This is a genomic window from Ruminococcus sp. AF17-12 (assembly GCF_003479245.1).
GTDB lineage: Bacteria > Bacillota > Clostridia > Lachnospirales > Lachnospiraceae > Blautia_A > Blautia_A fusiformis.
On the sequence record NZ_QUGY01000005.1, the window covers coordinates 57,672 to 170,802 of the forward strand.

The window sequence follows — 113,131 nt, forward strand, 5'->3', positions numbered from 1 at the left end:
TGGTTTCTTGTATTTCCTTCGTTTCCTGCTGCCACAGATACGGATACCTGAGAAAAATTTGCCACATAGTCCACATACTGGCTTAACGCATTGGTCCCCAGATGCGCGCCCTGGCTGCTTCCGATCCCCAGGCAGATAGAAAGTGGCATCTTCAGCTTTTTGGCCTGGGAAATCGCAAAAGCAATGGCCATCATCACATCATTTTCCTGAAAAGCTTCTGCCTCCGGAGGATAAAGATAAAAATTCCGGAGATATTGCTTTGCCGGCTTTACCTTGATGATGATCAGGGTTGCCTCCGGCGCTGCTCCGGTAAAATTTTCTCCGGGTACCATATTTCCGGCAGCAATACCCGCCAGTGCCGTGCCATGGCCGTTGGTATCTCTGGATGGCACGATGGCAAACGGCTCCTCGGAAGCCAGTGCCCGGTCGATATCCTTTTTCCGGAATAATTTGCCATATGGAACTTCTGTATCTGCTATATCATCCCCCGGCAAATTATCTGCATCTCCATTTTCAGCTTCCAACTCCCGTCCAGACTGATTTTGTTCTTCCTCTTCTATGGACTGATCCCATAAATAAGCGATTCTGGAGCCGCCTGCATTTCGAAACACTTCATTCTGATAATCAATCCCCGAATCGATCACCGCCACCGCAGTACCTTTTCCACGCAGCTTCAGATAAGGGTGATCGTGCAGCCTGTTGATCCCTGATTCCCCTGCTGCCTCCATATCCATGTAGGTATAACATTTCGGGATCGAATTATAGGAGGTTCCCGTGACCTCAATTTCTCCCATACTTTCCAGCGGAACATAAAGAACCCCGAAAATTTCATTGATCGCCCTAAAAGATGCCCCCGGAAAAAGTTCCATAGTATCCTGGACATTCTGCATATATTTCACGATAAAATCCCCGAAGCGCTGACTCTGTGCCGGATTTTCCGTCTGCGCTCCGGGGATCTTATCCTCTGTTTTCATATTTGGTTCAAAATCTTCTTTTCTGAGCATGACAGGCCTGCTTTCGCCTTTTTCATAGATGTATGCAGCGAAAACCTGTCCTTATACCACTATTGTCCAACTTTTTCCTGATACATGGGACTTCCCTGATCCGTTTAAACACTGCTCTTGCTATCTCTTTTTTTCCTGATCCGTATCAGCAGCACGATCCCCGCAATCCCTGTAAAAATACTGATAAACTGGGAAGTCGACAAAATTCCCACACTTCCACGGATAATATCCCCACGGAAAAACTCGATCACAAACCGTCCAATGCTATAAAAGATCAGATAACAGGCAGTAACCTGACCATCTTCTTTTTTGTTCCGTGCGATCAGCAACAACAAAAGAAAATGCAGAAAATCCAGTCCGCTAGAATACAACTGCGTCGGGATCAGCGCCACGTGATTGGGCGCATATTCGGAATTCTGAAATATCACAGAAAAAACACTCTCTGTCTCTTTTCCATAACAGCAGCCCGCCAGGAAACATCCGATCCGTCCAAATCCCTGGGCCAGTGCCACAGATGGCAGGATCACATCCGCATATTTAAAAAATACAAGCTTTCTGATCCTGCAATACAGAAGTCCCGTCAGTATCCCGCCGATGATACCGCCAAACACCACAAATCCGGAGCTTAAAGTTTCCATTATAAATCCCGGATCCTGAACAATTGATTTCCACTCTGTGATCCAGAAGAGAAGCTTTGCACAGAAAAATCCACCCACCAGGCACCACAGGATCATTGGAAAGATCTGTTCACTGTCAAGCTTCTGTTTTCCGGCTCTATATTCTGCAGTCAGGCAGCCTGCCAAAATTCCAATGGCGATCATCAGACCATAACCGTATACCGTAAATGGCCCGATGGTAAGAAGTTCATTTTTCATCGGTTTCCTCCTGTTATCTCATTCTTATTTCCGTCATGATCTTCGCTCCCGTATGCGGACAGAAAACATTCCAGCAATGCAGCATTGGCCCGGTCATTCAAGGCGCTGTTTCCAGATTCTACCACATCACATTCACCACAGATATCCATGCCCAGGATTCCCTCTGCACATATTTCTCTGACTCTCTTCAGACATTCCAGCATCGTATCCAGGCGCATATCCCCCTGGCTCCAGTTCATGTCCGCATCATCCTTGCAGAGAACATCTTTATCCACAGAAATGTACAGCGGCAGCTTTCCCACATGCTTGCTTACAAACGCACACACCTGCGCCTCTTCCATTTCCAGAAGCTTCTCTCTGCTCAAGAATTCCACCTTTTCCTGAATCTCCGATTCCACTCTGGAAAAAGCTTCCTCATCCGGGCCGATCAGGATCACCCTCTTAAGCAATGGAAGTTCCATAACAGAATCGTAGATCCATCCTCCGCAGGAAAGCAGACCTCCGAATGCCGGCGGCTGCATATCCGTGTGATTGTCAAATACAAGAAGCGAGAAAGGCTCCGATATCTTTTCCAGCCAGATCCTTGTCATATAGTGATAGTTTCCGGAATCAATAAAATGGATTCCTCCGGAAGAATAAGGGGCAATACGGCTGCGAATGGCATTCATCGCATCCTCATCACAGTAGCAGTTGGTTCCGGGAATGTCCCTGGCCTCCACCCGGGATACTTCTTTTCCCCTCCAGAACTGCTGATCCTCATATATTCCGGAAAAATCCATCATCAGTATCTTTATATTTTTATCTGTATTTTTCATGTGCACATCTTACCACGGAATGGCAGATGATGCAAGAGAAGGGTCAGTCCTTCCACTCTTCCAGTTCTTCATCGGAACCGTCCAGAAGATCCTTCAGGCTGCCGGTTTCCGCCTGGTCTTTGCCTACAGCCCAGAGCTTCATCTCCACATTCTCCGGTTCTTTTTCCCATCGGGAATTCTTCTGCTTTTGCTCTTCTTCCGGTTCTGTGGATTCTTCTGTCTCTTTTCTGTCCGCAGAATATCCGTCTGCATCCTGCGCCGGCATAGCCGCTGTAGTCTCTGCTGTAGTTTCTGTTGGATATTCTGTTTCCTTCCCACTCTGCTGCTCACTCGGCGCGTTTTCATCCTGGGTTCTTATATCATTTGGCACATCCATATCTGCCGTTTCATTTACAGCATCTGAACTGTCTGCAACAGAATCTTCCTTCTCTGTCTCCGCCTTTTTTGCGATCTTTCGAAGCCCCAGCTTCATAATAATATAGAATACGATATCCGCAGCTCCGTCACACACCAGCACCCAGCCGGAAAAGATCAGCAGAGTCATGATCTTCGGAAATCTTCCAAACAGCATCACGATTCCAAGTGCAATGAAAACAAGACTTCCGATCAGAAGCACGCTCCATGCGCCGTTTCCTCCTTTTTTCAGAAGGAAGGCTCCTTTAAACTTCCACAGACTGTCAACCAGTACAAATGCGCTGAGCATCCATGGAAGCAGTTTGATCACAATGGACGGTGTCATAAAAAGAAACACCCCCAGCACAAAAACAACCACACCACTTAGAAGATCCATGATCGTAGCTTTCGCTTTTCCACGTATGTAAATATAGATATGATAAATGCCAGCTCCGATGAGGATCAGCCCGAATACTACTTTGCAGATCACGTCCACCGTCTGCGTGGGGATCAGGATCAGGCAAAGTCCCAGCAGTATATAAAATACTGAGGAGATGATCTCACCCTTTAGAATGTTGTTGATTTTTTCACCCATGTTCCTTCATACCTCCTCTGTTATTCCAACAGTATAGCTCTTTTCCACTGGTCAGTCCACCCTGAACCGTCAAAAAAATTTCTTTTTTCCAGAAAAATATTCTTATAATTCAATACAGCCCGAAGGACTTTTCCGGCGTCATTTCGCCTTGTTCCTTCAGGCTGTATTTTACTTTTTATGTTTCTTCTTTTTTGTCATAAGACCACCGATCCGTCCGGTTTCTTTTGCAGAAAGGCTTTTCCACCCGTCTTTGATCACTTTATCCAGAACTCCCATCTCATCGGCAATCTCGTATTTCAGTTTTTCCGCCTGAGAAAGCTTTCCCTCAAGATATGCTTTTACTTCTTTCTCCCTGTTCATCTTCCACACTCCTCATCTTTTTTATGGAGTATGGACAATTTCCGGATAAATTATGCATTCTGAAAAATATGTCCGTCCTTTATGGGTACTGTCATTTTTAATCCGGGATAATGATCGCCGCAATGATATACGCCAGGATTCCGGCTCCGCCCATCAGCGTGATGATCACCCATACCAGCCGGACAAGAGTCGGATCGATATTAAAGTATTCCGCAATTCCGCCGCAGACACCACATAACATACGGTTTACTGATGATTTGTATAGTTTTTTGTTACTCATAATGCTTCCTCCTTTAATCTTCTTCAAATTCAACCTCAACGTTTCCCATTCCGCAATCCAGTTTTATATTTTTCGTGGCACCTTCATTTGTGATCTGTTTATTTCCGGAAGTAATGGATGTTTCCAGAGAATCATCCACCTCCAGATTTCCAAGACCACATTTCAGCTCATAATTATACTCAGTAGCTTTTCCTGTAAGTGTAAGCTCCATATCTCCCATACCACAGCTTCCTTTTAAATTCTCCACCTGAAGTTCACTGATGTCAGCAGTTCCCACTCCGACTGTAAAATCTGCTTCCTTTATATCCAGGCTGCTGGAATTTTCAATGGTTCCGGCCCCCACATTTACTTCCATCTGCTCCGCTTTAAAATCACCATCCAGTTCGATGGTTCCGGCTCCCATCTGAAGTTTTATCTTCTGAAAGCTTAAGTTTTCCGGGCAAAAAATTTCTATGGAACGGTTTCTCACTTTTTGATTGCTTGCAATTCTCAGACTACCGTTGTTATTGCTGATCTGAATGCGATTGTGATCCTTCCCTGAAACTTTCACCTGGACTTTATCCTCATTCCATGTTTTCAAAACCAGTTCTTCGTATCTCAGATCACAGAAAAGGTCTGACACAGCCGAGGCCTCATATACTTTCGTATATGCGGAACTGTCTGCACTGTCTGCCAGAACGCCCTTCTCAGTTACCGCGCTCTCTGCAGCTGCCTGAAAATCGTCCTCCTGCTCATCCATATCTTCCTCGGAATCTTCCACTTCCCAGCTGTCTTCATGATCCAGAACACGAAGCACCTGCGTGATTCCATGATCCAGAACACTCACATCTCCCATAGTCGCTCCCATGGCAGCTCCGCCGGCAGTAAGTCCCAGGCCTGCTACACCGAATACCGCTGCAAGGATCAGAATTACCTTCAGAAAACGTTTCATACTTTTTCCGCCTTTCTTCCATTCAGGAGACTGCTGCAGAATCCCGTAAATTTCCGCAGGATCGCCGGCAGTATCTTACCTGTAAACCACACCGTCAGTAACAGTAACAAAAGTCCAAGTGCCATCATCAGGCATCCGATACCGATAGTCAGGATTCCGGCCGGCGGAAGAGACACCGTCATGGCAATCCCAACAACAATGCACGCAACTGCACCGATCACAAGGATGATCGATCCCGCTCCTGCAAAAAATGTCAGCAGGAAAGGCAGCAATGCCAGTGTCACCAAAATCCCCAGTACTCCGCCAAATAATCCTTTTATCAGAGGAGCCGCAAAAACAAGAACGATCAGCGCAAGAATGATTCCTGCCTTATTCTGCTTTTTCTCTGCGTGATAGCCGCGCTGGGCACGTCTTTTCCTGCGGTCTTCGAAATTTTCTGTATTTCCCGTATCACGATGGGCCTCTCCCTGTTCATTTCCGTATACGGTTACTTCTGTATAATGGTCCGGCATTTCCCCGTTCTCTTTCACACGGGTATCCTGATATCCGTTCTCTGTGTATTCCCCGTAATCTTCACTGTTCTCCTGAAGATCTGCCTTAATGATCGCAGCAACCTTCCCCGGATTTCCCAGTTCCCGGATCACTTCTCCTTCATTCTCAGGACCTGCATCATCAAAATATCCTTCATAATATTCCAGTGCTTCCTGTCTCTCTGCCTCTGAAATATCGGAAAGCAGCCGTTCAAGCTGTTCCATAAACTGCTTTCTGTTCATAATCAAACTCCCTCCTCAAACATCCTGGTGATCTTGGATGAATAGATCTCCCATTCACTTCTGTAAAGATTCAGCTGCGCTGCGCCCTTATCTGTCAGCTTATAATATTTCCGGTTTCTGCCTGCATATTCCATATTGTAGGCTTCCAGACATTCATCCTTCTGAAGCCTGCGAAGGACCGGATACAGCGTAGATTCTGAAACCTCCAGAACACTTCGCACATCCTGGGTGATCTTGTACCCGTAGGTACCGTCCTTCTCTCTGGAAATAACAGCCAGGACGATCGCATCCAGGAGGGCTGCTCCTGTATTAAATACCATCTGCTCACCTCTCTATGACCTGTAAAACGGACCTTCACATTCCGTCTTACTACATGCTGATGAACGCGATCACTTCACGATCCAACGCTCACATGATAAGTCATGTAATATTGTTCTGTGAATAATACTATATATCGTATAATATAGTTTTGTCAATAGTATTTAGAAAAATCCCTCTATACTTTATAATATTTTTCGGAAACCACTCTTTTCACACAATATCCGAGAGAGTCAAGTTTATATTATGGAGGAAATTATGACAGATTCAGATAAAATACAGACATTACCGCTTCCTTTTCTGGAGCGTATGAAAGAAATGCTGGGAGATGATTATGATGCTTTCCTGAAAAGCTACAAAAATCCCCGCACCTACGGTCTACGTGTAAACACCGCCAAGCTCTCCTGCCAGGATTTTCAGGCGCTTTCCCCTTTCCCTATCCGGCCGATCCCGTGGATCAATACCGGATACTTCTACGAGGAGGAAAGCCGCCCTGCACGATGTCCTTACTACCAGGCGGGCCTTTATTATCTCCAGGAACCAAGTGCCATGACACCGGCTTCCAGGCTTCCTATCGAACCTGGAGATTTTGTCCTGGACCTCTGCGCAGCTCCCGGAGGAAAAGCCACTGCCCTGGGTGCAGCCTTAAATGACACCGGATTTCTCCTTGCCAACGATATCAGTACTTCCAGAGCCAGAGCCCTTCTTAGGAATCTGGAGCTTTTTGGCATGAAAAATATGCTCGTCACCGACGAAAAGCCCGCCAAACTTGCCCAGCGTTTTCCTGCTTTCTTCAATAAGATCCTTCTGGACGCTCCATGCTCCGGGGAAGGCATGTTCCGAAAAGAGGAAGCCCTTGCCCGCGACTGGACACCGGAAAAATCTGCTGAGCTTTCTGATATCCAGAAAGACCTGGTCTTAAAAGCTGCCGATATGCTCCGTCCGGGCGGAATGCTGCTTTATTCCACCTGCACTTTTTCCCCATGTGAAGACGAAGAAGTGGTAGCCTATCTTCTCAGACAACGTCCGGATATGGAACTTATGGAAATGCCAGGATATGAAGGCTTCTCCAGCGGCCGCCCGGAATATGCCGGCACAGCAGACACTTCCGATTCCGAAATCGCGTTAAGCTTAAATGCATTTAATCCGGAAGAACTTCAAAAATGCGTCCGAATCTTTCCACACAAAATGGATGGCGAAGGTCATTTTCTCGCCCTGTTCCGCAAAAAAGGTGACTCTCTTCCACCTGTTTTCCGCTTTTCCGCAAAAGGACCGGACAAAAATACCCGGAAATGGCTGGAGGAATTTTTCTCTGAGATCAGCCTGAAAACCATTGGCGGTCAGGAATTTGACTGGAACCGTGTGGAAGTCCGCAAAGATAAAGTATACTATCAGCTGCCCTTCCCGCTGGATCTCCGCGGAATCTCCTTTCTTCGAAACGGCCTCTACCTGGGTGATCTGAAGAAAAACCGTTTTGAGCCGTCTCAGCCTCTGGCGCTGGCGCTTCACAAAGGAGATGTGGAAGCAGTTATCTCCCTGCCGGTTTCCGACGAGCGGCTTACCCGTTATCTGAAAGGCGAAACTCTTATGATCGAGCCGGAAGAGGCCGCTCACAAAAAAGGCTGGCACCTTCTCTGTGTGGACGGTTATCCTCTCGGCTTCGGAAAGCTTATAAACGGGATCCTGAAAAACAAATATCCTGCTGGCTGGAGAGTGTAATCTCTCCGCCGCAGGATATCTGCCCACATAAACATATCATTTCATTTTCAGATCAGAGACTGAACGCTTCTCCAAGAGTAAACGAATAAATATACCGTTCCTTCACCTTCCGGCCTGTCATCCGTTCCAGCGCCTGGGCGTAATCCTCCAGCTGTACATGATAACGATCGATCAGCTTCTGTTCTTCTCCACGTCTCACAAAGTCCGTTTTATAATCCACCAGAACGATTTCTTCATCCTCTATAAAATACGCATCAATGATTCCCTGTACCAGAACATTTTCCTCACACTGCCACTGCGGATCAAGCTCCGAAGCTTTTCTTGCGATCACAAAAGGCTGCTCCCGGAACAGAAGTCTCTTCTCTGAAGCTGCTTTCATCCGCTGTCCGAGAGGTGCTTCCACAAAATTCCAGATATCCTTTACCCGGACCGACTCAGCCTCTTTTCTTTCCATCTTCCTGGCGTCAACCCATTCTCTCAGCTGTCTGCGGATCTCATCCCTGTTTGCTGTCTTCTGATAGTCCAGGCATTCCATTACACGATGATAAGCCGTTCCACGAAGTGCCCCTGTATACCCTTCCTCTTTCTTCTCCTCGATAAATCGGGGAACCAGCGGCTGGATTTCTTCTTCCGTCTCATAATCCACCGTTTCTTCCAGATCCTGCTCACTGTGGTAGCTTCGCTTTTTCAGTTCTGATACACTCACCTTCACAGGAAGATCTTCCAGATATTGATAGGGATATACAAAGGAAAAACGTCTCTGGATCTCCTCCCGGATCTCACTGTCAAAAACTCTGCCCGGATTCCAGTTCTCCAGTGTTTCCTTCTTCATTTCCCGCTCTGCCTGTTCCATAACCTCACTTTCTGTCAGTTCCCGTGCTGTGACCCGTGTAACTTTGAATTCTGCCGGATCTTTGTACAGAGGATTTGCGGTATTCATAAAGATGCCATATTCATGAAATAATGGTGCCATGCAGCGATGTCTTGCCAGTGCCGGAAGCACATAATCCCAGTAAGTCTTCCCGCCAAGCCTCCTGCCCAGAGAAAGCAATGGTTCCTCACTGTCCCTTAATGCGGACAATTCCCCCAATTCCGGATGCAGGGCTCCAATGGTTCCACTGAGGATCAGTTTTTCCTTTGCACGTGTAAGCGCTACATAAAGTGCCCTCAGCTCCTCTCCGAGGCTTTCCATCAGGAGCGCTCTCCGTATGATCTGCCTGCAAAGGGATGGAGCGATGATCCTCTTCTCCGGAAGGATCGCATCCGCACCGATCCCCAGCTCCGGATGGATCAGGATACTTGCGTTCATATCCCGGAAATTAAAGCGTTTTCCCATTCCTGCTGCAAACACTACCGGAAACTCCAGTCCCTTGCTCTTATGGATCGTCATGATCTGTACTGCACTTTCCCCGGTTCCGGAAAGATTTACCTCCCCGTAATCCACCTGATACTGCTGAAGCTTCTGGATATATCTTACAAAATTAAAAAGGCCTCGATAGCTTGTCTTCTCATATTCCATTGCCTTTTCCACAAGCATGTTCAGGTTTGCATTCCTCTGTTCACCATTTGGCATTGCCTTTGCATGGTCTCCATATCCGGTACGTGCAAGTACCTCCAGGATCAGCTGATGGACCGGCGTGTAAGCCGCCTTATCACGAAGTGTATTCATGGTGTCCATAAAACAGGACAGCTTCTCTCCGAGGATTTTTTTGTTTTCCTCAGAGCTCCCATGCTTTCTGTAGTCCTCCACAAACCTGCACACACATTCATAGATCATTCCTTCCGGATATGCGATCCGAAGCTCAGCCAGCTCTTCTGTGGTACATCCAACAATCGGTGAACGCAGTACGCCGGTCATGGGAATATCCTGCAGCGGATTATCCAGGATCCGGAGATAATTCAGTAGTGTCACAACCTCTGTTGCAGAAAAATATCCGGTTCTGGAGGCCGTATATACCGGTATCCCTCTTGCACTCAAAACCTCCCCGAAGGTTTCAGCCCAGCCTGAAGCAGATCGGAGCAGGATCACGATATCTCCATATTGAAGAGGTCGATACTCTCCCGTTTCCTTATCCAGCACCCGTTCATGCCCTACCATAGATCGGATCCTTCCTGCAATGGCAAGGGCCTCCAGCTCTCTCTCATTCTCCGTTACTTCTTCATCCTCCTCTTCCAGCAGCGGACTGTATTTATCCACAAGAAGGATCTCTGTTTTTACAAATTCCGGATCCTGGCCTTCCGGAAAAGAAGCTCCGGGATACAGAGCTGCCGCCTCGTCGTAAGCAATTCCTCCCAGATCTTCCCCCATGATCTGCCGGAAAATAAAGTTGACACTTTCAAGGACTTCCGGTCTGCTTCGGAAATTTTTGTGCAGGTCGATTCGCTGTTCCGGACTGTCTTCCAGTGAATAGCTCTTATATTTTTCCATGAACAGTTCCGGACGGGCCAGACGAAAACGGTAGATGCTCTGCTTTACATCTCCTACCATAAAGATATTTTTGCGTTCATTGACCCAGCCGGAAACTGTCTGCATCAGGATCTCCTGGACCAGATTACTGTCCTGATACTCATCCAGCAGGACCTCATCATATTTTTCAGAAAGTTCTCTTGCCGCCTGGCTGGGCACATAGGTTTCTCCTTCCTTTTTCAGAAGGATGTCCAGGGCAAAATGTTCCATATCTGAAAAATCCAGAACATTTTTTTCACGCTTCTTTGCCTGGAAACGTTCTGCAAAATCCTTTGTCAGCTTTACCAGCATCTCCAGCGGTGGTGCAGATGCTTCTGTCAGTTCCGTCAGCTCAGCCAGATTTCCGTAAAAATATCGGATTCCCAGTTCCTTCAGATTATCTTTTGCATCTTCGCGAAGAGCTTTTACCAGATTTTTCAGCTGCTCCGATACTCCCTCCATTTTTTTTGAGGAAAGTCTTGCAAACTTCAGATTCCGGAGATTCTGCGCTATCTCATCATAATCCCTTTTAACGGACAGTTGTTTTAACTGCCGGATCAGTATCATATCCTTTTCCAGAGCCTCCAGATAAAGCTCCGGTCCATCCTGGAGCTGACAGGTCTTCATTGCGGTTTCTGTAAGCTCTTCCGCTTCTTTCAGTGCGCAGTCTGCAGCCTCCCAAAGATATCGGAACCATCGCGTTCCCTCAAGACCTTTTTCCGAATCCAGATGATAATTCTCCACACAGCTGTCCAGCCATTTTTCGGGCCATGGATTACTCATCGCAGCATTATAAAGCTCCAGCACATGTTCCTTCAGTCCTTCATCCGTTTTTCCTGGCGCATAGCATTCCACAAATGCAGTAAAATCTGCCTTTCTTTCTGCATAATGATCTTCAAAAAGCTCCTTCAGCACATCTTCCTGCAAAAGCTTCAGTTCACCCTCATCTGCAGTCCGGTAACCCGGATCCAGTCCGATCAGATGAAAATAATTTCGGATCACATAGGCGCAAAAGCCGTCAATGGTAGTGATCTGTGCCGTATGGATCAACGTCATCTGTCTCTGCAGATGCTCATTATCCGGATCTTCAGCCAGTGCCTGATCCAGTCCACGTTCGATACGTTCCCGCATCTCTCCCGCTGCCGCCCTTGTAAATGTCATGATCAGAAGACGGTCAATGTCCACCGGTTTCAAAGGATCCATGATCTTACTTAAGATCCTCTGCACCAGCACTGCAGTTTTACCGGAACCGGCTGCTGCGCTGACCAGAATATTCCGGTCCCGGAGCGTGATGACCTTTTTCTGCTCTTCAGTCCATTTCACTGCCATTCTCTTCCTCTCCCTTCATGATCTTTTTCCACAGTGCATCTTCTTCTATGGACGACAGCCTGTGAAACTCATATCCCGGTATCTTCCTGTCGAAGCCGCACACAGTAAGATACGGACAATATGTGCAGGCATTCTTTTTTCCAAGTTCATAGGGTTCCACTGCCGCATTTCCATCCAGGATCGATTCCCTGATGTCACAGATCTTTCTCCGCACATACGCTCCCAGAGCATCAAACTGCTTCCTTGAGGCAACAGAAGATCTTTTGCTGAAGCTTCCGTCCCGGTTCAGGGATACCGGTATGGAGGCCATAGTGCTGTCGATTTTGGTACTCATATTATCATCTGCCTGTACAAGCCCGTTCATTTTCATTTTCTTCAGCATCTGCTCATTGATGCTTTCCATATCCGCATGGATCTTCTCCTGTATCATAGGATCCTTCACATTATAATAAAACACACCGGCCGGAACGATCTCGCGATCCGGATACTTCCGTTTTTCCACCTGTAATGCTCCATCCAGATAGACCATCAGCTGAAGCTGAAGGCCATGATACAACGCCAGCAGATCAAACGAAGTATTTCCGGTTTTATAATCGATCACCTTCACATAGACCCGGTTGTTCTCCGGTTCTTCCATGATATCCACACGGTCGATCCTTCCGCCCTGAAACCTCACCTCAAATCCTTCCGGCCGGAATGCTCCATGCTTCAGCTGTTCCTGCAAAGCCCACACGGTACGCCGCAAAATACGTCTGGTCCGTTCGATCATATATTCATTTCTCGCACTGCTTTTAAGGATCGTATTTCCGTAATCTGCGGAAACCTGATCCAGACAGCCGTCTATGATACGGTTTCGCTCTTCCTCCGTAAGCTCTGCCCAGTCCAGTCCCTCTTTTCGGACTTCCGCCGCAAATTTTTCCAGTGCCATATGCATGACATTTCCCATATCCATAGCCCGGAACTCATACTCTGCACGTTCTGTAACCTTCAGGCCATACTGCAGAAAATGTGCAAATGCACAGGCCGCAAAACGCTCCAGCCGGGTAGCACTGTACGGGGAAATTTCTCCATAGAGGATCTTTGCCACTGTTTTTCCGATCTTATCTGACGGTCGTTCTGAAAAAGATGCCTCTGTAAGATTTTTTACAAGGATCCGGTATTCCGGGCTCTGAAGATACCAGCTGTACAGTTCCTGGAAGACCGCATTATCCTGGTAAGCTTCTCCTGCAAGCCCTCTCAGGAAATAATCCAGGCTGATTCCCGGAAGCTCCAGTAATTCCATAGGTTCCTGCATATCTCCGCACTGCCGGATCTCCATTTCCGGAAACATCTCCCGGATATTACTGACAAGAAAGGCCGGACTCAGGGCTTTTCCCTGGCTGTCGGACTGACAGAAGGACAGACAGAGCAGTTCTCTTGGCTTGGTCATGTTCAGATACAGATAAAATCGCTGCATGTTCATCAGTTCCTTTGGCCCCGGTGCAAGCTGGATCCCCTGATCTTTAAAAAATTCTCTGTCAATCTCCGTAAGCATTCCTCCACCGGATGTATTCTTCGGAATATTCCCTTCATTTACTCCCACAAAAAACAGTGCACGGATATCCTTTAGCCTGGTTCTCTCCATATCTCCCACAAGTACCTGGTCCATACTTGGCGGAATCAGCGCCACCTTGGCCTGGTTCAGTCCTGTTTCCAGAAGCTGACGGAAATCCTGGCGGTTCACGGTTTCCTCGCCAAGGATCTCCACCATATTATCCAGAAGTTCCATAACAATTCCGTAGATCTGGGCATATTCCTTTTCCATGGCCTTGTCGCCCTGTTCCTTGAATTTCAGTTCCTGATGCTTCAGTTTCTGCTGCACCTGGCTCCGCACTGCAAACTCGTAGAGAAAAGTACAGTATTCCCGCACCGTCTTTTTCCCACCTTTAAAGCTTAGTGCAAGCTCTCTGGTCTCATCTGCGAACCGCTGCCGGATCTCATTAAGCCTCTGAATGCTTTCCGGCGGCATTCCCCGGTAAATACGCACCCACACTTCATCCCATTTCTTAAATCCACGGATACCAAGAGCCAGCACATAATTCTCCAGAAGGTCTGCTTCCTCCCTGGTCACACAGGACATTCCGCAGCGGAGATACCGGAATACACTCTCATAGGAAAAATCCTGTACTGCCATCTCAAGTGCTGCCCGGAAATATTCTACAAACGGATTCATCAGGACCGTATGCTTCTCATCAATGAAATATGGGATCCCTGCTGCTGTAAATACCTGCTTTGCAAGATTGCCATACTCCTCCAGGTTACCTGTGATCACGGCGATCTCACCGTAACGGCAGCCCTTTTCCCTTACAAGTCTGGCGATCCGGCGGGCAGCTTCTTCCATTTCCTTCTGCGGGTTCACTGCCGAAAACATGCAGATCTCATCCTGCGCTTTTTTATATATATTTTTTCGGTAACGGAAGATATTTTTTTCAAGGAAATGAAGGGCAGGTGCCTGGGAAAAGCGGGATTTTCCCACATCCTTCAAAAGAACCGGTGTCTCGATCTCCCTGGTCAGCTCCGAAAGCCCGTGGATCATCTGACGGCTCATATAAAAAAGCTGATAAGGTTTTCCTCTCATGCTCAGATTCTCATCCGCATCCATGGTCACCGTTACCATCACCTTCTCACAGACAGCAAGAAGTTCTCCCACAACACGCATCTGAATAGGCGTAAAACCGGTGTAACCATCCAGAAGGAGTACACTGTTTTTCATTTTTTTAGAAAACGGAAGAGCTTTTTCCAGCGCATCCATTACTTCTTCTCCTGTCATATAATGATTCTTCAGATATCCGGTAAATGCCTGGTAAAGAACAGCTACGTCTTTCAGCTTCATCTGAAGTAACGCTCTGTCACCGGAATCCTCGATCATCTCCTGGATCTCACTGTCCCGGATATCGTACTGCATAAACTCCGACAGGATAGACTTCACTTCATCCAGATATCCCGCTTTACGCATCTGACCTCCCAGATAGGAAAGCTCCTTTCCATGCTGCTGTACCATCTTCTGCAGCACCATACTCTTACCGGTTTCTTCCAGAAGGATGCGGCTGTCTCCTCCAACTTCCTCCAGAACACGGTATGCAAGACGCTCAAAGCTCAGGATATCAATATTCAGGATTCCCCTGCCCGGACTCATCTCCACCAGTGTCTTCTGGGTCTGCATGGTAAACTGCTCCGGCACGATCACATAAAAAAGCTTCTCAGGATGCAGCCCTGCCTGTTCTATGATATTCTGATAAGCATAACAGGATTTTCCGCTTCCGGAACTTCCTATGATAAACTGTAATGACATCTTCATCCTCCCGATCACTTGCAGATTTTCAGTCATTCCGGCGCCATCCTGCGCCTGAAGTATTCCTATCATACCACAAATTCTACTCCTATAGAACGGTCGTTCTTTATATTCTGAAATATCAGCCTGCTCTTTTCCTTATTTTTCCAGGCACAGTATCGAATGACCTGCGCACAGCTGTGGAATAAATCCTCCCTCCCGATAATAAACTATATAAAAAGCTTTGGGAGGCGTGCGCCATGAGTTCCAAAACCAGGATCATCGTCCTACATATGAAAGAGATCATTTACACAGCTGTCTTTCTGGCTCTCGCTGTTGTTCTGGCTGTCGTTCTTTTCTTCATGTTCGGTCCCGGAAAAAATGCCAGTCATACAGCCAGCGAAAAATCCCGCTACAAGCCGGGCGTCTATACCTCTTCCATCACCCTGAACGAGAATACCTTCGATGTGGAAGTTACTGTAAATGCTGACAGGATCAAGGCCATCCGTCTGGTGAATTTAAATGAAGCCACAAAAGCTTCCTATCCTCTTATGGAACCGGTTCTGGATTCTTTGGCAAGTCAGATCTATTCCAGTCAGTCCCTGGAAGACATTCAGTATGCAGGAGACCGAAAATATACCTCCCAGGTACTCCTTTCAGCTATCACGGATGCAGTAAAAAAAGCGGAGAACACTTAAGCTCTCCGCTTTGCGATCTACGTTCAGATTTCAATCTTCTCCAGCACATCCTGCCAGATCCTTGCACTTGCATCACTTGGCATTCTGAGATCTCCTCTTGGAGAAAGTGCCACACTACCTACCTTCGGGCCATCCGGCAGACAGGAACGCTTGAACTGCTGGGCAAAAAATCTCCGATAGAAGGTTTTCAGCCATTTCAGAATCGTCTCTTTATCATAAATCCCCTCAAAGGTCAGGCAGGCAAGCCTGTAGATCTTATCCGGTGTAAATCCTGCACGCAGCATGTAATACAGATAAAAATCATGAAGCTCATAAGGTCCTACCAGATCCTCCGTCTTCTGGGCGATCTTGCCATCCTTAGGAGGAAGAAGCTCCGGGCTTACCGGAGTATCCAGGATATCCAGAAGAACCTCCTTCAGTTCCTCATCTCCGCAGGTATCCGCATAATAACGTACCAGATGACGTACCAGTGTCTTCGGGACAGAAGCATTTACACCATACATGGACATGTGATCGCCATTATAGGTTGCCCAGCCAAGAGCCAGCTCGGAAAGGTCTCCGGTTCCCACAAGAACGCCGCCTTCCTTGTTTGCCGTATCCATCAGGATCTGAGTACGCTCACGTGCCTGACTATTCTCATACGTCACATCGTGGATCTCCGGATCATGTCCGATATCCCGGAAATGGATATTTACCGCCTCTTTAATATTTACCTCGGTAAGCCTTGCACCAAGGCAGCGGCTTAACTTGCAGGCATTCTGATAGGTTCTGTCTGTGGTTCCAAAGCATGGCATGGTCACACAGTGGATCTGTTCTCTCGGCATTCCCATCCGGTCAAAGGCACGTGCCATTACAAGAAGCGCCAGGGTAGAATCCAGTCCTCCGGAAAGTCCTACTACCGCACTCCTGCTGTGGATATGCTCCATACGTTTCTTAAGTCCCATAGCCTGGATGTTCAGGATCTCCTCGCAGCGCTCATCACGCTCTTCCTTCACAGACGGAACGAAGGGATACTGTGGATATTTTCTGGTAAGTCTTGTTTCCTCCTCTGCTACGGAAAAATCAACTCTTGTATGACTGCAGGTAGAAACTGCCGGATACGTGGACATTCTTCTTCTCTCATCAGCCAGTCTCTGCACATCGATCTCACTGTAAATGATGCCGTTCTCAAAGCGTCTGCTTTCCGCAAGCATGGAACCGTTCTCTGCGATCATATTCTGTCCGCCAAACACGAGATCCTGGGTAGACTCCCCTTCCCCTGCACTGGCATAAATATATCCGCAGATCAGTCGTGCTGACTGCCCGCTTATCAGAGTTCTCCGGTAGGAATCCTTACCTACCATCTCATCACTGGCAGAAAGATTAACGATGATATGCGCACCGTTGACGGCATGACGGATACTTGGCGGCGCAGGGACCCAGAGATCCTCACAAAGCTCTGCTGCAACGGTGAATTCCGGAAATTCCTTACATTCAAAGATCAGCTCTGTTCCAAAAGGAATTTCATCCCAGAACTCATCCTCCTCATTTTTCTCGCACTTCAGGAAGTCCACAAATTCCACATCTTCTTCCTCTGCACCTGCAAACTGTCTCTGCTCATAAAACTCATTATAATTCGGAATATGCGTCTTCGGCACAAATCCCACGATACGGCCATGATTCAAAGCTGCTGCCACATTATAGAGCTTGCCTCTGTGACGCAGCGGGAGTCCCACAAAGATCAAGGCGTCCGTCTCCCTTGTCTCCTCTGCAATATGCAGAAGCTCATCCCACGCACTGTCCAGAAGACATCTCTGGAGAAAAAGATCGTGACAGGTATATCCTGTGATACAAAATTCCGGAAATACCATCAGCTTGACATGTTCCTTTTCCATTTCATGAATGGCCTTCAGGATTTCCTCTCCGTTTGCCTTGCAGTCTGCAACGGTAACTCTCGGCGTTGCCGCTGCCACCTTGATAAAACCATGCTTCATTTTTTCTTCCTCCCGAGTTTTATCGCTTGCACTCTCTTATGATCCTCTTAAGATCTTCCACGGTAAAATTATAATTCTTATTGCAGAAATGGCAGTTCATCTCAATGTCCTTGCCTTCCTGGATCATCTCGTTAAGTTCTTTTCTTCCGATGCTGATCAGCGCTTTTTCCACACGCTCTCTGCAGCAGTTGCAATGAAACTGTGTGGGCAGTGTATCATTGATCTCTATGTCAAAGCCTTCCAGTACTTTTTCAAGAAGACTTTCCGGTGTGTGTCCCTGCTCCAGAAGATTGGTAACAGAATCGATCTTTGATACGTTTTCCTCAAGCTTTGCGATCACCTCTTCCTCTGCAAAAGGCATCAGCTGTACAATAAAGCCTCCCGCCTGACGGACTGTATTATCCTTATTCATCAGCACACCCAGTCCTACCGCAGACGGAACCTGCTCGCTGGTTGCAAAATAATAAGTGAGATCTTCTGCGATCTCGCTGGTCTGAAGAGCAACCTGTCCCACATATGGCTCTTTCAGTCCCATATCCTTGATCACATCCATAAAGCCTACGCCGACAGCTCCCGCAACATCCAGCTTGCCTTTGCTGTTTGCCGGGATACATACATCCGGATTCCCCACATAGCCCTTTACATTTCCGTGAGAATCTGCAGTTACTGTGATTCCCTGCAGTGGTCCTCCTGCATGGATCCGAAGTGTAAGGAGATCCTTTTCTCCTTTCATCATAGCTCCCATCATGGCACCGCCAGTAAGGAGACGTCCCAGTGCCGCTGTTGCCACCGGACTGGTGTTATGATTCTTTCTCGCTGTCTCCACCATATCGGTTGTAACAGCCGCAAATGCACGGATCTGGCTGTTTGCCGCTGTTGCTCTTACAATATAATCACTCATATAAAAAATTTCCTCCTTTATTTCTCGTCTGACGGAATTTCCTTTCCATGTTCTCTGGCCACAAAAGTCAGTCTTCCGCTGTCCGGCTTCGGTGCATCCTTGGTGTATGCGTCATAAACCGCCAGCGGGATCAGGCCTGCCTTTTCAAGAAGTTCCCTTACTTTCTCCGGATCATAGGCCTTCTGGTAATGAATTTCCTCGTCTCTCTCATAAAGACCATCTTCTCTCGGAAGAAACAGAGTCAGATCATACACATTGATCCCGGTCTCCTCATCAAATTCATTTTCCCAGATAAAGCTTCCCTCTTCCCGATTCTCTGCAATAGTCGTATTTCCAAGCATTTCCCGGTATTTATACGGGGTGTTCATATCAAATATGAAAATTCCATCCGGATCAAGATAATTGTTCACCAGTTTAAACACAGTAAGCAGATCATCCTCCTCTGTGATGTAATTCATACAGTCACAGACGCTGACGACAGCACGTACTGTTCCATAAAGTTCAAACTCCCGCATATCCTGTTCCAGATAAAGGATCTCATGACCGGATTCTGCACGTTTTTCCATGGCTTCGCCAAGCATTTCCTCAGAGTTATCCACACCGATCATATCATAACCGGACTCAGCCAGAAGCTCTGTCATCACTCCGGTCCCACAGCCAAGTTCCAGCACGATCCCGTCTTCAATTCCGTATTCTTTAAGACTTCCTATAAGATATTCCGCCCATTTTTCATATTCCACATTGTCCATGAAAATGTCGTAGACGTAAGCGAAGGACCCGTAAGCACTGGTATTATAAGCATTTTTCATTGTTTGGATTCTCCTTTTACTACGTTTTTACTACAGTTTGTTTCTTTCTGTTTCTGGAACGGCCAGCCATAAGAAGCATGGCTTAAGCCACCGTATGGCTGCTGTAAGAAGCTGGCGCCGGCCATACTCCCGGCGACAAACGGGTTACCCTTCTGTCGTTCCAGTTCGTGCATATGTTTAAGGCTTTCTTCATCTGTGTAAAAGTAGTCGCCTACATAGCTGCTGTCACTCATATATAAAACCTTCTTTCTATACGTCGTCTAAGTTTACGATCGCTATACGCTTCGCGTCCGACCAGGCGGCGTTATCCTTTTTCAGAATATCCAGGACACGGTTAAGCTGTTCGCTCCCTGGGTGGAACGCCTTTACAGCGTCGTCATAATAAAACCTGTTTATTTCTTTTTCGTCAAGTACCAGGTTTATAACCGAAACGTCCAGCGCGTCAGCTATTTTATATAGCATATCTACGCTGGGCTGTCTACTTCCTTTCTCTATATGGGACAAAGCGCCGACGGAACACCCTACCTTCGCGGCCAGGTCCTTCCCCTTCATTTCACGAAGATCGCGGTAAAATTGTATGTTCTTGCCTATCACTGTTTCCACCCCTTTCGTTTGTCTTATAGACAATTATAATAAGCGTCGGCGTTTTTGTCCACTATTTAATTTTACAAGCGGCAGACTTAAGCTTTCGCCCTTCCTGGAAAGGAATAACGGTATCTTCCTTCTTTACGCTGTTGGCGTCTTCTTCGTCTTCTACTTCTGGGTTCCTTACCTTTTCCAGACGTTCCCCAAGCTTTACAGCTGCACTATTTCTCATTTTAGCGGTAACGTGTCCATATCTGGAAGCTGTAAAGCCAGCGTCGTAGTGTCCCAGCTGTTCCTGTACTGTATTCATAGCTTCGCCGTCTTCCAGCATGACCGTAGCCACCGTATGGCGTAGATCATGAAAACGTTTGTGGTCGATACCCATAGATCGAAGGTTTTCACTCCACATTTTGGTAAAGTTCCGGGGATAAATATAGGTCCCTTTCCTGGTACAAAATACCAGATTGTCCGGGTTGTACTCTATCCCTCTTTCTGTGGCTTTCCTTTTTTCTGTATTCTGTATCAGCCGCCAGAAAATTAGAAGCAGAACCATTTCTTCGGTAATCATAAGGGAACGCCTGGACAGATCAGTTTTAAGTTCGTCCCTAAACGGGGTACCGTTGTCGTCTACCATCTGATACACAAGCCGTAAATATCCGTCCCCCAGTGTAATATTATGATCTTCCAGAAGTGTTTTTAAGGCTTTCGTGTCCCACTTAGGAAGCTTCTTTATATCGCCCCAGGGAAAGTACCGGTCTACTGTTGTCCAGGGTATCCCTATATCTACGTGCTGCCAGTCAAGGCCAAGTATTTCGCCCCGTCTGCAAGCTGTAGTAAGTGTCAGCATATACGCCGGATAATAACGGTACTTCGTTCCTTTAATACCCAGTGTTTCCATTTCTTCGTCTGTCAGTATATTATTTGTCTTCGGTTTACTTTTTGGCCGCCTTGTCTTTTTTCCGGGGTTTCTATTTATACGTCCCTTGTCTACAGCGTATTCTAAAGCAGATATAATAAGTCGTCGCTGTTGGATAAGAGAAGACGCCGCTACCGGTCCGTGGGACGGTGCCGCTTCTCCCGTGTCGTCGTTAATTTCAAGTTTAAGGTTTCCATGTTCCTGTTGGTCGTTCAGATATTTTTGTATTACGTCGTCTGTAATGTCCTTAAGCTTATATCGCCCGATACCTGGTATAATATGCTTTTCTATAGACGCCTTGTAATTTACGTAGGTTCGTTCTTTAATACCGGGTTTTATAACAATCTCTAACCAGTTCATTACCCACGTACTAAAAAGGACATTATCGCCCCCAGGGATAACACCAGCGTCAAGCTTGTTCTGCGCTTCTCTAAGCTTATCCGCTACTTCTTTCCTGGTCTTTCCGTATAAAAACTTTCGATCTGGCTTACCATCTTGTTTAACGCCGACAGTAAGAACCGCCGCCCAGGTTCCGTCTTTACGCTGATATACACTACCTTCCCCATTTCCGCGTCTGTGCTTCTTTGTGTTTCCTGGCATTAAAACCACCCTTCTTTCACTCTGTTCTTTGCCATATCGTAGGCGTCCTTTGAACGTTTAGCAGCTACGATATATGTAAGTGGGTTTCCATTTGCAAGGCGGATTCTGATATATACGCGGTACTTATCAGACTTCACATTAAACAGCGCCTTAGATATGCTGTAGGACGCGTCAAAGGCTACAGTACAGCCGTCTTCCTGTATAGTTCCCTGGGATTTTTCCGCGAAGTCTACAGCCTGTTCCCTTGTGGAACATCTTTTATAAAATGTCTTATTATTCTGCATAGGCTACCTTCCTTTCGTTGTCTTAAAGTATATTTTTGTCTACAAGACAAGTATATGATATGTTTTGCAATTTGTCAATAAGACAACTTTATACTTTCTGACAACAAAAAAAGAAGGCGGCTACCGAAGTAACCGCCTATCTATCTTACTGTTTCTTTAAATATGTCTTACTGCTAAAGCCTGTGTACTGTACACCATTAAGCGTAACCTGGATATACAGCCATTTTGTGCCATTATAGCTTGTGTAGTATCCGTAGTTCTGTACTTTTGTACCTTCTGGGATAAGAACCATAGCGCGCTTATTCTTACCGGCACCGTGACGCATATACAAGCCAGTCGTCGTAACGTAGGAACCAGCAAGGGCCTTGTTGAAGCTTGCAGCCCCAGAACCCGCTACTACTTTTGTTACACCCGTATTCTGTGGTTTAGAAGGTGTAGGAACATTCTTGTTAAGAAGTTCGTTTACCTTGTTCTGTACGTCAGTGAAATTGTAGCCGCTGGCTTCCAGCTTCGTTTTACGTTCCGGCATATTTCCCCATACGCCTAAGATCACTTCACGGGCTACCGTAGTAAGGTCTTTTCCAGCTGCCGGGGTAACCGGTGTAACTGTGTTGTCTGTATACTTCGGACTGATAAAGCCACGGATATAGCGACCGTTAATTAACATGGTACGCTTTTTAACGGCGTTGCCGTAGTTACCTTCTGTCACGACGAAGTAACCCGCTTTTTCATAAACCTCTGTTACAGTACCTACATGATCTGGAACACCTGTACAGTCAGTGGTAGCGAAGTTTGTACCATCTTTCCAGTAGTAAAGAACCCCTTCGCCTACTTTCGGTACGTGTGCGTCGTTTTCAATCCAGATACCTTTTTTCTTAGCTGCTTCGATCAGATAGTAGCAAGAAATTTCGATAGGCATAATCGGGGTGTAACCCAGCTTAATAGCCGCTGCGGACCATGTACAAGCACACCACGCCCAGCTATAGTCCATTTTGGTACCGCGTGGGAAAGCACCCTTATAACTGTTGTAAATATCAATGATTGTTTTATAGCTGCCGTCTGCTTCGTTCTTTCCTACCCAGGAATTAACAAGATCAGCTACAGCCTGTCTGGAATATCCCATAGTATTAACCCCTTCCTTGTTACAGTATTTCGTGATAAAGCCGTACACGACTTTCTGACGTGTTACGTAGTCGCCGACCTGGTTATTATTGGACTTGTCCGCAGGGTCGGTGCAAAGTGCCGCGTAGATCGTCTTCGCGGTATACGGCTTCTGTGTCTTTGCCAGGATACGGGTAAGCGCTCCACTTCCGCCCTGGTGGATAATGTTAATACATTCCATCATAGCGTCGTCGCTTAAGCTTCCGTACTTCTTTTCGATCGAAGCGGCATACGTTTTAATCTGTGTTTCCATTAAAGCGTCCTGGCACTTGATACCAACAGCAGAAGTGATGATAGCAATAATACATTTACCCTTCGCGGAAGTCTTCGTTACCCCGTAGGTTCCCCAGCTTTTATTTAAGTCAGCTGTAATACCGGCCGTATCCAGCTTCTTAAATTCTTTTGGGTACTTCTTATGGATATTAAGCAGAAGTGTACGGGCTTCTTCTGCGTACCACTGGCCCGCGCCGATCGTAATAGCCTTTTCGTTCGGTGTATTCGCACCGACACCGACAAAAGCGCCGTAGTTCTGTTTTCCGTAGACCTGGCCGCCAGATTCTACAGCGTAAAGAATTTTTCGTAATACTGTAATGTTTTCTTTTTTCATGTTAAAAGTTCCTTTCTTCCAAAAGAAAAAGACGCCCCGCGCGGCGTCAGATCAGTAATTATTTTTTCGGTTCTGTGTAAGTAAGTGCCTGTTTGCTATCCCCTACACCGTCGGTAGTTGGGTCTACCACGATACCAAGGATAGAAAGAACCATAAACAGGGCTTCCACGACGGAAAGCAATTTATTACCCAGGTCGCCCAGGTCAATGGCGTAACCGAAGACCGAAGCGATAACCTGGATAAGAAGAAGTACCGCCGGGATAAGTGCTAACCAGAACGCCTTGTTTTTTACTCTGACCTTCCAGTTAATTTTACTCTTGTCGTTCTGCTTATTCTCCACAGCTGTAAGCTGCTGTACTTTTTTATTCGCCATGATGTTCATTCCTTTCTATTTTCTCATGCTCAATATGTTCTATAAGGTCCGCCCTACCGATACCGGCGCTATCCATACGTTTATGCGCGGAACGTATCGAAGCGTCCAAAAGGGCTACTTTTTTATCAAGTTCCCGGACCTCTTTTTTGGTCGTGTTAATGTCTTCTTTAATTGATTTTACGTCGTACCCTATCTGGTCCAGCTTAAGACTGATCTTCGTATCAGCTGCCACCTTCTGGGTGGCTTCCTTAATCTGTTGGTCTACATCTTTCTGGCTCTGCGATTTTTTACCCGTAAGTGTGTTATATACCGTACAGGCAATCGTAACAAGGGCAATAAGTAAAGCAAAAGACATTGTTGTATCTCCGGTCATGCTGCTACCCCACTTTCATTTATTATAGTTTCTACGTCTTCTAACAGCTGCATTTTAAAGCGGTAACAGTCGTTATGTTTCATCATACCCATATAAGACTGTAACGTGCTGTTATATCTTTCGTAAGTAAGGTTCCCTGCTACGTACTGTTTTGCAGCTGCCTTAAGTCGGCGTTTAATACGTAAAGAAGTAGACTTTCTTACAGTCCTGTGTGTAGACCAGATATGTAAGCCTACGAACTGGATACCCATAGATACCGGACGTATGCAAGTCTTTTTATTCAAAGTAAGCTGTAGTTCTTCGTCCAGGAACTTACTTATACGTTCTTTGATTTCGTGTAATTCTTCCTTACTCTGCGAAAGTATAATTACGTCGTCCATATAACGTATATAAAATTTTGTTCCCAGCACCTTTTTACAGAACTGGTCTAACTCATTCAAATAGACATTTGCTAAAAGCTGGCTTGTCAGATTACCGATAGGCATACCACGATCAGTAAGGCGTTCGGCGTCTTCTACATTGTCACATATAGACAAACCGAAAGCATTTGTACCGTCACCTTTTACGATAACGTTTAACAGTTCCAGCATATCCGGGTCTTTAATTTTTCTTTCCAGAATTTCCATAAGCTTATCATGGTAAATTCTGTAGAAGTATTTCGCTATGTCCAGCTTAAGGTAATACCACTTACCGCCTAAAACTTCCGTCTGCTTTATCATATCTTGCAGACGATCAGCGGCGGCCTTTTGACCTTTACCGCGCCGACAAGCGTAACTGTCTTCTATGAAAGTTTTATCAAAGATAGGGTAAAGCAAAGAATACACCCACCACTGGGCGACGCGATCACGAAAGGGAAGCGCCATAATAAGCCTTTTCTTTGGCTCATAAACGTAAAATTCCCGGTACGCGCCTACAGTATAGGTGTGGTTCTTTAAGTCGTCTAACAGGGCTAACAGATTTCCTTCAAGGTTATCAGTAAATTGTAAAACGTCACCACGGTACCGCTTACCCTTTGCGGCTTTCCGATAGGCGTTATACAGACAGGTATAGTTACAGTTCGGAAGATATATGTTGCCTACGCGTTTTGCCATTGTAACTACCTTCCGTTTTTCTTTTTCAGCGTGTCGCACCGTTCGCCGAAGCTACTAGAGTACGTCCGTTCCTAACCTTTATTTTCTGCTTTACAGCAAGGATACATAACCCTTTACCTGGTCGCGTGTTACAGCCCTTAAGCTGTAGACTAGAGGATTTCCAGGTTAAGCGGGGCGAAAGCCAATGTTGTCATTGGAATTAGAACGCGGGTTGTTGCCATTCAGATAGAAAACGCCAGCGTTAGACGTGTTGTTCCAATTCCCACCGCGGAAGAAGCCACATTTAATGTCATGTACCCTAAGTATTTATTTGCTTACCGACTGTATCCAGCCGCCGACCATACGGCCGATTTCGTCTACCATGGCCGCCCAGTTTCCGTACTTATCTACAGATAAATACTTAAGTTCTGGGTTCACTGATAGACGAAGATAAGACCGTAGTTTGTCTACTTCTATGTCCAGTTCGGTAAGCGTGGTTTTCTTGTAGTGCTTATGATTAGTTTCTATGACGATTCCCAGAATACGGTACATACAAAGCCTTATTTCCGAAGCAAGGGCGTATCGTTCATGTTTCGGAAACTGTTTTAAGCAAATATTCCCGTAAACTATCATATCTTCTACTTTCGTTTTAATATAAAGTTCTCTGGTATCCGCCATAGTCTTTTCACTCCTTTAGTTGGCGGTGTCCGCTGTCGCGGCCACTACAGATTTACAAAAGAATGTAAGCGGGGCGAAAGCCAAGGCCGTCATTGGAAGCAGAACGCGGGTAGTGGCCACTCAGACAGAAAACGCCAGCGCCAGACGTGTCGTACCAATACCCACCGCGGAAGAAGCATTTTTCCCCGTCATTCCTTGCGTAAAATCTATCCCCGCCATGATCGCTGTTATCCGAAGGGAAGACGGCTAACGCCTTCAAAATATCCGGTATTGTGATACCGGATTCTACAGCTAAATCTTTGAACGGCGTAGACGGCCACTGGTCGCCGCTTGTCGTCGTTTTTACTGTAGTGCTGATCTTCGGAACACCGCTTACACTGTCGATCTTAAGCGTACCAGCTGTACCAGGTGCCACCAGGGTACCGTCTGGTAAAATAGCTTTCCACTCCGCGCTTCCAGCTGTAAGGTCTGCTGTGTTCTTTGCTGCATTGTTTCCGGTCAAAATCTGGATTTCTCCATTATTTGTACGAAGTCCGATAGCCCATTCCCAGCCGTCGCCGTTCAGACCGTAGATACCGTTCGGGGTTCCGTCATGTGTCCAGCTGTTCGGACCACTACCAGTAAGCCCCAGGTTAATACGTCCGTCGCTTCCTACAGTTCCAGGTCTGCACTTTTCATGCGGGTAACCGTGATCGCTGCCGTAGTTATTATTTCCGCGTGGGTAGTAACCATTTGCCTTGCACCAAAGGGCAATAGCGGCATATTCCGCGTTTGTCATACAATGCCAGCCCGGACCTTTTGCACGACAATAAGCGATAGCCTGGTCCATGTTGGTATAAACTTTCGGCACCTGCCCAGGAAGGCTACACGCCCTTCCGTCATGTACCATAGCCATAAAGGTACCTACGAAGATTTCCGGTTTTTCTGCGTCGTCTACCATGAACGCCGGAAGTGCTTTTGTGCTGTCAGATAAACCGACGTCCTTATAGGACAGCTTCGGGATAATATTCATAATAGACGGGTACCCTTTGTCGTCGTATAATACTGTCTGCTTTCCACCGCTGGCAGCTTCTACAGCCTGTCTGTATGTGTCCTTAATTGAAAATGTAAAAGCCATTTATTTTACCTCGCTTTCTTTCTGTGCCTGGGTCATATCTGGGATACCCCACAGGCATAAAGTAACGTCCCTCATGTTTACGTCTAAAGCTACTTCTTCCAGAATGTCGTAGCCTTCGTCGTCTGTTTCGCCTGTCGGCTGATAATCGTATTCCCTTGCCGGGATTTTTACGGACGCTACATACCAGTTACCTACGCCCTTTTCCAGTGCTGTAAAGCCGGAATTAAGGCTTACGTCTACGGTTACAGCTACGTCCTGTAATTCTTCGTTAAGGTCGATTTCGATAGGCTCTACGCCCGGTACGGTAAGCTGTAAAATGGTTCCTTTTGTTTTCCACTTCGCCTTAGTACCACTGTTTACGTGCTGTATTCTCATTGTTATTACCCCCTTACTGAATATTTGTGTTAATGATCGTCCAGGTAAAGCTTACAGACTTCGCACTACCTAAGTTTCTTACTTTAAAGCCGTTACTTGCTTTATCGTAAACTTCAAGGTTTACCTTTCCAATGTCGTCGGCAGCTGTCACACACAAAGTAACGTCATAGTGTGGCGTATTTGTTTGTATATGTTCTGTACCGGCCGGAATAGGTACCAGGACGAACGGATAAGTAGTAGAAAAATATCCCCCAGGCGTTCCGGTAATAGTGGCTTCACCCTGTAAGAAACGTTTTTCAAAATCTACTTGTCTGTTTTTGTGTGCAAGTCCAGCCTGTCTAAGCGCTTCGGCAGCAATAGCACCGATAACGTTATGTGAAAAGCTGATACCGTCAGTCATACGGTTAAGCCTGGACTGTGAAAGTGGTGTACCCTTCTGGATAACTTCTACGTTGTCTGGAACCAGCTTATAGTGTCCGCTGTTTCCGGGTACTTCTTGTAATGTATAAGTCTGTTCACCGTTAATAATACGGTCTAACCACTCTACCGGGTTCCAAGTCTGTACCTCTCTTTTTACTTCTTCACTCATAAGGCCACCTCTCTTAATTCAAGTTGGAATACTACCAGAAGATTTTTTTCTTCTGGTTTTGGTACGACGTCCTGGCGCTGGATAAGTAAGTTTCCGTCTTTGTCGTACAGCTTCGTGTTTGTTACGGTACCAGATAAAGTATCATCTAAATAAATGTTTACTTTAAACGTAGCGCCTTCCACTGTTACACTCTTGATCGGAAGCGTATAATCCTTGCCACTGATCGTACACACTGCCCTTGTAATCGTTTCTGCGACTGCTTTATTAAATACAGCAAGTCCTTTCTGTTCAATCATAGGCGTTTATCCCCCGTTTCCATTTCCCCAGCTTGTACATATCTGGTACTTGTTACGGTGTCGCTTTCTTCCACGGATAGCACAGCGCTGTAAATACGCCCTTCCGTAGTTACCGACGGTATCGTACCGGTTTCTGTAACTTCGCTGGATTGTTTATAAGTTTCTATGGTATAAGTGCCGTCTACTGCTTCCGCTATCACGGTACGATATACACGCCCTTCCGTAGACACGAAAGGTAGCGGGCCGCTGGCAATCGTCCCGGTTTGGTCATAGTCACGAAGAACGGTATCTACCTTTCCAGAAACACCAAGACTGGCACTATATAAGCGCCCTTCTGTGGCAGTAAAAGGAAGTGTACCGCATATAGCAGACGCGCCAGCTTCCGGCACGTTGTACCCGTAAACATGGTACTGTGTAAGCATTTCCAGACCGCCTGTTATGATGTACTCAAATTTGTACTCTGTTCCCAGGTGGGCGTGTATAATGTTATCCACAGCTTTTTTAAATTCTTCCAGGAATGTAGGTACGCCGCGCTGGAACACGATAGTAACCAGACATTCCGCCGAGTCTAGGTAGACCCTTATTTTTTCGCCGTATGCTTCCGCGATTCTGTGTATCATAGGCGCCCCAAAATTTTCATAATTCTGTAAACGCGCTAATACCTTTGGCCGGCGCGTATCATAATCGCCGTTTGGAAGCATAGGCAAGCCTACGGACTGTTCCCAAAAAATAAGCCCCCAGGTCGCCGTAAGTGGCGACAGCTGTAGGGCTAAGTCGTCTTGTTTTTCATTTACCAGGTCGTACCCCCTGGCTTTTGCGTTTATGATATAAAAAAATAATTGGCTTTCCTGGTAGTAACTGGCGGAAGATTCTACCATACCTTCGGTACGATCACTTATTACAATATCCTGTTTTTTAGGTATCATGTAAGGCTTACCTTCTTTACGGTAGGTATTTCGTATGGCTCTATCTTTATATCCGCGGTTCCGCCATTTACTGTAAGGTCGTCGTAGTTTTCGACGCCAGACAGCGTACCTAAGATAGCAGCTATCTTTTTATAAGCGATAGGGCTTAACTCTTTCGTGTCGTCGTTCCGGTTAAAAACCCGCGACTTCACGTATTCCGTAACAAGTTCCGTAAACTGCTGTAGGACTTCCGCCCGGTCTACGTTCTTTTCATATTCCACATGGGCGGAAATGTTAATGTCGTAAGGCGTTCCCGTTATCACGGTTACTACAGCACCACCAGGCGCCTTACCGTATCCGTACCCCTCATATGCTTTAGGGTCCAGGTATTCCTTAATGTCATTTACTATAGACGTATCCAGCGGTCCGTAAGTATCGTCTACGACGACTACGCGAACCGTACCGCGTCCGTCGTGTCCGTTGTCTTTGTTCCAGCACATATCTACAAGAACTTTTCCGATCTTAACACCATAGTCTTTATAGAAACCATCCACTACCCAGCGTTCGTAGTCGTGAACGTTTCCGCCTGTATCCGGGTTTTCGGCCTTATCTAATATTCTTGTCCAGGCAGCGTCTAGGCTTTCCCGTTCAGCAGCCATAACCACGGTACCTGTATCAGTGATCGAAGTTACACCAGCTATAGGCGGTTGTAAGATAAACTCACTTCCAGTAGCAAGGTTACCTTCGCTTCCAGTCAGTGTACAAGTGATACGAACGTCTACAGCTTTATCACTTAGAAAGATTGTTTCACGATCTGCGGTAAACTCTATCGGGTTCCCTTCTTCGTCTGTAACGACGGAAGTAAAGGTGTAACCCTGTGGGATTCTTACGCCGGGGTCTGCTACAATAGACAGCACCCTTTTATTTGCTGTGGCTTCAATTCTGGTAAGTCCCCTTATTTCCATGTGTTCGTCCATGCGTTCGTCTTCGCAATACTGCGGGAAAGCGTTCTGTAAAATTCTGTCCTGTGCTATCTCCAGCTGCATTACCTGGGCGACATCCGGCATAATCATATCATATGGAAAGTCGCCGACTTCCTTACGCCAGGTATCCGGTATCTGGGATAAGAGAAATTCTTTAATATCCGTTGCGGACTGTAAAAACACTGGTACAAATTCCGGTCTTTCCGTCATACTTCCACCCCCTCTACTAAAATTGAATTTCTGAAAATGTCCGTAAATTCAATGTCTACAATAAAACAAGGGGTTCCGTTTTTATCTTCCCCTTCTTCTACGGAAACACTGTCTACACTTGTTATCCACGGGTCGTAGGCTATAGCTTCTTCTGCGGCTCTCTTTACTTCCGAAAGCCTTACGTCTTTCGGATAATCGCCACAAATACCGTAAGCTTTTACGTCGCTTCCGTATATATGGTTTTCTTCTTCATTTTCAAAATCACCATATACAGGAAATACACCGCGTTCGGTTTCTTCTGCTTTTACGGCGATCATACCTACGGCTTCTGACCCGGTTACGGTTTTTACGGTACCGTCAAGACCCGTTACAAATTCCCCGGTATCAAAATCAAATACCGGTACCCTTAAGTCAATGTCCGCCATAATAACCACACTCCGTATATACTCTGTAATCAATAGGTACCATGGCGTATTTTACGTTATCCGGCGTACCGTAAGGAATGACCGCTACGCGATCACCACTTTTAGCGCTCTTAGGCGCCATAATCTTACCGCCGCCATAGGTCACGGCTACACCGTCCACCTTACAGCTGTTAGAACCCGTCATAGTGCCAGTTCGTCCGCTGCCTGTGATTTTCGCTACAATACCCCAACGCTGGTGTTCTGACCCTACCAGTGGGTACGCTAAGAACTGATCGCCTTTACAGATCGGATAAACAGAAACCGGTATATCAAACATACCGGCGTCTATGTTAAGTTCTGTTCCTATCAGTTTAAATTTTACCGGGTTCGGCTCTGCGGAAGTCGCTTGTAAAAGGTGTAACCCTTCCAGTACGCTATCTTTCTGACCGTTGCCCCTTAATGTACTTAATGCGTCTACAGACCCTAACATACTACCCCTTCTTTCTTTAGGCACCTTCTCAGACGTTACTTTTATAAAATCTTTATGCGAATAACCGCTTACTTCTTTTTACTGTTATCGTACTGTATTTCCGGTATATCTTCCGTAGCTGTAAGGTCAAAATCCAGTTGTATAGCGTCGTCAGCTAAAAATGTATGCGATACATTTCTTACCCAGTAACCGCCTACTATGCCTGTATTTTTTTCTTCTACGTAGATAGGGTCGCCCACAAAGAACTGACCCATAGCGCCGTCTGAATTTAAGCCCGACATATTCATAGTCGAAGTAATCTTAGATAAAGACTTAAGCTTTTGTTTTGCCAACTTAGATAAATTTTTATCCTTGTCACTGATTTCTTCATAATACTGTGTATTACCGTATAAGGCTTTATTTTTTGCATTAACCTTCGTGGCTGTTTTTCCAGTTTCTCGGTTAATCAGCTTTACCGTGTTATACATTTCTTCTATGCTACGTTCTTTACTGGCAGATATAAGGTTACCGCCTGTTTTAAACGCCCATATCATTTCTGGTACGGTACGGCGCTTTAACAAAATCCCATCATGTACCGGGTCGTACCTAAACCAGAATTTGTCGCCGCCACCGTTCCACGTTCTGGCTAAGACGTCTACCATAATTTTATCCGGGGCGCCTTTCTTATACAGAACGTAGGATATAACAACGTTCGTATTTTCCAGCTTATATACCTTTAACCCTATCTTTTTCGCCATGCTCTTTGTAATCTGGGTAGCTGTCTGATTCTTAAAGTAATAATCGTCTTCGTGCTTCCCAAACAAAAAAAGCGGGTCGTATACGGTTATACTGTTGGTGCCGTCGTGTTCCTCTTTCTGTTTTTTTATCTCACCGATAAACCAGCGTTTCCCTTTATAGAAAAGTTCTACTTTATGGGCTAAGAGGTCCAAGCGGTTCCCATATAAAGACAGCTTAAAAGTCAAGGTACGGCAGCAAGCGTTAAGCTGATCTTTAATAACTGGGTTATCAGCAAGGACACCCGTAAAGTCGTTTCCATCTATTTTAAGCTGTAGTTTTCCCATTGATGTAGCCTACCTTTATATTTTCTCACAATCAGAAGCATTAACCCAACCGTACACCATAGCACCGCTATAATGTATAAGGTGGTATGGGTGTTTATTGCTGTTTACGATCGTACAATTACATTTTGCTTTTCCGCGTGTTACAGCTGGTCTGGAAGCGTCCGAAGAAATGTAAACCGGCCCGCCTTTAAACTGTACTTTGTCGCCTTTCTTGATCGCGGTCTTTTTCTTGTTTTTGGAAGTCGAAGGTTTAGATACTGGTTTCGGGTCCCTTTTCTTTACAGTGATATACTTTTTCGCCTTTACTTTCACTTGTGGAAGTTTTACGTATTCTTTAAATTCCAGATCGTAGTAGTAATCTAACTCTTGTCCTTCATAGTCCCCCTGGAAGGTTTTAATCTTCATGGGCCTATTGATATTCATAGCCGGTATGATAACCTGTACCACAGTTCCGGCGTTCTTCCATTTGTTTATAGTATTGATATACCATTGTACTGTTTTCAAATTCTTGCTATTGCAGTACGAAGCGTCATAACGAGAAGGGAAGAAGGACGACCAGCTAAGGCCGTCCAAGCTTTTACCGTCGTTAAAATCGACTTCTCCCTTTCTCCATATGGTTACTGTTTTCGGCGTACTGCTACCATCTGATACGTTGACTTTTGGCGGTATAACTGGAATATTCAGTATTACGCCGCCACCTTTGATAGTTATATTAACTGTCTTATCGCCTTTCATTTATAACAATACCCCCAGGTCTGCGCTGCTTATTACTTCGTCAGCGCCTTTCAGTTCCTCTATAAGTTCTTCCAGTAACTCTTTTACAAGCTGCTTTTTGTCTTTGTCACCGGTATCGTTAAGAATGATCTTTTCAATTACCAGCTTAATTTCTTTTTTCAGCGTTTCCGCTTTACTGCTACCTGTCGGACTTACTGGGATATTTCCAGCTAAAGCCGGAACATCTGATAGCGTACTTTGTACTTCCTGTACCGGGCTATTTCCCGAATTGTACGTTACAGGTGCGGTTATACCGTTAGCCAGCTGTTCAGAAGCACTCTGTACCTGTCCTACCATCTTTTCAATACCGATAGCCATACCTTCGCCTGTATACTGTCCTATTTTCATCATTACCCTTGACGGTGAATGAATTTGTAACGCCGACTGTATAGTAGAACGTACAGTAGACGCGATCGCCTGGGCCTGTGCGTAGATCGCACCAGCACCAGAAGCAAGGCCAGAAGCAAAACCAGCGGCGGCGTTATAACCGGCACTGTGAAGGTTAATACTGTTAAAGGTTGCAGTTACAGCATTTACTACAGTCTGTGCGGCGGATACCGCTGTACTGGTTCCGGCAAGGATACCAAGGGCTAACCCCTGTACCGTCTTAAGACCTGTACTGTTTGCTGTAGATACGGCGGTAGGTGTCATACCAGTAATACCAGATACCAAAGACTGTATCATAGTCGTACCGGCCGTAAGTGCTGTCGCGGAAGCTGCTGTACCGGCCGCTGTTATACTTGTAGTAAGCGCTGTCTGTACAGAAGTACCGACAGTCGTAGCCGCCGTGGAAGCGCTCGCGCTGATCGAAGATAAACCTTGTGTAAGGCTTGTTCCTACCTGGGTACCGATATTGTTAGCGGCTTCACCGGCTCCCGTCGCTGCTGTCGTAAGACTTTCAGTTAAGGCAGTTCCCAGATTAGTACCTAGGGTAGATACTGCTGTGGTCGCTTGTGTTGAAGCCTGGTCTACAGCGCTTGTAAGTGCTGTTCCGATATTTGTACCCATTTCGTTAATAGCGGTCGTCGCCTGTGTGGAAGCGTCCGTTATTGACGTCGTAAGACCTGTCGAAAGTGTTTGTGATAGCTGCTGTGTAGAAGCCGCTACCTGTGCGTTTGCCGTATCCAGTCCGGTAGTAAGACTGGTTCCCACCTGGGTACCCACATTCGTAGCCGCCGACGTTGCCGTAGCAGTTCCGCTTGTAAGACCTGTGGTAAGGTTGCTGGTAGTGTTGGTACCAAGCTGTAACGCCGACAGATCAAGTGTAGAAGCACCGTTATTAAAACTTGTGCTTAAGCTGTTAATAGTGTCCGTACCTAACTGCGAAGCCGTAGCTTGCAGACCGGCACCGCCTGTAAGAAGGCTGTTGTTTAAGTTTGTCGCCGTTTCTGTTCCCAGGGTCGTAGCTGTTGTAGTAAGCTGGACGCCACCAGTATTAAGACCAGCTAAAATACTGTTCGTAGCCTGTGTTCCACCAGAAGCAAGGTCTACAGTCTGCATACCGGAAAGAATACTGTTACTTGTGTTCGTTCCGACTGCTGTAGCACTATAATTAAGTGTTCCAGAACCCGTGTTAAGCCCATTGGCTACGCTGTTCGTCGCTTGCTGTCCGTAACCTTCCAGTACACCGTAGTCAAACTGGAAATTCTGGGTAGCTGTCTGTGTGGTTTGAGAAGCGGCAGACGCCACATTACCACTGGACGAAATTACACCAGACGCCACACCGTCACCGGCTGCGCTTCCGGCTTCTTCACCGTCACCAAACAGCCAACCTGTAAAGTCACTCCACAAGCCCTTTACGCTGTCTACCAAACTGGTAAAACCAGACATAAAACCATCTTTAATTCCGTTTATAATTTCGCCACCTACAGCTATCCAGTCTGTATTAAAGATCGTGTCTATGATAGCAGAAATTAACTGCGGAATTGCTGCGATAATCATAGGGATAGCCTGTATCAAACCGGTAACCAGTGAAACGATAATTTGAACACCCGCTTGTGCGATAGTGCCAAGGTTTGAAATAATTCCCTGTATCAGAGAAATAACAAGCTGTATACCGCCCTGTATGATAGTTGGCAGCATTTGAGTTAAGCCCGTAACAAACTGCTGGATTAAAAGAACCGCCGACTGTAGGATAAGTGGGATATTAGAAATAATACCCTGTGCTAATCCTAAGATCAGCTGTACACCAGCCTGTAAAATTACAGGTAACATTTGTAAAATTCCAGATAAAAACGTCGTAATAGCCTGTACCGCGGAAGCGATCAGCATAGGGGCATTTTGTACGATACCTTGAACCAGTGACATTATAAGCTGGGTCGCTGTCTGTAAGATCATAGGCAGACCACTTATAAATCCCTGTACCAACGTATTTATAGCCTGTGTAGCAGCCGTTAAAAGTTGCGGTATCTGCGGTATCATACCCTGGACAAATTGTAAGATCAGCTGTCCGCCGATCATAATTACCTGTGGGATTAACACAAGTAACCCGTTAATAAACGCGGCGATCGTGGAAGCCGCACCGGAAGCAATCGCCCCGGAATTTGCCTGTATTCCAGATAAGAAGCCCTGTATAAGCTGTACGCCCATACTTACCACTTGTGGCGCGTAGCTTGCTACCATGGTTACAGCTTGTCCTAAAACGTTACCCAGCTGTGCTACGAAAGCAGAAAAGCCGCCGTTCGTGAGTGCGTCGGAAAGACTACCCACCATTTTGGTAGCTGTTTGTGTAACGCTTCGTAATGGACCTTTAATATTATCATAAATCGCAATACCTAAACCTTCCAGACCAGACTTAAGTATGGTTACATCACCCTGTAAGTTATCCAGTTTAACTGCCGCCATTTGTGCGGCTGCACCTAAACCGTCATAACAAGTAGATGATTCTGCTATAGCTGTCGTTAAATCTTGAAAGTCTTTATCGGAAGCGTTCGCGATAGCCAAAAGACCCGACATGGCTTCCTGTCCACCAAGCATAGCGGCATAACTGGCCTTCTGGTCTTCTGTCATACCTTGCATACCTGTGCGCATATCTGTCATTACTTCCGCGAAAGATTTCATGGAACCGTCGCTTCGTGTAACAGACATTCCTAAAGCGTCCATAGCTGTCTGGGACTCTTTAGTAGGTTTTGCCATACGGGTAATGGTACTTCTTAAGGCGGTACCAGCCTGGGAACCTTTAATACCAGCGTTCGCCATAAGTCCAGTGGCTACAGCCATATCCTCAATGGAATAGCCCATAGCACCAGCGGCAGCACCTACATACTTGAAGGTTTCGCCCATCATTTCTACGTTGGTATTTGCATTACTGGAAGCCGCTGCCATTACGTTAGCAAATCGGCTACTTTCCCCGGCAGACATACCAAACGCGGTAAGTCCATCAGTAACAATATCGGACGTCTGGGCCAGATCAGCACCGGACGCGGCGGCAAGGTTCATAATACCGTCGATACCGGATACCATATCCGTAGTTTTCCAACCGGCCATAGCCATGTATTCCATAGCGTTCGCGGCTTCGGTGGCAGAAAAGGCTGTGGTCGCGCCCATCTGTTTAGCTTTTGTTTCCAAGTCCGTAAAGTCTTGCCCTGTAGCACCAGAAATAGACGCTACCGACGACATAGCGGCTTCAAAATTTGAACCGACTTTTACGGCGGCCGCCGTAGCCCCTGCTACAGCTGTTCCGGCAGCTGTGACACCAGCCGCCACGCCTTTCGTGATCGCGGTTATACCTTTACCCAGTCCACTAAGTACAGCGGAACCGGCGGACTTTGCCAAACTTCCGACTTTTGATAAGCCGGAATGTAAAGCAGAAAGCGACGTACTGGCTACCTTTTGCAAAGCGGTTTTTAACCCCTCTACGCCAGATTTACCGTCCGTCGCTTTATTCTTTATATTACTTAAACTGTTTACGATACCAGATACTTTAGTAGCCGCAAACGTCTTCATGTTGGAAGCTAAACTTTTCACGCCATTAACGGCACCTGTAACGCTTATCTTCCCGATATTTTTAAGCGCGTTTACGAAGCCAACGACACCGGTACGCCCTTCCTGTATGGTAGACTTGAACTCTCTAAAACTGGCTACCAGACTGGTAACCTTCTGCTGTGCCATTGTCTTAAGGTTCGTCGCCAAGTCTTTCGCCGACGTAACCCCGTTCTTCATGGATTCCACAAGCCCGGTTAATTTCTGGGAAGCGATCTGTTTTAAAGTTCCAGGTAATTGTTTAAGGTGTTGGGTTCCAGCGTCGAACTGGTCCATAGCAGCTTTCCAGCGGTTTGTACTTTCTGTAGACTGCTGGATAGGCGCTTGACTTTCCTGTGCGGCGCTCCCTATCTCCTGTATGGTATCGGCCATACTTTCGGCACCACTTACGGCGTCGGTCATACTGCTACCCATACTGTCGGCGATAGAACCGACATTCTGTAGCCCGGAACCTAACCCGTTCGCGGCGCTTGCTGTTTCTGCCATAGAAGCTGTGGAAGAAGACATAGCGGAAGAAATACCCGTAATCTGGCTTTTGAAAGCTTCCGCATTATGTCCGGCGGCGGTCAAGGTACTACTAAAATTATCCGTTAATGTAAGGGTTGCCCCCATTGTAAAATCGGACATTTATATTACCTCTTTTTCTGTCTTGCTTTTGCTGCGCGCTGTTCTTCTTTTATCTTAAGCAAAGTGGCTTGATAAACAAATTCTTTTTCGGAATAGGGAAGGTTATATATCTGACCCGGCGTTATGCCCTGGGTGTTCCAGATATAGGCCAGAAGCTTCGCTTCCCTGTCCGACTTTAAGAGTTTTTTACAGAGTCTTTAACCTTTTTCTTTGCCTTATTTCCAAAGCCAGAAGCGTTCTGTACAGCTACGGCGAAGTTTACGATTTCGCCAGGTGGAAGAAGTGTAGATAAAGCGCCTTCCGCTGTATGAACACCTAATTTTTTAAGCAACGCACCGTTTGCAAAAGTAAAGTTGCTACGCTGGTCTTTGTCTACAGCTAAAATAACGATCTTCGTCATAAGCTTGTCGTCGTCTACCTTTGTCTGGATAACGCCGTTTTCGTCCTGGTCGTAGGTTACACAGTCTTTCTTAGCCTGTTTATAGTCGTCGTAAGAAATAGCTGTGTAAGGAATATCCCCTAACTTTTCAGAATGGAAGAAGCCCTGTTTTTCAGCTGTAAGGTCTGCTGTATCCATGCCTAAGATTTCTTCCAGGCTTAAGAACTTCGGTTCTTCTGTAGTTACTGCTTCCTGGTCTGCTTCGTCTTCTGTCAGACCTTCCACATAGGACGGTACCGGTGTTACCGGCTCTACTGGTAACGGCTGTGTAGCTGTATTTTCCTGTGTAGCACCTGTGTTAATTTCCTGTTCCTGTCTGTTCATTACTGTAATATCTGCCATTTTTATTTTCCTACCTTTCTTAAAAAAGGGGCGTTTTTCACGCCCCAGATAATTAGTTAATAGATTTCAGATACTTGTAGTCGTCAAAAGTAAAGTCCATTTCGATTTCTCCAAGTTCCCCAAGTTCAAAGCTCATAAGCTGGGCGCTGTCGAAGGATACACCGATAAACATAATATATTCTTCGCCCCTAGATGTTGGGTCTTTCAGCTTCGCGGAAAAGTTGTATTTCGCGTGCGGATTATCCGCCGCTTTACGTTGAAGTCTACTGTCGATCTTGTGCGCTGTAATGGTTCCAGCACCAGAAGCAGCAACTACCTTATGACCTTTCATAAGTTTACCAGCCTGTAAGACTTCTTCTTTATCGTAGTCTACGTTCGCTTCAAAGGCTTTTGTTTCCTGCATCTGCTTACCGTTTTCGTCATAAACATAGCCATACAAACCGTTAATTACTTCGTTAGCATCAAACATTCTTTACACCCCCTTATTAAAATACCGTACTAAGCTTCTGATAAATCTTTTCTGGGCTTTCGTTCGGTGTGATGTCGCCTACGAAAAAGGCTTCATTTGCCTTAGCCTTCTTTGTGGCGTTCTCCCCGTAGTAGTCCGGGTCTGGCTCATAGGAAGCACCTTCTTTAAGAATTTCCTGTGCTACCAGCGGGTCAAGGTACTGCTGCTGTACCGTAGTCGCATAGGTCGCGCGGAAAGAATCTGTATTAGATTTCGTTTTCTTATATTCCTCGCCGAAAAGTTCCAGATCATGTACCACATAGTCGATCGTGGAAGAAACACGGATAGACCCCATTTCTTTAACCTCTCCCGATTTCGGGGAAGTAAGGGTATTTACCCCTTCGTCGATCTCTACAGTGTCGCCCTTCGCTACAAAGATAATGGTACCGGCTTTCTTTGCGCGTTCTCTGACACTCTTTTTCAGACGTACATTAACCGCCTGGTATGGTACGGTTTCGTCTGTAAGAGAACTGTTAAGGGCTACCGCCGCCACTCTTGCAGCTACGAAGATCGCCATTTCTGCCGCTGTATATCCGTCGCAACCATTACCTACGTTAATTACAGGTCTGTAATTGATTTCTCGCGACTTCGCGTTAGCGGTATCCGTAGCAGAATCCCAGGCTTTCGGACCACCTGTTACGAAGGATACGTAGAAGCCTTCCTGTCGTACATCTTTTACCCAGGCGATCACTGTAGAAATAATACTTTCGTCAGATACACCGTCTAAGGAAAAAGCGTTAGCGGTTCCGTCTGCTTCGATCTCGTCCAGGAACGCTGTGTAATTTGTCACAGTAACGGCGTCGCCGTTATTTCCGCCCTTAAACTCTACGCCCGCGTTCGCTTTCGGAAGCGTGGTACCCTTCGTCTTTACACGGATATAGTCAGAAGCATTTACCATAGTTACCAGGCTATCTACATCAGATACCAGGAACGAAGTAAGCTCTACAGCATTTTCTACCAGACTGATCTTAATAGAACCGTCCTCTACACCGTCTTTTACCACAAGCACAAAAGGTCTTGTAGTTGGGTAGACAGTTTCAAATACCCAGGTATCAACGGTAGCAGCTGCTACTTTAGCTTCTGCTGTAGCCATACGGTAACCCAGTACCTTTTTAGGCTCTCCGTTTGACGCGTGGGTATAAATCTTTCCTACGGAAAGGGAAGAACCCACCGCGTTGTAGTTGTCCCTTAATTCTCTAAGGTTTCCGGCCGTAAGTTCGTTTACCGGTCCCCAGTCAGCGGTAAACGGGTATGCTACGATACCACGACCGCCACTTGTTATAGAAGTTGAAATAGCAAGGATAAGGGAATATACACCACTTAAAATCTTGCTTTCGCCTTCTGTGTACAATCCAGCCATTTTACTTTACCCCCTTGTGTACAGGTTTTTTGAGGAACGCGGCCAAAGCGTCCGCGGCTTCCTGTTTTGTAAGTTCATCTTTTTTTACGCCGTACAACGCACCTGTCATAATGGCGGGCGTTGTGTTAAATACGGCGGCAGACGCGATTAAATCATTTTTTGAGAACGTAGAAGCGGTAACTTTTTCCGCCTGTGCGTTCCCGGTTTCTTTAGTTGCCATACTTTCGCTTCCTTTCTATTTTTCTGGTTTTACGTCCAGTCTGGTATACATAACGTCGGCGGCCGGCGTACTTGCGTCCCAGCCCTTACGCTTATAAGCTACTTCATACGTAAGTGTAAAAGTAGCGTCTAAGCTTTCGCCATTGTTAAATCTGGCGACGACGTTTTTTAACCAGCCTACGTGTTTTCCATCTTCTTTTATTTCCAGAACGTTACAGCGATCTTCCAGATCACTTACAAGCGCTTCCTGGTACCTTACAGCTTCGTCCAGTGTGTCCACATACAACGTACAGGGCCACGTTACCGTCTGTACGTAAGCATACCTGGTAAGGTGTCTAGCCCGTCCGCGTCCTGGAACGTCAAAAAGCACTACAGGGCGGGAAAGGTTCACATTTGTACCACGCTTAAAAGAATTAAGCCCAGCTGTAGACTTAAGCCACATTTGTATAGCTGTAAGTTCTTTTGAATACTCCACATTACCACCCCACTAAAAAAGCGCCCTAAAAAGGCGCTCTACTTCTGACTTTGTTATCTTTCTTAAGTCTTCCTTTGTATCCGGTAAAGACTTTTCAAACATATGTTGACCAGGAACGAATCTACCGGAAAGCTTCATTCCTGTTTTAGCCCCAGGATTATAACTAAAGTTACTACCAGAACCGGAACCCGGTACCCATAAAGACGGCTTTCGTCCAGTAGACTTACTTACACGGTTAGACTGGTTATAGCCTTCTTCCGCTGGTACAGCATATGGACAGTTAGAACCGTACCGCACCGACGCGCTACCGCCGCCAGCTTGTACGTCAAATATATTTTCATTCCCGCCGACTGTATAACTTTGTGCAAGTCTTCCAGATCGGCTGTGAATATTTGCCGCTACATTTTCCAAGCCAGCTATACCAGCTTGCCTAACTATGCGTTCTTCCATGCTGTCTACAGCTGCGGCGGCACTGTTTGCACCGCTGATGAATTTATCAAGGCCACCGTCTAACTCAATTTTTATAATCATAAAAACTTTACCCCTCTGTCTGTTTTGCTGGTCTGATCTTCAAAGGCGATTTTATACGCCCGAAGCATTTCCCTAACAATAACAAACTGGTCGAAAGCTTTATACTGGGTAGACGTTTTTATCGCACCTGTTGGCGGGGCTACCTCTGTGATATTACCGGTATCCGGGTTTATCTGTTTGGTTTCCCCTCGCGCCATGATTTCAAAGCACGTAGCTACAGCTATTTTAAGTCCTGGGCGGTCCTGTGGTTCTCCTGGAAGCAAAGGCGGCACACCGCCGATATATCCAATACACCAGGTATTCGCCCTGGAAAGGTAAAGGTCTACGTCGGCGTCGTCTATAGGATTTCCCCGCGTATAATACTTTTCCAGAAGTTCGGCTTTATTCAGCAGCATACCGTCACCCCCTTACTCTGTTTTCTTTGTACGTGTAGCCTTTTTAGGCTCTGGCTGATCTTCGGTAGGCGCTTCCTGTTCCGGCTCTGGTTCCGGCTCTGGTTCGTCTACGACTTCTACCAGTCCATAACCAGAAAGGCGGGTAGCGTCCTTTTCGGACATATCTACCACGGCGCCTACGTCAAGAATGGCGTTTTCCACTGTTACTCCGGTTTTTAATACTTTTACCTTCATGTTTTACCCCCTTATCGTACAGTACAGATTTTAATAAGTTCCGGGTACATGATCTTAGGGAATCCAGCAGCTACAACCTCTACGACCTCACGAAGCGGACGCTCCATAGTGAAAGTACGGGCAAAAATGCCAGGTTCCATGTTATTCTCATAAGTCGGACCCATCTGTACGTTACCGATCTTGTCACCTTCCATAAGGAACACGCCCTTCTTGCTGTCCAAAAGGCGGGCGGTAGTTCTCTTACCACCGTTTGTAGGATCACGGTAAGTAACCTTTGCGTCGAACGCTTCCATAGGTGGAAGTTCGCGACCACGAAGGAAAGTATTAAGTTCGTCCAGGGTAAGAAGCTTATCGCTGTATCCTGTAATTGCCTTTCTGATCGCTACGTCATTCAGTACGATACGGATATTTTCGATACCGGTAACGAATACGTCCGGCGCGTAGCCGTTGTCGTTTCCGTCGATATAATCCTGTACCCAGCGCTCATAGTTTGCCAGGATAGTAGCACCGTCAGCCCCCCACGCTGTAGCAGCGGTTACCTTGTTGGCTTCTGGTACACCAAAATCTACACCCAGTTTAATACCGGATTTATCATAGATCATAGCACCGTTACCCAGCGCTTGCCAACGAAGCCATTCTACACGGGCGTCAATGTTAGACTTAAGCTGTGCGGTCTTCTTAAGGACCTGCTGTACAGCCATCTTACGGCGACCTTCGTTACCCTTGTCAGACATAGCAGCAAGTTCTTTCTTTGTCAGAATATAGGACTGTCCCATATCTGCGATAGAACCACTTACACGTCTTACTGGGTCACGATCTGTTAAAGGCAGTTCCGCCCCAGCGTCTACCAGGTCGGCCATATCTGCCTGTCTTTCAATTACTGTTTCGTTCCACTCCATATCATATGTGTTTTCGGAAGGAAGGAAACGGCTACCGATATATCCGGTTTCCACTGGAACCTCACGGATAGTTTCGGTAAATAACGGGTTCTCAAAGAACTCGCTTAAATTTGCTAATCCAGCCATTTTTATTTACCCCTTTCTTTACACGAATCTGATAGCAGCGCCTACAGCTTTTTTAAATGCTGCGGTACAGCCTACCAGAAGACTTTCATATACCGCACCATGTACAAGAACCTGTCCGGCGGTAACATCCGGGTTTTTACCCTTGTCGTCAACTGTGAATTTGATACTTTCGTCAAGGATAACCGGGTCACTTTTTCCGGTCGGAAAATCACTTGCTGCATCCTTGTACGGTTCGTATTTGCCTGTGGTGTCGTCTTTTACAAGACAAGTACCTTCTTCTACGAAGCCGCCAGTTTCAAACTTAGAACCGTCCAGCGTGATACCACTTACGACATACGCATAATGGGCGCTGGCCTTGATCTCTTTAGCCGCTGCGTAGGATTTTCGTCTAACTGTTACGTCGTTATTCTGCATAACAAAAACCTACCTTTCTACTTTTTATCGTCTTTCTTAATACCCAGCATTTCTAAAGCTTCCGCTTTCTTTGCTTCCAGTTCGCCGTTTTTAGTGCTACCAGCACCGCCAGGACCTTTACCGCGGAAACCATTACCAGAACCACCAGCGCCGTTATCGTCGTCGCCGTCGTCCCCAGCTGGTTTAAATAAGTTCGGTTCGGCGTCGTGTACCTTACGGATAGCGCGGGCAATACTCTTTGCGTCCGCTGTTCCGTTTTCTTCGTCAAACTCGATACTGTCCAGGTAGTCAGCGCTGATCGCCCTTACTACCTGTGCGGGATTTACAGGATTATACTTACCGGCTTCCTTAAGAACCGCGTTTTCGATAAGCAACTTCTTACACTGTGCTGTAAGATCGTCAACTTTCGCTGCCTTAGTCTTAAGATTAGATAATTCTGTTTCGTCGATAGAAGAACCGCTTCCCCCTTCGCCGTCGCCTTTACCAGAAGAACCGTTTTTAATGGTTTCTGCCACTTTGCTAAGTAAGGTCTTATCGTCCGCTTCGACCGTTACCCCAGCGTCCTTAAGTGCTTTACGAACCATTTTTACGGCTTTCTTTGCTACGGTGCTGTCTACGTCGGCCTGGCTGTACTTAGGTCTTTCGTAGTCCGGGTCATAATCTAAAGCGTCGTCGTAAGCGTCCTGGTCTAAAATTTCGTCGTCCAGAAGCTTCTTACACTCTGCTTCATACTGTGCCTTTGTAAGTTCTCCTTTTAAGTAGCGTTCCTGTAATTTTCTAAGTTTTCCCATCTTAAAAACTCCTTTCCGTATTAAGCCCGTCGGCTATATCCAGCGTTCCGCGCTGTCGGGTTCCACGGCCAGTATTTGACGCCCTGGCTATGTTACGGCAATAAAAAACACGCCTTACAAGCGTGTCATATCCGCGGTATCCGCCGCGTCGGTATTATAAAGGCTTATGCCCTATAATCAATTATGAATATCAAGACCTAAAGGTACGGTTATGATCTGCCCGTTAAAGCGTTTCCGTACTACCTGTCGGTTAAGGTCTGCCAACGTTTCCCCTGGTCTTAAGTATTTCTTCGGATTATCCGCGTTTACCATATCTTTTACCAACGGAAGCCCTACTTCTTTCGCGTATTCGTCATAACTGGCGGCTTTCGTGTAATAAAGGTCGCCGTATTGATCTAAAGCGGCTTTCTGTCTGTCCTTAATACCTAAACCAGAAAGGATAGCTACCCATCTACAGCGACAATGTGGGTGGTTCGGTATACGCCTTCCTGGTAGCCCTGGGTTCATAGGTGTATCATAATCCAGATCATAAGGATTTCTTTTACTGTAGTCGGCGTCTGCTGCACAATAAGCAGACGTCTTACTATCAAAAGTGGCGTCCCTATACTTACCGTCTACAATATCCGCATTTTCCATAAGGCTGTAGGAAGTTCCTAAAGCGTTCGCCCTAGTCATTTCTGTACGGATAATACGGGAAGCATTATAGTAGCCTTCCTGTATTCCCTGTGAAAGCTTCTTAGCGGCGTCGCTATACTGCATTTTCTTTGTAACCAGTTCTTTTACGACTTCTTCACTCTTAGAAGCCACAAGGGAAACACTGGTACGTATACGATCACTGTAGGTTTTCTTATCCGGTAACCATGGGTTAGCTATAATACCCAACACGCCGGAAGCCGTAAGGTTTGGTACAGTTACCGCGCACTTCGCGGCCTGTTCCAAAATGTACGCTGTAGTATTAGCCCCATAAAAAACAGTTCCGCATATCACAGACGTAGCAAACGGCTGTAGTTTTGCGTTTAGTAAATTCAGTTCCGGTATGATTTTCGTAAGGTATTCTTCCTGTATCTTTTTCGCCCACCGTCTGGTAGGAACGAAGTCCGGGTTCTGTTCATTTACATATTTTTTAGCGACTTCTTCCAGGTAGCCTACAGCTGCTTCCTGTAACTGCCCGTATGCCGGGGCAAGTTCAAGAATATGATCGTCTACGTAATCTTCCAAAAGGGAAGTATAGTAGTCTACGTATTCTTCATAGTGCTTTTGGGCTTCGCTTATCCACGCCATACGCTACCCCCTATTCTGGCGGCTGTGTGATCGTGGAACCTGTAGCGCTGTTCTGCTGATCGTCTGGGTTATCCGGGTCGCCGCCGGTATCCCCCAGGTTATCCGCCCCATATCCAATAGCTGCCAGACTATTTGTAAGGCTTGTCTGTTGGCTTTCCTCTTTCTGCGCTCTCATTTCTTCAAGTGCTTTCTGTGGGTCGTCAATAAACCACAGCAGTTCATACAAATAACTATCTGGTACAATGTCGGCCAGTTCTGCCACAATGTCGGCGATCTCTTTATTATTCTGTGGAAGATTCCGGCTTATCGTAACTTCCAGCCATTCAGACTGGTACAGGTCGTCCCTGGCTTCGATCAGTTCCGGGGTAGTGATTGTTTCATACACACCAGAAACCGTACCGGCAGCATACAGCTTTTGAACATTCAAAAGGTCCGTAATGATCGCGAAGAAGCTACGGAACGCCTGTATAAGAAGCGGTTCCTTCTTACCGGCCTTAATATCAAGACCGGCGTATTTCATTTTGATTTCTGTAGCCGTCGCCCCGTTTAACTCTGCCAGTCGTGGGGTGTTGGTCGTGTCCATAATGTCGTTTTTCGTTCTAGTAAGACCATTTTCTACGGCGTTGTCGTCCTGTGACTGGGCTATAAAGCTGGCCTTACTATCCTTGTCCTTAAGTGCCAGGGCGCGGGCCTTTCGCATTTTCAGAACTTCGTTTTCATCTACATCTACACCAGTTAAGCATAAATACTGATCTTGTAGGTACTCCATAAGGTTCGCTTTATCGCTTAAACCGTGGCAGTAAGCTACAGCAAGTGGAACGACACCGTAGGCAAGATCAGACTTACCGTATCCCTTCACACGTTCGCTGTATTTCGCCGGTAGCTGGTTCTGGCAGACCACAACCGGGATACGGCCGGCCTTATGCTCTATCGGGTTCCCGGTCTTCGCTTCGGCTTCGTCCAGGTGTAGGCTTTCCATACTGTCACCGGTATAGTAAGTAACGTAGCGATCGTCGTAAACCTCTACTTTTGTTTTCGTGGTTTCGCTACCATTTTCCCATACCCCTACTTCATAACGCCGAAAAAGAAGCCTTAACCTCTTTCTGCCGTCGTAAATCGGTATGATCTCCTGTATCGGGTATTCACTGTAATCAATATTACCTTTTTCGTCTACCCATACGATAATAGAACCGAAGCCACCTATACACATATCGCGTAACAAGTCGGAAAACTCCCCTTGTGCCTTATCCTTTAAAAGCTTCATAACTTTTTTACGGTATTCCGTGATAATCTCACGTTCTTCTATTTCTTCGTCGTCCTGGTCCGGGTCTTCGACTGTATAGATAGGGGACTTACCTAGCATATAGTCCACAAGCGTATCTATGATAATCTGGACATAGTTAGAAACCAGCTTATTTTCTGTACCGCCGTCCCTAGCCTTGTCGCGCTGTTCGATTTCGTCCAGTTCGCCGTCATAGGCTGCCTGGTACAAGTCTACAGCATTATCCTTTATCCAGCTGTCGTGTTTTGCCACCATAGCCGCGACCCAGGAAGCGTTATCTTTAATCCAACGTTCCGCGGTCACCTGGTTTACTTTTTTCATTTCTGCCAATGTCTGCGGAATGTACGAAGATACCGCCATGCTATTACCCCCTTTCTATACTCCCGACTTTTCACGGTCAAAGGCTGTAGCCTTTCCAGTGTTCGGGTCTATGTTTCGTGCGGCCCTCATAAGCAAGAATAGGGCCATTACTAAGTCGTCGTGTGGAACGTGTCCCGGTTTACGTGGTTCGGCGTTCGCTGGGACATAAAAATTTATTGTTTGCTGGCGTTTGGCTTCCCTTGTAAGGTGTTCCACTTGCCACCGTAGTTCCTTCCATAGTTCCAGCTGGTCCGGGTCTTCCGGTGCCTTCGGAACTTTGATTAAATCGTTATGGTTAAAATCGTAAGCCAGATACCCCAGCTTAGATTTACTTTCGTCACCGGCTGCCTTAAACTTATAGGCTTCTACCAGTCCGTCGTTATTTCTGTCGAATAACTCTTTAAGGTGGTACGCCAACGGTTCACCGATTCCGGTACCGTCACATACCCCACCAATAGCACCCCAGTAACGTATGATCTTCGGTAACATATCCCTTACTTTGCTGTGCTGTTTTCCGACCCACTGATACAAGCAGATCGGAACTACTGTACCGTCCCGTAAGAGGTCGCCGACGATAAACGTAAGGGCGTCGCGCTTATGAATACCTACAGACGCTTCTACGTCCGTGGTTTCTTCTTCCTGTCCGGCTACGTCACACGCCCATATGTACTTATGTCCCTTAACTGGTTCTACTTGCATTTCAAAACCGCCGGAATACATACGGGCTACGCCTTCCGCGGAAAAGAAACGACCAATAGCGTCTACAGCTTTAAGAAGGTACTGTGTCTGTATGGCTATGTGGTCCATTCCCAGACGGGCTACCTGGTTATCAAACGCTTTCTTGTAGTTCGTATTACCGGAAGCGATAACCGCGTAGGCGTCTATCTTAAATACCAACTTCGGCCGGTACCCCAGTTCCTTCTCTAAACGATCTTCCATATCGTGGGCCATCAGCTCGCCACGATAGATAAAGCTGTCCTTTGTCCAGGCTACACCCCACAGCACCGTAGTAGCATTGTTAAACGAACCCATAGGCTGGGCGTCACGCTCCCACTTATCGGCGTCTATGTCCTGGCTTTCGTCACCTTCCAGTAGTGTGTATGCTGTCTGGGACGCGACGTTAGCCGTAGGGTTAATGGACAGGAACGCCCATTTATTACTATCGCGGGGTGGTCCGATATGGAATTTATAGCCGTCTGATTTACTGTACTTGCAAGGCTGGCCGTCCACCTTCGCTTGACCGGACGTTATCACGCTACCGGCAAGCCCGCCACTGTCCAGCGTTGGGGCGCCTTCCAGACGGTCCATAGACGCTTGTATCTGTGGCTTGTATACCGGGGCGAATTTTACGCCCGATACAGGTACACCGAAGTACCAGCCATACAGCAGTAAATAGTGTTGTAAGAAGGCGCTAATCTCATTCTTACCAGCCTGTCGTGTGATCTGTACCACGAAGTACCAACCCAGCCCATTTAAGCAGCTGTAAAGAATAGCGTCGGCTACCTGTATCTGGTAGTCGAAAGGGTCGTTTTTACGAAGAAGCCGCCACGCTTCCCGTAGGTTTTCCCTCTTAAACAGGTCACCGAAGTTACTAAGTACGTTGTATGGTATCCCTTGTTTCGCTGCCCGGACGGTCTGGGGTATCGCCGTCATTACCGGGGCGCCGGTTAAAGGGTCCGTGTCTGCCACGTAAGTAAATTCTGTCTGATATTCGTATGTCATAGCACGAAGTCCGCGTAATCTGCTTTCTTAGGCAGCTGTACGCCTTTATCGCATATGCTACGGATATGATGTACTGTATCTGTACATAAGCGACACGACTTAAACGGACACCGGTTAAAGTCCCCGTTCTGTTCGCTGTATTGGCAAGTCAAACAGACGCAACCCCTACAGCTTTTATTATCCTCTGCCATAATATTTACACCCCATATTCTAAGTAAAAAAGTCGTAGTTTCTCATAAATACAAGAAAAAGCCCTGTGTTTACATGGTTTCTGGTTATCAGAAAACCTGTAACAAGGCTTTTTACTACAGTTTTTACTACGTTTCCTGTTCTTTTTGTGTATGATCTTCGTTATTTCCCTTACTTTGCGCTTGTCCACCCCAGGACACGTAGACTTCACCTTTAGACGCTGCTCTTAACTCTGCATTAAGAGAAGCCATAATGTCGTCTGGTCCGTCGTCCTTGCCTTCTATAAGGTGTTTCTGTCCGATCAGACGCCGTAAGGTGTTCATAGCACGATCTAAGGCGTTATCTTCAATCGTTCCGGCATGGTAAAAAGTCTTCATACCGTCACCTTCACGACATATAACCCTAGATTTTCTGTAAGCCACTTCTTCGCCTTCCAGATCACGGTCTTTTATAAACCGGTCTTTATGCTTCTGTAGATAGCTTACGATCTTAACGGTCTGTACTTTTATCATCATATCCAGGGCGTTAAATTCTTCTTCCTGGTTAATGCTTTCTAAAATGCTTTCTTCCTCTGGAAGCAGTACCTTAGAAAAAAGACCGTGTTTTGTGGAAGCTGCTATTTGTCTGGCGCGTCCTTCCGCTGTCTTCGGACCTGTAGCAAGCCCGCCGTGTATCTTACACCGGCCATAGCCTTTATGTGGTGTTCCCATGCCCGCCGGATTCTTACAAGGCTGTCCGTTGTGCATGGCACCGCAACAAAGGTTATAGTTTTTCCTGGACAAAGCTATTACGTTCATTTTATCCGCCTGGTCTGAAAACTGGCGTTTAAGACGCATATCGTAAGGGTCGAAGCCTTCCGGTAACTGCACTTTTTTTGTAGTTGCCACTGACTTTACCCCCTTTTTTGTGTCGTCGTTCGGAAAATCGACGTTTCAGCGTGAGAAAAAGGGACAGGTCCCAGAAAATCCGGGTTTCCCTATCCCTTAATTTGTACATTATAATAGCATTGTAATGCTATTATATAAGATTTTCGGAATAAATACAAGCCTAGTTTTGTCTTACAGAAAACTACTGAAATTATTTATACCCATTGACAAACGCAAAAACAGAATTAACCACTTGATCGCAACGGTAGTAATACTGGTCTTTTGTAAGACCTAAGATAGTCAACGTCTGCAATAAACTGTACTGTCCTTTGATAACCCAGCGATAGTAAGCAACCCGCCTAAGTTCAAGGGGTAAACGGTCGTAAGCCATTTCCAGCATGATCTTGTTAAGCATACCGTTTGTAATTCCGTCCGCGGGCTTACAGCCACTATTAACCTTTACCTGGTCTTCCATAGGCTCACGCCTTTGTATATGCTCCCAGTTATCTAACCAACGGCGGATAGTCCGCCTACCTATAATTTCCTGTCCCATAGCTTGTACCTCTCTGAAAAATATATAATAAAAATTTTTAAATTATAATAAGGGGGTATAGAAAACCCACTCAAAAATGAATGGTAAAATGAGTAAGAAAAACAAGTACCCCCAAAGAAAAATAAATACTGTATATATTACATAATAACTATTATATTAGATATTATATATAATTATGTATATAGTAGTATGTATATAATATAGTAATATTAGACAATTCTTTTCTTTTGGGCTGTATTCCCTTCCCATTCGTTTACGAACCGCGCCTTACCTGTTACGTTCTCTGATCTTCGCTCTACGCTCTGCCTTCTACGTTCTTCGCTGTACCTACAGCTTTGTGATTTTCAGCGTGTCACTCTGCACGAACGCCGGAACCTTAAAGCCCTTGACGTCCTGGGTCGAAAGACTTAACACGGGTATCCTTACTTCCTTGTCTGGTTCTCCCACAATGCTACGAAGGTCGGTAGCTGTAAACAGATCGGTAAAGTTTCGGGTCGCGGTCATTTCCACGTTACCAATACTTAAGATCAGCTGCTTACGATCTGCGGTAACGCCTTTAATTACAGCTTCTACCTTATGTGTGTTATCTTCCATATTGCAGCAGTTCCTTTCTGGCCTGTTTACGTGCTTCCTTTTCCTGGCGGCGTCTTTCCTTTCGGTTTGCGTAGCCTTCCGGGAAACAGATACCATACCTTTGTACGCCGTGGTCTTCTCGGATATTCTCTAACGCCTGTAACACTTCGTCGGCGTCCGGGTGTGGATTACCTACGTAGTCTGGCAGCTTTCTTATAAAGTCAATCGGACTACTACCCAGACTGTTTACATAGCTTACGATCGCCATAGCCTTATCTGTCGGACAGTTACATACTACCTGGACTTCGTGTATCAGATAATCATAATACGGGTTACCTGTTACGCTCTGGTTTAACGGGTTTTCTTTTGCTTTCATATTACCGGTTCCTTTCCGATCGGTTACCCGTGTGTCGCTTCTCCCTTATGTGGGTTATGGGCGCCCTTTATGAAAACGTCCACGATAAGCGGCAGTCTGTTATGTCGGATAACTCCATCTTTGATACTAAAGTTTTTCATGCTCCACTGTTGCAGTTCTCCACAAAAATTATAGTCTACTACAACGTCTTGCCCGATAAGGGCTATAAATTCTTCTTTACTCATGCTTTCCACCTCTTATGGAACCATAACGGTACCTGTCGGCGTAGTATACTTAAAGCAGCTACGGTAAAAGTCGTCGTACTTCTCCATTTCGTCTTTCGCGTTTCTGTGCTTTATGGCGAAGTATTTACGGAAGGCAAGTACCGCCTTCTTATAGTCGCCGTTCTCCGAAACGTAGGCACCGTGGTAGATTTTATCGGTATCTGCCTTTAAGAACTTCGATACATTTAGGTACGGTAAGCAGTATCCGGCTGGCGTCTTATAGGACTTCGGCTTGTCTTCTACCTCTACTTCGTCCCTTACTACTTCCTTCGTTGCTTTTGAAAAATAAAATACATACAGCTTCATTTGTCGTCGTTCCTTTCTACGTGGTCTTCCAGCTGTGGGGTTGCGTCGTCGTTTTTAGTGAACGCTTTAACACCGATCTTCTTAAGACGTTCTTTTATCTGGTTCGCGTATGCCGGTGGGTCGTCGGCGTTTGCGGCTTCTTCGCTTACCGTGGTAAGTACCGATAGAAAGCGGTTAAGACGTACTTTGCCGGTCCACCCCAGGCGTCTTAAGGCTTCCAGTGTAAACGCTATGTAGTTGTCCAGGTCTTCGGTCTGCCGTTCCTTTATAGCGTCGTCGGCGTACTTATCCGCCAGTTTCTTTAATTCTTCTTTTACGTCGTCGTTTATCGTGATAGGCTTCTTTTCTGCCTTAGGTGGAAAATAATACTTACGTTTCCCCATTCTGCCCCCGCTTTCTGGCTGCCTTTTTCTCCTGGTGTCGCCATCTGAAATAATGGATAATGATAACGCCGACCAGGATAAGACCCAAAATTACACCAATTCCGAATAACGCAATAATTCCCATAAGCACAATACTGAAAAGTTCAAATAATGTCATACAGCCACCTTCTTTTTAATCTTGCGGACGGTGCCAGAATACTTATGAATGATCTGCATAAACTCCGGGGTATCTTTCTGTACTAACCAGTTAAAGGGGTCCAGTCGGTTCGCCCTTAAAAATTTCTTCTGGTTATACGTTGGTTTCTTCGCCATCATTGTTAAGACCTTCTTTCTCTGCGGCTACTTTACGTTCCAGGTGTTCTACAGCCATCTTAAGGAACTTAAGGCGGCAGTCGTCGCAAAGGTCTGTAAAGTGGTGGTCGTCCTTCGGGGTTCCTAAAGTTACCTCTACCACGATACCGGTACACCCGGCTATGGGTGTATCCAGTGGGATAGTGTCGTGGGCTTTCTTTACATAGTAGCCTTTACCTTCGCCGTTCGTGGTGGCGTAATCGTCCGGTAGCTGCTTCTGGCAATAGTCACAGTTATAAACTGTCGTCGTTTTTACGCTCATTGTCTTTACTTCCTTTCTGCTTTATTACGTCGCACACACTACCGATTAAGCAGATCAGTACAACGGTTATACATATAATGAGTAATGCTATCAGTCTTTCGGTAAGCATATTCCTTTACCCTCTTTCGGTTCATTCGCAAGGAAGTTATAGAACTGGCTTACGGTTCCAGAAATGACGTCTACATGTCCTACAGCTTTATCTAAATCATTTCTTTCAATATGACCTTTGCAGTCTGTAAGGTTTACCAGTGATACCAGGCGGTCCGCGATACCTTCAAGGTAAGGGGAAATGTCTACGCCATCTTCGTAAACACGATTACAATTACAGTTTTCCTTATTCCGCTGTGGTTTCTCCATGCTCATTCCCATAACGTTTACTTCGGCGTCGTCCGGGATACTAGCCACGATTTCCTTAATAAATTCTGGTACGTTTTCCTGTGCTAAAAATTCTGATTTTGTCATGTTCTTATTCTCCTTCTGGTTTTAATATTGATAAATCATTATCCTGTAAAAAGTAAAGCAGCTGCCACGCCAGGGCTTCTACAAACGTTTCCTTGCTGTCATAATTTCCGGCGTTTGCTTCAAATAGTACCGCGTGGGTAATCTCATGGACGACTACATAGCTTTTAATCTCTGGCTTAAGGTCTTCCATGATCTGTATATATAAGGTGTCATACGTAACACGCCCGCCCAGGTCTTCGTCTTGTAATTCTTTAAAAATGTCTTGCTGGATAGTGTAAGGAAGCCCGTTTATCCAGATCATGGAAGGGACTGGCTTACGCCCCTTCACAAAATCCATATCATTGTCAATAACCAGGCGGTTAAGTACACTTCCTACGCCAGCGTGGTACCTGTCTGCTTCTTTCTGTGACATACCGGCCGACACCAATAAAAGGTGTGCTACTTCCCACATGAAATACTGGCGCATTCTTGCCGGTGCTGCTTCCTGTGTAACCCGGATTTCCTGTACCCCTGGGTCTGCTTCATAACTGTACGGGTCATTTGAATTACAAACGCTGTAGGGTATCCGATTTACTATAATCTTTTTCGGTAATTCAGTCATAGCCTAGTTCCCCTTTCAGTTCGTCTATAATGTCGCTGGCTTCGTCCTTAGACAGTTCTTCTAACGGTGTATCCGTGTAGTCTTCCAGGAAGCCGCCCACCTGGTCTAACAGCGTGTCTATATAGTCTAACTGGCTATCTGTCGCCATAAGTCCAAGTTCTTCCATAAGGTCTTTATCCATGCCGCCCACCACCTTTTACCTCATTCTTTATACATTCTTCGTCACGCTTACCGACAACGTTATGGAAATATTTACAGTACAATTCCCCTTTGAAACGATAAATACCGCCACACGTTTCGCTACAGGTATCCGGTTTTCCGCGTTTCGTAGAAAAGGTTACTACTTCCCCTTCTGGGCTTCTGGTAAGTTTCCTGGCTGCCATCAGCTTTCCCCTTTCCAGCCGTTCCAGGCTTTCCCTGTCTTATTACTGTGAAGGGTATTAAACTGGTCTTCCAGCTGTTTTACAACTTCTTCCGCCTGTGAATAGTTTCTTACAATCCCGTCTTCGGCAATCTGTAAAAGGTATTCGTCGTCGGCGTAGTTTAAGTGGTGCCGGATACAGCTACAAAGGCTTTCGGAAAGCTTCTTAGTATTTAATACATCTGTCGGCGGTTCTCCATTTACCGCATAGCAGAAGATCACGGCTACGCTTCCTATATCGTCCTGTATGCACTTCGCGATCATTTCATTACCCAGGTAGCTAAACTTAAGCGAAAGCGGGCGACGCGTATTAACGGTATCTGAGTTTATGGGCGGTAAGTCAAATTCCGGGCGACGTTCTACGTGGTACGCTAAAATTTCCAAGCCTTTACCGATCGCGAACACGCCAGGCGCCCCGCTTAAGCCGTCTGTAGGTGTCCAGCCTTCCATAAAGCAGCCGCTTTCTACGTCCGCCTTTGTTTCAAGAAACATTTTCATAAGTTCGTCGGCGGTAGGTTCTTCCTTTTCCGGTACCATTTCTACCACATAATTACCCAGCGCTGTTACAATTATCATTCTGTACATCATGCCACCACCTTTAATAAAATCTGACCGATAATAATACCGGCTTCAATGATCGCCGCCACTTTCCAGTAAGTAACACGCTTCGTTAAGGTCGTCGTTAATTTAATAAGGTTGTCTACCTTCTCTTTTCGCTGATCTGCCACTTTTGTAGTCTGTTCCATAATACGTGTTACGGTATTCAGATCAGCGGATTTCTTAGCAAGCTTCTGGTTCGCTTCATTAAGCGAATACTGTAACATTTCAATTTCCAGTTTGCTACCGGCCATAACTTCGCGCTTTTGCGGCTGCTTATACGGTTTTCCCATTTTATAACCCCCTCGCTTTCTCCCAGTCTTCCAGGCTCATTTTATTACCCCAGCTGTAGGCTACACTGGCTTCTGCTTCCAGCTGTACAGGGAAGTCCTTAAGTGGCGGAACTTCCATAACGGCTTTCTGCCATTTTGCGTAAGTATCTACAAGCGTGGTATCGTCGTCCAATTCTACTATAATTTCGTCGTGTATCTGGGCTACCATATCGGTATGTCCGTGTAACATGAAAGGCTTACAGCCTAACAGTTCTTTTGTTTCTGTAGCGTAGCCGTCCCACGGTTCTACAGCTATACCGTTATGGCTTGCGGTATCCATACCACATTTTTCGTATACAGTATTCTGGGCGCGTTTCATAATATCGGCGGCGGAACCCTGTACCGGTGTATTCGCTGCCCGTCGTTCGTCCTCTGACCTTGTGTAACGGTTACTGCTGTTAATCGCCGGAAGCAGACGCTTATAGCCGTAAATGGTTTCCGCGTATCCCGTTTCCCTAGCTTTTACTTTGGCGTTTACTTGCATACGTGGGATACCTGGGTAAGTCTTCATAACGGCGTCTACGATCTTCTTACACTCTGGAAGGCTCTTACGAAGCCCCATTTTTTTAAAGGTTTTCTGTAAGGCGTGTTCTGTACCGCCGTAAACAGAACCGAAGTTTCCGGCTTTCGCTCCACTACGTTCGTGCTTCGTAACCTCTGCTTCCGGTTTACCCGTCATAGTAGCCGCTGTTTTTCTGTGTAAGTCTTCGTGATCTCTGAAAGCCTTACGCATAACTTCACACCCGGACTTCCAGGCAGTTAAACGAAGTTCAAAGCCGCTTTCGTCTTCCAGAAGGAATACTTTACCGGGTGCTGCCTTATAGAAGTTTCGTACCCCCAGTTCGTCGTTATCCGGGCGTGGTACGTTCTGGCCGTTTGGACTGTTGGACGCAAGGCGGGCCGTTTCTGTCCATGGTTCATACTTTGCATGGATTCTGCCAGTAACAGGGTTTACGTATTTTTCGCGGCCTTCTACGTGAGAAGATAACAGGGTGGCGTACTTCTGTATGGTCTGCATACTCTTTAAAAATTTAATGCCAATGTCCTTATACGGGTGTTCTTCTCTTCGTGCGATTCTGATACGTTTAACTTCTGCTGTAGTGTATTCGCGCGGCCATAAAAGACGCTGATCTTGATAAGATAAGTCCGGGTCTACCGTTTCCCATTCTTCCGGTAAAGGTGTTTCCAGGTACTTTTCTTCGTCTGGGTCTTCCAGCTTGTTTTCTAACATAAAGATCATATCCATAAGGGCGTTACTGTCCAGGCTAGGGTCTTTTGTTTTGTCAGACCAGGCAGCCGCCGGAAGCTTAAGCGTATCAAATACAAAAGATTTAACGTCTTTCGTTTTACCGCCAACACCTACATTAAGGTCTTTTATGCCGACGCTTGCGGCCAGGTCCTTCATAGTCTGGGCGGCTATCTCGATCGCGTTCTTTGCTTCTTCCCTTTTAACCTGGGCTATGTCGCTGTCCCATTTCATACCCCAGTATTCCATAATTCCGGTAACCCTTGTAAAAGGCATTTCGATATTTTTTAACCAGTCGGAATAGGTCGGGTATACTTCGTTATCATTACTTATCTGTTTCGCTACTTCGTCCCAGTAAAGGTAATGCTGTACGGCGTAGTCGCTATCCTCACAGCAATAACTTAAGGCGTCGTGTTCGTCGTTTGGTACCTGGTCGAAAAATAACGCCTGGTTACGTTCCAGGACAGAAGTAAATTCTGACATCTGTACGCCGAAGACTTCCTTCGTCATAGGCTTAAGACCTTTACCAACGTAAGGGCGTTTCGGATTTTTTATCTTGTTTGGTAATAGCAGCTGTGACAGCCTTATCCATGCTATGAACGGGTCAGCACATGGCATAAGAATATATTTTCCGTATTTCGCCGTGAATTTCGTTTCAAAGTTCATATTTACGGCAATCTTTACGATCTTATGATTAGTAAAGAAATGCTGTTCTAAGGTATCAAAAAGTCGTTTTCTGGCTTCGCTTCTGGATAAACCAGGCTCAAACTGATTAGCCCCCGGATTGTCAATAAAGATAGCCCTCGCTTCGTCACACGCTGCCGATAAAGACATAGCGCACACTTCCGCTTTCCACGGGTCAAGGTTGACGTCACGCGTCCAGCTGTCTAAGGCTTTTCCTGTTACTGTATTACCGTCTTCGTCTGTCGGCGGTATCCTGTGGTCTTTATCTCCACTTGTTTCGTAGTCGAAACCACCTAATCCGGTTTCCTCACAACGGTTACAGTAATCAATAACTTCCTGTATTGTAAGAAGCGGTCTGTAGTCTTTAAAACCTTGCTTACGAAGTTTCGGCCATTTAATCGCCCATTCTCCCGGACGCTTTCTTGTCTGCATACAGTCCGCCAGGGAAGAACCTACAGCTTTCTTTTCTGTAGGTTCCACTACTGCCGTAGTGACTGGCTTTTTAACCTGTGCTGCAAGACCGCCGGAAGCTGGGAACATATTACTTAAATTCAATATAGAACCCCCTTTTTTAAATGTCGTTTTCCATGTGATCGAATAATCCCATTTCAAAACACTTTGATATATAAGAGTTAAACCGCGGCGTTTTTCTATATCCACCGCTTGTCATAGTCAGCATACGAAGGCGGACACACTGGTTAATAATAGCCTTTGCTTCTTCCTTCTCAATGCTTAACATAGCTTCTACGTCGCCAAGTCGTAAGTATTTCTGTCTGGCGAAAAGGTCTATGAACTCGTTATACTTACTGGCACCTTTTAAGGTATCCAGCTTTCTTAACTCGTTTGTAATCTTGTCGAATTTATCCCCTACTATTTCTTCTGATACTGCCAGTCGTGCATAGTAATTAAGGCCACAACCAGGGGCGTTATACAGCTGTACCAGATAGTCATAAATAAAATTTACGTGTGCCGGGTAAACGGTAATTCGTTCCCCGCTTTCGTCTACGCTGTGCGTAAGTGAAGCAAGGGCCACGGCCAAACGTGCCACCTTGTTACGTTGATCGGAAGGCGATACCAGCGGAATATCTGTAGCGTTTCCGTATACCTTAGACAGCTTCGTAGCTGTTTCCAGAATGGCGTCTACAGTATCGGGTAAAAATACAACCTGTTCCGGTGTTCTGCTCCACGCGAATAACACATTATTTTTTAAGGCGTCGTCGCTCATGGTTCGCGGAAATGACGGAAGCGACCGGTTATACTTTTCCGGGTCTACGTCGGTCGATCGCATAAATATAGCAAAATCAAAACGTCGTATATCCTCATTGTTAAAGACGTCCTTTAAGCTTTCGGCGCCCTGTGCGTAATCGGAAAGACGTTTACCTTTCGGCGCGTTACCGGAAAGAATGGCCCTTACCCTACAAGGCGTTTCAGCTGTAACGGCTCTCTTAACTTCCAGCTTACCGTCTGATCTTGCAAGGGTCATTTCCCCGTATTCGTCCTTTTCTATACCGGTGTCTTCGTCTACCCATATAAGTTCTTTATCTGCCAGCGGCCAGGCACCCCAGACGATATACCAGCTTCCGCGGTTACCCTGTTCCATTTTGTAAGTAAGACCGGTACGGCTTGTACTCTCGGCATTTACACGGTTACCAAGTCCGATATATTTCATCATTTTTTCGACTAAAGCAGACTTACCGGTACCAGTATCGCCGACTATCTTAAGTTCTACCCACCCCCTTATAGGGTCGGTATCCCATGGAACACGGAAACGTAAAATACTGTGGTAAACCAGCAGCAGACCTAAAAGAACTTCGTCGCGCTCTACGATATGCGTTACGTTATATGTCAGATCATTAAGTATAGTTCCCAGCTTCGATACGATATTTTCCACTGTCATACTTTCCGGTCTAAGGCTGTCCAGTTCTTCCCGGACTTCTTCGGTCAAGGAAAAGCTTTCTACGACGTCCTGTAAAGGTGTCGCGTTCGTTACCAGAATGGTACTTTCCTGGTTCTTCGGGTGTGGGTACATATAACCGCTGATCTCATAGTATTTATTCGTTTCAATCTTCATACCACCGATAGCGTAAATCTTACGAAGTACATAGCTTCCGGTATCGTCTTCTTTAACGCCGTCTTCTTCTGCCATAGGAATAACCAGAAGTTCGTCTACGTTGATCGTTTCCACAATGGAAGTATCGTACTTTCCGCAAGACGGTATCCCGCTGATCTCCCGAAGGATTCCCTTTATATTGTCGTCGCCCGTTTCTGTCATTTGAATAAGTTCACGGTTATGATCGTTCAGTTCCTTATATGCCGTAGCTGTAGGAATGTTCAGCAGCGGACAGCCATACTTTTTACATTTTTCTTGTCCCCAGCATGAATACTCCACTTTTTTCGGGACAACGTAAGGCGTATGCTTCTTACCAGCCACCATTACGCGGGTCGTAATCAGCTTACCTGTAAGGGAAGCGTCGGAAGTTTTCGCAAGCGGAAGGTTTATAGCTTCTTCGGCTACGTCGGTGTTACCCTTAATACAAGGACACATATCACCGGCACATGGTACCCTGTCGTAATCGTTGTCGCCTTTCTTCTTTTCGCCGTGAAGTGATCGTATAAAAGCACACCCAAACTGGTAGTCCTTTTCACTTCCGTAAACACTTTCTATAACGTTTCTGGTGTTCGCCTTACGTTGCTGGATACTGTACCGACTGTCCGCGCTGGTAAACTTTACTACCCAGTCTTCCAGGATACTTGTAGCTTCTTCTTTTTTGTATCCGGCTGCCTTAAAGTAACAGCAAAGCTGCACAGTGGCGTTATTACGATCACCGTCTTTCTTCCAGCCATTGTTAAGAATGTCTTCTACACATACCGGCGGTTTATCTTTAACGAAAACATATTCTGTTTTATTTCGCTTATCAGATACCGTAGCGGCGGCTTCTTCGTATTCGTGTAACTTGTCCGCGTAGAATATCCCAGCTTTTGGTCTTTTACGTACCGTCTTTTCTTCTCTCTGGATAGGCTGGCCGGTACGCGCTCTTTCCTTAATTTCGTCTAATGTCAGTTCCTTAAGCTGCTGTAAGGTAAGTTCGATCTTGTAAAGCCCGGTCTTCTGGTGTCTGGAATATGGAAGACGTAACATACGCTTTACGGTATAAACCACAAGATCTACAGCTTTTAAAGGTTCTGTATACTCTACTGGTCGTCCGTTTTCGTCTTCCTGTTCCTGTACTTCTCCTAACCTGTAACGAAGGTATCCGGCAATATGCTTATATACTCTCTGTAAGTCTTTTCTAGGCTCTACGCCTAACGCTCTTTCGTCTACCAGAATATGGAAGCCCTTAGACCCGGAAAAGTAAATATGTAAGTCCTGTTCCTGTATGTCAAGTTCCCCGGTGAAGAACTCCACCAGCTTAATAGCTTCTTCCTGGGCTACTGCCGGATTTTCACTATAGTCAAGGTCGAAGTACAGGGGGGCTAAGAAGTCTTCCCCCTCTGTCTTCTTCTCATTTGCGTATTTCTGGACCGTGGCAAAACAATTAAAGTCCTTTGCTTCTTCGTGTTGCCACTTCGGTACGTCGTCCAAGTGTTTACGCTTCCACGGACTGCTTTTTCCGTTTTCGTCGCACTGGTAACAATCCACGTACACATATTCTTTATTTTGTTTTGCCATTTCTTAAGGCCCCCTGTTTTACTTTGTGGTATAGTCTTCTGGGTTAAATACTCCCATAGCTTCAAATTTGATAGCCAGCCATGATACGGAAGCGTCTGTACGGCTACGCTGTTCTTCTGTAGACAGTCTGGTAACCACGCTGGTAAGTCCTGTACGTGCCGGAATACCGATCTTTTTATACGCTCCACGGAATACGTTCATAGCATACTTACCGTAGGCGATCGTAGCAGTAGGGGCGAAGGACATAATATAAATTTTCGGAATACCGTCGGCTTCAGAAAGGGCGTCTACAGGAACTACAGAAGCCATATAACGAAGTTCCAGGTCTTCCACGCTGTAGCGTTCCGCTGCTTCCGGGTTCTCCTGTAACCACGCTGTAAGCTGCTGTACGGCGTCTTCTTTCTCTCTGCAAGCTACAATCAGCTGGCCGTCTTCTGGACTGTTCTGTAATCCCCATAAAGACCAACGTTTTTCACCTTTTCCAATAATGACGTCGATATGATCTTTATATTTAATACTGTCGTCGTCTTTATCCACAAAATCCCCCTTCTTATCCACAGTCAGCCAGGAACCCATGTAAACAAAGTCAAGGTCTAAGCCGTCGTTTGCTTTCTGGAACTCCTCAAAAGTGTTATTAAGAAGTGTGGTAATGTATGCGGCACCGTTCGGCTTAACCTCTGCTACAGCTGTTTCCGCTGCTTTTGCGATCGCTGTACCAGCTACTTCTTCTGTTCCGGCGTTTTTTGCTGCTACGTCCATGTTCTGTGTTGTGTTCTCGCTCATAATAAATACTTCCTTTCGTAATTAGAATTTAATACTATCCAGTAAACCGTCTATAACGTCCTTTTCGGCGCTTTTCGGCTTAGATGGTAACTTAATACCCAGACGCTTATATACCTTTCTTCTGCTGTAGTATTGACCTTTCAGAACGCCTACAGAAGCGTCCACATAGTCGAACCATACCGCTTTTTTATCTGGGTTCTGTGGGTCCTTTCTCATAATACGGCCTATTTCCTGTTCCAGATTAAGACCCGTATTACTCTTTCCGTCCCCACGTTTTGGTGTTACTGTATGCCCCACACAAAGGCTAGGTATGTCCAAACCTTCACGGGCTAACTGTGTAGCAAAAAGGATATTTACTTTTCCTTCCCTACACTGGTCTAAAATCTCTTGTCGTTTCTTTTTGGTAACTTGCCACTTCTTAAATTCTTCTTCGGTATACTGTGGCGTTTTTACTTTCCACCTTCTGGCTTTTCCGTCGTACTTACATTCTGTACCGTAGTCAGCTGCCAGGGCTTCGGCCTGTCGTTTTCCACCGGCTACCTTCCAGCTATACCGAGTAAGTCCGCCATGCACTACAGCGGTCTTACAACCTCTGTATCCCTGTTCCGTAAGAAGCTTGTCTACTTTCTCTTTCAGCTTAAAGCAATACCTTACGCTTTCAGAAAGAACGATAGACTGACCGTATTTAACCGCGTCTACGATACTTTGGGCTACCAGGTTTAACCGGTCTTCATTTTCAAAAAGTCGGTATAAAATGTCCTGGTAATCCAGGTCTTCGCCCCCGGCGTCTATGTTTCCGTCGGCGCTATCTTCATTCCCGTAAGTGAAGGACGTGTAGACAAACTTTACTTCTGGTAAAACTAGCTGATCGTCTTTGTAAAGGGCGGTTCGTGGAACCTCATGTAGTACCGGTCCAATACCTAAGTACATAAGCTGTTCCATTTCGTCTTTACGCTTCGGTGTGGCCGTAAGTCCTATAATACGCTTCGCCGGAAACTGGGCGGCGGTATCTAAAAACTGGGTACTGGGGAAGTGGTGTGCTTCGTCGATCACGACGACACCTATAAACTCTTTCAGCTTTTCTACAAGTCGCTGTTTTGCCTTAAGTGTCTGTACCGTCGCTATAATAAGCTTACGGTCGCCGAAGTCCTCTATACTGTCCCCCAGGATACCGACACGACCTACGCCTTTCAGTGTAGATAACGCCCTGTCCCTGGTCTGATATACTAAATCTCTGGTGTGGGTAAGCCATAATGTCGGGCGTCCAACTTCATAGATATATCGCATACCCATGATAGTTTTACCAGAACCCGCCGGGGAAACCCCGATACCGTTTTTACGTAACAGGCTATCTATAAGCGGGTTCTGATAATCTCTGATCTGGAAGTTTTCGTTCCACGGTCCGAAGTCTACCGGTTCCCCTTCTACCTGTTCCTTATCCCATTTAACGGACGTCGTTGTTTCTGGAATAAGACTGTATAAACGATCTGCATAACCACGGGGAAGTATTAAGCTTCCGTCGTTGTCATATGTAAAAAGCTGTAGCTTCTGGTCTATGCCCCAGGTAGGGCGACGCTGGTACTTCGCTTTTAAGTATGCCGGGTTATCTATTGTAAGATCGTCTACTATTTTCAGTTTCAAGGGAAGCGGATAGCCACTTACCCTTATGTTATTGCTTTCGTATATGTGCAATCTCGCACCCCCTTTAAATCGTATCCACGTTCGCCGTTTATCTCTATCCGTGGAAGGTTAATAGCTTCTATTTTCCCTTGCTGTAGTTCTTCCAGCGTTATATAACGCCGTCCTTTCTGGTTCATATACGCCATAGCGTGAACCAATCGGAAAGCATAGGCAACGTCTACAGCTTCGTTAAGGAAAGATATCAGGACAAGCCCTATATTTCTGTCTAATGCCTTTTCAAAATTTATCAGACCTTTAAGCTGGTCGGTGCGTAACATTGACAACTTAAACTGGTCGCCGTCCGTTCTCTTTTCCTCACAAAGTAAATTTACATGTTCCAGAAGTACCAGTTCGTCCGCTGGCCGTGTACCCAAGTTTCCACCGTCTGTAATGCGTAACCGCCATAAGTTTGGTATCTGCCGCCAGCTTCTTCTACATTCTTCCTGGAAGTCTTCGCCACGCTGTCTACGTTCCGCCTGTTTCTCATTACGCAAGGTAGGTAAGTGCGGCGGCTTGTAACTGTGCCTTCGCTCTGATACAGCTTAAGGCTTCTTTCTTCGCGTCCAGGTCTTCCCTGGTCTTGAACTGGGAAACCTCGATAGCCTTAATATCTGCTTCCACGCTTGCCAGTTCCTTACGTTCTGTGGCGCTAAAGTGTCTACGGAAAGCGTCGCGCTGGGTATCGTTTGTAACGGATACCCTTACACTTGTACCGTTTGGGTAGTTAATTACACCGTAAGCGTCCTTACCGGTTCCGCAGATCGTGTTAATTGCTTCTGCTTCTGTAATCTGTATAGAAGTTTCCAGCTGTCGGGCGTGTCTGACTAATGCCGCTTTATTCTGGTAGGTTTCTTCGTTCTTACGTCCGGCTTCCAGAATATCTGTAACAGCAGCGTCCAGCTGTGAGATAGTGTTAATCAGCTGTTCGTCTGTCACTACTGGGGTGTTAATAGTCGGTACGTGCTGGTTTGCGGCTTCGGCTGCCGCCTGTACTACGGCGTCCGCGCCGTACTGTTCAATAAGTTTCTGTAATTCTTCTTTCATGTTTTTACCCTTTCTTAATTGCATAATGTTTTTGTAAAGCTGCCTAAAATACCGTTTCTCTGCTCCTGTTCTTTTTCCTGTGCTTTTGCCTGTTCTACAGCTGTTTTAACTACGGCAGATATAACGACATTTTGTACAATAGGTACCGCGCTTGCGACTTCCATAACGGTACACGCTTTTAAGTCGTAAACCTGTTTTTCTAGTTCTGGGAAGCCGCCGTAAGCCTTTAAGGTATCCGCCATATTTGCGATCATAGTATCTTTACAAAGTTCATTGAAAGCATTTATCTTTTTACCGGCCACGGCTTCGCCCCCTTTCGGATATGTGGGCGTACCACCAGGAACGACCCACCCATACAAGAACTGTCAAACGGTTTACTGATCGTATAGGCGCCACAGTTCGGGCAGCTGATTTTTATAGCACCAGCGGAAGAAACCACCGGGTTAAGTTCCTGTAAATCGTTATCCGTAATCGGTTCTTCGTGTCCACAGTTACCACAAGTCCAAAATTTTACCTTCATACCGCTACAAGCTCCCTTTGTCTATCAATGATCTGTAAAGCCGTCTTTACTACTTCCGGGCTATATTTTTCTTCGGCTGCTACCTGGTCGATAATCTGGTTAATATCCATAAGAACCTTATTACCGGTGTGGCCCTGGATAAGTGCGCTAAAGTTATCCATAGCGTACTGTCGTTCCTTTTCTTCCTCGATACGGCTACGATCTAAGACTTCTTCCCCAGACTTTGCACATGACACCGGTATAAACTCCGCTTCATATTTTCCACTGATTTCGTCTATCTTAATCAGTGCTACCCTTATCTGTCGTTCCATTTCATTAACGGAAGCCGACATACGTAACAGGCTGCCAGGATTTACAAAAAGTTTGTCGTCGGCGCTTCTGTGATAAATTCCATAGCCTAAGTGATCGTGTCCAGTAAGGATAATATCGGCGGTCGTGTCCACCTTATATAAATCACTGTATCGGTCAAACGGTGGGCGGTGGTCTAATAACATACCATGCGCTATATGTACCCCGATACGGTTACCTTCCGGGTAATCTACATCCGGACCGTAGCCATAACCGTTTATATCCATATCTTTACTGTACGGTGTAGCAGTCAGATACACTTTATAGTGTCCCTTTGCCAGATAAATAGGCTTGTCGCTGGCACTTCTGATAACTGTAAGCTGCGGTACCAGCATTTCCAGAAGCCTTAAACTGGTACGGTAATAGCTGTCTACGTTATATCCGTAAATATCATGGTTACCCAGGGTACAGTAAATATTTACTGGACTTTCCTTTAACACTTCTGCAAATTCCAGAAGAACGGCTATACCAACTTCCGGCCGGTCGAATATATCCCCAGGCTGTAAGATCGCGTCTACAGCATTGTCTACAGCTATCTTAAAAACTTCCTTAAGCTTCTGTTTCGCGGCTTCCTTATAGTCGTCTATACGGTTTCTGGGGTTCGTGCCGCGTAAGTGTAGATCGCCCACGAATAAAAATTTAACCATCTTCTTCGTCCCCCTTTCTATCGTCTTCGCAACACTCACACCGTACCTGGTCTGGGTCGTCCGTATAGAAGATAATCCCACAGTCTATACAATGTTTTTTCATAATACGGACACCTCGCTTTCTCCACTCTGGGAACGCTTCACAGCTAAACTTACTTCCCCGATTTCTGCAAGGTCGGCGTTATGTGTGATAAGGATAATCTGTCTTCCAAAAGTAGCACTATACTCTTTTAAGAAATATGCTACCGACGGCGCGTACTCTTTTGATACGTGCTTACCTACTTCGTCCAGGAATAACGGACCGTCTACGCCTTCCATTTCGCCGACTGCCAGACGAAGCGCAAGGGCGATAATATCAATTTTTCCGCCGCCGCGGTCATAATCCGGCTTTTCCAGCTTCGTAATAACGCTGTCGTCGTTTAAGTAGTATTCAGCGATAGGCTGGTTACCTCTTAAGGTAAGGTCGATCATAAATTTATGATTTCCACCGAAGACCACGTTAAGCGCTTCGCTTACTATATCTTCTATTCTTACCTTTACCTGTTGTCTGGCGTAGTCGCTGGTCTTCTGTAAAAGAATCTGTACCAGTCCAAACACGCCTAACTGTTCTTCCGCTTCCGTCTTTACCTTTACCGCTGCTTCTCTTTGCTTTTCCAGTAATTCGCGTTTCGCCATCTGGTTATTAACCTTGTCCCTGGCGGTACGAAGATCAGCAGCTATACGGTTAATCTGCAAAGTGTTTAAACCCTTCGCAGTACCATAGCTTATCGGCTCTGGACGGATAAAAAAATCCATAAGTCCCATAAGCTACCCCCTAAACTTCCGGTATGTTACTTTCCACGTTCTTAAGGTTTTCTTCTACAGATTCCGACAAACGGGTAATTTCTGCTTCGATCGTATCCGGTGTAACGCCTAACTGCTTCATTTCCTCTACAACCTTGTCACACTGTTCCTGTGCGGCTTCCAGCTGTGTTTCCGCCTTTGTCTTTGCATTTTTAGCAGCTTCCAGTCTTTCTTTTGCTTTCTCAATACGTTCTTTAATATCCATTACTTCGTACCTTCCTTTCCGTTTTTACTTTGATACATAAGTATAGCTTTATTACCGGCGTCCCCTTTAAGGGTAAAAGTCTGATATACCGGTGCTGCTACTTTGATCGGGGCGTTTTCATTCAGTACCATAACTTCGCTATCGTCTGGCACGTCATAAAGTAATGATCTTAAATCTTTTACTGTCATTTTGTATTACCTTCCTTTCTTGTTATCATAAGCGCTGGTTTTTTGCCGTCCTTCAGCATAACCGCGGTTATTTCCACTTCTTCGTCTAAGGCAAACCCTACAGCTTCCCTAAAATCCCCCGGAAGCTGTAAACGCCCTTTTCCGTCAAGTTTTCGGACTACTTTTAATAAACCACCTTCATATAATGCCATTAGACTGTACCCCACTTTCCGTATTTCGCAAGGTAGCCGTCCGGCCCCAGGTTACGGAAGTCCGTAGCGCGTTCGTTCGCTACGCCGACGTCCTTATAAACTCCCAGGTTATGGGCTTTTCCTTTGTAGAAACACCGGACTTCGTAACGCTGTTTATCTTTCCGGTAGTGGACACCCTTAACCATGTCGGCGTATTCTGGACCGGTAGGCTCTACCGGTATGTAGCTTTCGCCGATCGGAAGATTAACAAGGTTATCCCTGGTAAGGTTCAAGCTGTTACCGTCCTTAAAGATTGTGTTCTGTCCGCGTTCCGGCTTCGATATAACCCTATGTAAAAGTGGCTGCTTCTGTTCAAAGCCAGAAACATTTACCACCTTACCACCGACACGGTGGGCGGTCGCTCTTATATAAAGCTGACCGTTTCTTTTGTGGATAAAGGAAAACCATGTACCAGGCCAGGACTTAACTAAGTCCATATCCGCAGCGTCTAGTTTTACTTCCACGGAACCATAGCCCACGTTTGGCGGCGCTTCTACAAAAAGCGTAGCTTCCTTTCCACGTATGATAAAATCGTTTTTCAAACTGCCGCACCCCCTAAAACACTGTCCAGATAACTAATAACAGACTTACCAATACCTTCCGCCAGCGTTACGGTAACCGCGTTTCCGAACTGCTTATACGCCTGTGAATTACTTACAACCTGTTTCCAGTTATCCATAGGAAACGCCTGTAGTCTGCCGTATTCCGTCGGCGTAAGTTTTCTTACTCTATACTTCGTGTGATCGAAGATTTTAATATGATGTGTACCACCCGCTACAGCTGTAGCTGTTGGGCTGATACCTTCCGGGTCGTGTACCCGTCTGCTATGATCGTGTCCACTACTCTCTAACATTCCTATCACCTCTATTTCTGGTAGCCCTTGCGGCCGTTGCTCTCTCTCTCTCTCTCTCTCTCTCTCTCTGTATTCATACATTCGTCTACCCTTTCCAGTACCAGCGGTACTTGTTTGTAGTCCGACGCCAGTAACGTAGGGGAACACCCTATAAAAGTCCCTTTCCCGTTACGCTGTGCCTGTATTACGCCGTCCTGTATCAGCTGATCTATGGCCGGTAGGCGCTGGCTCTCTCTCTCTCTCTCTCTCTACAATCATGTGTCATTTTCTCCGCCTTTCTTATCGCATATAACCACCTGGGAACACCCTGTAAGCAACGACTGGGCTATCTCTTTTCCGACCCGTCCGCGTCTGGTATTACTTTCCGGATAAGCTATATTTATGGCGTCCCCATATCTCCCTACAGCTATTCCAGCCTTTGTAGCTTCGGCTATCGGGAACAAGGGGGCGTCTTTTCCGTATCGTTTTTCGTGATATTCTCTACCACCTTCACCCCTTGCCGACTGCTCCGTAGTGTCGGGGCTACCTCTGTGTAAATCCTTTTCCGGCTCTCTCTCTCTCTCTGTAGGATAACCGTAAGTATCGTCTACAATGACGCCGTGTAAGTCCTGGGCGGTCAGTGTAAACATAGGGTCTTCGTCTTCCTTCGATCTACGCCCATTCTGTCTTTTATCTACTCTGTCCGGCGTAATCGTAGCGTGTACCTTACCCATAGAAGAAATACGCTGTAACGCCTGATCTATGATTTTGTGAGCCTTTTCGTCGGCAATGTAAAACTTGTCGTCTACATCAGCTTCAAGGATTGTAGAAAGCTTCGGTACGTAGTCGTGTTGTTCTTCCGGGTATGTATAGGTATCTGGTAAGCTGTCCAGAGTACCGACAACTATATACCTTTCCCTGTTCTGGGGTACGCCCCAGTATTTGCTATTAAAAAGCTGTGCGTGGCACTTGTACCCGGCTTTTCCGTATTCTGCTTCCAGCACTGGCAGAAGTTTCCTTAACGCCTTCACGTTTTCCGCTACAAGCACTTTCGGAACCTTCTCCGGCTCTCTCTCTCTTGCTTCGGCCAACAGCCGCATGATTTCAAAAAACATACCGCTTCTGGTCGCTGCCCTATGGTTCGTACCGCCACAACCCGGACATAAGTTTTCTTCGCTGTAAGTTTCCGCAGACACTTCCCATACGGTGCCGCAGTCGGCACATTCCAGCTTTATACCAGCCTGTTTTCCGGCTACGCTTAAGTCCTGGCAAGGAAACCCAAACGCCCAGACGTCGGCTTTCGGTACATCTTCAATGTGCATTTTCTGTATATCTGCCTGTACCACATGATCGCCTACATTTTCCCTGTATGTGGCTACAGCGTACTTGTCAAAATCCCAGGCGCCGACGATTTTAAACCCGGCGTTCTGGAAGCCCAGACCAAGACCGCCACACCCACAAAAGAAGTCGTTTAATGTGTACAATTTTCTTTTACCTCACTTCCACACAATGGACACACGCCCCCGGCAGCTTCCCAGGCGGCCTGTAGTTCTTCCTGTGCTTCCTCTAATTCTCTGTTACATTTTTCTACGTATCTTCCAGCTGCTTCATAGGAAAGCTGTCTTGTCTGACTTACCGCGTTTAACCTCTTAAGGTTGTCCAGTTCGTCGTACTGCTTAGAAATGCTTCCTAGAATGTCCGCCAGGGCTTCTGTGTTCCCCATGGAAGATACCTTATATCGTAAGTCGCGTTCTTCTTCGCTTACTTCGTTAAATCGCTTATAGGCACGTTCCAGGACTTCTAAGGCTTGTGTGTCTTTTTCCGCTTCGTCCAGCATGAACGAAAGCCCTACCGCCTGGTCTAACTTCACTACCAGCGCCGACGTTCTTCTTATGGTTTCCTGTAAATTGATATATCCATACTGGAAACCTAAAAGTGCGTCGTACCTTATTACGTCTGTTTCCACTTCCTTAAGATCAGCCTGTAAGTCTTCCAGATTCCGCGTAATATGGATAACCCTTAAAGGTTCGTTCTGATCTTGTACCGCTTTCCAGAATCCTGTGTTAAGGTCTTCCAGCTTTTCTTTTTTTGCCTGTTCGCGTTCCGCAATACCAAGCGATACAGAAGCGACGACCACACCGGCCAGACGTTCCACTTCGTCGTAATATTTAATACGCTGTTCCGTGTTCAGCTGGTAACTATTCATAAGGGCGGTAAGCGCGACGTGTCGGCTCTGATCTTCCTTTAATTTTGTAAAGGCAGCTTCCGCTATTTTAAGTTCAGCGTCGAACCGGTCAAGGTCGAAGTATTCCGTAAGAGATACGTCGATTTCCCCTATCTGTTTGTCGGCGTAAGAAATATCATTACGTGTCTGGTGGGTCTTTTTATTTACCTCACTGATCGACTTATCTACGATTTCTGTACCCGCCAGCTTTCCTAAGACCTTCGCCCCTACGCTTGCGCTTTCCGAAAGCATAAAAGGCGCGTCCAGCTGGAAAGCAAAATTTAAACAGGTTTCAAAATCACCGTACTGCTGTTTTACCAGTCCCAGGGTTTCCTTAATCTCTGGTGGTATCTCTGCCTTTTCCCACGCTGTAGGAAAAGCGCTGTGTGTATAGGTCGTCTTACCCTTTCTTCTGGTCTTCGTGATCGTGATACCGTTATCAAATGTTACGGATACCTTAACCTGGTCTACAGCTTCTTTAACTGACCCGTCCGGGTTACGGATTGTGTGTAAGAACGCTTCCCCGGTCGGCTCATTAAAAGCGAACCACCGAAGCGCTCTTATGATCGCTGTCTTTCCGGCGTCCGACGGTCCGGTAATGACCGTCAGCCCAGGGGAAAGACAAAAGGTACTATTTGTGTGTGACTGATAGCCTTCTATCGTCACTTCCTGGATTTTCATTACAAAGGTTCCCCCTTCCTTACTTTCTCATTTATAAATTCTATAAGCAGCCACTTAGGTATCTTTATCTTCGGGCCGTCCTGTACATACGGGAAGCCCTCACTATGGATAAGTTCGTAGGTCTGTCGCTGGCCCTTTCCCAGAAAGTCCATTAAATCGTATGGCGTAAGCATTAAAGGCAGATCGTCCATACTTTTAAATACTTTCGGTTCTCTGGCTTTAGCCATTATCTACCTCGTCGCCCAGGTGTTCCATTTCTTCTTTTTCTTCTGCCGTAAGTGGCGTATAAAAGACTTCTGGTACCGTACTTCCTACAGCTAATGCTATAGATTCCATAGCGGACTTAGACGGCTGCTTATTACCGTTTTCAATGTGGGATAAATGCCCCACGGATAACCCTGTTTTCTCTGACAGGTCTTTGAGTAACAGACCACTAATTAGTCTGTAATACTTTACTTTGTTCATTGCTTTTTCTCTCCTTTGCCGTTGTCCTTGTGACGGTTTTACTTGTTTATTTGTCTGTGTGACAATTATACAGTGTAAAATATAAGGATACAAATACGACTTGTCTTCACGACAATTTTTATAACTTCCGCCGTGTGTCGTCGTTATCCTCTGTTATCCTCTGTTTACCTCTGTCACAGAAAAATATTTTTAAACTGTAGTATCGGCGTCACGCGGTACAATTATGGCGTAAGGAAAACCGGATTTCTTCGCCCGTATCACTTCCTTTTCAAGCTTCAAACGGTCGTCACTCTTATAGATCACGATACAGCCGTTTTCCACTATCACTACTGCACATTCCACTAGAATACCCCCTTTCAGTTTGTAAAATCGGTATCCAGCATACGCCCACGGACTACAGCACATAACTTAAAGATTGTGTTCCCGTTCGGGTATCGTCCGTCGTATCGCAGTATCCAGGTAATACCGTATACGTCTATAAAACAGCGCCCTTCCGTAGCAAGGCGGCACCGGCTACCGTCTTTATTGTAATATGCCGCCCAGAAAAGGGTACTAAGTTCGTGGTAGATCGCTGCCCGGTGTGGGCGATCGGCGCTATCATAGTCTTCCCGGTTAATTAAAAGTTCCAGGCGTTCCCGCTGGCGAAGTTCACGGCGTTTAAGTTCGCGGCCGTAGGTCTGCTTCCAGATACGGTAAGCTTCTTCCTTTGTCATTCCTTCGCAGTCTTCATAAATTTGTCCTATGATCTGGAACTGATCGTAGGTATCGGGCGTTTCTGGCGCCCGTGTACCCTTTAAAAACTCGCTGTAAAGCATTTTCTTAGCACCCCCTTAAAAGTAATCCGGTCTTATCGGATAGTCGTAAAGTTCTACTGGCTTAATGCCGCAGTCTTCCAGCTTTATGTTTTTGTGTGTAACGCTTCCGGTGTCTATCCAGATTGTGAAGTAGCCGGCCTTAATTGCTTCGACGTGTCCGGTAAAGACTACCCCACATTCTGGGTATTTTTTCTTTAACACCTTTTCGGTGTAGGCTTCACACTCTTTAAATTTTTCTTCCACCAGTTCGGCGTTGCGATTGGTAACCGCTTCGCACTCTGTAAAATACTGATACCATGCGTCCTTGTTCATATCTTTACTTCCTTTCCGGAAGGGGCCGAAGCCCCTAAATAAAGTCACTTACACACATTCCAGGTGCGTCCCATGGGTTGCTAGGTCCGTAATTTCTTGCACTACAGCAAGAAAAGCTTTCCATTTCCTGTCTGGCCTGTTCTGCTTCTGCTTCACAAAGTCTTTCTAAAAACTCTTCGCTTTCCGCTTCAAGCTGCTCTGGCGTTTTTACCAACTCCTCTTTAAGGCTTTCAATCCAGTCCTGTAAGCTACTGTCTGTCATGTAGCCTTTATCGAACCATCCTTGTACCTCTGCTACCTGTTCTTCTTTAGTCGTATACCTGTTTCCTACTTTTCTAAGTAGTAAAACCGCTTTTAAAATATTATTATCTCTCATACTGTTGCCGCCTTTCATGTTTAGTTATTTATCTTTCGTTTCTGATTAGATAATACTTCATAATGATTAGATTGTCAATACCTATTTTAATTATTTTTCTAACTTTTTTGATTGACTTTTCTAATCAATTTGATTATAATTATAATATCCTAATAGAAAGGGGGTGTACAGTTTGGCAGTAGCCGACAAGATCAAGGCACTTCTTAAGCTACAGGGTAAAAAGACAGAAGACTTAGCGGAAGCGCTGGGACTGGCTTCTAAACAGGCTCTTTACAATAAGTTTAACCGTGATAGCTTCACGGCGTCCGACTTAATAAAGGCCGCGGACTTTCTTAACTGTGACTTGAATTTTGAAACAAAAGAAGGTCAGAAGATCACACTTACAGTAGACGACATCAAAAAATAGTTACAGTTCGGAAGAACACAATTACCCAGGAAAGCCCTACAGCTGCAAAGCTGTAGGGTATTTTCTTTGTCGTCGTTGGGTGATATGATAAAAGAAAACACTTAGGGGGAATTATGGATAAAGAATATTTATTACGTATGTGTAATCTATTGGATTATGGAATGACAGTTAACGCTAACAATGCACACTGGTACGACGACGCTATGGAAAAGGGATATGTAGAAATACGGAAGCCAAAACGTGCTACTAAGTTCTTTCTTACGGACACTGGCCTAGAAGTTATACAGCCAGTTCTCTATCTTTACATTTTCAGAAAATATTATTTCACAAGGGATACACAGCTTACAGAAGATTACTATGAACGATACCATGACACACACCAAGAATTAAGCGCCTGGGACCTACTTATACAGTATCACGTAGACAAAATAAACGAATACGACGGAAACAAAACACAGAAGCCACCGCGTACCTATATTTATTTCGTAGCTAACCTTTATAAGTATAGCGGAAGAAAGACAGAAGCCGGACGCTATTACATTCTGGTTTATATTTTAGATATGTCTGGTGTTATGGAAATCCCGACGCTTAGTAGCCTAGATGTAATTAGCGTTCCCGCTAAAGAAAAAATATTAAAGAAAAGTGGGGTACTTCCAGGAATCGCTACAGAAATAGTAGACTGTTTAGAAGAAGCAGAAGCTATAGAGATATTCCGGGAAGTTTACAGCCGTGTTAGTCTTCCGATCAGTGTAAGGACTAAAGAAGATATGGAAAAAGGCCTTAAAGATTTATATGAGGATAACAGAGGATAACAGAGGATAACGCCATAAACTAGCTTACTTCGGATAACCAAGGATAACAGAGGTAAACAGAGGATAAAGAAAAAGACCTACAGCAGTAAGGTAGATCGAAAAATTTTTAAAGAACTTAAAGAAGGGGGTATAGAAAACCCACTCATAAAACGAATAGGAAAATGAGTTAAAAAACAATACCCCCTAAAAGAAAAATAGATACACTTTATATTATATACTAATCTTTATTATATATTTTATTTATTATATAGTTATGTATATATAGTTATTATATGTATATAATAAGGGTCTTTTATGCTGTAGTTTCTTACTGATTTTCTACTACGAATTTTACTACAGTTTTTACTACAAAGCCGCGGAAAACAGGGGTAAACAGAGGATAACAGAGGACAACGGAACATTTACAGAATACAGAGAAAAAGCCCAGAAACGCTATGTTTCCGGGCTTTTAAAATGGCTATATTACATTATCCATGAAAATGTCATAAACTCTGGCGAAATCACTGTATGCTTCCATAAAAACCTCCAAATATTTTCCGGGCGTTCCATCGCCCGCAGCGTTCACATTATACCATGTCTTCCTGTATAAGTATACGCCTCTGACATAATATGACACAAAAAATCCGGGACCGCAGCCACAAAAGCTGTGATCCCGGAATTCTTATCTAACCGAATCTCCTGCTACTCCAGGCTTTACTGTACAGGCATATAGTATACGTCTGCAGCCTCACCGTGCCAGTAAAAGCTTGTTCCATCCTCTTCATATACATCACAGTCATACTGAGAAGAGAAGGTGAAACGGTTTCCTTCGTTATCCATCCATGCACCGTTTCCGTCCGGAACGATAACACGTGGTTTACCATCGGAGTTTCTGTAAATAGTTCTTGTCTCATCTGTGTTGCCAAGCTGCTCATCTGTAAATCCGCCATTTACGATAGCACCGGAGGAGCTGCTGTCAGTGGATGCAGTTCCATTGGAAGAACCATCAGATGTACTGCTTCCGTCTGTAGATGTTCCGTCAGATGCTGCACTTCCGTCTGTAGATGTGCTTCCGTCGGCAGCTGTAGTTCCATCTGCTGCTCCGTCAGAAGAAGCTGCTGCATTACCATCTGCAGATGCACTTCCGTCAGAGGAAGCTGCTGCATTACCTTTACCGGCAGTCTTGGCTGCGGAACCATTTGCCGCACTCTTCAGAGTGGAATCACCAAGGATCGCAAAGCTGTCGACAGACTCCTGAACCTTTTTCAGAGCATCCTCTTTTTTAACAGATGCCACAAGGCTGTAATACTCACTGTCATTTACAAAGTATTTATTGATAGCATATACATAACCGTCACTCTTGGTCGTATCCTTATATTTCACAGTATAGGAATAAATGTTGATTCCGTCTTTCTGATCTGCCTTGTAATCCTGGATCTCAAAATCGGTTCCATTTACCATGTTCTCTGCCTGTGTCATGGAAACTGCCATATCCTGGGAGTTCGGGATCACTGCGGATTCCAGATCTGCGCCGGATCCGTGAAGGATCAGGATCCTGCCCTGGTCCGGAGACTCGAAGCTTACCATATCTGTCTCGTCGGACTTGTTGGCCCAGGTTGCATCCGGAAGCTTGATCGCTACGGATTTATCCTTGGATGTATAGGTTGTATTCTGTGCGTCTGCTGCAACAGTCGGTGTAACCTTCGCTTTTTTCGCCGGTGTCGGAGTAGGAGTAGACTCCACAACCACGCTGTCCTCTTTTCCTCCTCCGAAACTACATGCCGTCATGACACCAGAAAGAGCAACAGTCATAGCTAAAAGTGCAATAAATTTTTTATTCTTCATAGTATCCTCCTCATAATCATCATCAGTCACAAAATGTGTCCGGAACATTCACTCCTGAACACACTCTTTGCTATAGTTTACGATTTTATTACAGCTTTGTCAATTGATTTCTCCCTGTACTTTATGAATATCCTGTAAGCAGATATCCTGCTCCGTACAGGATTTTTCTAACATTATAATTTTCCCAGATATACCTATCTTATTCTCTTCTTATGCTGATCCTGTATTTCCCGTTTTACGCCTTCATTACGAAAGTTCTGATTTATTCCCCACCAAGTAAGCCTCCTGTTTTAATGACAAATATCTCCTTGAATCTGTCCCCTCTTTTTTTTCTATAATTGTGTCTTTATTCATGTACACTCATGTTGTAAAGTATACCCAACCAAAAATATATGAAAAGAGGACATCCATACATCGATGTTTTCGGGAAAGGATCTATCACTATGGAAAAAGCAGTTCAGACATCTCAGAGAACTGACCAGGAGCTTTCATCTGTTCAGTTTCTCACCATTACAGCGGCATTTGTTGCACTGACTTATATCTTCACCGCATTTATTAATGTTAAGCTTCCGATCGCTGCCAACGGCGGACTGATCCACCTTGGAAATGTGCCGTTATTCATCGGTGCCATTTTATTCGGAAAGAAAACCGGAGCCATTGCCGGTGGGATCGGAATGGGGCTCTTTGACCTTCTCTCCGGCTGGACCCTGTGGGCACCATTTACTCTTATTATTGTAGGGATCATGGGCTTCACAGTAGGTAAGCTCACAGAGGATCACCGGCACCAGAACATCAAATGGTATGTGATCGCCATTGCCGCAGCCTGCGTGATCAAGGTTGCAGGATACTACATTGCAGAGGTTATCATCTACGGAAATCCACTGGCACCGGTATCTTCCATCCCGGGAAACCTGGTCCAGATCGGTGTTGCAGCTGTCATCGTTCTCGTAGTGATCACACCATTAAACCTTGCAGCAAGAAAAACCGGATTAAAAAAATAGCTGTAACAGCTGCCGTAATTTGCGGAAATAATATAAAGATCAAGAGGTGAGCTTATGTATAAGATCATGACACCGGGACCTACACAGGTCGCAGAAAATGTCCGTCTGGCAAGAAGCATGGAATGCACAAATCCGGATCTGGACGAAGATTTTGTCGAATTTTATAAAGAAACCTGCGAGAAGATCAGCACTCTTCTCCATACCTCCAACGAAACTCTCATCTTAAGCGGTGAGGGTATCCTTGGACTGGAGGCTGCCATTGCTTCCATGACTGAGCCCGGAGATAAGGTTCTTGTTCTGGACAATGGTATCTACGGAAAAGGCTTTGCCGATTTTGTTTCCATGTACGGAGGCAGACCGGAGCTTTATACCAGAGATTATCAGAACACTCTCAATGTAAAGGAACTGGAAGCCTTCCTTGCGGATAACCATAACTACAAATATGCAACCGTAGTACACGGCGATACTCCAAGCGGCATGCTCAACGATGTATCTGCCATCTGCCCGCTTCTTAAAAAATACGGGATCCTTACCGTTGTAGATTCTGTTTCCGCTTCCTTCGGCGAGCCTCTGAACATTGATGCATGCCAGATCGATATCATGTGCGGCGGATCACAGAAGGTGGTATCTGCACCTCCTGGACTTACCTTTGTTGTAGTCAGCAGCGATGCAAAGAAGGCAATGACTGAAAGAAAGACACCCATTGCTTCTTTCTACGCAAATCTCACAACCTTTGCACATTATTATGAAGAAAAATGGTTTCCATATACCATGCCGATCAGCGATATCTATGGTCTGCGGGCTGCTATTGACAACATTGCCGATGATCCCGGGATCCTTACACGCCACGCCAAAATCGCCGCAGCCTCCCGAAAGGCCATTACAGGAGCCGGCCTTAAGCTGTATCTCCACAGCGGCTATTCCAACACGGTAACTGTTTTTGAAGTCCCGGAAGGCACCACTGCCGCTGCGATCCTGGACGGAGTCAGAAAAGACTATAACATCATGCTGGCAGGCTCCTTCGATGTCCTTGCCGGAAAGGTTATCCGCATCGGTCACATGGGAAATAATGCAGCTTTCTACAATGTACGTGAAGTTTTCCATGCTCTGGACGGAACCCTGCAGAAGCTTGGCGTTCCTCTTACCGGATCCATGGAAGAAATCTTCTGCGAAAATATGAAATAAACAAAAAAACGCTGTAAAAGGAAATTTATCACTGCTGTTTCTCCATTTTGCTGGTATAGCCGGTAAGATGAAGAGACAGCTCACATTTCCATTTACAGCGTTTTGTAATGTTATTTATTCTGTTATTTCATACATATACAATTCATGCAGCGCCCTGGTTGCCGCAATATATCTGGCTCTCTGCACGATCGGACTTCTGTCAGTCCCCGGAAATACAGAAAATACCTGATCAAATTCCAGTCCCTTTGCCATATAAAACGTGGTAACAGTAAGACCTTTTTTGAAATTTGTGCTGTCCCTGTGAAGCAGTGACAGCCTTTCCTTTGTGTCAAAGCCCTCTGCTTCCAGTTTTTTCTGAAGAATATAATATGCCTCTCTCGCTTCATCTGCAGTTCTGGTGATCACCGCTGCTGTCTCGTAAGAAAGCTCCTCCCCGGTCTCAGTCCCATCTGTCTCCGAAGCCGCATTTTCCGGCATGTCTTCGTCGGCTTCCGCCACTGTCTGCTTCTCCAGTCTCAGTTCCTTTACCACACGCTCCAGTGCCTCGGTAAGCCCCGTAAATTCTTTCTCTTCCACCGGTTTTCCATGGCGTTCAAAAAGCTCCACCTCTGTGATCCCCGCAAGCTTATTCGCATAGGAAGCAATCTCAATGGTATTACGGTAACTCTTATTCATCACGATCCTTCTGATATCCTTGCCAAAGATCTTCGGAAGGAATGTAAGCACATCCTGCTGGTCCCCATCCATGGTCTGCTCCCGATCTCCCAGGATCGTCATTTTGCATTTAAAAAGCCTCTGGATGATGAGATACTGGATCATGGAATAATCCTGCATCTCATCCACGATCAGATGGCGGACACCGCTGTCTTCCTGCTGGGTCTCCAGACGGTATTTCAGATACAGAACCGGATACACATCCTCATAACGAAGCTTTCTTTTTTCGTACTGTACCTGTGGAAGCGCCGGAAATCCCTCCTGCCTCAGGAAACGATTGTATAACACATAAAGATCTCTTGTCTCATACATCCGGTAAAAACGACTCTTCACAGCATCCCTTTCTTCCTCCGGAAGGTCAAAGCCCTTCAGCGTTTCCACCTCATCAATGAAATACTCTGCCACTGCATCCATTCTGGAAAGCAGCGGGATATCCATGAATTTAAAATAAAACAGTTCAATAATTTCCTGTTCTTTTTTTACTACGCCACGATGTTCTATATCCCGGAAATTCATAAGACTGTCTTCCAGTTCTGCCAGATACCCTTCCATACGGTCCAGAAAATCCCGGGACTGTTTTTCCTTCAGAAGCTCCTCATCACATAAGCCTGAAATCTGCCGCTCGATCAGATCATAACGATCCTCGCAGTCAGACACTGTATTTTTCAGTCTCTTATAGGCAAAAAGATCAAAGCTCATCTCCCGGATGTTCTCCTCACCAAGCTCCGGCAGGATATGGGAAATATAATCCGAAAATACTCCGTTGGGCGAAAGTACCAGCACTGAAGAGGATTTCAGATTCTTTCTGTCATGATAAAGGAGATATGCGATCCTGTGCAGGGCAATGGAAGTCTTTCCGCTTCCTGCAGCCCCCTGAATCACCATGATCCTGTCCGAGGTGTTTCGGATAATAGCATTCTGCTCCTTCTGAATGGTTCGGATAATGTTTTTCAGCTGTACATCTCCGTTGCTTCCAAGCTCTGCCTTCAGGATCTCATCATCAATTTTCACATCGCTCTCGAACTCGTAAATCATTTTTCCGCCACGGATCTTATACTGCCACTTTGCCGCAATATCTCCATGGATCTCACCCAGCGGGGCCTGATAGGAGGCCGGTCCTTTGTCAAAATCATAGAACAATCCGGACACCGGTGCCCTCCAGTCATAGATCAGAGGCAGACCACCGTTTTCCTCCGCAAGGTTTGCGATACCTATATAAAAGATCTCCGGCTCATCATCACCTTCATAGCAGAAATCCACTCTACCAAAGAATGGTGAATCCATCATCTTACGGAATCTGCGGCGCAGCTCGATCTTTTCATTGCTGGCATTGATCTCATGGAAAAGTGCCTGCTGGTTATCGAAATTTTCGTAGCCATACTGGTCCATCTCTGTGTAGTTTTCCCAGTAATACTCGTGCATTCCTTCGATTTCTTTCTGACCGGCCTCTATGGAATCATCCAGCTGTGTGATCCGGTGACGCAGAGTTCCTGTTACATGTGCAAGATATTTCCGTCCGTTTTTTACTGCTGCCATACGCCTTAATCCACCACTACCGCTGTTCCGCTTGCTGTAACCATCAGCATGCCATTATCCGCGCCAAGTACCTCATAATCAATGTCCACGCCAATCACTGCATTGGCGCCCATTGCTCCTGCCCGCTGTTCCAGTTCTTCCAGTGCCTCTTCCCTGGCCTTCTGAAGCTCTTCCTCATAACAGGCACTTCTGCCGCCAAAGAAATTCCGAAGACCCGCGCCAAGATCTTTCATAAAATTAACTCCTGAGATCACCTCTCCAAATACGATTCCTTTATATTCACGGATTGCTCTTCCCTCTACCGATGGTGTTGTTGTTATGATCATGGTAAAATCCTCCCGTTTCTGTCATTTTTCATGGACACTCCAGGATTATTTCCGAAAACATGCTCCGGAGTGTTTATTACAGAATTATACCCGAAAGCGGAACAGATGTATAGAGTAAAAAAGCGAAGCGGACATTCGAAATCCGCTTCGCACCTTTTAAATAATAACGATCGATCTCAGTCTCACGCCTGAGCCTCTTTTTTCTCAAACTGACTGTTATACAGATCCGCATAGAAGCCCTTCCGTGCCAGGAGCTCTTCATGATCTCCCTGCTCAATGATATCTCCGTCCTTCATCACCAGGATCAGATCTGCATCCTTAATGGTAGAAAGTCTGTGGGCAATAACGAAGCTGGTTCTGCCCTTCATCAGGTTATCCATAGCCTTCTGGATCTGCATTTCTGTTCTTGTATCAACGGAAGATGTGGCCTCATCCAGGATCAGGATCTTATTGTCTGCCAGGATCGCTCTTGCAATGGTAAGCAACTGCTTCTGCCCCTGAGAAACATTACTGGTTTCCTCATCCAGGACCATCTGATAGCCGCCGGGCTGCTGCATGATAAAGTTGTGGATATGGGCCGCTTTTGCTGCTGCGATCACCTCTTCATCCGTTGCGTCCAGTCTTCCGTAGCGGATATTTTCCATAATGGTTCCGGAAAACAGCCAGGTGTCCTGCAGCACCATTCCGAACATCTCACGGAGATTGCTGCGGTTGAAGTTCCGGATATCATGTCCGTCAACCTTGATGCTTCCGCCATTTACATCATAAAAACGCATCAGCAGCTTTACGATCGTCGTTTTTCCTGCACCTGTAGGTCCTACAATGGCGATCTTCTGACCGTCATGCACATCTGCGGAAAAATCATTTACAATGATCTTATCCGGATTATAACCGAATCTCACATGCTCAAACTGTACATTTCCTTCCAGTCCCTCAATGGAATCCGGGTTCTCCGGCTGAAGCTCCTCCTCCGGCTCCTCAAGAAACTCAAATACCCGCTCAGAAGCTGCCGCCGAAGACTGCAGAAGGTTTGTAACCTGGGCGATCTGCTGGATCGGCTGTGTAAAGTTACGAATATACTGGAAGAAGGACTGGATATCTCCAACCTCGATAGTTCCTTTGATGGCAAAAAGCCCTCCGAGAAGTGCCACCATCACATATCCCAGATTTCCCACAAACTGCATGATCGGCATCATCATCCCGGAAAAGAACTGTGACTTCCATGCAGACTCATAAAGCTTCTGGTTGTCATGCTCAAATTCCTTCAGCGCATCCTGCTCTTTGTTGAATACTCTTACCACATCATGGCCGCCGAAATTTTCCTCAACCTGACCATTTACTTTTCCCAGGTACTCCTGCTGTGCCTGGAAATATTTCTGGGAGTGTTTCATTACTTTATTAATGATAAGCATGGAAACCGGCAGGATCAGCACTGCTGCCAGTGTCATCCACACGTTGATGGAAAGCATCATGATAAATACACCGATCAGTGTTGTTACGGATGTGATCAGCTGTGTCATGCTCTGGTTGATGCTCATCTGCAGGGTATCCACATCATTTGTTACCCTGGAAAGGATCTCACCGTTTGTTCTGCTCTCGAAATAATTCATTGGCAGACGGTTGATCTTCTTTGAAATATCCTTTCGGAGATTGTATGTAACATCATTGGAGATCCCCGTCATGACAAATCCCTGGATCAGGGAAAAGCATGCACTTGCCACATACAGTCCCAAAGTCCACAGAAGGATCATTCCGATCTTACTGAAATCAATACCGCCTGTACCGTTTACCTTGGCAACCAGACCATTGAACAGCTCTGTGGTAGCTTTTCCAAGGATCTTCGGGCCTGCAATATTAAACGCTGTACCTGCCACTGCAAAGATAAACATCAGGATAAAACGGAATTTATATCTGCCCATATAGCCAAAGAGCTTTTTCATGGAGCCTTTGAAGTCCTTGGCCTTCTCTGTTGGCTGCATTCCGTGTCCGCCCATCGGGCCTCTTCTTCTCTGCTGACTCATGCCAATTCCTCCTCTGATAACTGACTCATGGCAATCTGGCGATATACCTCGCAGGACTTCATCAGCTCCTTATGGCTTCCGATCCCTGCCATATGTCCATCGTCCAGTACAAGGATCTTATCTGCATTTAAGATCGTACTGATACGCTGTGCCACGATAATGGTTGTTGCTTCTTTTGTATGTTCTTTCAGCGCTTTTCGAAGTGTGCTGTCTGTTTTGAAATCCAGTGCGGAAAAGCTGTCATCAAAGATAAAGATCTCCGGATCTTTTGCGATAGCTCTGGCAATGGAAAGCCTCTGCTTCTGTCCACCGGAAACATTGCTTCCTCCCTGTGCGATCGGAGTCTTATATCGCTCCGGCTTGGTGTCGATAAACTCCGTAGCCTGTGCAACCCCTGCTGCTTTTTTCACTGCATCCTCCGAAATCTCTGTCTTTCCGTAACGGATATTGGAATCAATGGTTCCTGAGAAAAGTATACCCTTCTGCGGAACGTAACCGATCCTATCACGGACATCCTTCTGTGTCATTTTCCGGACATCCACGCCATCCACTTTCACAGATCCTTCTGTTGCATCATAGAAACGCGGGATCAGATTGATCAGTGTACTCTTACCGCTTCCTGTACTTCCGATGATCGCTACTGTCTCACCTTTTTCTGCCTTGAAGGAAATATCTGTGATAACATTCTCTCCTGCCTCCGGATATGCGAAGCTTACATGATCAAATTCTACAGTCCCCTTCACATCCTGGGAAGGCTGTACCGGATCCTCCGGATCCTGGACACTGACTTCTGTCTCAAGCACCTCGTTGATACGGCGTGCAGATACATTTGCTCTCGGCAGCATGATAGACATTGCTGTGATCATCAAAAATGACATGATGATCTGCATTGCATACTGGATAAATGCCATAACATCACCAACCTGCATGCTTCCGCTGTCTACCGCATAAGAACCGCTGTAGATGGTCAGTACGGAAACTGCGTTCATGATCAGCATCATCACCGGCATCATAAATGTCATACAACGGTTTACAAAGAGGTTTGTCTTCATCAGAGTGATATTTGCATCCTCAAAACGCTCCTCCTCATGTTTTTCACGGCTGAATGCACGGATAACCGGAATACCGGTAAGGATTTCTCTTGTTACCAGGTTCAGCTTATCTACCATGGTCTGCAAAGCTGTAAATTTCGGCATTGCAATCCTGAACAGCATTGCCATAAATGCCATGATCAGTACAATGGCCACCCCAAGGATCCATGTCATGGAGGAATCTCTCTGAAGCACGCGGATCACACCACCGATTCCAAGGATTGGCGCGTAAAGCACGATACGGAACATCATAGCCATTACCTGCTGGATCTGCTGGATATCGTTCGTGCATCGTGTGATCAGGGATGCTGTTGAAAACTTATGGTACTCTCTGCTGGAAAAACCTATGACTTTGTTATAAACCAGTCCACGGAGATCATGTCCCATAGATGCAGCAACTCTGGATGAAAGAAATACCACACATACTGCAGCCATCATGGTGACCAGTGCCATCAGCACCATGCGGATACCTGTTGCTTTCATGTAATCCATCTGTATGGCATCCACATCTTCACCCATGGCTTCATATTCTGCACGAACATAGGAAACACCTGCCTGTGTGATGATGGATTCCTGCATCTTGTCGATCTTTTCTCCGACCTGGTCCTTCATAGCAGCCAAAGCCTCTGCCGGCATCTGAGAAAGAGCCGCCAGTGGATCCGTCCCTTCCGGGATTCCCATTTTTGCAAGAGCTGCCTTTGATTCTTCACTGTCGGACATCAGAGTAGAAACGATCACCATCGGTTTGCCGAAGATATCGTTGAGTTCTTCTCTGTCTTCTTTGGAGATTTTATCCTTTAATACCAGATCATCTCCCTCTTCCTCATAAAATCCATCCACAGTTTTCGCATCATCCTCTTCCATAAACAGCTTCAGACTGTCCATAGACGTCTTTCTGATCTTCTCAGGAACACTGTCTTCAATACCGTTCTGCTGAATTCCCACATTAATGATATTTGATGTGTAATTCGGCAGAGACAGATCACAGTATGCCTGAAGAAAAAGAAGCGCAATGATGAGTACGATGTAACCTGCAGATCGTTTCAGATATTTCATCAGTTTAATCACGTTTCTGTTCCTTCCTTTCTGTCATTTCATCCGGATGAAGCTTTTCTATGGCTTCCTCCGGCTGGATCTTTTCGATATTTACAAGGATCTGCTCCAGAAATCTCCGAAGCAGGCACTGTTCCGCCTCACTGAAGCCTTCCATCATCACAGCCTCATTTTTATGGATCCGTTCCAGTGCTTTTGCCTTGATTTCCTTTCCCTTTTCTGTCATGTAGATCCTGGTCACACGCTGGTCCTTTTCATCCGGTTTCTTATAAAGAAAGCCTGCTTTCTCCAGTCTCTGTATCGATACATTTACCGTAGGCGGCTTGATATGCAGGATCTTTGCAATTTCCCGCTGACTCAGGCCATCCCTTCCGGACACAAGCCCCAGAACCGGTATCTGTCCCGGATAAATCCCAAGCTCCTGCATCTGACCAAAGCATTTCGTCATAAAATAACGGTCTACCTTCATAAACAGAGATAAAAAGCTGCTCTGCCTTTCTTTCTCATCTTCCTCCTTACAAAACACGCTGTCACTCCTCTCTCATCCGATCAGACACCTGCTCTTTGTTAATGATATACGAAGCAGTGATCTTCTTTTTTAATTAGTCGGCTAACTATATATAATATACATCTGCACAAAAAATGCAACTGGTTTTTGTGAATTTTACACTTTTTTAAGATTTACAGCTTCTTTAATTTCCACCTGAAATCTATTAATTAATTTGTCAAGCTAATTTATTTTCTGCTGTTTTTCATATTTTTTTCGCAAAAAAAAATACCCGCTTCGTTTTTTTATTCGAAACGGGTACTTCTTTCTGTTCCTGATTTTCTTATACAAACTGATTCACAGCCGGATCATAAGCATAATCGATCATGTCAAGCTTATCCTCCAGTTCTTTCCGGTTAAGTCCTCTGTCCTCACAGAAGGCATCCAGGGATCTGTAAAAATCCCGCAGCTGTGTATTTACGTAACTTAAAAGCATTACCGGGTCCTTTGGTATCATAATCTGTTTCCATCCTTTTATCTGATATTTATCCAATATCCCAGATGCTGCTGGATAGCTGTCTGATCTGAAATATCAGATTTACTATCTTACCAATTCTATTTTTTGTCAAGAGCCAGTAAAAAAATTTTTCAGGATTTTTTATTTCTTCAGTATCTGATAAAAATATTCCATTCCTTGTCCCCAAAAAAGAACTGCCTGGTTCCGATTTTCATCCTGAAATGGATTTCTATCAGAACCGACAGTTCTTTTCCTTGTCAATCTATCATAACTTTATGGAGTTATTTTTTACTTCGTGCTGACGGTAAACGCTCCGTCCTTCACATCCAGCACAATGGTATCTCCGGCATGTACATCACCGGAAAGGATCTTCTTGGCTGTCAGTGTCTCCACATAATTCTGGAGATAACGCTTCAGAGGACGTGCGCCGTAAACCGGATCATAACCGTTATCCACTACCATCTGTTTGGCAGCATCTGTAAGCTCCAGAGAAAGCTCCTGGTCAGCCAGACGGTCGCTGAGCTCTTTGACCATAAGATCTACGATCTTACCTACATTATCCTTGGTCAGCGGCTTGAACATGATGATCTCATCCAGACGGTTCAGAAATTCCGGACGGAAATGACCACGAAGATCATTCATAACCTGTTCCTGTGCCTCCGGTTTGATATCTCCCTTCTCGTCGATACCGTCAAGAAGGTACGGAGAACCAATGTTGGAAGTCATGATCAGGATCGTATTCTTAAAATCAACCGTACGTCCCTGTGAATCCGTGATACGTCCATCGTCCAGTACCTGCAGAAGTACATTGAATACATCCGGGTGAGCCTTCTCGATCTCATCAAAAAGAACAACACTGTACGGTTTTCTTCGAACGGCCTCTGTCAGCTGTCCGCCTTCCTCATATCCGACATATCCTGGAGGCGCTCCGATCAGACGGGACACGGAATATTTCTCCATGTACTCACTCATATCGATACGGACCATATTCTGCTCATCGTCAAACAGTGTGGCAGCCAGAGTCTTGGCAAGCTCTGTTTTACCAACACCGGTTGGTCCGAGGAACAGGAATGAACCGATTGGCTTTGTGGGATCCTTGATTCCGGCTTTGGAACGAAGGATCGCATCTGTTACAAGACGAACACCCTCATCCTGTCCTACTACACGTTTGTGCAGCTCATCCTCAAGGCCCAGCAGCTTGGTTCTCTCACCTTCTGTCAGCTTGGTTACCGGAATACCGGTCCATCTGGAAATGATACGAGCAATCTCATCATCTGTGACAGCCTCATGTACCAGGCTTCTGTCACTCTCCTTAACCTGCTTTTCCTCAACTTCCAGCTGCTGCTGAAGCTTCGGCAGCTCGCCATACTGCAGCTCTGCTGCTTTCTCCAGATCGTAATTCTGTTTTGCTTTCTGGATCTGTTTATTGATATCCTCGATCTGCTCACGTAATTTCTGAAGCTTCTCTACGGAATGCTTCTCATTATCCCACTGAGCTTTCTGGGTATTAAAAGTATCTCTCAGCTCTGCAAGTTCTTTCTGCAGATCAGCCAGACGCTCTTTACTTAAGTTGTCAGTTTCTTTTTTCAGGGCAGACTCTTCAATCTCCAGCTGCATGATCTTACGTCTCTGCTCATCCAGCTCTGTCGGCATGGAATCCAGCTCCGTCTTGATCAGCGCACAGGCTTCATCAACAAGGTCGATTGCCTTATCCGGGAGAAAACGGTCTGTAATGTATCTGTGTGAAAGTGTGGCAGCTGCAACCAATGCACTGTCTGTAATCTTAACACCGTGGAATACCTCATATCTTTCCTTCAGGCCACGGAGAATGGAAATGGTATCTTCCACTGTCGGCTCATTTACCATAACCGGCTGGAAACGACGGGCAAGTGCAGCATCCTTCTCAATATACTGGCGGTATTCATCCAGAGTTGTTGCACCGATACAGTGCAGCTCACCTCTGGCAAGCATAGGCTTCAGCATGTTTCCTGCATCCATGGCGCCATCTGTCTTACCTGCACCCACGATCAGATGAAGCTCATCGATAAACAGAATGATCTGTCCTTCGCTCTTCTTCACTTCCTCAAGTACCGCTTTCAGACGTTCCTCAAACTCACCACGATACTTGGCACCTGCAACCAGCGCACCCATATCCAGGGCAAAAATCTTCTTATTCTTAAGACCTTCCGGTACATCTCCTGCCACAATACGCTGTGCCAGTCCCTCGATGGCTGCTGTTTTACCAACGCCAGGCTCACCGATGAGAACCGGGTTGTTCTTGGTCTTACGGGAAAGGATACGGATAATATTCCGGATCTCCATATCACGGCCGATCACCGGATCAAGCTTCTGATTCTTCGCCTTCTCCACAAGATCCTCACCGTATTTATTCAGGGTATCATAGGTTGCCTCCGGGTTGTCACTGACAACTCTCTGGTTTCCCCTGACTGTAGATAATGCCTGAAGAAAACGCTCTCTGGTGATTCCGAATTCATTGAATAGCTTCTTCATGCTCGGGCTTGGATTCTTCAGCATGGAAAGAAACAGATGCTCAACCGATACATACTCATCTCCCATAGCCTTCGCTTCGTCCTCTGCACTGACCAGTGCCTTGTTCAGATACTGACCAAATCGAAGCTCTCCACCGGAAACCTTAACTCTGGCATCCAGTGCCCTCTTAACTGTGTCAATAAAATATTCCTTCTGGATTTCCATCTTCTCGATCAGCTTGAGGATCAGACTGTCCTCCTGTGTCAGCAAGGCATACAGAAGGTGTTCCTCTTCGATCTCCTGATTGCCATATTCATAAGCAATCTTTTCAAGATCCTGGACAGCCTGTACGGATTTCTGTGTAAATTTACTGATATTCATAGGCTTTCCTCCTATTCTATGAAAAGCATTTCCAATATTCGCATACTGGAAATGCTGTGCTTTTTTCTTGTTCTAGGAGAACTATAACACTATTTGTTAGCACTGTCAAGAGGTGAGTGCTAATTTTTGTGTTATTTTTTTGCAACCGTAAAATGAAAAACTAATTTCCGCCTTTAGCCCTTTATGCTCTTTTATTGGAAGGTGTTTCTTTACGAGCTCAAGTTTCAACTCCTTACTATACTGTTTCCTAGACATAAAAATATGCTCCTCATATGATAGATTTTTGGATATTTCCATTGTCTACCATATGGGGAGCATATCAATCCAACGGTTTTCAGTGCTTTTTTCATATTACTTTATTGAATATCCCTCATTCTGCCTATATAAGTGAAACTTAGCGAAACTTAAATTAAATCTCTTTCAGACAATTCAATTTGGATATTCACCAACTGTGGATTATTTCTCAGTGCACCAGTTTCCAACTTACCGCCTGCTGCCTTGCATCCACAAATCTCTTATAAATACCTTCCTGTTTCATTAATTGCTCATGTGTTCCCTGCTGTGCAATTCTTCCTTTTTCAACAACCGCAATCTGGTCTGCATGTCTGACTGTTTTTAATCTGTGGGCAATCATAATAATCGTTTTTTCCTTTGTAAGTGCATCTACTGCATCCATAGAATTCTGCAGAATCGCCTCGTTTTCCGGATCCGTGTAAGCAGTAACTTCGTTCCGATTAGCACAACCAGCGCAAACCCGCATAAAACCGGGACTTTTCAAAAATCTAAAGACAATTAAACCTCTCTATAATCACACCTGAAATGCCTTTTTCGTAAGTCTGCGACGAAAAAGGCATTTCTTTTTGCCCAAGGAAAGGAGGTGACGGGGTATATGCCATGATTAACAAAGATGAGCGCCGTGATGTGAGTATTCGCAAGCCCCGGCCATCTATCCGCAAGCAGCTTGCCGACAGCAAACAGGCCACCAGCCCGAAAAAGGCGGCGGCCAGAACCAAGAAAAATGAATTGGAGGTATGAGGAATGATGCACTTTACCGTGGAAGAAGAAAATTTGATCTGTATGTACCACAACGCAGACCGACGCAGGACGATAGGCAAGATCACCGCAGCCATGCCGGGTATGGACGGGAATAGGATAAAATATTCGCCCACCTCTGCAAACATGCGGGAGAAGCTTTGAAACTGGCGGTTATCAGCCCCGAAAGGCGTAGGTTACAGTCATTATTAGCCCCCGAAACAGGTACAGACGCGCAGCGGGTGTATCTGTTTCGGGGGTGTGCAGGTGATAGCCGCAAAGCGGCGTAAGAGGGTGCAGCCCTCTTGATCGTTATTCTTGTTCCAACGGGAAGCTCGGCAACGCTTCCAGCAGCTTTAAGGAAATGTGCTGCCGCATATCCTCGTCAATGACTTTTTTCACTTTGCCGCCCGGCTGCCTGATCTCCACCGTGGAAAGCTCGTCGATGTAGTCCGCATAGTGGGCCAGCACCTTTTCTGTGGCCCACTTCTCACCGGCAACGGCGGCTTTGATTGTTTCATAGTCCAGCAGCTTTTCTTGTCCGCCCATCCTGATACCCCCGTCAGATTGATTTTTTCCATGATACCATATCTGGGAGTATGGAGCCAGAGAAACCGGCGATTTTCTGCTGGTAAATTCTACGCATTTAGAGCAGCACTATGGCGGGGATAGGATAAAACACTCACATACCCCGCCGACTATGCGGGAAAAACCTTGAAATATAGGGCTTTTTAAGGCCCTAAATGCGTAGGTTGGTGCTTTGTTGCGATATGCTCCACGGTTACGGTATATTGTTCATATTCTGTTTTCGGGAATCTTTATGAAATCTTCAAAATTGCCCGGTATGCTATCCGTAGAATCAAAGAAAGGACTTGATTATATGGATATGATTTTGAAAACGACTGACCTCTGCAAAAATTTCAAGGGGCAAATGGCGGTAAACAATGTGTCACTGAACATCCGGCGCAACTCGGTTTATGGTCTGCTGGGGCCGAATGGGGCTGGCAAATCCACGATCTTAAAAATGCTCACCGGCATTTTGCGCCCCACATCGGGAAGCATCGAGTTTGACGGCCACCCGTGGAAGCGGAATGATCTGGAGCATATCGGTGCTTTGATTGAGATGCCCCCGCTTTACGAAAATCTGACTGCATACGAAAATCTCAAAGTCAGAACTACATTGCTCGGCCTGGACGATGCACGAATTAACGAGGTATTGCAAATTGTCCAGCTCACGAATACCGGCAAGAAACGGGCCGGGCAGTTTTCTCTTGGTATGAAGCAGCGGCTTGGTATTGCTATTGCATTGCTGAACAGTCCCCAGCTTTTGATTCTGGATGAACCGACTAACGGCCTTGACCCTTTAGGGATTGAGGAACTTCGAGAGTTAATTCGCTCTTTTCCCTGCAAAGGGATTACAGTTATTTTGTCCAGCCATATTCTGTCAGAAGTCCAGCAGATTGCAGATCATGTGGGTATCATTGCTGGCGGCGTCCTTGGATATGAGGGAGAGCTTCGCGCCGGTGAAGATTTGGAACAACTCTTTATGGATGTTATTCGCAGAAATGGTAAGGAGGGATATTAAATGGAGATGGCATATATTCAGGCAGAGAACCTAAAGCATAAGAGAACTTTCACAAAAACACTGATCGTTCTGGCCCCGTTTGTAACTGCGCTTATGAACTTTTTTGCCCCTCTTTGGTTCCAGCTCAATTCTTATAATTGGTGGTATAACCTGCTTTATCCTGGATTCCTTACGCTCACCTGTGCCTTGATTGAACAGCGGGATAATGGCAAACTAAAATATCGTGCCGTTGCTTCATTGCCTGTTTCGCAGAACAAAGTCTGGAAAGCAAAAATTGGAGTGGCCGGTATTTACTCCTGTGTGGGGAATTTCATTTTCCTGGCGCTAAATCTGTTGGGCGGTTTTGCAATATTAGTTATCAACGAAATTCCCCTGACAATCGGAATTTGCCAGGCTGCGGCCGGAACAGCTTGTATTGTCATTGCAAGCCTATGGGAAGTTCCGCTGTGCTTATGGTTATCAAAAAAAGTTGGTATCTTTGTCACGGTTATTCTTAATGCCGGACTTGGAAGCGTTTTAGGGATTTTCACGGCTACAACCTCTTTGTGGATGATCTGCCCGTATAGCTGGGTGCCGCATCTTATGATTTCCGTGTTAGGTATTTTGCCTAATGGTGAGCCGGTTGCAGATCAGAGTACGGCAATGGCATTTTGGATGATTATACTTGTATTGGTCATTTCGCTGGCCTGGTTTGCGGCGCTGTCATTTTTAACTGCAAGATGGTTTGAGAAAAAGGAGGTGGGGTAACTATGGTATCTGTGGTTCGCTGCTGGAAAGCAGAATATCAGAAGTGTAAACATAGCATTTTGCTCTATATGCACAGCATGATTCCGATTATATGTGCGGCGATTTTTGCGGGTTACTATCATATATCCAGATGGGAACTGGCAACCAAAATCAGTGCCTATCTGGAAGTGCTGGCCGTTGCGTTCCCGTTTCTGATCGGCATTATTGTGGGCCTGGTTGTTCAGATCGAAAATCAGGCCGGGCATTATCAGCTTTTGTTGGGAACAATCCCATCTCGCATGGCAACGTATATTGGTAAACTTGGTTTTCTGATGATCTGTGCTTTTGGCGCAACATTTTTAGCGTTAGGAACATTCGCTGCACTATATAGGGATGCTCCGGCAAGCCTTTACCTGAAAGCAGGGATTCTATTGTTGATTACCATGCTTCCCATTTACCTGATTCATTTGTTTGTGGGAATGAGCTTCGGAAAAGGTGCATCTATGGGATTGGGAATTGCAGGGAGTTTAATAGCTGCCCTTATGATAACAGGGCTTGGTGACGCTACATGGAAATATATTCCCTGGGCCTGGGGCGTTCGTGCTATGGATTACACTGTGCTTGCATGGGATAGCCCCCAACTGTATGCACAGGTAAAAACCGATTTTTTCAGCGGTATGATTATTTCTGTATGCTGCACTGTTTGTCTGCTGATTGCCAGTTTGGTTTGGTTTCATGGTTGGGAGGGAGGTAAAAACAGTGAATAAAAAGTGCCTGTTTGCCGTGGTAATTATGCTTGTAAGTCTTATATGCTTATCGGCCTGCGGTGCGCTCCGCGATACCGCCGATAAAAATAAGGCGTTAAATGAATCTCTGCCGTATTATGAGCTGAACGCCGCAAACTATGATGAAATTTCATATAACGGCCTGACATATACCATAACGGATGAATGTCTTGAAATGTCAGAACTGCAAGAAGAAATCGGGCAGGTATCGAAACGCTTCAAAAATGTGGCGGGGGAAGATTTCAGTTTCGGCTACGTTTACAGTATTGTGAATGTGGATATAAGCAATGCCGTAGCTGTAAATATCAACAATGAATATCGGAAAGCTGACATTAAAAATAATGATGAGTAACCTCGACAATGTGGTATAATGGGGCGGGAGGTGATTTTTTGACCCACTTACTTGTAGTTGACGATGAAGTTTCTATCTTGGAATTGATTAAGAACAGTTTGGGGAAAGATGGATATTTGATAACAGTCTGTCAAAATGCGGATGATGTAGACATCAAAAAGCTGCATTTCTATGACCTCATTCTTTTGGATGTGATGATGCCTGGCACAGACGGGTTTGAGTTTTGCAAACAGATCAGGAATATGGTAGACTGCCCGATTCTCTTTCTGACCGCAAAGACATTAGAGGAAGATATATTGTTTGGATTGGGCATCGGTGCGGATGATTATATTACGAAACCTTTTCGTATTCAGGAGCTTCGCGCCCGTGTCGCGGCACATTTACGCAGAGAAAAAAGGGAGCATCACAGCACACTTTCATTTGAGCCTGATATAAGATTTGACCTTTCCGCAAAGGTACTGTATGTTTCAGAACAGCCGGTTCCCCTTACCAAAAGCGAGTATTCAATCTGTGAATACCTTGCGAAAAACCGGGGACAGGTTTTTACAAAAGAACAAATCTATGAAGCCGTTTTCGGGTTTGATGGAATAGGCGATAACTCTACGATCTCAACGCATATAAAAAATATTCGTGCGAAATTGGAGCATTTCAAAATAAGTCCGGTCAGCACCGTATGGGGGATAGGATATAAATGGGAGTGAAAAAGAAACCTACATTGAAAATATTGTTTCGCCAGTTTGCTATCTCCCTCATTGTCATGCTGGTAGCGGCAATTATTGTCCCTTCTGGTTTGGAGGGACTTGCTGTAAATGCTGGATTAGCTACAAGAGCAAATCTAAGTGAATTGCAGGTAAAAGAGATCATTCCAACGCTGACGATTGCCCCGGATATTACAAAGGTTGTGATTCCACAGGGATGCGGCTACTTAATTCTGGACAAGAACTTTAATGAGCTTTACAGCAATATGGACGATGATGAAAAAGAAATTGCCCTGCTGTACGCAAAGGGAGAATATATTGAATATGCTACGGGGAGGCAGTTTGCACTTGTTGTCCGGGAAAACGAATTTTGCGTTTTAAGGTATTATATTGGTTCTCAATTTACAGTGTCATGGCTACCGGAATATTTTCCATCTCCTGACACGCTTGCGTTTATCCTGATGGCTGTAAATTCGCTGCTGGTCATTATCATACTGACCGCCAGATTTGCTAAGAACCTGCGTACACAACTGACCCCGCTTTTTGAAGCAACTGCGGAGGTTTCAAAGCAAAACCTTGATTTTGAAGTAGGACACGCCAAAATCAAAGAGTTTGAAGATGTCCTTGCATCTTTTTCAGATATGAAAGATAATCTGAAAATTTCGTTAGAACGGCAATGGAAAACCGAACAGACACAGAAAGAGCAAATCGCCGCGCTTGCCCATGATTTGAAAACGCCTCTGACGGTTATTCAAGGAAATGCTGATTTACTCACAGAAACAAATCTTGATGATGAGCAACGATTATACGCTGGTTACGTCGTGGAAAGCTCCGGCCAGATGCAGTCATATATTCAAACCCTGATTGATATATCACGGGCGGCGGTTGGTTATCAGCTCCATATTAAAAGTATAGACTTGCCAGCGTTCATGCAGCACTTGTTCGGTTATATGGAATCACTATGCCGGACAAAAGAAATCCGGCTGCAAATGAATACTGTTTCACTCCCTCAAATGCTGAAATTTGATAGGGTGCTGATAGAACGTGCTATTATGAATGTTATCAGTAATGGGCTGGACTACTCCCCGCAAGGCGGAACGCTTTATGTGGATATTCAGAGTAACAACGGTTTCGTGGAAATTTCAGTCACAGACGAGGGAACGGGGTTTTCTAAAGAGGCATTATGCCACGCACAGGAACGGTTCTATATGGGCGATCAAAGCCGCAATTCAAAGTTACACTTTGGTATGGGTCTATATATTACAAATTCGATTATGGAACAACATAATGGTCAGCTTATTTTAGAAAATTCAAAAGAAACCGGCGGCGCAAAGGTTACTATGAAACTTCCTTGCTGATTTTCCGATAGTGTAATGGACGTCTTTTATGTCCGTCCATTTTTCAAATCTTTATGGAATCTTCAAAAATTCCTCTTATCATGTATCTAAAGAAAAAACATCTGCCCAGCGGCAGAAAAGAAAAAAAACCGCTGCTGGGCAGACCCATTTTCACGCTTAATTTACCTTTGCAGCTTTTTTACTGTCTCCCTGTCCAAGTGTCCTTGCAAGAAGTGCATTGGTTCCTACACCGGTTCCAATCCCCACTGCCACCATAAGCATCTGCACTGGAAATACCAGTGTCAAAGCATTTAGTGCTGTCTCACTGCCTGCTTTCATATTTCCCACAAATGCACTGTCTACAATGTTATAGACTGCCTGCAATGCCATAGATAGGATCATCGGGATTCCCATCTGGATCATCAGCTTATTTACCGGCATATCCTTCATCTTGTTGCTTTCCGCCATTTTGTTTTAACAAATGTAGCAAGAATTCTCCCACCTCTTCAGGTGGTGAGATGAATTGCACATCTGGGCATATCTGCTCAAAAAATCCCTATAGTACAAAAGAAACACTTGTTCTCCATCCCCTGATGTAGTATACTAAAAAAGAACAATTAGTTCATAAATACATATCAGTCGATAAAAGAAAATGAATGATAAATATAATGGAATTAGACAATAATTCCCATTCAGTATTTCTACTATACTATCACCTGGTGATGGTTATAAAATACAGAAGGTGAGAAGAATGAACCGCGCCGTAAAAATAAGGATCTATCCAAATAAAGAGCAGAAAGTCCAGATAGAGAAAACAATCGGCTGTAGCCGCTTTATCTATAACCAGATGCTCACAGACAAGATCAGCTATTACCAGAAAGAAAAAAAGATGCTCCGGAACACACCGGCCGGATATAAGAAGGAATATCCCTGGCTGAAGGAGGTAGACTCCCTTGCCCTGGCGAATGTGCAGCTGCATCTGGAAAGTGCGTTCCGGAAGTTCTTCCGGGAACCATCCTGCGGATTTCCACGTTATAAATCAAAGAAGCATACAAGAAATTCGTATACGACCAATGCAGTAAACGGGAATATCCTTTTGCAGGATAGCCATCTGAAGCTTCCGAAGATGGCTGCCATAAAGATAAAACTCCACCGGCAGATTCCGTCAGACTGGAAGCTGAGATCCGTAACTGTGAGCCGTGAGCCATCCGGGAAATATTTTGCAAGTCTTTTGTTCTGCTGTGAGAACCAAACCGTGGAAAAAAGACCGGCAGAGAGATTTCTTGGGATCGATTTTGCCATGCAGGGAATGTGTGTATTTTCTACAGGAGAAAGAGCTGGGTATCCTATGTTTTACAGAAAAGCAGAGAAAAAACTTGCAAGGGAACAGAGAAAGCTCTCCCACTGTGAAAAAGGAAGCCGGAACTATCAGAAACAGAAGAAACGGGTAGCTTTATGTCATGAAAAGATAAAGAACCAGAGAAAAGATTTCCAGCATAAGCTCAGCAGGGAGCTTGCTGAAAGATATGATGCAGTATGCGTGGAAGATCTGAACCTGAAGGGAATGTCCGGAGGCCTGCATCTTGGGAAAGGCGTGCAGGATAACGGGTACGGGCAGTTTCTGTCCATGCTTGGATACAAGCTGGAAGAGCGCGGAAAACATCTTATAAAAGTAGACCGTTATTTTGCATCCAGCAAGATCTGCAGTGTATGCGGACATAAGAAAAAGGAACTAGCATTGTCGGATAGAATGTATGTCTGTGAATGTGGAAACAGGATGGACCGGGATGTGAATGCAGCAGTCAACATCCGGGAAGAAGGAAAAAGGATCTATAAAGAATGTGCCTGACGGCACAAGAAAAAAATCCGTAACCGGATAAACATAAAAAACAAAACCGCAGGACACGCGGGGATAGCCTGTTTTAGCTTTGCCCTAAAGGGCAATTGAGCAGGAAGCCCCCACTTCAAAATCGTAAGATTTAAGTGGTGGGAGCATGTCACCTCCTTTCTTTTTGGCACAAAAAAAGTGCGCACCCTGTCATATAAGCTGGACTTACGCTGACACGCTACACACTTTTTCATGACGATATTCATTTTTGTAAAATGAAAACGAGTAGCCGGTAAACTGGATTTACGCTTACTTGCCACTCGTTCCCTGTAATTATATTGCCTCTTTTTCAAAAAGTCAAACAAAATTTTATTCCATGCATCTGCCCTGTAAACCCTAGTTACTGTTCACTCCGTTCTCAGCAACACGCTTCGCGATGCACAGAATTTATGCTCCACTGTTTCCGTCAGCCCTTCCGACTTCATAAAGAAGAGTTCGTTTCCTGCTCAGGTTTCTCGATCCTGAGCATGCGATATCCAATTCCTATGTGCGTCTGGATATATTGTACACCGTTTTTTTCAAGCTCCAGTTTTTTCCGCAGTGTTGCCATAAAAACCCTGAGAGAAGCAACATCGTTTTCCGAGCAGCGTCCCCAGATCTGCTGAGTAATATATGTATGTGTCAATACTTTTCCAACATTACGGGATAAAAGGCAGAGCAGCTTATACTCAATGGGCGTCAGATGCAGTTCTCTGTCCTTCAGGAATGTGCAGCCAGCCGTGTAATCTATCTTTAATCCACCATTTTCAAAAACAGATGTTTCCGGCTGTTTTCCTGACTGCGTTATGGCAAGCCGCCTTTGGCTGACACGGATACGCGCAAGTAATTCTTCTACTGAAAATGGTTTTGTGATATAATCATCTGCACCCGCATCCAGTGCCTCTATTTTGTCCATATCTTCACTTCTGGCACTGATCACGATGATCGGCATATTCGACCAGGTACGGATTTTCTTTATTACCTCTACTCCTTCCATATCAGGAAGGCCCAGATCCAGAAGAACGATATCCGGATTGTGTGATGAAGCCTCCAAAATGGCCGAAGCCCCATTTTCTGCAGCCAGATATTTATAGTCATGTGTTTTTAAAGTGGTAACGATCAGGTTCCGTATGGGTCTGTCATCCTCAACCACCAGAATTAATGTCTTATTCATTTAATGTCACCTCGCTTAATGGTAAAGTAAAAGTAAAAGTACATCCATGCGGAGCATGATCCGAAAGAACCAGTGTTCCATCGTGAGCTTCTATGATCGAGCGGCAAAGTGCCAGGCCAAGCCCCAGACTCCGTTGGCTGTCTGCAACGGTTGTTTTCCCTGTATAAAACATCTCAAAAATATGTGGCTTCATTTCATCCGGGATCCCGGGGCCGTTATCTTCCACGCTTACCTGTGCTTTCCCGGCTTTTTTGAACCCCCGAATGCTGATGACAGAGCCTGACGGCGTATATTTTATCGCATTATCGATCAAATTTACCAGAACCTGTATAATAAGATGCACGTCCATACGTGTAAGAACAAGTTCTTCACAGTCCGCCACGATCTTATACGCATCATGCTTCCGGCTGACATGCCGGAGTGACTCTGCTATTACCTCATCCAAAAGCTGATCCGTAAATTTAAACTTCAATCTTCCATCATTGAGCCTGGTAATGGAAAGCAGATTTTCCACAACTCCGATCAGCCACTCTGAATCCTCATGAATGTCCGTGTAGATCTGATACCTTGTAGCTTCATCCAGACGGTCACTGTTACTGAGAAGCATATCTGCATTTCCGGAAATAGAACAAAGCGGAGTACGCAGGTCATGGGAGATCGCCCGAAGAAGATCGCCACGCAACTGCTCATTTTTTGCTAAAACCGCATTTTTTTCTTTTTCTATGGCATTTTGTACATTCTCCATTGCAAGTGCACATTCATTTATTACAGACAGCAGGATGCTGTATTCATAAGAGTCCAGTGTTTCTTTCTGCAGAGGGATCCCGATTACGCCATAAACATTATTCCCGCTTCGAATTGCCAGATATAAGCATTTTGCCTGTGAGAAATACTGTGTGGATGCGCCGGCACGCTGTCTGTTTTCATAAGTCCATCTGGCCGCCTGTTGTTCTTCCTGTGTCAGAAAATCCTCAGTGCTCTCTTTTTCCCCGGAAAAAAGCTTTCCTTCTGATAAAGTTCCATTTTCCACAACATATGCCGTGATGCTGCGGTTTAACAGGCGTATCAGCTGTGTACAGGTAACTCCGAGAATTTCTGTCTCACTTTTTGCCTTTTGCAGCAGACGATCCGTATCAAACAGAACCTGTGTGCGAAAGGCAATCTGTGAAGACAGCTTTGCATGCATTTTCAGCTTTGCCGCAAGGGTTCCTGTAAGTACGGATGAAATAAGCATTATGAAAAATGTCACCGGATATCCCACCGCATATGTCTCAAAAGACATCCTTGGCTCCGTCAGGAAAAAACAAAATAAGAATACACTTAAAAAGGAGCCTGCTACACTGCAAAGATAACCATCTGTCACGATGGAAGTGATCAACACACCCAGAATGTATATCGTTACAATATTCGTATCTGTAAAATCCAGCTTCTGAAACAGCAGGCCAATCAAAGTGCATACTGCAAATATAAAAACCGTCAGCAAGTAATCTTTTGCAGACGGTTTTTCCACATACCATGCAAATGGCCGTTTCGGACAGGTTCTGTTTTTTACTGTATCCTCCATTTTCAAGCTCATTCTCCTTCTGCTGTTGTTTACTGGAATTATATCACGCAGCAGTTCTGTGGTCAAAAATTTTTTCTTCATGGCAATGAGCTATATGCGGAAGCACTTCTGAAGAGCTCTGTATTCTCCTAATACCAGTAATTTATCATTTTCTGTAAAATATGTTTCCGGTGAAATTGCAATACTGAATTCCTCTTCATTTTTTACTGCCAGAATATTAATATTGTAGCGTTTTCTGATGTCAAGTCCACCCACTGTTTTTCCAACCCATTCTTCCGGCACTTCCACTTCAAAAATTGCATGGGAAGCATCCACCTCCATATAATCCAGGATATGATCATCTGTATAACGGATGGAGGCCCATTTTGCCACCTGCTTTTCCGGATAAACTACCTTATCGGCACCATTGCGTAAAAGAAATTTTTCCTGAACATCACGTTCAGCTCTGGATATCACCAATTTTGCACCCAGTTCTTTTAGAAGGGATGTTGTTTCAAGAGAATTTTGAAAGCTATCTCCAATGGTCACAAAACAAATGTCGTAGTTTCCAATTCCAAGGGACTGTAAAAATTCAGCATTGGTGCTGTCACCAATCTGAGCATTCGTCACAAATGACAGTACTTTGTCCACTCTTTCTTCCTTCCAGTCAACTGCCATAACTTCATGTCCCAGCTGATTGAGCTGCATGGCAATATGTCTTCCAAACCTTCCAAGTCCAATAAGCAATACATTTTTCATAATATTATTTTTCTCCTTCTTATCCAACTGTGATTTTTTCCAGAGGGAGCTTTGCATTTCCCTTATTTCTTCCGGAAAATACCGCATAGATCAGGGTCAGACCACCTACACGTCCCAGATACATCAGTATGATCAACACGACTTGTGAAAAAACATGAAGTTCCGGTGTGATTCCCAGCGTCAGCCCTACCGTACCAACAGCTGAAGCAGCTTCGTACAGACAATTTAAAAGCGGAAGGCCTTCGTACACACTGATCGCTATTCCGCCGCCAAAGAACAAGGCAAAATATAACATGGCTATTGTCGCTGCATTTTTTATCACATGATATTCAAGTCTTCGCCCAAAAGCTCCTGCATTTTCCTGACTTCGAAATGTCGCAATTGCATTTAAAATAAGTACTGAAAAAGTTGTTGTTTTCATTCCACCTGCTGTAGATCCCGGTGAACCACCAATTAGCATTAACAGTATCATAACCGCTTTTGATGCCTCACTCATCTCTGAAATGTTTATGGTGTTAAATCCGGCAGTTCTTGTCGTTACCGATTGAAACGCTGCTGCTAACAGGCGTTTTTCCATGGGTAATTTTGTCAGATCACAGATATAGAAAAAAACTGTCGGAAATAAGATCAGACATGCGGTAGTCATGAGAATGATCTTGCTTTGCATGCGGTAGCGTTTAAAGTTCAGTTTGTTTGTATAAATATCATCCCATGTGAGAAAACCGATTCCTCCTGTAATGATCAACAGCATAATTACCAGATTTATAAGTATATTTCCGGAATACCTAGTCAGCGATGGAAACATACTGGAATCTGTCCCCAGAATATCAAAGCCGGCATTACAAAAAGCAGAGATTGAATGAAAAACTGACATCCAGATTCCCTTTTTTCCATAATCTCCCATAAAAACCGGCAGCAGCAACACCGTCCCTGCAGCTTCGATCAAAAATGTTCCCCTCAAAATAAACCTTGTTAGTCTGACGATTCCTCCGACTTTTGGAGCTGAAATTGCATTCTGCATGGTGCTTCTTTGCATGAGGGATATTTTCTTTCCGGAAAGAAGGGAAACAGACGCAGCCACAGTCACTACTCCAAGCCCACCTATTTGTATGAGTGCAAGAATGATCGTCTGGCCTGCCAGGGACCAGTAGCTTCCAGTGTCCTTTACCACAAGACCTGTAACACATACCGCCGAAGTAGCTGTAAAAAGTGCCTCATGAAATGGTGTGATCACCTTCTCCGCAGAAGAAAATGGAAGCATCAGCAGAACGGTTCCCAAAAGGATCACTCCTGCAAACCCCATGATAATCAGCTGAAAAGATGTCATATGTTTTTTCTTATATGATTTTTCCGGCATAAATGATCAGAACTCCTTATCAATACTTTTAACAGTGCTATCCTCGTAATGCATTTTATTATATATAACTACTTTCAAAGATAGTATAAAAGTCTCTGCTTCCGTATTAAGATTTTATAAAGATATGATATTGAATTGAGAATTATTTTAACCGAATCAAGGAAATTACCTGCTTTGATGATCCTAAGCATTACCTTAATACTACAGTTTTTAATTGTAAACTCATTTTATATTTGCAGTTGACATTCAATATTTCTATGTGATAAAGTGATACCCGTACAAAAAAACTCAAAAGGAAGGTATTGACATGAACACTGCATCATGCGAAAAAGAAGCTCCATCGCTTTCCAGAGATGAAGCCATTGCAATTTTAGATACTCCGGACGAAGAACTTGAGGCACTGATCGACCGCGCCAGCAGTTTACGTTACAAATATAAGGGAAACCGGGTAAGCATCCACATCCTTACCAATGCCCGCAGTGGTAACTGTTCCCAGGATTGTGCCTACTGTGCCCAGTCATGTCGTTCCACTGCCGATATTGATAAATACAAATGGGTAGATGAAGACAAATTATATCAGGACAATGATTTCGTAAATGATTATCATTTATCCAGACATTGTATCGGACTGAGTGGTATGAAATTTACAGATAAAGAGATCGAGGAGCTAGCCCGCAGGATCCGCAAAATGAAAGAACACGGAACTCATCTCTGCTGCTCCATAGGCTTTCTCACAGAGCACCAGGCAAAAATGCTCAAAGAGGCTGGTCTTGACCGGATCAACCATAACCTGAACAGCAGCCGTTCCTTTTATCATAATATCTGCAGTACACATACCTTTGACCAGCGTGTCCGGAATATCCATATGCTTCAGGGACTTGGTTTCGAGATCTGCAGCGGCGGTATCATTGGCATGGGTGAAAGTAAGGAAGACGTTGTTGACATGCTTCTGGAATTACGTGAGATCCAGCCGGAAGCACTGCCGATCAACTTTCTTCTTCCGATCAAGGGAACTCCTCTCGGAAATGCAGATATTTCCCAGCTGACAACAGAATACTGTATGAAGGTCCTCTGCCTGGCAAGACTTCTTGTGCCTAAAGCAGATATCCGATGTGCTGCCGGAAGAGAAGTTTATTTTAAAGGCGAAGAAAAAAAACTGCTCAGTGTTGTAGACTCTATTTTTGCTTCCGGTTATCTTACAGAAGGTGGCCAGGGAATCGAAGACACTCTCAAAACCATTACGGATGCAGGATTCACCTATGAGATTGAATCTGCGTAAGCATCCTTCTGTACATATGACCTGTCATACACACTTACAGCATTTCATTGCTTACCCGAACCAGTAAATATATTACCTTTTTCAAAGGAGGCTCTTTCAATATGAACCAGACAAATACTGTCTCTGCACCACGTACAAAAACCTACGAGATCACCATGACCGCTCTTATGGCAGCTGTCACTTGTATTCTTGCGCCGCTGTCCATTCCGATCGGTCCGGTTCCGATCTCATTTACCAATCTTGCCATTTATCTGTCCCTGTATCTTCTCGGATGGAAAAAAGGAACCATCAGCTATCTGATCTATCTTCTGCTTGGACTTGTAGGTCTTCCGGTATTTTCCGGATTTACCGGCGGCCCTGCAAAGCTGGCCGGTCCTACAGGCGGATACATCATCGGCTTTATCGTTATGGCTGTTATTGCCGGACTGGTAATTGACAACTGCCATAAGCCTCTGATCCAGCTCGTTGGTATGATCGCAGGAACAATTGTATGCTATCTTTTCGGAACTGTATGGTTCTGCATCGTTGCAGATTCCACTTTCAAAGCAGCTCTTGGAATCTGTGTAATTCCGTTTATCCCGGCAGATCTCATAAAAATGATCATCGCCATGATCATCGGACCAATGATAAAGAAACGAATCCGATAAGCTGAAACTCTGATACTCCCAAAAAAGGCAGCAGGAAATGTTGGAAATTTCCTGCTGCCTCTTTATCGCGTTTCATTTTTCTTATCTGAGTTTTTTCTTCAGTTCCTGGATCAGTTCAAAATAATCTCTGTGCTTCATCTCCGGGAAAGCCTTAATGATTCTTCCCTGGCCGAATACCGTATGGTTTGTGATAGAGCTTGACAGCTCATCAAACTGTGCCTGAAGCTCCGCTTTCTTCATTCGAAGCATTTCGGCAGATTTTTCTCTCTGAGCCACAGTCGCATCTCTGAGCTCTGCCTTAGCAAGAGCAACCTGAACCTTTCCCTCTCCCACCTTCTGTGCTGTATCAATGGTAGTTGTTGCCAGAGTATCACTGAGCTTATCACTCACGATCCGCAGATCCGCACGTACCTTATCCAGTCGAGTAAGCTTTTTATTCAGTCCGCGGATCACCGCCACTGTTACAATAAGATCAGCCAGATACACCGCATACAGAATTGCCATAACAACCCATTCCAGTGTGGAAGGTGTATGAGAAGCCTGACGCTCCACATACTTCTGAAAAACCTTTACGACCATCACAATGGCAAGTCCCCATATCAGGGAAAACTCAAGACAGATATAGCCGTGAAAATTCAGCGGCTTATTAGAATAATCCCACCATCTTGCATGGAAGCATACATCCAGAAGCCATCCGGCAACCAGCTCTACCGCAGTTGCAAGAACGATTCCAAACAGAAAGATCATTCCCTCACTCATCTGATGTCCGCCGCTCTGAAGCGTATTAAGCAATGCAAACACGGAAAGTACACCAAATCCGTACACCGGGCATACCGGACCGTTGAGAAATCCCCGGTTTATAACCTTTCCTAAGGTTACTGCATGGAAGATAACTTCAACGACCCATCCTCCAAAAGAATAAAACAAAAAATACAGACATATCTGAAAATACGTCATCCCGCAAATCATCCTGTACTCCTCCTTTACAGCTGTCAAGATTCCGGCAGCTATTTCAGGGGTCAGTACCATCACCTCTGCCGGGGTGATTCTGATTATATCATATCACCCCTCTCATTTACATCCCTTTATCCGGTCATTCTTCCGAAACAATTTCTTTTTTCACACGGGTAAAGTACAGAAAGAATCCGATGTTCAGAATGATTCCCACTGTGGTAGATACCGGTGCTGCAAGACCGATCTTTGTCAGGCTGGCATCCGGCTGGATACTCATAAAGTACGCCATTGGAAGTCGTACCAGAAGCGTCTGGATCAGGCCCTGGACCATAACCCATATGGTCTGGTTGTTTCCGTTGAAATAGCCTATCATACTGAACAGAACAGCCGTTACCAGTGTCTCCGGAGCAAACCCCTTCAGATAATCAAAGCCCTTTTGGATAACGCCGGCATCTATTGAAAAGAATCCTGCCAGCACATCACCCTTCAGCAGGATCAGGATAAATACCAGGCATCCCACAGACAGGCCAACTCCAATTCCCGTAAGCATGGATTTTCTCGCACGTTTCGGCTTTCCTGCTCCTACGTTCTGTGAAACAAAGGAGGCCATGGACTGCATCAGGGAGCTTGGAACCAGCATGGCAAAGTTTACGATCTTACATGCAACTCCGTAACCGGAGGATGCTTCCAGACCCAGGCGATTGACAAATGCGCACAAGGCCAGAAATGAAATCTGTGTCAGGAATTCCTGAAGTGCCAGCGGCAGTCCGATCTTAAGAAAACGTCTGCACTGAGGATTCAGCCGGAAATCTTTTTTTGTAATGGTAAACGGAAGCTTCTTCTTTATCAGCAGAACTACTGCAAATACAACACTTAAGGCCTGAGCAGAAACCGTAGCAATAGCTGCTCCTGCTGCATCCATATGTAAGCCGGCTACCAGTACCAGGTCTCCGATCACATTTACAATACATGCCACCAGCACAAACAGCAGCGGAGATTTACTGTCACCAAGGCCACGGAAAATAGCAGACAGTAGGTTATACGCGACAATAAAGAAAATTCCGCTGCCACAGATCCGTACATAAGATGCAGTCAGCGCTACCGCTTCTTCCGGTGCCTGCATCAGCATGGAAATCGGATGTGCAAAGCCTACCATAACAATAAACAGCACGATAGAGATCATGGTAAAGACGATTGCAGCCCCACCGATAACGGAGCCGATCTGCTCCGGTCTTTTTTCTCCAAGATAACGTGCGATCAGAACTGTGATACCCATAGCAAACTGGATCACTACAAAGGTAACCAGATTCAGTACCTGACTTCCGGTGGAAACCGCTGACAGTCCGGATGTGGAACCGAATCTTCCAACTACAAGAAGATCGACCGCACCATAGGCAGCCTGCAGGATCAGCGCACCGAGTACCGGCATCATAAATGCAACCAGCTTCTTCAGGATATTTCCCTGGGTAAAATCTGCCTTATCATTTGTCATAATGTTCCCTCCTGTCACACATGATCTGATAAAATTTCCCGATGGTCCGGATCATATTGTCTGCTTCTTCTTCGGAAATCTCTGAAAGATAGGGCGCCAGACTGCTGAAATAATCCTGATCATACTTCCTGGAAAGCCTCTCTCCTTTTTCTGTTATGGAAATGTAAGTAACGCGCCCGTCATCCGGAGACGTAAGCTTCTGAAGATATCCCTTTGCCTCCATTTCTTTCACTGTTCTGGTAACACCCGGACGCGGAAGGTTCATGGCATCACTGATATCAGAGAGCCGGATATCCTTTTTTTCCCGCTGCAGAGAATGGATCACATCCAGATACTGTATGTAGGATGGCATCACCCCCTGAGGCAGTGGCGGAAGCATATCCCGGATCCGCTTTGCCTGATAAAACGCATCAAACATCCGCTTGATCTTTTCATTTGTCATAAAAAAACTCCTTGTATAATTATCTTTGTTAATTACCATTGATAATTATATAAGGAATTTATGGTTTGTCAAGCATGTTTTATTTTTCTGTTACAGAGTAGCTTTCTATTACAGAGTAACTTTCTATTAATCTATGCTTCTAATGCCTCTTTCAGAGAAGCTTCAAAGATCTCAAGTCCTTTCTCCATCTGCTCATCGGTCATGGTAAGCGGTGCAAGGTTCAGATATCTGGCCTGTGCCATCACACGCTCTCGGCTTAAATGTTCTGCATCCAGAATAGAGGAAGACAGCTGCTCTGCGGCGTTTCTGTCCTTTTCCTCCAGCACGAGTTTCCGGCTGTTGTTGGTGACACTGGGATTTGTCAGAACTACGAATTCTCCTCCATGGATATAGTTATTCAATCCTGTATTCACTTTTGATGCACTGCAGGCAGTCTGCAAAATAGCCCCATCGTACAGACTACTCCAGACCGTTTTCCCCTGCTTTCAGCTTCAGAACTTCTGTAAGCTCCGGGATCTGCATCATATTTCTACAATTCATAAAACACTACTCCTCCCACTGATACTGCTTCATATCTACACATCCATTTGCCTTAAACTCCACACCCTCGTCTTCCAGAAGCATCTTCTGCTCTCTCCAGCCTGGTGCAGTACGCCCTGCATGGTTCACAACTCTGTGGCAGGGATACTTCCCGTAAAATTCTGCCATACCTAAGACTTTTCCTACAAGACGTGAATTTTTATCCCGCCCGATCAGCCGTGCGATCTGTCCGTAGGAGGCCACTTTTCCCTCCGGTATCTCTTCCACCACGGACAGTATCTCGTAGATTAAATCTTCATCCAGTATTTTTCCCATAATTATTCCTCCGAAATCCTGCTGGCAATTTTCATAGCATGCTTTCATAAATAAAATATCTGTCTTTTCGTGGACGCCTGCACCAGACCGTCCTCTCAGCCTGAGTTTTACAGTGCAGTTCCTTTCTTTGGAATAAACAAACAACTCATATCTGTATGTTCCAGCTTAAGAAGTGAAATTTTTTTGTCTATTCCTCCGGCGTATCCTGTCAGACTTCCATTTGTTCCTACGACTCGATGGCAGGGAATGATAATGGAAATTTCATTATGTCCAACCGCACCGCCTACTGCCTGGGCGGACATATGGGAAGTGTTTTTCATCTCTGCCATTCTGCGCGCAATTTCTCCATATGTGATCGTCTGTCCGTAGGGGATCTCCAGTAAAATCTGCCACACTGCCTTTCTGAATATTGAACCGTTCGGATGAAGTGGTGGAGTAAAGTTCGGTTCTTCACCGGAGAAATATACATCCAGCCATCTTTTTGCTTCTGTGAGAATTTCCGTCTCCTGTTGGATATGGTCATTGGGAAGTGTATTTGCAAAATATTTCTGTCCTTCAAACCACAGACCGGTAAGTCCTATTTCATCTGCGGCAAGTAAAATATCTCCGATTAGCGATTTATATTTGCATGTGTATACCATATTTCCCCCCCCCACATTCATTTATCTCTACAATATTTTCTATAGCATTCCTCTTAATTAACACAAATGTCACATGCGCGTCCCCTCTGCGATTTCCTCGACATTGTGAGTTTTATCCCAACAAGCAGCAGGAGATTGCTGATATTCTTGACAATTTATAATATTATACCATTTTTGTTTTGAACATGCTATAATGCTGTTGCTGCCGAACCTCCAGCTGAAAGGATGTAAAGTCCTATGACAAGTTCTATAATTACTTTCTTTGTTTCTGTTATGGCAACTGTGGCTAGGCTGGACAGAAACGACAGGCAGTAACAGCCTAAAGGATTAAACCACCTTACATAAACGGAACAAAAACCCCCGGAAGTCTCGACCACTTCCGGGGGTTTTCGTATCAAATTCGTATCACGGGATCGTCAAACCCAGTGTTTTTTCTGCTTTTAAAAGTTTTTCAATACTCTCTCCACAACAATATAAAAAGCGGCAGAGCCTCTATTTTTGCAGGCTCTACCGCTTTTTATCTGAATTCCCCTCAAAAAATCTCTATACTTTATATCAGAACAGTCCTGTGATCTTACCGCTCTCGTCTACGTCGATCTTGGTTGCTGCCGGTACTTTCGGAAGACCTGGCATGGTCATGATCTCACCTGTCAGTGCAACAATAAATCCTGCACCTGCGGAAATCTTAAGATTTCTTACTGTTACCTCGAAATCTGTCGGAGCACCAAGCTTTGTCTGGTCGTCTGTTAAGCTGTACTGGGTCTTAGCCACACAGATCGGGCAGTTGCCAAATCCAAGTGCCTCCAGCTGTTTCGCCTGCTTCTGGGCATTTGCTGTAAGAACCACTTTCTTTCCACCATAAACCTTCTGTACGATCTGGTTCAGTTTGTCCTCGATGGAGCCTTCCAGTTCATAAGCATATGTGAAATCATTCGGCTCTTCAACAAGACGGATCACTTCCTCAGCAAGCTTGATTCCGCCTTCGCCACCTTTTGCCCATACCTCGGAAAGTGCTACGTTTACGCCAAGCTCCTTGCATTTTGCTTCCACAAAATCAAGCTCTGCCTTGGTATCGGTCGGGAATGCGTTAATAGCTACCACACATGGAAGCTTGTATACATTTTTGATATTGCTTACATGCTTCAGAAGGTTCGGGATACCCTTTTCAAGAGCCTCAAGGTTCTCATTGTTAAGATCTGCTTTTGCAACGCCACCATTATATTTCAGAGCACGTACGGTTGCTACGATAACAACGGCACTTGGTGTAAGACCTGCCATACGGCACTTGATATCCAGGAATTTCTCAGCTCCAAGATCAGCACCGAATCCAGCCTCTGTGATGGCATAATCAGCAAGCTTCATAGCCATCTTTGTAGCGGTTACGGAGTTACATCCGTGAGCGATATTTGCGAATGGTCCGCCATGAACGATCGCCGGAACATGCTCCAGTGTCTGAACAAGGTTTGGTTTCAGGGCATCCTTCAGAAGTGCTGTCATAGCACCCTCTGCGTGGAGGTCTCCTGCTGTTACCGGTTTCTGCTCAGCAACCTTACCGTAAGTATATCCGATGATGATTCTGGAAAGTCTCTCTTTCAGATCTTTGATATCACTTGCCAGACAGAGAACTGCCATAATCTCAGATGCTACAGTGATGTCATATCCGTCTTCACGCGGCATACCGTTTGTTCTTCCGCCAAGTCCGTCTACTACATTACGAAGCTGACGGTCGTTCATGTCCACGCATCGTCTCCAGGTGATCTTTCTCGGGTCGATGTTCAGTTCATTACCCTGGAAAATATGGTTGTCGATCATTGCTGCAAGAAGGTTGTTTGCCGCACCGATTGCATGGAAATCACCGGTAAAATGAAGGTTGATATCCTCCATCGGAACTACCTGTGCATAGCCGCCGCCTGCCGCACCACCTTTGACACCAAATACCGGTCCCAGGGATGGCTCACGAAGAGCTACCATAACATTTTTTCCAAGTCTCTGCATTCCATCTGCAAGACCTACGGTTGTCGTAGTTTTTCCCTCACCTGCCGGTGTCGGGTTGATGGCTGTTACCAGGATCAGCTTTCCGTCTTTTTTGTCTGTTTCTTTCAGAAGATTATAGTCGATCTTTGCTTTGTATTTACCATACTGCTCCAGATATTTGTCATCAATACCTGCTTTCTCTGCAATCTTGGTAATTGGCTCCATTGTGCACTCCTGTGCAATCTCGATGTCACTTTTAAATCCCATAATGTTCTCCTTTCTCCGCTGCAACCGTCTGCATCTTTTATCCCATAAAAAAGAGCAGTATCTGAAGTTTTTCAAATACTGCCCAGACGGTCGACTCATCGAATCTCCGGCTCCCTCGTGGTTATCCCACAACTCCGTCAGTCACCGAAGACTTTATTAATTTGATGATTGAATACTAACATATTTATTAGTACTTGTCAAGAAATTATCAAATTATTTTTTCACTTTTAAAGTGAGCTAAGTCTAATTTTCTGAATCATTTCCGTTCTATGTATTAGTTTTCTCTCCAACATTCGTACATATCTTTTTTCATCAAATCCTCTGTTATTTAATCGTATCTTGTACTGGTCATCCGTTAATGCGACTGTCCAGACGCCATAAACATATTACCACACTTATGAAATCAAATCTGCAAATCCTGTAGATACCAGGAATAATATCAGCATTACAACCGGCACTACATAACGGATCATAAAGCGATATAACCCTGCCCGTTTGAAGTGTTCCCCATTTCGTTCCACTTCTCCTATGATCCAGTCAGGGCCGATCACCCAGCCGATCAGAATGCTTGTCAAAAGTGAGATAAACGGCATCAGAAAACTGTTGCTGATATAATCCATCACATCCAGAAGCTGTCCAACGGAACCATTTGGCAGTTTAAGTTCAAAATACAGTTTGTTATAACCAAGGCAGATCAGTACTGCTGTAACAAGAGAATAAATTCCGACAGCACCACACATTTTCTTACGTGGTTTATGATAAAGTTCCATGCAGTTTGCAACCAGTGTCTCCATGACAGACACGCAGGAAGTCAGTGCCGCAAATCCCATCATCAGGAAAAATGCAATTGCCACCGGACGGCCAAATACTCCCATGGCATCAAAAACCTTTGGCAGTGAGATAAATATCAGGCTTGGGCCGGAAGCCATTCCATCCTTTCCGAGAAATACAAAAACAGCCGGTATGATCATCATTCCTGCAAGAAACGCAACGCCGGTATCAAAGATCTCAATCTGATTTGTTGCTTTATTTAAATTAACTTCATTTTTCACATAAGAACCATATGTGATCATGATTCCCATAGATACACTTAAGGAAAAGAATAACTGGCTCATCGCATCCAGAAGGATCTCCAGAAAGCGTTTTACCGTCAATCCATGAAAATCCGGTTTGAGGTAAACAGCCAGCCCCTGCATACCGGTGCGGACAGTTCCATCCGTATCAGTATGGGACAGTGTCAGTGAAAAAATGGCAATGATCACGATCAGAAGAATCAGCCCCGGCATAATGATCCTGGAAAACTTTTCGATTCCCTTTTCCACACCACGAAATACGATCCAGGCAGTCAATGCCAGAAAGATCAGCATAAATACAACAGGTGCAATATCTGATGTAATAAATGATGTAAAGTATACATCTGAAGCCGCATCTTTCCCTTCAGAAATAATATAAGTAAAAAAATATTTTACAATCCATCCACCGATAACAGAATAATAGGTCATGATCAATGCCGGAACCATAAACGTTAAATGTCCTAAAAATTTCCACTTTGGATCAAGAGATTCAAAAGCCCTCAATGCATTTTTCTTTGTCTTTCTCCCAAGTGCTACATCCGTTGTCAACAGTACAAATCCAAAAGTCAGTACCAGTACCAGATAAACCAGCAGGAAAAGTCCTCCGCCATCTTTGGCACAGAGATATGGAAATCTCCAGATATTTCCAACTCCTACTGCACTTCCGGCTGCCGCCAGGACAAAGCCTATTGAGCCGGAAAAGCTACTTCCTTTTTCTTTCATTTCAATTTCCCCTCTTCAAGTATATATTTGA

At 45.3% G+C, this 113,131-nt stretch carries 125 protein-coding genes, 4 pseudogenes and 1 riboswitch (1 of these 130 running past the window's edge); of the genes and pseudogenes, 18 read left to right on the forward strand and 111 right to left on the reverse strand.

What is annotated here, in order from left to right; translation table 11 throughout:
- The 9 genes from DWW77_RS06740 to DWW77_RS06780 all read right to left on the reverse strand — a co-directional run.
- Window positions 1-1,004 carry the 5' portion of a S8 family peptidase gene (locus DWW77_RS06740; RefSeq protein ID WP_015527201.1) on the reverse strand. The gene continues 808 nt to the left of window position 1, outside the view, so the window shows 1,004 of its 1,812 coding nt (coding positions 1-1,004); it begins with the start codon at window positions 1,002-1,004; its stop codon lies off the left edge, out of view.
- Window positions 1,005-1,108: 104 nt separating this feature from the next.
- Window positions 1,109-1,879, reverse strand: coding sequence for a prolipoprotein diacylglyceryl transferase (locus DWW77_RS06745; protein WP_015527202.1), 771 nt, complete (start codon window positions 1,877-1,879; stop codon window positions 1,109-1,111).
- The gene (locus DWW77_RS06750; RefSeq protein WP_118608332.1) at window positions 1,876-2,694 is read right to left on the reverse strand and encodes an arginase family protein; all 819 of its coding nucleotides are present in this window, start codon (window positions 2,692-2,694) and stop codon (window positions 1,876-1,878) included. The genes DWW77_RS06745 and DWW77_RS06750 overlap by 4 nt, the downstream gene beginning before the upstream one ends.
- A gap of 43 nt (window positions 2,695-2,737) precedes the next feature.
- Window positions 2,738-3,682, reverse strand: a complete 945-nt coding sequence (locus tag DWW77_RS06755) for a DUF308 domain-containing protein (RefSeq protein ID WP_118608333.1) — start codon at window positions 3,680-3,682, stop codon at window positions 2,738-2,740.
- 168 nt (window positions 3,683-3,850) lie between these two features.
- Complete coding sequence (locus tag DWW77_RS06760; RefSeq protein ID WP_015527205.1) at window positions 3,851-4,042, reverse strand: alpha/beta-type small acid-soluble spore protein; 192 nt, start codon at window positions 4,040-4,042, stop codon at window positions 3,851-3,853.
- A 97-nt stretch (window positions 4,043-4,139) separates the two neighbouring features.
- The gene (locus DWW77_RS06765) at window positions 4,140-4,322 is read right to left on the reverse strand and encodes a PspC domain-containing protein (RefSeq protein WP_015527206.1); all 183 of its coding nucleotides are present in this window, start codon (window positions 4,320-4,322) and stop codon (window positions 4,140-4,142) included.
- Between the two features lie 13 nt (window positions 4,323-4,335).
- Complete coding sequence (locus DWW77_RS06770; protein WP_118608334.1) at window positions 4,336-5,253, reverse strand: DUF4097 family beta strand repeat-containing protein; 918 nt, start codon at window positions 5,251-5,253, stop codon at window positions 4,336-4,338.
- Entirely contained in the window at window positions 5,250-6,026 is a 777-nt protein-coding gene (locus tag DWW77_RS06775; RefSeq protein WP_021651339.1) for a DUF1700 domain-containing protein, read from the reverse strand. Before DWW77_RS06775 ends, DWW77_RS06770 begins: the two co-directional genes overlap by 4 nt.
- A gap of 2 nt (window positions 6,027-6,028) precedes the next feature.
- The gene (locus tag DWW77_RS06780) at window positions 6,029-6,346 is read right to left on the reverse strand and encodes a PadR family transcriptional regulator (RefSeq protein WP_015527209.1); all 318 of its coding nucleotides are present in this window, start codon (window positions 6,344-6,346) and stop codon (window positions 6,029-6,031) included.
- Window positions 6,347-6,602: 256 nt separating this feature from the next.
- Here DWW77_RS06780 and DWW77_RS06785 point away from each other — a divergent pair, with 256 nt between their 5' ends.
- Window positions 6,603-8,063 (forward strand): RsmF rRNA methyltransferase first C-terminal domain-containing protein, encoded by a 1,461-nt coding sequence (locus tag DWW77_RS06785; RefSeq protein ID WP_173740764.1) that lies wholly within the window; start codon window positions 6,603-6,605, stop codon window positions 8,061-8,063.
- 52 nt (window positions 8,064-8,115) lie between these two features.
- Here the strand turns inward: DWW77_RS06785 and addA are convergent, their stop codons facing one another.
- Window positions 8,116-11,838: a helicase-exonuclease AddAB subunit AddA gene (gene addA, locus DWW77_RS06790; RefSeq protein ID WP_118608335.1), complete on the reverse strand. Its 3,723-nt coding sequence runs from the start codon at window positions 11,836-11,838 to the stop codon at window positions 8,116-8,118.
- A complete protein-coding gene (gene addB / locus DWW77_RS06795; RefSeq protein ID WP_353616922.1) occupies window positions 11,819-15,241 on the reverse strand; it encodes a helicase-exonuclease AddAB subunit AddB in 3,423 nt (1,140 codons plus the stop codon). Before addB ends, addA begins: the two co-directional genes overlap by 20 nt.
- A 167-nt stretch (window positions 15,242-15,408) precedes the next feature.
- On the opposite strand from addB, the gene DWW77_RS06800 reads away from it, so the two are divergent.
- Window positions 15,409-15,846 carry a hypothetical protein gene (locus DWW77_RS06800; RefSeq protein WP_022426589.1) on the forward strand — a complete coding sequence of 146 codons (438 nt, stop codon included), beginning with the start codon at window positions 15,409-15,411 and terminating at the stop codon, window positions 15,844-15,846.
- 23 nt (window positions 15,847-15,869) lie between these two features.
- Here DWW77_RS06800 and DWW77_RS06805 read toward each other — a convergent pair whose 3' ends face one another.
- The 76 genes from DWW77_RS06805 to DWW77_RS07165 all read right to left on the reverse strand — a co-directional run bounded on the left by DWW77_RS06805 (window position 15,870) and on the right by DWW77_RS07165 (window position 73,694).
- Window positions 15,870-17,819, reverse strand: a complete 1,950-nt coding sequence (locus DWW77_RS06805; protein ID WP_092068377.1) for an NAD(+) synthase — start codon at window positions 17,817-17,819, stop codon at window positions 15,870-15,872.
- 19 nt (window positions 17,820-17,838) lie between these two features.
- The gene (hslO, locus tag DWW77_RS06810; protein WP_015527218.1) at window positions 17,839-18,720 is read right to left on the reverse strand and encodes an Hsp33 family molecular chaperone HslO; all 882 of its coding nucleotides are present in this window, start codon (window positions 18,718-18,720) and stop codon (window positions 17,839-17,841) included.
- Between the two features lie 17 nt (window positions 18,721-18,737).
- The gene (locus DWW77_RS06815; protein WP_118608336.1) at window positions 18,738-19,529 is read right to left on the reverse strand and encodes a class I SAM-dependent DNA methyltransferase; all 792 of its coding nucleotides are present in this window, start codon (window positions 19,527-19,529) and stop codon (window positions 18,738-18,740) included.
- Window positions 19,526-19,762, reverse strand: a complete 237-nt coding sequence (locus tag DWW77_RS06820) for a hypothetical protein (RefSeq protein WP_118608337.1) — start codon at window positions 19,760-19,762, stop codon at window positions 19,526-19,528. The genes DWW77_RS06815 and DWW77_RS06820 overlap by 4 nt, the downstream gene beginning before the upstream one ends.
- A 16-nt stretch (window positions 19,763-19,778) precedes the next feature.
- Window positions 19,779-20,123 carry a helix-turn-helix domain-containing protein gene (locus tag DWW77_RS06825; protein ID WP_118173824.1) on the reverse strand — a complete coding sequence of 115 codons (345 nt, stop codon included), beginning with the start codon at window positions 20,121-20,123 and terminating at the stop codon, window positions 19,779-19,781.
- A 61-nt stretch (window positions 20,124-20,184) separates the two neighbouring features.
- A complete protein-coding gene (locus tag DWW77_RS06830; RefSeq protein WP_118608338.1) occupies window positions 20,185-21,630 on the reverse strand; it encodes a tyrosine-type recombinase/integrase in 1,446 nt (481 codons plus the stop codon).
- Window positions 21,630-21,914 (reverse strand): hypothetical protein, encoded by a 285-nt coding sequence (locus DWW77_RS06835; protein WP_118173826.1) that lies wholly within the window; start codon window positions 21,912-21,914, stop codon window positions 21,630-21,632. Before DWW77_RS06835 ends, DWW77_RS06830 begins: the two co-directional genes overlap by 1 nt.
- A 145-nt stretch (window positions 21,915-22,059) precedes the next feature.
- Window positions 22,060-23,682: a hypothetical protein gene (locus DWW77_RS17990; protein WP_182431198.1), complete on the reverse strand. Its 1,623-nt coding sequence runs from the start codon at window positions 23,680-23,682 to the stop codon at window positions 22,060-22,062.
- Between the two features lie 58 nt (window positions 23,683-23,740).
- Window positions 23,741-24,055: a phage holin gene (locus DWW77_RS06845; RefSeq protein WP_118608339.1), complete on the reverse strand. Its 315-nt coding sequence runs from the start codon at window positions 24,053-24,055 to the stop codon at window positions 23,741-23,743.
- A complete protein-coding gene (locus DWW77_RS06850) occupies window positions 24,045-24,410 on the reverse strand; it encodes a hypothetical protein (protein ID WP_118173830.1) in 366 nt (121 codons plus the stop codon). The genes DWW77_RS06845 and DWW77_RS06850 overlap by 11 nt, the downstream gene beginning before the upstream one ends.
- A gap of 14 nt (window positions 24,411-24,424) precedes the next feature.
- Window positions 24,425-25,519, reverse strand: coding sequence for a reverse transcriptase/maturase family protein (locus DWW77_RS06855; RefSeq protein ID WP_118608340.1), 1,095 nt, complete (start codon window positions 25,517-25,519; stop codon window positions 24,425-24,427).
- A 306-nt stretch (window positions 25,520-25,825) separates the two neighbouring features.
- On the reverse strand, window positions 25,826-26,176 hold the full coding sequence (gene avd / locus DWW77_RS06860) for a diversity-generating retroelement protein Avd (RefSeq protein WP_118173832.1): 351 nt from the start codon (window positions 26,174-26,176) through the stop codon (window positions 25,826-25,828).
- Window positions 26,177-26,228: 52 nt separating this feature from the next.
- Window positions 26,229-27,293: a hypothetical protein gene (locus tag DWW77_RS06865; protein WP_118608341.1), complete on the reverse strand. Its 1,065-nt coding sequence runs from the start codon at window positions 27,291-27,293 to the stop codon at window positions 26,229-26,231.
- The gene (locus DWW77_RS06870) at window positions 27,294-27,668 is read right to left on the reverse strand and encodes an AAA family ATPase (protein WP_118608342.1); all 375 of its coding nucleotides are present in this window, start codon (window positions 27,666-27,668) and stop codon (window positions 27,294-27,296) included.
- Between the two features lie 13 nt (window positions 27,669-27,681).
- Entirely contained in the window at window positions 27,682-28,257 is a 576-nt protein-coding gene (locus DWW77_RS06875) for a hypothetical protein (protein ID WP_118608343.1), read from the reverse strand.
- Window positions 28,254-28,553: a hypothetical protein gene (locus DWW77_RS06880; protein ID WP_118173836.1), complete on the reverse strand. Its 300-nt coding sequence runs from the start codon at window positions 28,551-28,553 to the stop codon at window positions 28,254-28,256. The genes DWW77_RS06875 and DWW77_RS06880 overlap by 4 nt, the downstream gene beginning before the upstream one ends.
- Window positions 28,550-29,479 (reverse strand): putative phage tail protein, encoded by a 930-nt coding sequence (locus DWW77_RS06885; RefSeq protein ID WP_118608344.1) that lies wholly within the window; start codon window positions 29,477-29,479, stop codon window positions 28,550-28,552. The genes DWW77_RS06880 and DWW77_RS06885 overlap by 4 nt, the downstream gene beginning before the upstream one ends.
- Window positions 29,476-30,651 (reverse strand): baseplate J/gp47 family protein, encoded by a 1,176-nt coding sequence (locus DWW77_RS06890; protein ID WP_118608345.1) that lies wholly within the window; start codon window positions 30,649-30,651, stop codon window positions 29,476-29,478. The genes DWW77_RS06885 and DWW77_RS06890 overlap by 4 nt, the downstream gene beginning before the upstream one ends.
- Window positions 30,648-31,076: a DUF2634 domain-containing protein gene (locus DWW77_RS06895; protein WP_118608346.1), complete on the reverse strand. Its 429-nt coding sequence runs from the start codon at window positions 31,074-31,076 to the stop codon at window positions 30,648-30,650. Before DWW77_RS06895 ends, DWW77_RS06890 begins: the two co-directional genes overlap by 4 nt.
- Window positions 31,063-31,260, reverse strand: coding sequence for a hypothetical protein (locus DWW77_RS17855; RefSeq protein WP_147419584.1), 198 nt, complete (start codon window positions 31,258-31,260; stop codon window positions 31,063-31,065). The genes DWW77_RS06895 and DWW77_RS17855 overlap by 14 nt, the downstream gene beginning before the upstream one ends.
- A gap of 353 nt (window positions 31,261-31,613) precedes the next feature.
- Window positions 31,614-32,606, reverse strand: coding sequence for an XkdQ/YqbQ family protein (locus tag DWW77_RS06905; RefSeq protein ID WP_118173841.1), 993 nt, complete (start codon window positions 32,604-32,606; stop codon window positions 31,614-31,616).
- 15 nt (window positions 32,607-32,621) lie between these two features.
- Window positions 32,622-33,341: a hypothetical protein gene (locus DWW77_RS06910; protein ID WP_118608348.1), complete on the reverse strand. Its 720-nt coding sequence runs from the start codon at window positions 33,339-33,341 to the stop codon at window positions 32,622-32,624.
- Window positions 33,342-37,988 carry a phage tail tape measure protein gene (locus DWW77_RS06915; RefSeq protein WP_118608349.1) on the reverse strand — a complete coding sequence of 1,549 codons (4,647 nt, stop codon included), beginning with the start codon at window positions 37,986-37,988 and terminating at the stop codon, window positions 33,342-33,344.
- A gap of 175 nt (window positions 37,989-38,163) precedes the next feature.
- Window positions 38,164-38,769, reverse strand: a complete 606-nt coding sequence (locus DWW77_RS06920; RefSeq protein WP_207664955.1) for a phage tail assembly chaperone — start codon at window positions 38,767-38,769, stop codon at window positions 38,164-38,166.
- 52 nt (window positions 38,770-38,821) lie between these two features.
- Window positions 38,822-39,238, reverse strand: coding sequence for a phage tail tube protein (locus tag DWW77_RS06925; RefSeq protein WP_118608350.1), 417 nt, complete (start codon window positions 39,236-39,238; stop codon window positions 38,822-38,824).
- Window positions 39,239-39,254: 16 nt separating this feature from the next.
- Window positions 39,255-40,637: a phage tail protein gene (locus DWW77_RS06930; protein WP_118608351.1), complete on the reverse strand. Its 1,383-nt coding sequence runs from the start codon at window positions 40,635-40,637 to the stop codon at window positions 39,255-39,257.
- Window position 40,638: 1 nt separating this feature from the next.
- A complete protein-coding gene (locus DWW77_RS06935; protein WP_118608352.1) occupies window positions 40,639-40,857 on the reverse strand; it encodes a YqzN/YkzM domain-containing protein in 219 nt (72 codons plus the stop codon).
- Window positions 40,858-40,872: 15 nt separating this feature from the next.
- Window positions 40,873-41,298 carry a hypothetical protein gene (locus DWW77_RS06940; RefSeq protein WP_147419585.1) on the reverse strand — a complete coding sequence of 142 codons (426 nt, stop codon included), beginning with the start codon at window positions 41,296-41,298 and terminating at the stop codon, window positions 40,873-40,875.
- 45 nt (window positions 41,299-41,343) lie between these two features.
- Complete coding sequence (locus DWW77_RS06945; protein ID WP_118173848.1) at window positions 41,344-41,862, reverse strand: HK97 gp10 family phage protein; 519 nt, start codon at window positions 41,860-41,862, stop codon at window positions 41,344-41,346.
- Window positions 41,859-42,257, reverse strand: a complete 399-nt coding sequence (locus DWW77_RS06950) for a hypothetical protein (RefSeq protein WP_118608354.1) — start codon at window positions 42,255-42,257, stop codon at window positions 41,859-41,861. Before DWW77_RS06950 ends, DWW77_RS06945 begins: the two co-directional genes overlap by 4 nt.
- A 12-nt stretch (window positions 42,258-42,269) precedes the next feature.
- On the reverse strand, window positions 42,270-42,491 hold the full coding sequence (locus DWW77_RS06955; RefSeq protein WP_118608355.1) for a hypothetical protein: 222 nt from the start codon (window positions 42,489-42,491) through the stop codon (window positions 42,270-42,272).
- Between the two features lie 11 nt (window positions 42,492-42,502).
- A complete protein-coding gene (locus tag DWW77_RS06960) occupies window positions 42,503-43,516 on the reverse strand; it encodes a major capsid protein (RefSeq protein ID WP_118173851.1) in 1,014 nt (337 codons plus the stop codon).
- A gap of 18 nt (window positions 43,517-43,534) precedes the next feature.
- Complete coding sequence (locus DWW77_RS06965) at window positions 43,535-43,930, reverse strand: hypothetical protein (RefSeq protein WP_118608356.1); 396 nt, start codon at window positions 43,928-43,930, stop codon at window positions 43,535-43,537.
- Window positions 43,931-43,947: 17 nt separating this feature from the next.
- Window positions 43,948-44,721, reverse strand: a complete 774-nt coding sequence (locus DWW77_RS06970) for a hypothetical protein (protein WP_118173853.1) — start codon at window positions 44,719-44,721, stop codon at window positions 43,948-43,950.
- 177 nt (window positions 44,722-44,898) lie between these two features.
- Window positions 44,899-46,002: a structural protein gene (locus DWW77_RS06975; protein ID WP_118608357.1), complete on the reverse strand. Its 1,104-nt coding sequence runs from the start codon at window positions 46,000-46,002 to the stop codon at window positions 44,899-44,901.
- Window positions 46,003-46,012: 10 nt separating this feature from the next.
- The gene (locus tag DWW77_RS06980) at window positions 46,013-47,644 is read right to left on the reverse strand and encodes a phage portal protein (protein ID WP_118608358.1); all 1,632 of its coding nucleotides are present in this window, start codon (window positions 47,642-47,644) and stop codon (window positions 46,013-46,015) included.
- Window positions 47,645-47,659: 15 nt separating this feature from the next.
- Window positions 47,660-49,366: a terminase gene (locus DWW77_RS06985; RefSeq protein ID WP_118608359.1), complete on the reverse strand. Its 1,707-nt coding sequence runs from the start codon at window positions 49,364-49,366 to the stop codon at window positions 47,660-47,662.
- A gap of 317 nt (window positions 49,367-49,683) precedes the next feature.
- Complete coding sequence (locus DWW77_RS06990) at window positions 49,684-50,442, reverse strand: HGGxSTG domain-containing protein (RefSeq protein WP_118608360.1); 759 nt, start codon at window positions 50,440-50,442, stop codon at window positions 49,684-49,686.
- Between the two features lie 190 nt (window positions 50,443-50,632).
- The gene (locus DWW77_RS06995) at window positions 50,633-50,974 is read right to left on the reverse strand and encodes a hypothetical protein (RefSeq protein ID WP_118608361.1); all 342 of its coding nucleotides are present in this window, start codon (window positions 50,972-50,974) and stop codon (window positions 50,633-50,635) included.
- Between the two features lie 327 nt (window positions 50,975-51,301).
- Complete coding sequence (locus DWW77_RS07000) at window positions 51,302-51,568, reverse strand: hypothetical protein (protein ID WP_118608362.1); 267 nt, start codon at window positions 51,566-51,568, stop codon at window positions 51,302-51,304.
- A complete protein-coding gene (locus DWW77_RS07005) occupies window positions 51,558-51,923 on the reverse strand; it encodes a hypothetical protein (protein ID WP_118608363.1) in 366 nt (121 codons plus the stop codon). The genes DWW77_RS07000 and DWW77_RS07005 overlap by 11 nt, the downstream gene beginning before the upstream one ends.
- A gap of 23 nt (window positions 51,924-51,946) precedes the next feature.
- Window positions 51,947-52,147 (reverse strand): hypothetical protein, encoded by a 201-nt coding sequence (locus tag DWW77_RS07010; protein ID WP_118608364.1) that lies wholly within the window; start codon window positions 52,145-52,147, stop codon window positions 51,947-51,949.
- A gap of 12 nt (window positions 52,148-52,159) precedes the next feature.
- The gene (locus DWW77_RS07015; protein ID WP_118608365.1) at window positions 52,160-52,492 is read right to left on the reverse strand and encodes a hypothetical protein; all 333 of its coding nucleotides are present in this window, start codon (window positions 52,490-52,492) and stop codon (window positions 52,160-52,162) included.
- Window positions 52,489-52,875 (reverse strand): hypothetical protein, encoded by a 387-nt coding sequence (locus tag DWW77_RS07020; protein ID WP_118608366.1) that lies wholly within the window; start codon window positions 52,873-52,875, stop codon window positions 52,489-52,491. The genes DWW77_RS07015 and DWW77_RS07020 overlap by 4 nt, the downstream gene beginning before the upstream one ends.
- Window positions 52,862-53,032 (reverse strand): hypothetical protein, encoded by a 171-nt coding sequence (locus DWW77_RS17995; RefSeq protein ID WP_182431199.1) that lies wholly within the window; start codon window positions 53,030-53,032, stop codon window positions 52,862-52,864. Before DWW77_RS17995 ends, DWW77_RS07020 begins: the two co-directional genes overlap by 14 nt.
- Window positions 53,029-53,190: a DUF6906 family protein gene (locus DWW77_RS18610; protein ID WP_349084382.1), complete on the reverse strand. Its 162-nt coding sequence runs from the start codon at window positions 53,188-53,190 to the stop codon at window positions 53,029-53,031. The genes DWW77_RS17995 and DWW77_RS18610 overlap by 4 nt, the downstream gene beginning before the upstream one ends.
- Window positions 53,165-53,488, reverse strand: coding sequence for a hypothetical protein (locus tag DWW77_RS07025; protein WP_118608367.1), 324 nt, complete (start codon window positions 53,486-53,488; stop codon window positions 53,165-53,167). Before DWW77_RS07025 ends, DWW77_RS18610 begins: the two co-directional genes overlap by 26 nt.
- 90 nt (window positions 53,489-53,578) lie before the next feature.
- On the reverse strand, window positions 53,579-53,950 hold the full coding sequence (locus DWW77_RS07030) for a hypothetical protein (protein WP_118608368.1): 372 nt from the start codon (window positions 53,948-53,950) through the stop codon (window positions 53,579-53,581).
- A gap of 4 nt (window positions 53,951-53,954) precedes the next feature.
- Window positions 53,955-54,551 (reverse strand): hypothetical protein, encoded by a 597-nt coding sequence (locus tag DWW77_RS07035; RefSeq protein WP_118608369.1) that lies wholly within the window; start codon window positions 54,549-54,551, stop codon window positions 53,955-53,957.
- Window positions 54,544-54,732, reverse strand: a complete 189-nt coding sequence (locus DWW77_RS07040; RefSeq protein ID WP_118173866.1) for a DUF3072 domain-containing protein — start codon at window positions 54,730-54,732, stop codon at window positions 54,544-54,546. The genes DWW77_RS07035 and DWW77_RS07040 overlap by 8 nt, the downstream gene beginning before the upstream one ends.
- The gene (locus DWW77_RS07045; RefSeq protein WP_118608370.1) at window positions 54,725-54,934 is read right to left on the reverse strand and encodes a hypothetical protein; all 210 of its coding nucleotides are present in this window, start codon (window positions 54,932-54,934) and stop codon (window positions 54,725-54,727) included. Before DWW77_RS07045 ends, DWW77_RS07040 begins: the two co-directional genes overlap by 8 nt.
- Window positions 54,934-55,557 (reverse strand): hypothetical protein, encoded by a 624-nt coding sequence (locus DWW77_RS07050; protein WP_118608371.1) that lies wholly within the window; start codon window positions 55,555-55,557, stop codon window positions 54,934-54,936. Before DWW77_RS07050 ends, DWW77_RS07045 begins: the two co-directional genes overlap by 1 nt.
- Window positions 55,557-55,862 carry a hypothetical protein gene (locus DWW77_RS07055; protein ID WP_118173869.1) on the reverse strand — a complete coding sequence of 102 codons (306 nt, stop codon included), beginning with the start codon at window positions 55,860-55,862 and terminating at the stop codon, window positions 55,557-55,559. Before DWW77_RS07055 ends, DWW77_RS07050 begins: the two co-directional genes overlap by 1 nt.
- A 1-nt stretch (window position 55,863) precedes the next feature.
- Window positions 55,864-58,386, reverse strand: coding sequence for a DNA polymerase (locus DWW77_RS07060; RefSeq protein WP_118608372.1), 2,523 nt, complete (start codon window positions 58,384-58,386; stop codon window positions 55,864-55,866).
- A gap of 16 nt (window positions 58,387-58,402) precedes the next feature.
- Window positions 58,403-61,501 carry a DNA primase small subunit domain-containing protein gene (locus tag DWW77_RS07065; RefSeq protein ID WP_118608373.1) on the reverse strand — a complete coding sequence of 1,033 codons (3,099 nt, stop codon included), beginning with the start codon at window positions 61,499-61,501 and terminating at the stop codon, window positions 58,403-58,405.
- An 18-nt stretch (window positions 61,502-61,519) separates the two neighbouring features.
- Window positions 61,520-62,284 carry a hypothetical protein gene (locus DWW77_RS07070; RefSeq protein ID WP_118173872.1) on the reverse strand — a complete coding sequence of 255 codons (765 nt, stop codon included), beginning with the start codon at window positions 62,282-62,284 and terminating at the stop codon, window positions 61,520-61,522.
- A 21-nt stretch (window positions 62,285-62,305) separates the two neighbouring features.
- The gene (locus tag DWW77_RS07075; RefSeq protein ID WP_118608374.1) at window positions 62,306-63,976 is read right to left on the reverse strand and encodes a DEAD/DEAH box helicase; all 1,671 of its coding nucleotides are present in this window, start codon (window positions 63,974-63,976) and stop codon (window positions 62,306-62,308) included.
- 316 nt (window positions 63,977-64,292) lie between these two features.
- Window positions 64,293-64,424 (reverse strand): hypothetical protein, encoded by a 132-nt coding sequence (locus tag DWW77_RS18270; RefSeq protein ID WP_286187998.1) that lies wholly within the window; start codon window positions 64,422-64,424, stop codon window positions 64,293-64,295.
- A 26-nt stretch (window positions 64,425-64,450) separates the two neighbouring features.
- A complete protein-coding gene (locus tag DWW77_RS07085; RefSeq protein ID WP_118608376.1) occupies window positions 64,451-65,008 on the reverse strand; it encodes a hypothetical protein in 558 nt (185 codons plus the stop codon).
- 14 nt (window positions 65,009-65,022) lie between these two features.
- Window positions 65,023-65,310: a hypothetical protein gene (locus DWW77_RS07090; protein WP_118608377.1), complete on the reverse strand. Its 288-nt coding sequence runs from the start codon at window positions 65,308-65,310 to the stop codon at window positions 65,023-65,025.
- Window positions 65,292-65,528: a hypothetical protein gene (locus DWW77_RS07095; protein WP_118173877.1), complete on the reverse strand. Its 237-nt coding sequence runs from the start codon at window positions 65,526-65,528 to the stop codon at window positions 65,292-65,294. Before DWW77_RS07095 ends, DWW77_RS07090 begins: the two co-directional genes overlap by 19 nt.
- Window positions 65,525-66,523 carry a metallophosphoesterase family protein gene (locus DWW77_RS07100; RefSeq protein WP_118608378.1) on the reverse strand — a complete coding sequence of 333 codons (999 nt, stop codon included), beginning with the start codon at window positions 66,521-66,523 and terminating at the stop codon, window positions 65,525-65,527. The genes DWW77_RS07095 and DWW77_RS07100 overlap by 4 nt, the downstream gene beginning before the upstream one ends.
- A gap of 99 nt (window positions 66,524-66,622) precedes the next feature.
- A complete protein-coding gene (locus DWW77_RS07105) occupies window positions 66,623-67,327 on the reverse strand; it encodes a hypothetical protein (RefSeq protein WP_207661920.1) in 705 nt (234 codons plus the stop codon).
- A gap of 10 nt (window positions 67,328-67,337) precedes the next feature.
- Complete coding sequence (locus DWW77_RS07110; protein ID WP_118173879.1) at window positions 67,338-67,571, reverse strand: hypothetical protein; 234 nt, start codon at window positions 67,569-67,571, stop codon at window positions 67,338-67,340.
- On the reverse strand, window positions 67,571-67,759 hold the full coding sequence (locus DWW77_RS07115) for a hypothetical protein (protein ID WP_118608379.1): 189 nt from the start codon (window positions 67,757-67,759) through the stop codon (window positions 67,571-67,573). Before DWW77_RS07115 ends, DWW77_RS07110 begins: the two co-directional genes overlap by 1 nt.
- Window positions 67,756-67,950: a division/cell wall cluster transcriptional repressor MraZ gene (locus DWW77_RS07120; protein ID WP_118608380.1), complete on the reverse strand. Its 195-nt coding sequence runs from the start codon at window positions 67,948-67,950 to the stop codon at window positions 67,756-67,758. The genes DWW77_RS07115 and DWW77_RS07120 overlap by 4 nt, the downstream gene beginning before the upstream one ends.
- Complete coding sequence (locus DWW77_RS07125) at window positions 67,950-68,531, reverse strand: hypothetical protein (RefSeq protein WP_118608381.1); 582 nt, start codon at window positions 68,529-68,531, stop codon at window positions 67,950-67,952. The genes DWW77_RS07120 and DWW77_RS07125 overlap by 1 nt, the downstream gene beginning before the upstream one ends.
- On the reverse strand, window positions 68,528-68,842 hold the full coding sequence (locus tag DWW77_RS07130) for a DNA cytosine methyltransferase (protein ID WP_353616924.1): 315 nt from the start codon (window positions 68,840-68,842) through the stop codon (window positions 68,528-68,530). The genes DWW77_RS07125 and DWW77_RS07130 overlap by 4 nt, the downstream gene beginning before the upstream one ends.
- A 254-nt stretch (window positions 68,843-69,096) precedes the next feature.
- The gene (locus DWW77_RS07135) at window positions 69,097-70,305 is read right to left on the reverse strand and encodes a DNA cytosine methyltransferase (protein WP_182431200.1); all 1,209 of its coding nucleotides are present in this window, start codon (window positions 70,303-70,305) and stop codon (window positions 69,097-69,099) included.
- Complete coding sequence (locus DWW77_RS07140) at window positions 70,293-71,726, reverse strand: AAA family ATPase (RefSeq protein ID WP_118608383.1); 1,434 nt, start codon at window positions 71,724-71,726, stop codon at window positions 70,293-70,295. Before DWW77_RS07140 ends, DWW77_RS07135 begins: the two co-directional genes overlap by 13 nt.
- Window positions 71,726-71,953 (reverse strand): helix-turn-helix domain-containing protein, encoded by a 228-nt coding sequence (locus DWW77_RS07145; RefSeq protein WP_118173886.1) that lies wholly within the window; start codon window positions 71,951-71,953, stop codon window positions 71,726-71,728. Before DWW77_RS07145 ends, DWW77_RS07140 begins: the two co-directional genes overlap by 1 nt.
- Window positions 71,946-72,284: a helix-turn-helix domain-containing protein gene (locus DWW77_RS07150; RefSeq protein ID WP_286187999.1), complete on the reverse strand. Its 339-nt coding sequence runs from the start codon at window positions 72,282-72,284 to the stop codon at window positions 71,946-71,948. Before DWW77_RS07150 ends, DWW77_RS07145 begins: the two co-directional genes overlap by 8 nt.
- A gap of 96 nt (window positions 72,285-72,380) precedes the next feature.
- Window positions 72,381-72,533 carry a hypothetical protein gene (locus tag DWW77_RS18000; RefSeq protein ID WP_182431201.1) on the reverse strand — a complete coding sequence of 51 codons (153 nt, stop codon included), beginning with the start codon at window positions 72,531-72,533 and terminating at the stop codon, window positions 72,381-72,383.
- Between the two features lie 14 nt (window positions 72,534-72,547).
- Window positions 72,548-73,006, reverse strand: coding sequence for a hypothetical protein (locus tag DWW77_RS07155; RefSeq protein WP_118608384.1), 459 nt, complete (start codon window positions 73,004-73,006; stop codon window positions 72,548-72,550).
- 15 nt (window positions 73,007-73,021) lie between these two features.
- Window positions 73,022-73,318, reverse strand: coding sequence for a hypothetical protein (locus DWW77_RS07160; RefSeq protein WP_118608385.1), 297 nt, complete (start codon window positions 73,316-73,318; stop codon window positions 73,022-73,024).
- A gap of 34 nt (window positions 73,319-73,352) precedes the next feature.
- Complete coding sequence (locus DWW77_RS07165) at window positions 73,353-73,694, reverse strand: hypothetical protein (RefSeq protein ID WP_118608386.1); 342 nt, start codon at window positions 73,692-73,694, stop codon at window positions 73,353-73,355.
- Window positions 73,695-73,866: 172 nt separating this feature from the next.
- Here DWW77_RS07165 and DWW77_RS07170 point away from each other — a divergent pair, with 172 nt between their 5' ends.
- Both DWW77_RS07170 and DWW77_RS07175 read left to right on the forward strand, forming a co-directional pair.
- Complete coding sequence (locus DWW77_RS07170; protein ID WP_118608387.1) at window positions 73,867-74,100, forward strand: helix-turn-helix domain-containing protein; 234 nt, start codon at window positions 73,867-73,869, stop codon at window positions 74,098-74,100.
- 113 nt (window positions 74,101-74,213) lie between these two features.
- On the forward strand, window positions 74,214-74,912 hold the full coding sequence (locus DWW77_RS07175; protein WP_118608388.1) for a hypothetical protein: 699 nt from the start codon (window positions 74,214-74,216) through the stop codon (window positions 74,910-74,912).
- Window positions 74,913-75,605: 693 nt separating this feature from the next.
- Here DWW77_RS07175 and DWW77_RS07180 read toward each other — a convergent pair.
- The gene (locus tag DWW77_RS07180) at window positions 75,606-76,736 is read right to left on the reverse strand and encodes a hypothetical protein (RefSeq protein ID WP_059086908.1); all 1,131 of its coding nucleotides are present in this window, start codon (window positions 76,734-76,736) and stop codon (window positions 75,606-75,608) included.
- Between the two features lie 443 nt (window positions 76,737-77,179).
- Here DWW77_RS07180 and DWW77_RS07185 point away from each other — a divergent pair, with 443 nt between their 5' ends.
- Both DWW77_RS07185 and DWW77_RS07190 read left to right on the forward strand, forming a co-directional pair.
- Window positions 77,180-77,737, forward strand: coding sequence for an ECF transporter S component (locus DWW77_RS07185; RefSeq protein WP_118608389.1), 558 nt, complete (start codon window positions 77,180-77,182; stop codon window positions 77,735-77,737).
- Window positions 77,738-77,791: 54 nt separating this feature from the next.
- Window positions 77,792-78,922, forward strand: coding sequence for a pyridoxal-phosphate-dependent aminotransferase family protein (locus DWW77_RS07190; RefSeq protein WP_118608390.1), 1,131 nt, complete (start codon window positions 77,792-77,794; stop codon window positions 78,920-78,922).
- 114 nt (window positions 78,923-79,036) lie between these two features.
- On the opposite strand, the gene DWW77_RS07195 is transcribed toward DWW77_RS07190, so the two are convergent.
- The 9 genes and pseudogenes from DWW77_RS07195 to DWW77_RS07230 all read right to left on the reverse strand — a co-directional run.
- A complete protein-coding gene (locus DWW77_RS07195; RefSeq protein ID WP_118608391.1) occupies window positions 79,037-81,172 on the reverse strand; it encodes a HelD family protein in 2,136 nt (711 codons plus the stop codon).
- Between the two features lie 5 nt (window positions 81,173-81,177).
- Window positions 81,178-81,498: a putative heavy metal-binding protein gene (locus tag DWW77_RS07200; protein ID WP_118608392.1), complete on the reverse strand. Its 321-nt coding sequence runs from the start codon at window positions 81,496-81,498 to the stop codon at window positions 81,178-81,180.
- A 182-nt stretch (window positions 81,499-81,680) separates the two neighbouring features.
- Window positions 81,681-83,519: an ABC transporter ATP-binding protein gene (locus DWW77_RS07205; protein WP_118608393.1), complete on the reverse strand. Its 1,839-nt coding sequence runs from the start codon at window positions 83,517-83,519 to the stop codon at window positions 81,681-81,683.
- On the reverse strand, window positions 83,516-85,678 hold the full coding sequence (locus DWW77_RS07210) for an ABC transporter ATP-binding protein (protein WP_118608394.1): 2,163 nt from the start codon (window positions 85,676-85,678) through the stop codon (window positions 83,516-83,518). Before DWW77_RS07210 ends, DWW77_RS07205 begins: the two co-directional genes overlap by 4 nt.
- Window positions 85,671-86,189, reverse strand: coding sequence for a MarR family winged helix-turn-helix transcriptional regulator (locus DWW77_RS07215; RefSeq protein WP_021651325.1), 519 nt, complete (start codon window positions 86,187-86,189; stop codon window positions 85,671-85,673). Before DWW77_RS07215 ends, DWW77_RS07210 begins: the two co-directional genes overlap by 8 nt.
- Window positions 86,190-86,493: 304 nt before the next feature.
- Window positions 86,494-86,667 (reverse strand): DUF4250 domain-containing protein, encoded by a 174-nt coding sequence (locus DWW77_RS07220; protein WP_044961487.1) that lies wholly within the window; start codon window positions 86,665-86,667, stop codon window positions 86,494-86,496.
- A gap of 288 nt (window positions 86,668-86,955) precedes the next feature.
- The gene (clpB, locus tag DWW77_RS07225; protein WP_015527234.1) at window positions 86,956-89,538 is read right to left on the reverse strand and encodes an ATP-dependent chaperone ClpB; all 2,583 of its coding nucleotides are present in this window, start codon (window positions 89,536-89,538) and stop codon (window positions 86,956-86,958) included.
- Window positions 89,539-89,643: 105 nt separating this feature from the next.
- On the reverse strand, window positions 89,644-89,793 hold the full coding sequence (locus DWW77_RS18005) for a hypothetical protein (protein WP_156906918.1): 150 nt from the start codon (window positions 89,791-89,793) through the stop codon (window positions 89,644-89,646).
- 208 nt (window positions 89,794-90,001) lie between these two features.
- Window positions 90,002-90,268: pseudogene (locus DWW77_RS07230) on the reverse strand (ABC transporter ATP-binding protein); the annotation flags it as partial.
- A gap of 164 nt (window positions 90,269-90,432) precedes the next feature.
- On the opposite strand from DWW77_RS07230, the gene DWW77_RS18010 reads away from it, so the two are divergent.
- Window positions 90,433-90,573 (forward strand): hypothetical protein, encoded by a 141-nt coding sequence (locus tag DWW77_RS18010; RefSeq protein ID WP_021651320.1) that lies wholly within the window; start codon window positions 90,433-90,435, stop codon window positions 90,571-90,573.
- A 6-nt stretch (window positions 90,574-90,579) separates the two neighbouring features.
- Window positions 90,580-90,681, forward strand: a pseudogene (locus DWW77_RS07235) (transposon-transfer assisting family protein); the annotation flags it as partial.
- A gap of 201 nt (window positions 90,682-90,882) precedes the next feature.
- Here DWW77_RS07235 and DWW77_RS07240 read toward each other — a convergent pair.
- The gene (locus tag DWW77_RS07240; protein WP_118368716.1) at window positions 90,883-91,119 is read right to left on the reverse strand and encodes a helix-turn-helix domain-containing protein; all 237 of its coding nucleotides are present in this window, start codon (window positions 91,117-91,119) and stop codon (window positions 90,883-90,885) included.
- Window positions 91,120-91,450: 331 nt separating this feature from the next.
- Between DWW77_RS07240 and DWW77_RS07245 the strand changes: the two genes are divergently transcribed.
- Genes DWW77_RS07245 through DWW77_RS07270 form a run of 6 tightly spaced genes read left to right on the forward strand, consistent with a single transcriptional unit; the run spans window position 91,451 to window position 96,074 of the window.
- Window positions 91,451-92,155, forward strand: a complete 705-nt coding sequence (locus DWW77_RS07245) for a lantibiotic protection ABC transporter ATP-binding protein (RefSeq protein WP_025580190.1) — start codon at window positions 91,451-91,453, stop codon at window positions 92,153-92,155.
- Window positions 92,156-92,902 carry a lantibiotic immunity ABC transporter MutE/EpiE family permease subunit gene (locus DWW77_RS07250; RefSeq protein WP_015527239.1) on the forward strand — a complete coding sequence of 249 codons (747 nt, stop codon included), beginning with the start codon at window positions 92,156-92,158 and terminating at the stop codon, window positions 92,900-92,902. It abuts the gene before it with no gap.
- A gap of 2 nt (window positions 92,903-92,904) precedes the next feature.
- Window positions 92,905-93,648, forward strand: a complete 744-nt coding sequence (locus DWW77_RS07255; protein WP_025580193.1) for a lantibiotic immunity ABC transporter MutG family permease subunit — start codon at window positions 92,905-92,907, stop codon at window positions 93,646-93,648.
- Complete coding sequence (locus DWW77_RS07260; protein ID WP_242872530.1) at window positions 93,641-94,018, forward strand: NisI/SpaI family lantibiotic immunity lipoprotein; 378 nt, start codon at window positions 93,641-93,643, stop codon at window positions 94,016-94,018. Before DWW77_RS07255 ends, DWW77_RS07260 begins: the two co-directional genes overlap by 8 nt.
- Window positions 94,019-94,056: 38 nt before the next feature.
- Window positions 94,057-94,719, forward strand: a complete 663-nt coding sequence (locus DWW77_RS07265) for a response regulator transcription factor (protein ID WP_008705326.1) — start codon at window positions 94,057-94,059, stop codon at window positions 94,717-94,719.
- Window positions 94,710-96,074 carry a sensor histidine kinase gene (locus DWW77_RS07270; RefSeq protein WP_118608395.1) on the forward strand — a complete coding sequence of 455 codons (1,365 nt, stop codon included), beginning with the start codon at window positions 94,710-94,712 and terminating at the stop codon, window positions 96,072-96,074. The genes DWW77_RS07265 and DWW77_RS07270 overlap by 10 nt, the downstream gene beginning before the upstream one ends.
- A gap of 162 nt (window positions 96,075-96,236) precedes the next feature.
- Here DWW77_RS07270 and DWW77_RS07275 read toward each other — a convergent pair.
- Window positions 96,237-96,521, reverse strand: a pseudogene (locus DWW77_RS07275) (MATE family efflux transporter); the annotation flags it as partial.
- 200 nt (window positions 96,522-96,721) lie between these two features.
- On the opposite strand from DWW77_RS07275, the pseudogene DWW77_RS07280 reads away from it, so the two are divergent.
- Window positions 96,722-96,796: pseudogene (locus DWW77_RS07280) on the forward strand (IS200/IS605 family transposase); the annotation flags it as partial.
- Between the two features lie 8 nt (window positions 96,797-96,804).
- A complete protein-coding gene (locus DWW77_RS07285; RefSeq protein ID WP_118608396.1) occupies window positions 96,805-97,902 on the forward strand; it encodes an RNA-guided endonuclease TnpB family protein in 1,098 nt (365 codons plus the stop codon).
- Between the two features lie 460 nt (window positions 97,903-98,362).
- Here the strand turns inward: DWW77_RS07285 and DWW77_RS07290 are convergent, their stop codons facing one another.
- The 4 genes from DWW77_RS07290 to DWW77_RS07305 form a co-directional block, all read right to left on the reverse strand.
- Window positions 98,363-99,094 carry a response regulator gene (locus DWW77_RS07290; RefSeq protein WP_110102914.1) on the reverse strand — a complete coding sequence of 244 codons (732 nt, stop codon included), beginning with the start codon at window positions 99,092-99,094 and terminating at the stop codon, window positions 98,363-98,365.
- On the reverse strand, window positions 99,087-100,658 hold the full coding sequence (locus DWW77_RS07295; protein WP_243239049.1) for an ATP-binding protein: 1,572 nt from the start codon (window positions 100,656-100,658) through the stop codon (window positions 99,087-99,089). Before DWW77_RS07295 ends, DWW77_RS07290 begins: the two co-directional genes overlap by 8 nt.
- Before the next feature lie 90 nt (window positions 100,659-100,748).
- Window positions 100,749-101,396, reverse strand: a complete 648-nt coding sequence (locus DWW77_RS07300; protein WP_021976055.1) for a potassium channel family protein — start codon at window positions 101,394-101,396, stop codon at window positions 100,749-100,751.
- Window positions 101,397-101,415: 19 nt separating this feature from the next.
- Window positions 101,416-102,753 carry a TrkH family potassium uptake protein gene (locus tag DWW77_RS07305; RefSeq protein ID WP_118608398.1) on the reverse strand — a complete coding sequence of 446 codons (1,338 nt, stop codon included), beginning with the start codon at window positions 102,751-102,753 and terminating at the stop codon, window positions 101,416-101,418.
- Between the two features lie 307 nt (window positions 102,754-103,060).
- On the opposite strand from DWW77_RS07305, the gene bioB reads away from it, so the two are divergent.
- The gene (gene bioB / locus DWW77_RS07310; RefSeq protein WP_110102912.1) at window positions 103,061-104,032 is read left to right on the forward strand and encodes a biotin synthase BioB; all 972 of its coding nucleotides are present in this window, start codon (window positions 103,061-103,063) and stop codon (window positions 104,030-104,032) included.
- A 101-nt stretch (window positions 104,033-104,133) separates the two neighbouring features.
- Window positions 104,134-104,679, forward strand: a complete 546-nt coding sequence (locus DWW77_RS07315; RefSeq protein ID WP_015527251.1) for a biotin transporter BioY — start codon at window positions 104,134-104,136, stop codon at window positions 104,677-104,679.
- Between the two features lie 81 nt (window positions 104,680-104,760).
- Here DWW77_RS07315 and DWW77_RS07320 read toward each other — a convergent pair whose 3' ends face one another.
- From DWW77_RS07320 to DWW77_RS07355, 8 genes are all read right to left on the reverse strand, one after another.
- Window positions 104,761-105,648, reverse strand: a complete 888-nt coding sequence (locus tag DWW77_RS07320; protein WP_021977018.1) for a putative ABC transporter permease — start codon at window positions 105,646-105,648, stop codon at window positions 104,761-104,763.
- Window positions 105,649-105,772: 124 nt separating this feature from the next.
- The gene (locus tag DWW77_RS07325) at window positions 105,773-107,125 is read right to left on the reverse strand and encodes an MATE family efflux transporter (protein ID WP_114002168.1); all 1,353 of its coding nucleotides are present in this window, start codon (window positions 107,123-107,125) and stop codon (window positions 105,773-105,775) included.
- Complete coding sequence (locus DWW77_RS07330) at window positions 107,115-107,567, reverse strand: MarR family winged helix-turn-helix transcriptional regulator (protein WP_044960451.1); 453 nt, start codon at window positions 107,565-107,567, stop codon at window positions 107,115-107,117. Before DWW77_RS07330 ends, DWW77_RS07325 begins: the two co-directional genes overlap by 11 nt.
- A gap of 131 nt (window positions 107,568-107,698) precedes the next feature.
- Complete coding sequence (locus tag DWW77_RS07335) at window positions 107,699-107,968, reverse strand: hypothetical protein (protein ID WP_147419586.1); 270 nt, start codon at window positions 107,966-107,968, stop codon at window positions 107,699-107,701.
- 145 nt (window positions 107,969-108,113) lie between these two features.
- Window positions 108,114-108,422, reverse strand: a complete 309-nt coding sequence (locus tag DWW77_RS07340; RefSeq protein WP_015527257.1) for an MGMT family protein — start codon at window positions 108,420-108,422, stop codon at window positions 108,114-108,116.
- Between the two features lie 107 nt (window positions 108,423-108,529).
- Window positions 108,530-109,063: a methylated-DNA--[protein]-cysteine S-methyltransferase gene (locus tag DWW77_RS07345; protein WP_118608453.1), complete on the reverse strand. Its 534-nt coding sequence runs from the start codon at window positions 109,061-109,063 to the stop codon at window positions 108,530-108,532.
- A gap of 555 nt (window positions 109,064-109,618) precedes the next feature.
- Window positions 109,619-111,304: a formate--tetrahydrofolate ligase gene (locus DWW77_RS07350; RefSeq protein WP_092068491.1), complete on the reverse strand. Its 1,686-nt coding sequence runs from the start codon at window positions 111,302-111,304 to the stop codon at window positions 109,619-109,621.
- Window positions 111,305-111,377: 73 nt separating this feature from the next.
- A riboswitch (ZMP/ZTP riboswitch) is annotated at window positions 111,378-111,459 on the reverse strand.
- Between the two features lie 240 nt (window positions 111,460-111,699).
- Window positions 111,700-113,100, reverse strand: coding sequence for a sodium-dependent transporter (locus tag DWW77_RS07355; RefSeq protein ID WP_114002172.1), 1,401 nt, complete (start codon window positions 113,098-113,100; stop codon window positions 111,700-111,702).
- Window positions 113,101-113,131 lie beyond the last annotated feature (31 nt).

Excerpts from the sequence above, each read along its gene's own strand:
- DWW77_RS07145 (WP_118173886.1), bottom strand. The coding sequence starts at position 71,953 with ATGGCTAAAGCCAGAGAACCGAAAGTATTTAAAAGTATGGACGATCTG.
- addA (WP_118608335.1), bottom strand. The coding sequence starts at position 11,838 with ATGGCAGTGAAATGGACTGAAGAGCAGAAAAAGGTCATCACGCTCCGG.
- DWW77_RS06935 (WP_118608352.1), bottom strand. The coding sequence starts at position 40,857 with ATGGCAACTAAAGAAACCGGGAACGCACAGGCGGAAAAAGTTACCGCT.
- DWW77_RS06965 (WP_118608356.1), bottom strand. The coding sequence starts at position 43,930 with ATGCAGAATAACGACGTAACAGTTAGACGAAAATCCTACGCAGCGGCT.
- DWW77_RS06785 (WP_173740764.1), top strand. The coding sequence starts at position 6,603 with ATGACAGATTCAGATAAAATACAGACATTACCGCTTCCTTTTCTGGAG.
- DWW77_RS06780 (WP_015527209.1), bottom strand. The coding sequence starts at position 6,346 with ATGGTATTTAATACAGGAGCAGCCCTCCTGGATGCGATCGTCCTGGCT.
- DWW77_RS06910 (WP_118608348.1), bottom strand. The coding sequence starts at position 33,341 with ATGAAAGGCGATAAGACAGTTAATATAACTATCAAAGGTGGCGGCGTA.
- DWW77_RS06850 (WP_118173830.1), bottom strand. The coding sequence starts at position 24,410 with ATGTCTTTTGCTTTACTTATTGCCCTTGTTACGATTGCCTGTACGGTA.
- DWW77_RS07100 (WP_118608378.1), bottom strand. The coding sequence starts at position 66,523 with ATGGTTAAATTTTTATTCGTGGGCGATCTACACTTACGCGGCACGAAC.
- DWW77_RS06835 (WP_118173826.1), bottom strand. The coding sequence starts at position 21,914 with ATGCAGAATAATAAGACATTTTATAAAAGATGTTCCACAAGGGAACAG.
- DWW77_RS07030 (WP_118608368.1), bottom strand. The coding sequence starts at position 53,950 with ATGACAAAATCAGAATTTTTAGCACAGGAAAACGTACCAGAATTTATT.
- DWW77_RS06980 (WP_118608358.1), bottom strand. The coding sequence starts at position 47,644 with ATGGCGGTATCTTCGTACATTCCGCAGACATTGGCAGAAATGAAAAAA.
- DWW77_RS06765 (WP_015527206.1), bottom strand. The coding sequence starts at position 4,322 with ATGAGTAACAAAAAACTATACAAATCATCAGTAAACCGTATGTTATGT.
- DWW77_RS07305 (WP_118608398.1), bottom strand. The coding sequence starts at position 102,753 with ATGCCGGAAAAATCATATAAGAAAAAACATATGACATCTTTTCAGCTG.
- DWW77_RS06830 (WP_118608338.1), bottom strand. The coding sequence starts at position 21,630 with ATGCCAGGAAACACAAAGAAGCACAGACGCGGAAATGGGGAAGGTAGT.
- DWW77_RS07070 (WP_118173872.1), bottom strand. The coding sequence starts at position 62,284 with ATGAGCGAGAACACAACACAGAACATGGACGTAGCAGCAAAAAACGCC.
- DWW77_RS07020 (WP_118608366.1), bottom strand. The coding sequence starts at position 52,875 with ATGGGGAAACGTAAGTATTATTTTCCACCTAAGGCAGAAAAGAAGCCT.
- DWW77_RS06985 (WP_118608359.1), bottom strand. The coding sequence starts at position 49,366 with ATGACATACGAATATCAGACAGAATTTACTTACGTGGCAGACACGGAC.
- DWW77_RS07120 (WP_118608380.1), bottom strand. The coding sequence starts at position 67,950 with ATGGCATTATATGAAGGTGGTTTATTAAAAGTAGTCCGAAAACTTGAC.
- DWW77_RS07290 (WP_110102914.1), bottom strand. The coding sequence starts at position 99,094 with ATGAATAAGACATTAATTCTGGTGGTTGAGGATGACAGACCCATACGG.
- DWW77_RS06915 (WP_118608349.1), bottom strand. The coding sequence starts at position 37,988 with ATGTCCGATTTTACAATGGGGGCAACCCTTACATTAACGGATAATTTT.
- DWW77_RS07350 (WP_092068491.1), bottom strand. The coding sequence starts at position 111,304 with ATGGGATTTAAAAGTGACATCGAGATTGCACAGGAGTGCACAATGGAG.
- DWW77_RS17995 (WP_182431199.1), bottom strand. The coding sequence starts at position 53,032 with ATGACATTATTTGAACTTTTCAGTATTGTGCTTATGGGAATTATTGCG.
- DWW77_RS18010 (WP_021651320.1), top strand. The coding sequence starts at position 90,433 with ATGATTAACAAAGATGAGCGCCGTGATGTGAGTATTCGCAAGCCCCGG.
- DWW77_RS06845 (WP_118608339.1), bottom strand. The coding sequence starts at position 24,055 with ATGGCGAATAAAAAAGTACAGCAGCTTACAGCTGTGGAGAATAAGCAG.
- DWW77_RS07270 (WP_118608395.1), top strand. The coding sequence starts at position 94,710 with ATGGGAGTGAAAAAGAAACCTACATTGAAAATATTGTTTCGCCAGTTT.
- clpB (WP_015527234.1), bottom strand. The coding sequence starts at position 89,538 with ATGAATATCAGTAAATTTACACAGAAATCCGTACAGGCTGTCCAGGAT.
- DWW77_RS07205 (WP_118608393.1), bottom strand. The coding sequence starts at position 83,519 with ATGAGTCAGCAGAGAAGAAGAGGCCCGATGGGCGGACACGGAATGCAG.
- DWW77_RS17855 (WP_147419584.1), bottom strand. The coding sequence starts at position 31,260 with ATGACGGGTTCTAACAGCTGTAAGGTGGACGGTGTAGCCGTGACCTAT.
- DWW77_RS06975 (WP_118608357.1), bottom strand. The coding sequence starts at position 46,002 with ATGGCGTGGATAAGCGAAGCCCAAAAGCACTATGAAGAATACGTAGAC.
- DWW77_RS17990 (WP_182431198.1), bottom strand. The coding sequence starts at position 23,682 with ATGAAAAAAGAAAACATTACAGTATTACGAAAAATTCTTTACGCTGTA.
- DWW77_RS07085 (WP_118608376.1), bottom strand. The coding sequence starts at position 65,008 with ATGAAAGAAGAATTACAGAAACTTATTGAACAGTACGGCGCGGACGCC.
- DWW77_RS06865 (WP_118608341.1), bottom strand. The coding sequence starts at position 27,293 with ATGGCTTTTACATTTTCAATTAAGGACACATACAGACAGGCTGTAGAA.
- DWW77_RS07315 (WP_015527251.1), top strand. The coding sequence starts at position 104,134 with ATGAACCAGACAAATACTGTCTCTGCACCACGTACAAAAACCTACGAG.
- DWW77_RS07285 (WP_118608396.1), top strand. The coding sequence starts at position 96,805 with ATGAACCGCGCCGTAAAAATAAGGATCTATCCAAATAAAGAGCAGAAA.
- DWW77_RS07160 (WP_118608385.1), bottom strand. The coding sequence starts at position 73,318 with ATGAACAAGGACGCATGGTATCAGTATTTTACAGAGTGCGAAGCGGTT.
- DWW77_RS07105 (WP_207661920.1), bottom strand. The coding sequence starts at position 67,327 with ATGGGACTTATGGATTTTTTTATCCGTCCAGAGCCGATAAGCTATGGT.
- DWW77_RS07050 (WP_118608371.1), bottom strand. The coding sequence starts at position 55,557 with ATGTACAGAATGATAATTGTAACAGCGCTGGGTAATTATGTGGTAGAA.
- DWW77_RS07095 (WP_118173877.1), bottom strand. The coding sequence starts at position 65,528 with ATGAAGGTAAAATTTTGGACTTGTGGTAACTGTGGACACGAAGAACCG.
- DWW77_RS07055 (WP_118173869.1), bottom strand. The coding sequence starts at position 55,862 with ATGGGAAAACCGTATAAGCAGCCGCAAAAGCGCGAAGTTATGGCCGGT.
- DWW77_RS06745 (WP_015527202.1), bottom strand. The coding sequence starts at position 1,879 with ATGAAAAATGAACTTCTTACCATCGGGCCATTTACGGTATACGGTTAT.
- DWW77_RS06770 (WP_118608334.1), bottom strand. The coding sequence starts at position 5,253 with ATGAAACGTTTTCTGAAGGTAATTCTGATCCTTGCAGCGGTATTCGGT.
- DWW77_RS06895 (WP_118608346.1), bottom strand. The coding sequence starts at position 31,076 with ATGGCGGACATTGACTTAAGGGTACCGGTATTTGATTTTGATACCGGG.
- DWW77_RS06940 (WP_147419585.1), bottom strand. The coding sequence starts at position 41,298 with ATGTGGCTTAAGTCTACAGCTGGGCTTAATTCTTTTAAGCGTGGTACA.
- DWW77_RS07220 (WP_044961487.1), bottom strand. The coding sequence starts at position 86,667 with ATGATACCAAAGGACCCGGTAATGCTTTTAAGTTACGTAAATACACAG.
- DWW77_RS07130 (WP_353616924.1), bottom strand. The coding sequence starts at position 68,842 with ATGTTAGAGAGTAGTGGACACGATCATAGCAGACGGGTACACGACCCG.
- DWW77_RS07320 (WP_021977018.1), bottom strand. The coding sequence starts at position 105,648 with ATGATTTGCGGGATGACGTATTTTCAGATATGTCTGTATTTTTTGTTT.
- DWW77_RS07240 (WP_118368716.1), bottom strand. The coding sequence starts at position 91,119 with ATGGGCGGACAAGAAAAGCTGCTGGACTATGAAACAATCAAAGCCGCC.
- DWW77_RS07345 (WP_118608453.1), bottom strand. The coding sequence starts at position 109,063 with ATGGTATACACATGCAAATATAAATCGCTAATCGGAGATATTTTACTT.
- addB (WP_353616922.1), bottom strand. The coding sequence starts at position 15,241 with ATGATAGGAATACTTCAGGCGCAGGATGGCGCCGGAATGACTGAAAAT.
- DWW77_RS06925 (WP_118608350.1), bottom strand. The coding sequence starts at position 39,238 with ATGTTTGATGCTAACGAAGTAATTAACGGTTTGTATGGCTATGTTTAT.
- DWW77_RS06855 (WP_118608340.1), bottom strand. The coding sequence starts at position 25,519 with ATGGCAAAACGCGTAGGCAACATATATCTTCCGAACTGTAACTATACC.
- DWW77_RS06775 (WP_021651339.1), bottom strand. The coding sequence starts at position 6,026 with ATGAACAGAAAGCAGTTTATGGAACAGCTTGAACGGCTGCTTTCCGAT.
- DWW77_RS18610 (WP_349084382.1), bottom strand. The coding sequence starts at position 53,190 with ATGATGGCGAAGAAACCAACGTATAACCAGAAGAAATTTTTAAGGGCG.
- DWW77_RS07190 (WP_118608390.1), top strand. The coding sequence starts at position 77,792 with ATGTATAAGATCATGACACCGGGACCTACACAGGTCGCAGAAAATGTC.
- DWW77_RS07300 (WP_021976055.1), bottom strand. The coding sequence starts at position 101,396 with ATGAAAAATGTATTGCTTATTGGACTTGGAAGGTTTGGAAGACATATT.
- DWW77_RS07025 (WP_118608367.1), bottom strand. The coding sequence starts at position 53,488 with ATGAGCGTAAAAACGACGACAGTTTATAACTGTGACTATTGCCAGAAG.
- DWW77_RS06920 (WP_207664955.1), bottom strand. The coding sequence starts at position 38,769 with ATGGCAGATATTACAGTAATGAACAGACAGGAACAGGAAATTAACACA.
- DWW77_RS06800 (WP_022426589.1), top strand. The coding sequence starts at position 15,409 with ATGAGTTCCAAAACCAGGATCATCGTCCTACATATGAAAGAGATCATT.
- DWW77_RS07180 (WP_059086908.1), bottom strand. The coding sequence starts at position 76,736 with ATGAAGAATAAAAAATTTATTGCACTTTTAGCTATGACTGTTGCTCTT.
- DWW77_RS07245 (WP_025580190.1), top strand. The coding sequence starts at position 91,451 with ATGGATATGATTTTGAAAACGACTGACCTCTGCAAAAATTTCAAGGGG.
- DWW77_RS06820 (WP_118608337.1), bottom strand. The coding sequence starts at position 19,762 with ATGAGTGACAGCAGCTATGTAGGCGACTACTTTTACACAGATGAAGAA.
- DWW77_RS07045 (WP_118608370.1), bottom strand. The coding sequence starts at position 54,934 with ATGGCAGCCAGGAAACTTACCAGAAGCCCAGAAGGGGAAGTAGTAACC.
- DWW77_RS06890 (WP_118608345.1), bottom strand. The coding sequence starts at position 30,651 with ATGACGGAAAGACCGGAATTTGTACCAGTGTTTTTACAGTCCGCAACG.
- DWW77_RS07010 (WP_118608364.1), bottom strand. The coding sequence starts at position 52,147 with ATGAGTAAAGAAGAATTTATAGCCCTTATCGGGCAAGACGTTGTAGTA.
- DWW77_RS06995 (WP_118608361.1), bottom strand. The coding sequence starts at position 50,974 with ATGGGACAGGAAATTATAGGTAGGCGGACTATCCGCCGTTGGTTAGAT.
- DWW77_RS06960 (WP_118173851.1), bottom strand. The coding sequence starts at position 43,516 with ATGGCTGGATTAGCAAATTTAAGCGAGTTCTTTGAGAACCCGTTATTT.
- DWW77_RS07195 (WP_118608391.1), bottom strand. The coding sequence starts at position 81,172 with ATGGCAGCAGTAAAAAACGGACGGAAATATCTTGCACATGTAACAGGA.
- avd (WP_118173832.1), bottom strand. The coding sequence starts at position 26,176 with ATGGCGGATACCAGAGAACTTTATATTAAAACGAAAGTAGAAGATATG.
- DWW77_RS07005 (WP_118608363.1), bottom strand. The coding sequence starts at position 51,923 with ATGAAAGCAAAAGAAAACCCGTTAAACCAGAGCGTAACAGGTAACCCG.
- DWW77_RS07255 (WP_025580193.1), top strand. The coding sequence starts at position 92,905 with ATGGTATCTGTGGTTCGCTGCTGGAAAGCAGAATATCAGAAGTGTAAA.
- DWW77_RS06755 (WP_118608333.1), bottom strand. The coding sequence starts at position 3,682 with ATGGGTGAAAAAATCAACAACATTCTAAAGGGTGAGATCATCTCCTCA.
- DWW77_RS06955 (WP_118608355.1), bottom strand. The coding sequence starts at position 42,491 with ATGAAGGTAAAAGTATTAAAAACCGGAGTAACAGTGGAAAACGCCATT.
- DWW77_RS07200 (WP_118608392.1), bottom strand. The coding sequence starts at position 81,498 with ATGATCATAACAACAACACCATCGGTAGAGGGAAGAGCAATCCGTGAA.
- DWW77_RS07110 (WP_118173879.1), bottom strand. The coding sequence starts at position 67,571 with ATGGATATTAAAGAACGTATTGAGAAAGCAAAAGAAAGACTGGAAGCT.
- DWW77_RS06970 (WP_118173853.1), bottom strand. The coding sequence starts at position 44,721 with ATGGGAAAACTTAGAAAATTACAGGAACGCTACTTAAAAGGAGAACTT.
- DWW77_RS07065 (WP_118608373.1), bottom strand. The coding sequence starts at position 61,501 with ATGGCAAAACAAAATAAAGAATATGTGTACGTGGATTGTTACCAGTGC.
- DWW77_RS07295 (WP_243239049.1), bottom strand. The coding sequence starts at position 100,658 with ATGGAGGATACAGTAAAAAACAGAACCTGTCCGAAACGGCCATTTGCA.
- DWW77_RS06875 (WP_118608343.1), bottom strand. The coding sequence starts at position 28,257 with ATGAGTGAAGAAGTAAAAAGAGAGGTACAGACTTGGAACCCGGTAGAG.
- DWW77_RS06870 (WP_118608342.1), bottom strand. The coding sequence starts at position 27,668 with ATGAGAATACAGCACGTAAACAGTGGTACTAAGGCGAAGTGGAAAACA.
- DWW77_RS07250 (WP_015527239.1), top strand. The coding sequence starts at position 92,156 with ATGGAGATGGCATATATTCAGGCAGAGAACCTAAAGCATAAGAGAACT.
- DWW77_RS07340 (WP_015527257.1), bottom strand. The coding sequence starts at position 108,422 with ATGGGAAAAATACTGGATGAAGATTTAATCTACGAGATACTGTCCGTG.
- hslO (WP_015527218.1), bottom strand. The coding sequence starts at position 18,720 with ATGAGTGATTATATTGTAAGAGCAACAGCGGCAAACAGCCAGATCCGT.
- DWW77_RS07140 (WP_118608383.1), bottom strand. The coding sequence starts at position 71,726 with ATGAAAATCCAGGAAGTGACGATAGAAGGCTATCAGTCACACACAAAT.
- DWW77_RS06760 (WP_015527205.1), bottom strand. The coding sequence starts at position 4,042 with ATGAACAGGGAGAAAGAAGTAAAAGCATATCTTGAGGGAAAGCTTTCT.
- DWW77_RS06905 (WP_118173841.1), bottom strand. The coding sequence starts at position 32,606 with ATGGGAAAACTACAGCTTAAAATAGATGGAAACGACTTTACGGGTGTC.
- DWW77_RS07035 (WP_118608369.1), bottom strand. The coding sequence starts at position 54,551 with ATGACTGAATTACCGAAAAAGATTATAGTAAATCGGATACCCTACAGC.
- DWW77_RS06815 (WP_118608336.1), bottom strand. The coding sequence starts at position 19,529 with ATGAAAAATGCTTATAATACCAGTGCTTACGGGTCCTTCGCTTACGTC.
- DWW77_RS06880 (WP_118173836.1), bottom strand. The coding sequence starts at position 28,553 with ATGATTGAACAGAAAGGACTTGCTGTATTTAATAAAGCAGTCGCAGAA.
- DWW77_RS07185 (WP_118608389.1), top strand. The coding sequence starts at position 77,180 with ATGGAAAAAGCAGTTCAGACATCTCAGAGAACTGACCAGGAGCTTTCA.
- DWW77_RS06750 (WP_118608332.1), bottom strand. The coding sequence starts at position 2,694 with ATGAAAAATACAGATAAAAATATAAAGATACTGATGATGGATTTTTCC.
- DWW77_RS07115 (WP_118608379.1), bottom strand. The coding sequence starts at position 67,759 with ATGACAGTAAAAGATTTAAGATCATTACTTTATGACGTGCCAGACGAT.
- DWW77_RS07325 (WP_114002168.1), bottom strand. The coding sequence starts at position 107,125 with ATGACAAATGATAAGGCAGATTTTACCCAGGGAAATATCCTGAAGAAG.
- DWW77_RS07355 (WP_114002172.1), bottom strand. The coding sequence starts at position 113,100 with ATGAAAGAAAAAGGAAGTAGCTTTTCCGGCTCAATAGGCTTTGTCCTG.
- DWW77_RS07175 (WP_118608388.1), top strand. The coding sequence starts at position 74,214 with ATGGATAAAGAATATTTATTACGTATGTGTAATCTATTGGATTATGGA.
- DWW77_RS07040 (WP_118173866.1), bottom strand. The coding sequence starts at position 54,732 with ATGGATAAAGACCTTATGGAAGAACTTGGACTTATGGCGACAGATAGC.
- DWW77_RS06885 (WP_118608344.1), bottom strand. The coding sequence starts at position 29,479 with ATGATACCTAAAAAACAGGATATTGTAATAAGTGATCGTACCGAAGGT.
- DWW77_RS06805 (WP_092068377.1), bottom strand. The coding sequence starts at position 17,819 with ATGAAGCATGGTTTTATCAAGGTGGCAGCGGCAACGCCGAGAGTTACC.
- DWW77_RS07330 (WP_044960451.1), bottom strand. The coding sequence starts at position 107,567 with ATGACAAATGAAAAGATCAAGCGGATGTTTGATGCGTTTTATCAGGCA.
- bioB (WP_110102912.1), top strand. The coding sequence starts at position 103,061 with ATGAACACTGCATCATGCGAAAAAGAAGCTCCATCGCTTTCCAGAGAT.
- DWW77_RS06945 (WP_118173848.1), bottom strand. The coding sequence starts at position 41,862 with ATGATTATAAAAATTGAGTTAGACGGTGGCCTTGATAAATTCATCAGC.
- DWW77_RS07015 (WP_118608365.1), bottom strand. The coding sequence starts at position 52,492 with ATGAAGCTGTATGTATTTTATTTTTCAAAAGCAACGAAGGAAGTAGTA.
- DWW77_RS18005 (WP_156906918.1), bottom strand. The coding sequence starts at position 89,793 with ATGTCTAGGAAACAGTATAGTAAGGAGTTGAAACTTGAGCTCGTAAAG.
- DWW77_RS07155 (WP_118608384.1), bottom strand. The coding sequence starts at position 73,006 with ATGCTTTACAGCGAGTTTTTAAAGGGTACACGGGCGCCAGAAACGCCC.
- DWW77_RS06930 (WP_118608351.1), bottom strand. The coding sequence starts at position 40,637 with ATGGCTGGATTGTACACAGAAGGCGAAAGCAAGATTTTAAGTGGTGTA.
- DWW77_RS07165 (WP_118608386.1), bottom strand. The coding sequence starts at position 73,694 with ATGAGAGATAATAATATTTTAAAAGCGGTTTTACTACTTAGAAAAGTA.
- DWW77_RS07000 (WP_118608362.1), bottom strand. The coding sequence starts at position 51,568 with ATGGAAGATAACACACATAAGGTAGAAGCTGTAATTAAAGGCGTTACC.
- DWW77_RS06950 (WP_118608354.1), bottom strand. The coding sequence starts at position 42,257 with ATGCTGCTGAATAAAGCCGAACTTCTGGAAAAGTATTATACGCGGGGA.